This window comes from Flavobacterium quisquiliarum (assembly GCF_019308285.1).
Taxonomy (GTDB): Bacteria; Bacteroidota; Bacteroidia; order Flavobacteriales; family Flavobacteriaceae; genus Flavobacterium; species Flavobacterium quisquiliarum.
Genome location: NZ_WWEM01000020.1, coordinates 1 through 115,343 on the forward strand (window position 1 = coordinate 1; position 115,343 = coordinate 115,343).

77 protein-coding genes (1 of these 77 running past the window's edge) are annotated in these 115,343 nt (G+C 34.1%); 50 read left to right on the top strand and 27 right to left on the bottom strand.

Annotated elements, in window-relative coordinates:
* Positions 1–62: 62 nt before the first annotated feature.
* The 3 genes from GSY47_RS08235 to GSY47_RS08245 all read left to right on the top strand — a co-directional run bounded on the left by GSY47_RS08235 (position 63) and on the right by GSY47_RS08245 (position 4,062).
* On the top strand, positions 63–731 hold the full coding sequence (locus GSY47_RS08235) for a bifunctional 4-hydroxy-2-oxoglutarate aldolase/2-dehydro-3-deoxy-phosphogluconate aldolase (RefSeq protein WP_179005526.1): 669 nt from the start codon (positions 63–65) through the stop codon (positions 729–731).
* Between the two features lie 221 nt (positions 732–952).
* Positions 953–2,398 carry a tagaturonate reductase gene (locus GSY47_RS08240; RefSeq protein WP_179005528.1) on the top strand — a complete coding sequence of 482 codons (1,446 nt, stop codon included), beginning with the start codon at positions 953–955 and terminating at the stop codon, positions 2,396–2,398.
* 41 nt (positions 2,399–2,439) lie between these two features.
* Complete coding sequence (locus tag GSY47_RS08245; RefSeq protein ID WP_179005530.1) at positions 2,440–4,062, top strand: UxaA family hydrolase; 1,623 nt, start codon at positions 2,440–2,442, stop codon at positions 4,060–4,062.
* A gap of 253 nt (positions 4,063–4,315) precedes the next feature.
* On the opposite strand, the gene GSY47_RS08250 is transcribed toward GSY47_RS08245, so the two are convergent.
* Complete coding sequence (locus tag GSY47_RS08250) at positions 4,316–5,344, bottom strand: LacI family DNA-binding transcriptional regulator (RefSeq protein WP_179005532.1); 1,029 nt, start codon at positions 5,342–5,344, stop codon at positions 4,316–4,318.
* A gap of 289 nt (positions 5,345–5,633) precedes the next feature.
* On the opposite strand from GSY47_RS08250, the gene GSY47_RS08255 reads away from it, so the two are divergent.
* From GSY47_RS08255 to GSY47_RS08295, 9 genes are all read left to right on the top strand, one after another.
* Complete coding sequence (locus tag GSY47_RS08255) at positions 5,634–7,070, top strand: glycoside hydrolase family 28 protein (protein WP_179005534.1); 1,437 nt, start codon at positions 5,634–5,636, stop codon at positions 7,068–7,070.
* 122 nt (positions 7,071–7,192) lie between these two features.
* On the top strand, positions 7,193–8,131 hold the full coding sequence (locus GSY47_RS08260; RefSeq protein WP_179005536.1) for an alpha/beta hydrolase family protein: 939 nt from the start codon (positions 7,193–7,195) through the stop codon (positions 8,129–8,131).
* 31 nt (positions 8,132–8,162) lie between these two features.
* On the top strand, positions 8,163–9,383 hold the full coding sequence (locus tag GSY47_RS08265; protein ID WP_179005539.1) for a glycoside hydrolase family 88/105 protein: 1,221 nt from the start codon (positions 8,163–8,165) through the stop codon (positions 9,381–9,383).
* A gap of 22 nt (positions 9,384–9,405) precedes the next feature.
* The gene (locus GSY47_RS08270; protein WP_179005541.1) at positions 9,406–10,629 is read left to right on the top strand and encodes a glycoside hydrolase family 88/105 protein; all 1,224 of its coding nucleotides are present in this window, start codon (positions 9,406–9,408) and stop codon (positions 10,627–10,629) included.
* Between the two features lie 86 nt (positions 10,630–10,715).
* Complete coding sequence (locus GSY47_RS08275; protein ID WP_179005543.1) at positions 10,716–12,305, top strand: glycoside hydrolase family 43 protein; 1,590 nt, start codon at positions 10,716–10,718, stop codon at positions 12,303–12,305.
* A gap of 7 nt (positions 12,306–12,312) precedes the next feature.
* Positions 12,313–14,313 carry a pectate lyase gene (pelA, locus tag GSY47_RS08280; protein ID WP_179005545.1) on the top strand — a complete coding sequence of 667 codons (2,001 nt, stop codon included), beginning with the start codon at positions 12,313–12,315 and terminating at the stop codon, positions 14,311–14,313.
* 69 nt (positions 14,314–14,382) lie between these two features.
* The gene (locus GSY47_RS08285; protein ID WP_179005547.1) at positions 14,383–15,738 is read left to right on the top strand and encodes a glycoside hydrolase family 28 protein; all 1,356 of its coding nucleotides are present in this window, start codon (positions 14,383–14,385) and stop codon (positions 15,736–15,738) included.
* Between the two features lie 227 nt (positions 15,739–15,965).
* Positions 15,966–16,709 (top strand): rhamnogalacturonan acetylesterase, encoded by a 744-nt coding sequence (locus tag GSY47_RS08290; RefSeq protein WP_179005550.1) that lies wholly within the window; start codon positions 15,966–15,968, stop codon positions 16,707–16,709.
* A 406-nt stretch (positions 16,710–17,115) separates the two neighbouring features.
* Positions 17,116–18,255: a hypothetical protein gene (locus GSY47_RS08295; RefSeq protein WP_179005552.1), complete on the top strand. Its 1,140-nt coding sequence runs from the start codon at positions 17,116–17,118 to the stop codon at positions 18,253–18,255.
* 183 nt (positions 18,256–18,438) lie between these two features.
* Here GSY47_RS08295 and GSY47_RS08300 read toward each other — a convergent pair whose 3' ends face one another.
* The 4 genes from GSY47_RS08300 to GSY47_RS08315 form a co-directional block, all read right to left on the bottom strand.
* Positions 18,439–19,449: a helix-turn-helix domain-containing protein gene (locus GSY47_RS08300; protein ID WP_179005554.1), complete on the bottom strand. Its 1,011-nt coding sequence runs from the start codon at positions 19,447–19,449 to the stop codon at positions 18,439–18,441.
* Between the two features lie 39 nt (positions 19,450–19,488).
* Complete coding sequence (locus GSY47_RS08305) at positions 19,489–20,469, bottom strand: helix-turn-helix domain-containing protein (protein WP_219071232.1); 981 nt, start codon at positions 20,467–20,469, stop codon at positions 19,489–19,491.
* Positions 20,470–20,774: 305 nt separating this feature from the next.
* Positions 20,775–22,103, bottom strand: coding sequence for a sigma-54-dependent transcriptional regulator (locus GSY47_RS08310; RefSeq protein ID WP_179005558.1), 1,329 nt, complete (start codon positions 22,101–22,103; stop codon positions 20,775–20,777).
* A gap of 7 nt (positions 22,104–22,110) precedes the next feature.
* Positions 22,111–23,202 carry a sensor histidine kinase gene (locus GSY47_RS08315; protein ID WP_179005560.1) on the bottom strand — a complete coding sequence of 364 codons (1,092 nt, stop codon included), beginning with the start codon at positions 23,200–23,202 and terminating at the stop codon, positions 22,111–22,113.
* A 359-nt stretch (positions 23,203–23,561) separates the two neighbouring features.
* On the opposite strand from GSY47_RS08315, the gene GSY47_RS08320 reads away from it, so the two are divergent.
* The 3 genes from GSY47_RS08320 (at position 23,562) to GSY47_RS08330 (ending at position 25,440) form a co-directional block, all read left to right on the top strand.
* On the top strand, positions 23,562–24,095 hold the full coding sequence (locus GSY47_RS08320; RefSeq protein WP_179005562.1) for a YcxB family protein: 534 nt from the start codon (positions 23,562–23,564) through the stop codon (positions 24,093–24,095).
* Positions 24,096–24,252: 157 nt separating this feature from the next.
* Complete coding sequence (locus tag GSY47_RS08325) at positions 24,253–24,702, top strand: hypothetical protein (RefSeq protein ID WP_179005564.1); 450 nt, start codon at positions 24,253–24,255, stop codon at positions 24,700–24,702.
* Positions 24,703–25,263: 561 nt separating this feature from the next.
* A complete protein-coding gene (locus tag GSY47_RS08330) occupies positions 25,264–25,440 on the top strand; it encodes a histone H1 (RefSeq protein ID WP_026729959.1) in 177 nt (58 codons plus the stop codon).
* Positions 25,441–25,551: 111 nt separating this feature from the next.
* Here GSY47_RS08330 and GSY47_RS08335 read toward each other — a convergent pair whose 3' ends face one another.
* The gene (locus GSY47_RS08335) at positions 25,552–26,592 is read right to left on the bottom strand and encodes a GntR family transcriptional regulator (RefSeq protein WP_179006321.1); all 1,041 of its coding nucleotides are present in this window, start codon (positions 26,590–26,592) and stop codon (positions 25,552–25,554) included.
* A gap of 366 nt (positions 26,593–26,958) precedes the next feature.
* Here GSY47_RS08335 and rhaT point away from each other — a divergent pair, with 366 nt between their 5' ends.
* The 23 genes from rhaT to GSY47_RS08450 all read left to right on the top strand — a co-directional run bounded on the left by rhaT (position 26,959) and on the right by GSY47_RS08450 (position 74,136).
* Positions 26,959–28,008 carry an L-rhamnose/proton symporter RhaT gene (rhaT, locus tag GSY47_RS08340; protein WP_179005566.1) on the top strand — a complete coding sequence of 350 codons (1,050 nt, stop codon included), beginning with the start codon at positions 26,959–26,961 and terminating at the stop codon, positions 28,006–28,008.
* A gap of 26 nt (positions 28,009–28,034) precedes the next feature.
* Positions 28,035–30,176, top strand: coding sequence for a bifunctional aldolase/short-chain dehydrogenase (locus GSY47_RS08345; RefSeq protein WP_179005568.1), 2,142 nt, complete (start codon positions 28,035–28,037; stop codon positions 30,174–30,176).
* 414 nt (positions 30,177–30,590) lie between these two features.
* Entirely contained in the window at positions 30,591–31,865 is a 1,275-nt protein-coding gene (locus tag GSY47_RS08350; RefSeq protein ID WP_179005570.1) for a TIM barrel protein, read from the top strand.
* A 162-nt stretch (positions 31,866–32,027) separates the two neighbouring features.
* Complete coding sequence (locus GSY47_RS08355) at positions 32,028–33,389, top strand: FGGY-family carbohydrate kinase (RefSeq protein ID WP_179005572.1); 1,362 nt, start codon at positions 32,028–32,030, stop codon at positions 33,387–33,389.
* A gap of 95 nt (positions 33,390–33,484) precedes the next feature.
* Complete coding sequence (locus GSY47_RS08360; RefSeq protein ID WP_109193952.1) at positions 33,485–34,225, top strand: (Fe-S)-binding protein; 741 nt, start codon at positions 33,485–33,487, stop codon at positions 34,223–34,225.
* Between the two features lie 183 nt (positions 34,226–34,408).
* A complete protein-coding gene (locus tag GSY47_RS08365) occupies positions 34,409–35,809 on the top strand; it encodes a lactate utilization protein B (protein WP_179005574.1) in 1,401 nt (466 codons plus the stop codon).
* Positions 35,802–36,389 (top strand): LutC/YkgG family protein, encoded by a 588-nt coding sequence (locus GSY47_RS08370; protein WP_179005576.1) that lies wholly within the window; start codon positions 35,802–35,804, stop codon positions 36,387–36,389. Before GSY47_RS08365 ends, GSY47_RS08370 begins: the two co-directional genes overlap by 8 nt.
* Positions 36,390–36,591: 202 nt before the next feature.
* Positions 36,592–40,611, top strand: coding sequence for a two-component regulator propeller domain-containing protein (locus GSY47_RS08375; protein ID WP_246611290.1), 4,020 nt, complete (start codon positions 36,592–36,594; stop codon positions 40,609–40,611).
* Positions 40,612–41,238: 627 nt separating this feature from the next.
* Complete coding sequence (locus GSY47_RS08380; protein ID WP_179005580.1) at positions 41,239–42,636, top strand: hypothetical protein; 1,398 nt, start codon at positions 41,239–41,241, stop codon at positions 42,634–42,636.
* Positions 42,637–42,682: 46 nt separating this feature from the next.
* Entirely contained in the window at positions 42,683–45,715 is a 3,033-nt protein-coding gene (locus GSY47_RS08385; protein WP_179005582.1) for a SusC/RagA family TonB-linked outer membrane protein, read from the top strand.
* An 11-nt stretch (positions 45,716–45,726) separates the two neighbouring features.
* A complete protein-coding gene (locus GSY47_RS08390; RefSeq protein WP_179005585.1) occupies positions 45,727–47,328 on the top strand; it encodes a RagB/SusD family nutrient uptake outer membrane protein in 1,602 nt (533 codons plus the stop codon).
* Between the two features lies 1 nt (position 47,329).
* Entirely contained in the window at positions 47,330–48,967 is a 1,638-nt protein-coding gene (locus GSY47_RS08395; RefSeq protein WP_179005587.1) for a glycoside hydrolase, read from the top strand.
* A 131-nt stretch (positions 48,968–49,098) separates the two neighbouring features.
* Positions 49,099–50,682, top strand: coding sequence for a glycoside hydrolase (locus tag GSY47_RS08400; protein WP_179005589.1), 1,584 nt, complete (start codon positions 49,099–49,101; stop codon positions 50,680–50,682).
* A 148-nt stretch (positions 50,683–50,830) separates the two neighbouring features.
* Positions 50,831–53,254 carry a sugar-binding domain-containing protein gene (locus GSY47_RS08405; RefSeq protein WP_179005591.1) on the top strand — a complete coding sequence of 808 codons (2,424 nt, stop codon included), beginning with the start codon at positions 50,831–50,833 and terminating at the stop codon, positions 53,252–53,254.
* 162 nt (positions 53,255–53,416) lie between these two features.
* On the top strand, positions 53,417–54,787 hold the full coding sequence (locus GSY47_RS08410) for a glycoside hydrolase family 27 protein (protein WP_179005593.1): 1,371 nt from the start codon (positions 53,417–53,419) through the stop codon (positions 54,785–54,787).
* Entirely contained in the window at positions 54,787–57,345 is a 2,559-nt protein-coding gene (locus GSY47_RS08415) for an alpha-L-arabinofuranosidase C-terminal domain-containing protein (protein ID WP_179005595.1), read from the top strand. The genes GSY47_RS08410 and GSY47_RS08415 overlap by 1 nt, the downstream gene beginning before the upstream one ends.
* A gap of 48 nt (positions 57,346–57,393) precedes the next feature.
* On the top strand, positions 57,394–59,328 hold the full coding sequence (locus tag GSY47_RS08420) for a family 43 glycosylhydrolase (RefSeq protein ID WP_179005597.1): 1,935 nt from the start codon (positions 57,394–57,396) through the stop codon (positions 59,326–59,328).
* 645 nt (positions 59,329–59,973) lie between these two features.
* On the top strand, positions 59,974–63,903 hold the full coding sequence (locus tag GSY47_RS08425) for a beta strand repeat-containing protein (RefSeq protein ID WP_179005598.1): 3,930 nt from the start codon (positions 59,974–59,976) through the stop codon (positions 63,901–63,903).
* A gap of 191 nt (positions 63,904–64,094) precedes the next feature.
* A complete protein-coding gene (locus GSY47_RS08430; RefSeq protein ID WP_179005600.1) occupies positions 64,095–65,945 on the top strand; it encodes a beta strand repeat-containing protein in 1,851 nt (616 codons plus the stop codon).
* Between the two features lie 341 nt (positions 65,946–66,286).
* Complete coding sequence (locus GSY47_RS08435) at positions 66,287–67,528, top strand: hypothetical protein (protein ID WP_219071233.1); 1,242 nt, start codon at positions 66,287–66,289, stop codon at positions 67,526–67,528.
* Between the two features lie 157 nt (positions 67,529–67,685).
* Positions 67,686–68,402: a hypothetical protein gene (locus GSY47_RS08440; protein ID WP_179005605.1), complete on the top strand. Its 717-nt coding sequence runs from the start codon at positions 67,686–67,688 to the stop codon at positions 68,400–68,402.
* A 260-nt stretch (positions 68,403–68,662) separates the two neighbouring features.
* Complete coding sequence (locus GSY47_RS08445) at positions 68,663–72,856, top strand: tail fiber domain-containing protein (protein WP_219071234.1); 4,194 nt, start codon at positions 68,663–68,665, stop codon at positions 72,854–72,856.
* A 32-nt stretch (positions 72,857–72,888) separates the two neighbouring features.
* On the top strand, positions 72,889–74,136 hold the full coding sequence (locus tag GSY47_RS08450; RefSeq protein ID WP_179005609.1) for a gliding motility-associated C-terminal domain-containing protein: 1,248 nt from the start codon (positions 72,889–72,891) through the stop codon (positions 74,134–74,136).
* Positions 74,137–74,179: 43 nt separating this feature from the next.
* Here the strand turns inward: GSY47_RS08450 and GSY47_RS08455 are convergent, their stop codons facing one another.
* Positions 74,180–74,512, bottom strand: a complete 333-nt coding sequence (locus tag GSY47_RS08455; protein WP_179005611.1) for a YegP family protein — start codon at positions 74,510–74,512, stop codon at positions 74,180–74,182.
* 148 nt (positions 74,513–74,660) lie between these two features.
* A complete protein-coding gene (locus GSY47_RS08460) occupies positions 74,661–75,410 on the bottom strand; it encodes a DUF1349 domain-containing protein (protein ID WP_179005613.1) in 750 nt (249 codons plus the stop codon).
* 101 nt (positions 75,411–75,511) lie between these two features.
* On the opposite strand from GSY47_RS08460, the gene GSY47_RS08465 reads away from it, so the two are divergent.
* The 3 genes from GSY47_RS08465 (at position 75,512) to GSY47_RS08475 (ending at position 78,101) form a co-directional block, all read left to right on the top strand.
* Positions 75,512–76,282 (top strand): response regulator transcription factor, encoded by a 771-nt coding sequence (locus GSY47_RS08465; protein ID WP_179005615.1) that lies wholly within the window; start codon positions 75,512–75,514, stop codon positions 76,280–76,282.
* An 87-nt stretch (positions 76,283–76,369) separates the two neighbouring features.
* Positions 76,370–77,494: an XdhC family protein gene (locus tag GSY47_RS08470; protein WP_179005617.1), complete on the top strand. Its 1,125-nt coding sequence runs from the start codon at positions 76,370–76,372 to the stop codon at positions 77,492–77,494.
* A complete protein-coding gene (locus GSY47_RS08475; protein WP_246611291.1) occupies positions 77,484–78,101 on the top strand; it encodes a nucleotidyltransferase family protein in 618 nt (205 codons plus the stop codon). Before GSY47_RS08470 ends, GSY47_RS08475 begins: the two co-directional genes overlap by 11 nt.
* A gap of 87 nt (positions 78,102–78,188) precedes the next feature.
* On the opposite strand, the gene GSY47_RS08480 is transcribed toward GSY47_RS08475, so the two are convergent.
* Positions 78,189–79,337 carry a cysteine desulfurase family protein gene (locus GSY47_RS08480; protein ID WP_219071235.1) on the bottom strand — a complete coding sequence of 383 codons (1,149 nt, stop codon included), beginning with the start codon at positions 79,335–79,337 and terminating at the stop codon, positions 78,189–78,191.
* 390 nt (positions 79,338–79,727) lie between these two features.
* Here GSY47_RS08480 and GSY47_RS08485 point away from each other — a divergent pair, with 390 nt between their 5' ends.
* From GSY47_RS08485 to GSY47_RS08495, 3 genes are read left to right on the top strand one after another with little or no spacing between them, the layout of a single operon-like run.
* Positions 79,728–80,366 (top strand): (2Fe-2S)-binding protein, encoded by a 639-nt coding sequence (locus tag GSY47_RS08485; protein ID WP_179005621.1) that lies wholly within the window; start codon positions 79,728–79,730, stop codon positions 80,364–80,366.
* Positions 80,363–81,343 (top strand): FAD binding domain-containing protein, encoded by a 981-nt coding sequence (locus GSY47_RS08490; RefSeq protein WP_179005624.1) that lies wholly within the window; start codon positions 80,363–80,365, stop codon positions 81,341–81,343. Before GSY47_RS08485 ends, GSY47_RS08490 begins: the two co-directional genes overlap by 4 nt.
* Positions 81,344–81,351: 8 nt before the next feature.
* Entirely contained in the window at positions 81,352–83,556 is a 2,205-nt protein-coding gene (locus tag GSY47_RS08495) for a xanthine dehydrogenase family protein molybdopterin-binding subunit (protein WP_179005626.1), read from the top strand.
* Between the two features lie 167 nt (positions 83,557–83,723).
* Here GSY47_RS08495 and GSY47_RS08500 read toward each other — a convergent pair whose 3' ends face one another.
* Together GSY47_RS08500 and GSY47_RS08505 are read right to left on the bottom strand one after the other, a co-directional pair.
* Positions 83,724–84,881 (bottom strand): MFS transporter, encoded by a 1,158-nt coding sequence (locus GSY47_RS08500; protein WP_179005628.1) that lies wholly within the window; start codon positions 84,879–84,881, stop codon positions 83,724–83,726.
* A complete protein-coding gene (locus GSY47_RS08505; RefSeq protein ID WP_179005630.1) occupies positions 84,878–85,795 on the bottom strand; it encodes an alpha/beta hydrolase in 918 nt (305 codons plus the stop codon). The genes GSY47_RS08500 and GSY47_RS08505 overlap by 4 nt, the downstream gene beginning before the upstream one ends.
* Positions 85,796–85,890: 95 nt before the next feature.
* Here GSY47_RS08505 and GSY47_RS08510 point away from each other — a divergent pair, with 95 nt between their 5' ends.
* Positions 85,891–86,271 carry a winged helix-turn-helix transcriptional regulator gene (locus GSY47_RS08510; protein ID WP_179005633.1) on the top strand — a complete coding sequence of 127 codons (381 nt, stop codon included), beginning with the start codon at positions 85,891–85,893 and terminating at the stop codon, positions 86,269–86,271.
* A gap of 67 nt (positions 86,272–86,338) precedes the next feature.
* Here GSY47_RS08510 and GSY47_RS08515 read toward each other — a convergent pair whose 3' ends face one another.
* From GSY47_RS08515 to GSY47_RS08570, 12 genes are all read right to left on the bottom strand, one after another.
* Positions 86,339–86,902 carry a DUF2911 domain-containing protein gene (locus tag GSY47_RS08515; protein WP_179005635.1) on the bottom strand — a complete coding sequence of 188 codons (564 nt, stop codon included), beginning with the start codon at positions 86,900–86,902 and terminating at the stop codon, positions 86,339–86,341.
* A gap of 104 nt (positions 86,903–87,006) precedes the next feature.
* Positions 87,007–88,806: a glycoside hydrolase family 2 protein gene (locus tag GSY47_RS08520; RefSeq protein WP_219071236.1), complete on the bottom strand. Its 1,800-nt coding sequence runs from the start codon at positions 88,804–88,806 to the stop codon at positions 87,007–87,009.
* Between the two features lie 118 nt (positions 88,807–88,924).
* The gene (locus GSY47_RS08525; RefSeq protein ID WP_179005639.1) at positions 88,925–91,336 is read right to left on the bottom strand and encodes a glycoside hydrolase family 2 protein; all 2,412 of its coding nucleotides are present in this window, start codon (positions 91,334–91,336) and stop codon (positions 88,925–88,927) included.
* Positions 91,337–91,412: 76 nt separating this feature from the next.
* Positions 91,413–92,603, bottom strand: a complete 1,191-nt coding sequence (locus GSY47_RS08530) for a glycoside hydrolase family 88 protein (protein ID WP_179005641.1) — start codon at positions 92,601–92,603, stop codon at positions 91,413–91,415.
* Positions 92,604–92,794: 191 nt separating this feature from the next.
* A complete protein-coding gene (locus GSY47_RS08535) occupies positions 92,795–94,315 on the bottom strand; it encodes a RagB/SusD family nutrient uptake outer membrane protein (protein WP_179005643.1) in 1,521 nt (506 codons plus the stop codon).
* Between the two features lie 16 nt (positions 94,316–94,331).
* Positions 94,332–97,334 carry a SusC/RagA family TonB-linked outer membrane protein gene (locus tag GSY47_RS08540; protein ID WP_179005645.1) on the bottom strand — a complete coding sequence of 1,001 codons (3,003 nt, stop codon included), beginning with the start codon at positions 97,332–97,334 and terminating at the stop codon, positions 94,332–94,334.
* Between the two features lie 215 nt (positions 97,335–97,549).
* The gene (locus GSY47_RS08545; protein ID WP_179005648.1) at positions 97,550–101,641 is read right to left on the bottom strand and encodes a two-component regulator propeller domain-containing protein; all 4,092 of its coding nucleotides are present in this window, start codon (positions 101,639–101,641) and stop codon (positions 97,550–97,552) included.
* 79 nt (positions 101,642–101,720) lie between these two features.
* Positions 101,721–103,349: a DUF4955 domain-containing protein gene (locus tag GSY47_RS08550; protein ID WP_179005650.1), complete on the bottom strand. Its 1,629-nt coding sequence runs from the start codon at positions 103,347–103,349 to the stop codon at positions 101,721–101,723.
* 241 nt (positions 103,350–103,590) lie between these two features.
* Positions 103,591–104,775, bottom strand: coding sequence for a mannonate dehydratase (gene uxuA, locus GSY47_RS08555; RefSeq protein ID WP_179005652.1), 1,185 nt, complete (start codon positions 104,773–104,775; stop codon positions 103,591–103,593).
* A 129-nt stretch (positions 104,776–104,904) separates the two neighbouring features.
* Entirely contained in the window at positions 104,905–105,717 is an 813-nt protein-coding gene (locus tag GSY47_RS08560) for an SDR family oxidoreductase (RefSeq protein ID WP_179005654.1), read from the bottom strand.
* 122 nt (positions 105,718–105,839) lie between these two features.
* The gene (locus GSY47_RS08565; RefSeq protein WP_179005656.1) at positions 105,840–106,502 is read right to left on the bottom strand and encodes a bifunctional 4-hydroxy-2-oxoglutarate aldolase/2-dehydro-3-deoxy-phosphogluconate aldolase; all 663 of its coding nucleotides are present in this window, start codon (positions 106,500–106,502) and stop codon (positions 105,840–105,842) included.
* Positions 106,503–106,505: 3 nt separating this feature from the next.
* Entirely contained in the window at positions 106,506–106,955 is a 450-nt protein-coding gene (locus tag GSY47_RS08570) for a YhcH/YjgK/YiaL family protein (protein WP_179005658.1), read from the bottom strand.
* A gap of 227 nt (positions 106,956–107,182) precedes the next feature.
* Here GSY47_RS08570 and GSY47_RS08575 point away from each other — a divergent pair, with 227 nt between their 5' ends.
* Positions 107,183–108,196 carry a LacI family DNA-binding transcriptional regulator gene (locus GSY47_RS08575; protein ID WP_179006325.1) on the top strand — a complete coding sequence of 338 codons (1,014 nt, stop codon included), beginning with the start codon at positions 107,183–107,185 and terminating at the stop codon, positions 108,194–108,196.
* Positions 108,197–108,377: 181 nt separating this feature from the next.
* On the opposite strand, the gene GSY47_RS08580 is transcribed toward GSY47_RS08575, so the two are convergent.
* Positions 108,378–109,547, bottom strand: coding sequence for a DUF4861 family protein (locus GSY47_RS08580; protein WP_179005660.1), 1,170 nt, complete (start codon positions 109,545–109,547; stop codon positions 108,378–108,380).
* Positions 109,548–109,761: 214 nt separating this feature from the next.
* Here GSY47_RS08580 and GSY47_RS08585 point away from each other — a divergent pair, with 214 nt between their 5' ends.
* The 3 genes from GSY47_RS08585 (at position 109,762) to GSY47_RS08595 (ending at position 113,180) form a co-directional block, all read left to right on the top strand.
* Positions 109,762–110,397 carry an HAD family hydrolase gene (locus GSY47_RS08585; RefSeq protein WP_179005661.1) on the top strand — a complete coding sequence of 212 codons (636 nt, stop codon included), beginning with the start codon at positions 109,762–109,764 and terminating at the stop codon, positions 110,395–110,397.
* A 177-nt stretch (positions 110,398–110,574) separates the two neighbouring features.
* On the top strand, positions 110,575–112,500 hold the full coding sequence (locus GSY47_RS08590; RefSeq protein ID WP_179005663.1) for a metallophosphoesterase family protein: 1,926 nt from the start codon (positions 110,575–110,577) through the stop codon (positions 112,498–112,500).
* 311 nt (positions 112,501–112,811) lie between these two features.
* Complete coding sequence (locus GSY47_RS08595) at positions 112,812–113,180, top strand: SpoIIAA family protein (RefSeq protein ID WP_179005665.1); 369 nt, start codon at positions 112,812–112,814, stop codon at positions 113,178–113,180.
* 62 nt (positions 113,181–113,242) lie between these two features.
* Here the strand turns inward: GSY47_RS08595 and GSY47_RS08600 are convergent, their stop codons facing one another.
* Genes GSY47_RS08600 through GSY47_RS08610 form a run of 3 tightly spaced genes read right to left on the bottom strand, consistent with a single transcriptional unit; the run spans position 113,243 to position 114,471 of the window.
* Entirely contained in the window at positions 113,243–113,521 is a 279-nt protein-coding gene (locus GSY47_RS08600) for a PrgI family protein (RefSeq protein WP_246611293.1), read from the bottom strand.
* Positions 113,522–113,551: 30 nt separating this feature from the next.
* Positions 113,552–113,944, bottom strand: coding sequence for a hypothetical protein (locus tag GSY47_RS08605; protein WP_179005667.1), 393 nt, complete (start codon positions 113,942–113,944; stop codon positions 113,552–113,554).
* Between the two features lie 23 nt (positions 113,945–113,967).
* The gene (locus GSY47_RS08610) at positions 113,968–114,471 is read right to left on the bottom strand and encodes a hypothetical protein (RefSeq protein ID WP_179005669.1); all 504 of its coding nucleotides are present in this window, start codon (positions 114,469–114,471) and stop codon (positions 113,968–113,970) included.
* 187 nt (positions 114,472–114,658) lie between these two features.
* Here GSY47_RS08610 and GSY47_RS08615 point away from each other — a divergent pair, with 187 nt between their 5' ends.
* Positions 114,659–115,343, top strand: the 5' portion of a protein-coding gene (locus GSY47_RS08615) for an SMI1/KNR4 family protein (RefSeq protein ID WP_179005671.1). 11 nt of this gene lie beyond the right edge of the window; only the first 685 of its 696 coding nucleotides appear in the window; its start codon is at positions 114,659–114,661; its stop codon lies beyond the right edge, outside the window.

The following is a 115,343-nucleotide window of genomic DNA, read 5'->3' on the forward strand; positions in this document are numbered from 1 at the left end:
AGTTGAAAATATGATTGATGGTGATGGTTCTGCATTAGTATCAAGATAATTTTAAAATAAAAATGGCAAAATATTCAAGAATTGAAGTGGCTCAGACTATGAAAGAGAACGGTATGGTTCCGTTATTTTTTCATTCTGATATCGAATTGAGTAAAAAAGTATTGAAAGCATGCTACGACGGCGGTTCCCGATTGATGGAATTTACCAGCAGAGGCGACTTCGCACATGAAGTTTTTGGAGCTTTAAACAAATATGCTTTGGCAGAACTTCCGGGAATGATTTTGGGAGTAGGTTCTATTACAGATGCGGCTTCGGCTTCTTTGTACATGAGTTTAGGAGCAAATTTTATTGTAACACCAGTATTTAGAGAAGATATAGCTATAGCTTGTAATCGCAGAAAAGTGCTTTGGTCGCCAGGCTGCGGTACTTTGACAGAAATTGCAAAAGCAGAAGAATTAGGTTGCGAAATTGTAAAATTATTTCCAGCTGATACTTACGGGCCAGAGTTTATTAAAGCGATAAAAGGTCCGTGCCCTTGGACAAATATTATGCCTACAGGCGGTGTTTATCCAACAGTGGAAAGTTTGAGTTCGTGGCTGAATGCAGGAGCAACTTGTGTAGGCTTAGGCTCACAATTAATTTCAAAAGATATATTAGAAAAGAAAGACTTCGACGGATTGACTGCAAAAGTTAAAGAGGTTCTTGATATTATAAAAGATATTAGAAAATAAGATTAAGGGGTAATCATGCCAACTCCTTATTTTATAAGTTTTTTTTAGATTTTTAGAGATTGTAATTGAACATTACGCTTGAAAAATTTAGCTAGCCATTCCTCACAGCCGGCTTTATTTTATTCAATCGGGTGTAATGTTTCTTTTACAATTTAAAAGGCAGAAATGATGAAGTAAGGATTATAAATGGTTATTTGAAACAACTAACTAAGAAAATCAAAATGAAAAAATTAAATAGAATAAATACTGGATTAGAAAAGTTACAGCCAATTAAGGTAGTTCAGTTTGGAGAAGGTAACTTTTTAAGAGCTTTTGTTGATTATGCTTTTGACAAACTGAATAAAGAAGTTGATTTTAATGCCGGTATTGCAGTAGTGCAGCCTTTGAAAGACGGTATGGTAAACATGATTAATGATCAGGACGGTCTTTATACCTTGTTTATGAACGGAATTAAAAAGGGTGAAAAGATACAAGACATTGTATTGATTAATAATATTGTAAAAACGATAAACCCATATACTGAATTTGCAAATTATTTGGCTTTAGCCAAAGAAGAAGAACTTCAGTTTATCGTTTCTAATACTACAGAAGCTGGAATTGAATTTATTGAAAGTGATACTCCGGACATGCAACCACCGGTATCATTTCCTGCAAAATTGACGGTTTTATTATATGAAAGATTTAAACATTTTAATGGAGATGCTTCTAAAGGAGTTACAGTAATTCCTTGTGAATTAATTGATTATAATTCTGAAACCCTTAAAAAATATATTTTGCAATATGTTGATTTATGGAAATTAGAAGATGCATTTAAAACTTGGGTATCAGATGCTTGTACCTATCATAGTACTTTGGTTGACAGAATTGTTCCGGGGTATCCAAGAGCTGAAATCGAAGAATACAATAATAAATTAGATTATGAGGATAATTTAATTGTTGCAGCTGAACCTTTTTTCCTTTGGGCTATTGAAGGTGGAGATGATTTAAAAGCAAAATTGCCTTTTCACAAAACAGATTTGAATGTAAAAATCGTTGACGATATACGTCCTTTTAAAATGATTAAAGTTCGTATTTTAAACGGTGCGCATACGGCAATGGTTCCTTTTTCACTTTTGCATGGTAATAAATTAGTAATGGAAACTGTTAACGGAGATTTTACTGGAAAATTTGTAAACAGTGTTATTAGTGAAATTAGTGAAACTCTTGATATGGACAAAAATGAAATTACGGCCTATTCTGAGGAAGTAATGGACCGATTTAAAAATCCATTTATCAAACATGCACTTTCTGATATTGCATTAAATTCTGTGTCGAAATTCAAAGTAAGAGTTTTGCCTAGTTTATTAGGATATTATAAGGCTAACAAAAAATTGCCTGTTAATTTGACTTTTTCATTAGCGAGTTTAATTCGTTTCTACAAAGGAACTTGGAATGGGCAAAATTTACCGGTTAAAGATGGTGAAGATATCGTTTTGTTTTTTGAAGGTTTATGGAAATCAGATGATTATGAGAAAATCGCTCGTTTAACATTACAAAACAAAAGTTTCTGGGATGAAGATTTGACTGAAATTCCTGGATTAACAAGAGCAATTACAATTGCATTAGAAGAAATAGATTCAAACGGAATTGAAGCAGGTTTTGCTAAGTTTCAGGAAAGAATAAAATAAAAAAAAAAACACAAGAAAAAAACAAAGAACAAAGGTTAATTATGGCAACGCAGAAAAAATTAATAAAAGTAAACCCAACCGATAATGTTGCGGTTGCTTTGGTGGATCTTACTGCAGGCGAAGTGATTGATTTTGAAGGACAATCAATTACCGTAGAGTCTGACGTAAAAATGAAACATAAGATTGCAATGGTTCCTTTTAATGTAGGAGACAGAATCATTATGTACGGTGTTTTGGTTGGAAAGGCAAGCGCTAGAATCGAAAAAGGCGGTTTGCTTTCTACAGCAAACGTAAAACACGAAAGTGATAAAGTTACTGGTAAAACGGAAACTATTGGCTGGACGGCTCCAAATATCGATAAATGGAAGGATAGAACGTGGCAGGGCTATCATAGAGAAGATGGTCAGGTTGGAACAGAAAATGTTTGGTTGTTTTTTCCATTGGTTTTCTGTGAAAACAGAAACATCGAAATCTTAAAAGATATTTTTGAAAAAGAATTAATGAAACCGAAAGAGAACGATTATCAGTTATTGTTGCGTTCTTTGGTGAAATCAGAAACGGGTGGAGCAGGAAATCAAGAAGCTTCAAACGATGCGAATTTATTCAATAATATTCAAGTAAAATTCATTACACACCAAGGAGGTTGTGGTGGAATTCGTCAAGATTCTCATAGTTTGGCTAAGCTTTTGGCGGGTTATGTAAATAATCCAAACGTAGCTGGAGCAACGGTATTGAGTTTAGGATGTCAGAATCTTCAGATTTCAATTTTCAAAGAAGCTTTAGATGCAATTAATCCAAATAGTAAAAAGCCTGTTTTGATCTACGATCAGCAGTCTATCGGAACAATTGAAACCATGTTGAGCAGTGTGGTAAAAGACACTTTTGAAGCGATTAAAAAAGCAAACGAAATAAAAAGAGAACCAGCTCCATTATCTAAACTAAGAATTGGTTTAGAGTGTGGTGGATCTGATGGATTCTCTGGAATTTCTGCAAACCCAACATTGGGAGTGTTATCTGATCATTTAGTGGCTTTGGGAGGAACTACAATTCTTTCTGAATTCCCTGAATTATGTGGAGTAGAACAGGAATTAGTAAATCGTTGTATAGATGATAAGGATGGAAAACGTTTCTTAGATTTGATGAAATGGTACGAAAAAACAGTTGTTGATGCAGGTTCAGGATTCGATATGAATCCTTCTCCAGGTAACATTAAAGACGGTTTGATTACAGATGCTATGAAATCGGCTGGTGCTGCTAAAAAAGGAGGGACATCGCCAATTACAGGTGTTTACGATTATGGAGAATATATTAATGAACCAGGCTTTACATTGTTGTGTACGCCAGGTAATGACGTAGAATGTACAACTGCAATGGTAGGTTCCGGAGCAAATATGGTATTGTTTACAACAGGTTTAGGAACTCCAACAGGAAACCCAATCGCGCCAGTTGTGAAGATTTCATCAAACACACAATTAGCAAACAAAATGTCTGATATTATTGATATTGATACTGGTGGAATTATCACTGGAGAAAAATCAATTGATGAAATGGCAGACGAAATGCTTGAGTTTATTATTGATATTGCCAGCGGTAACATTAAGACAAAAGCAGCTATTTTAAATCAAAACGATTTTATTCCTTGGAAAAGAGGAGTATCGCTTTAGTTTTTTAGGCTCAAAGTTACAGAGTTACAAAGAGACAAAGGTTTATATGTAGAGGCGCACAGTAGTGCGTCTCTTTTTTTATAGAGAGTGCTCCAGCGGAGCAAAATATTTATAGAATTGCGATAAGACAGACAAACAAAAGTTCCGTAGGAGCGACATATTTTTCTGCAACCTAAATATTTTGCTCCGCTGGAGCTTCCATAAAAAAAGCCCATTCTAAAATGAGCTTATATAACTTATATGGTAAAAAAAATTAAAAGTTGGTTTTAGCAGAAGACTTACGAATGTGTAATTCGGGTGCTAAAACGACCTTTTTTTCGATTTTTATAGTATCTGTTTTGTCTACTTGTTCTAAGAAAACACGGGCAGACATTTTCCCCATTTCTAATGGTGACTGATCTACAGAAGTGATTGATAATTCCATGAACTTCGTAAACGGTTCGTTACTGAATCCAGCAACACAAAATTCGTTCGGGATACTGATATTTCGCTCTTTAAGTTCTTGAATTGCGCCTAATGCAGCAAAATCACTCGAAGAGAAAAGGGCGTCTGGAGGAGTTTCTAGTTGTAAAAGCTTATCCACAGATTCTTTTCCAGCATCAACAGCACTTTTGGTATAGATTACGTATTCTTCTTTAAATTCAATTCCATTGTCTAGTAAAGCTTGTTTATAGCCTAAAAACCTGTTTTTAAAGATATCTAATGATTGATCACCAGAAAAATGTGCAATATTTCTACAGCCTTCATCGATTAAGTGTTTAGTGGCTAGATAACCGCCTTTAAAGTCGTTAATGGTAACAGAACTAACGCCGTCAATATGTTTGCTTCTATCGAAAAATATCAGCGGTACATTTTTTTCTAATACATTTCTGAAAGCGCTGTCATTTTCATTAGAAACACCAGTAACTGACATCATGATGCCATCTACTTGTGCGTCTACAAGAGTATGAAGATTTTCATTCTCTCTTTTAATGCTTTCGTGTGTTTGACATATGATGACTTGATATCCGTGTGGATAAAGTTCTTCCTCGATTCCTCTAATAACAGAGGCGAAAAAGTTGCTGTCAATACGTGGTACAATAACACCGATATTATTACTTCGACCGCTCTTTAAAGCCAGTGCTAATTTATTTTGCTTATAATTCATCGCTGCGGCAGTTTTGATAACCAGTTCGCGAGTAGCCTCCTTAATTTTAGGATTATTGTTTAATGCTCTCGAAACCGTTGCAGCAGTGATATTTAGTTTTTCAGCAATATCATAAATAGTTACTTTTTCACTCATTCAAAAAAAAAGTTTATCGGTTTATTTTAGACAAAAGTACATTTTTTTTCATTATGTAATAAAAATTGTTATCGATTACCATAATCAAAAACTCAAACGATTTAGGTTCTACAATGGTAATAAATTATCTAAATTTTTGCATTAAATGTAATAATTTTTTCTAATAAAAATTAAATATATAATTTTTTTCTAAATTAATTTGGTCTCTTAGAACAATTTTTCTACTTTCGTGTAATCGATTACATAATTTTACAACGTTTTCGCTAAAAAACAGGAAAATACTGCGCAAATGATTACAAATAAGAGTATAACATTAAACGGGATGCTAGTTTTAACCTTTTTGGGGTTATTAGTGGTGTCGTGTGCGAAACAACCTTCAGCAGCTTCTTTAGAGAATCCATGGAAAAAAATGGATTTAGTGCTGAAAACTATGCCACAGACTCATTTCTCGAATAAAGTGTATAATATAAATGATTTTGGCGCTGTCGCAGATGGTAAAACGTTAAATACAGCAGCATTTGAAAAAGCAATAAAAGAATGTAGCGCAAACGGAGGTGGTCAGGTTTTGGTTCCAAATGGGAAATATTTAACTGGGGCAATTCACTTAGAAAGCAATGTAAATTTGCATTTAGCTGATAAGGCAGAAATCCTTTTTAGTTTAGATCCTAAAGATTATCCAATGGTTCATACTTCTTGGGAAGGAACAGAAGTAATGAATTATTCCCCGCTTATTTATGCTAAAAATAAAACAAATGTAGCCGTTACAGGAAAAGGAACATTAAACGGACAGGCAGACAGTAACAATTGGTGGATTTGGGCCGGCAGTAAAAATTATGGCTGGAAAAAAGGTGTTCCCTCTCAAAATGATCCAACAAATCGCGAGGTTTTAGTAGATATGGCAGAAAAAGGAGTTCCAGTGTCTGAAAGAGTTTTTGGAGAAGGAAGATATCTGCGTCCAAATTTTATTGAGTTTTTTGAATGCAATACTGCATTGATAAAAGATGTGACTATTATAAATTCTCCTTTTTGGATTTTGCATCCAATAAAAACCAATAACATGATTATTGATGGCGTAACTGTAAATAGCCATGGTCCAAATAATGACGGTTGTGATCCTGAGTATTCTCAAAATATTGTAATTAAAAATTGTACATTCAATACAGGAGATGATTGTATCGCTATTAAGTCAGGACGTGATGGAGACGGCAGAAGAGTTGCTATTCCAAGTAAAAATATTATTGTACAAAACTGTAAAATGATTGATGGTCATGGCGGCGTTGTAATAGGAAGCGAAATTTCTGCAGGCGTAAATAATGTTTTTGTTGAAAACTGTGTGATGGACAGTCCGAATTTAGATCGTGCCATTCGTATCAAAACCAATTCAAAAAGAGGTGGCGTTATTGAAAATATTTTTGTTCGAAATCTTGAAGTAGGTACTGTAAAAGAATGTGTTTTAAAATTGAACATGTTTTATAATGTTTACGGATCTCAGACGGGAAATTTCATTCCAACAATAAGAAATGTGAGTTTAGAAAATGTCAATGTGAAAAATGGTGGGAAATACAGCGTTTGGGCAGATGGCTATGCCGAATCACCAGTTGAAAACATCACATTGAAAAATGTAAAAATTCAAAAAGTAGATTCGCTTTACTTATTGAAAAATGTAAAAAATATAAACTTTATAGATACCTATGTTAATGGTAAAAAAGTGGAATCTGTAAAATAAGATTTTCTCAAAATTGGTAATTAGTAATTTGAAGATTTTTTGAGAGTATTGTTTTTTGAAGGAGTTAAAAAGGAGTTTAACTGCTGTTAAGCTCCTTTCTTAACCGAAAAATAAAAATGAAAATGCAGAAATTGAAGTTAATTTTAGTGGTGTTTTTTTATGTTGTTGTGGCACAGAGCCAGCAATATCAGATTGACTCCTCTTATACTATAAAAAGCACTTATGCTAAATTAATTAAGAAACATCCTTTTATTACCATTCCAGAGGTTAAACCAAATCCAGATGTTCAGGAAATGTTTGATTTAATTTATAATAAAGAAAAAGAGAGAGTACTTCATTTTGATGCCTTTGTCAATAAAAAACAGAAAAAAAATCCAGCTGTAATTATGATTCATGGAGGAGGATGGAGATCTGGAAATAAAGATCAAATGCAGTTTATGGGAAAAGAAATTGCGGCAAAAGGATATACCACTTTTTCTATTGAATACAGATTGTCATTGGAAGCAAAATACCCGACTGGAGTTATTGATGTAAAAAATGCTATAAAATTTATCAAAGACAATGCTTCAAAATTTAATGTAGATCCTAAAAAAATAGCCGTTTTAGGTTGTTCAGCTGGAGGACAGATGGCAGCTTTAATTGGGACCACAAACAATAATCCAATTTTCGAAGACAAGAGTTTTAAAAGTAAATCATCATCAAAAGTAAATGCAATCATAGATGTAGATGGAGTTTTGGCAATGAAACACCCAGAATCTACAGAAGGAGAAGTGGCTGCATTTTGGTTAGGCGGTAAATCAAATGAGATTCCTGAAAACTGGAAAAATGCTTCTGCTTTAAGTCATACCGATAAAAATACGCCACCAACATTGTATATCTGCAGTAGTATTCCAAGATTTCATGCGGGAAGAGACGATATGATTAAAATTTTGAATGAATATAAGATTTATAATGAAGTACATACGATTGCAGATTCTCCTCATTCCTTTTGGTTTTATGAACCTTGGTTTGGACAGACAATTTCGTATATTGTAGGATTTTTAGATAAAATTTTTAAGTAATTTAGAATAAAAATCTAAACCAGTAAAAATTATGTGTAAATCTCTACTTACAAAGATTAATCTTAAAACGGCAATTGTCTTATTATTTTTTTTAGGTTTTAAAACAATAGCTCAAAATCAAAATGAATTAGGAAAGACTGCTATTTCTTACGATTTAAAATGGTCGGAGAGAATGGCTCTTACGATCTTAAACAGATATCCACAGGCTTGGCAGCTGGACGGAAATGATAAGCCAAAATGGGATTATAAAATGGGATTTGTATTGTCTGGTTTTGAAAAATTATATCAAAAAACAAACAATCAAAAATACCTTAATTATATCAAAGAGTATGTTGATGAAATGATTGACAGCACTGGAAACATAAAAAAATATGATATAAAAGAATATAATATTGATTATCTAAATCCTGGAAAACTGCTGTTTAATCTATATGATATCACGAAAGATTTACGCTATTTTGAGATAATTGGAAAGTTAAGAACACAATTAGAAACACAGCCTAGAACAGCTAGTGGAGGATTTTGGCACAAACAGATTTACCCAAATCAAATTTGGATTGACGGTTTATATATGGCTGAACCATTTTACACTCAGTTCACTGTTAAATATGAAAAAGGAAAGAGTCTAGACGATATTGCAAAACAATTTGAATTAGCGCAAAATCATCTTGTAGACCAAAAAACAGGTTTAGTTTATCAGGCTTGGGACGAAAGTAAAGAAATTGGCTGGGCTGACAAACAAACAGGAACTTCTCCGACAATTTGGGGAAGAGGAATTGGATGGTATATGGTGGCATTGGTAGAGACATTGGATTATTTCCCAAAGTCACATCCAAAATATAAAGTTCTGGTTGGGTATCTAAATCAGATTGCAAAGAATGTAAATCAGTATAAAAGCGAATCTGGTCTATGGTATCAGGTAGCTGATAAACCAGAAAAGTTTGGAAATTATGTTGAGCCATCGGCTTCCGGTATGATTATTTATGCTCTTGTAAAAGGAGTAAATAAAGGATATTTGGGCGGAAGTTATAAAGTAAAAGCTAAAAAATCTTTTGACAACTTTATAAAAGAGTTTATAAAAGTGGATAAAAAGGGAGAAGTAAATGTTTTAAATGTTTCATCGAACATTGGGTTAGGAGGAAAGCCTTTTCGTGATGGAACAAATGAATATTATCTTACCTCAAAACCTAGAGATAATGGGGCAATAGGTCTTGGAGCCTTTTTCTTAGCTGCAATAGAATTGAATAAATAATAGAATTTAAATATATTTTGAAATGAAAAATAATAGAAAGCACAGTTATTGGATGTCAGTTTTGATGATCTGCGTTATGACGATTACAAGTTGTAAAGTAACTTCTCAGGAGCCAGCAAAAAAAGATATTATAATTGCAAAGAGTGCAAAATGGTCTGATAAAATGGCTTTGACATTAATGAAACGTCATCCAGAATCGTATATGCTTGATGATGCTAAGAAACCAAAGTGGGATTATGTTCATGCTTTAGTGCTGCATTCAATTGAAGAATTGTACAAAAAAAATCCAGATCCTAGATACAAAGCTTATGTAAGAGGTTATGTGGATCAACTGGTACAAGCAGACGGAAGCATCAATACCTATGAGTTTGATAAATTTAATATCGATTTAGTACTTCCAGGACGTTTGCTTTTTGATGTTTATGCTTACTCAAAAGAAGAAAAATACTTAAAAGCATTACAATTAATTCGTAAGCAGATTACAGAACAGCCAAGAACACCAAGCGGTGGATTTTGGCACAAACAAATCTATCCAAATCAAATGTGGTTAGATGGTTTGTATATGGGAGAGCCTTTCTATGCAGAATATACGGCTAAATTTGAAAACGGAAAGAGCTTTGATGATATCGCAAAACAGTTTGAATTGATTCAGCTGAAAGCGACAGACCCAAAAACGGGATTATTGTACCACGGATGGGACGAAAGCAAACAAATGCCTTGGGCAAATAAAGAAACAGGAAATTCACCAAACTTTTGGTCTAGATCTTTAGGCTGGTACGTAATGGCTTTAGTTGATGTTTTAGATTACATGCCGAAAGATCATCCAAAAAGAAAAGAATTGATTCAATATTTAAACAATTCTTCTGAAGCGTTACTTAAATTTCAAGACAAATCTGGTTTATGGTATCAAGTAACAGACAAAGCCGGTGAAAAAGGAAATTATTTAGAAGCCTCTGGTTCGGCTATGTTCTCTTATGCTTTTGCAAAAGGAGCAAACAAAGGATATTTGCCAGCTAAATTTAAAAAAGCGGCCAACAAAGCTTTTGACGGATTAACTACAGTTTTAATCAAAAAAGTAGACGAAGATGGCGGTATCACATTAACAAATTGCTGTCAGGTTGCAGGTTTAGGAGGAACTCCATACCGAGACGGATCTTACGAATATTATGTAAACGAAAAGAAAAAAGACAACGATCCTAAAGCTACTGGTCCTTTTATTTTGGCAGCTTTAGAATTGAATAGATAGTTTTTTAATTGATAATTCAATTGTTAATTATGGACCTAACAGATTTTAAAATTTGTTAGGTCTTTTATAAACTAACTACTTTTAAAATGAAAAATATAAAAATCATCCTTTTACTGCTTTCCATTTTTTTCTTTCAGAAAAGTACAGCGCAAGTCTGGGTGTCTGATAATGGTGACGGAACCTACACAAATCCAATTCTTCATGCTGATTATTCTGATCCTGATGTTATACGTGTAGGCGATGATTATTATATGACAGCTTCTTCATTTAATTGTATTCCAGGTTTACCCATTTTACATTCTAAAGATTTGGTAAACTGGAAACTTGTTGGACATGCATTACTTAAACAGCCACCTTATGAAACTTTTGATAAAGTGCAGCACGGAAATGGGGTTTGGGCACCAAGTATTACTTATCATAAAAATGAATTTTATATTTATTACCCAGATCCTGATTTTGGAATTTATATGATTAAAGCCAAAAAAGCAGAAGGGCCTTGGTCTGAACCTCTTTTAGTAAAAGCAGGAAAAGGACTTATTGATCCAAGTCCACTTTGGGATACCGATGGTAAAAATTATATGACGCATGCTTTTGCAGGAAGCCGAGCACAAATTAAAAGTTTATTGGTTGTTTGTACTATGAATTCAGATGGTACATTTATAAACAATGACGAAGTTATGGTAATTGACGGACATCAAGGAGAAGAAACAATAGAAGGCCCCAAATTTTACAAACGAAATAATTATTACTATATTTTTGCTCCTTCTGGTGGCGTGCCAACAGGCTGGCAAACAGTTTTAAGATCTAAAAATGTTTTTGGACCGTATGAAAAGAAAAAGATTTTGGAACAGGGTTCTACAACTATAAATGGTCCGCATCAAGGTGCTTGGGTAACAACTCAAACAGGAGAAGACTGGTTTTTTCATTTTCAGGATAAAGGAGCTTATGGAAGAATTGTTCATTTACAGCCTATGAAATGGGTAAACGATTGGCCGGTTATGGGAGAGGATTTTGATAAAAACGGAATCGGCGAACCTGTTACTACTCATAAGAAACCCAATGTTGGTAAAAAATATCCAATAGAAGTACCTGAAACTTCAGATGAATTTAACGAACCTAAATTAGGACTGCAATGGCAATGGCAGGCAAACAAACAAATTAATTTTGGATTTCCAACAAGTTTAGGTTATCTGAATTTGTTTTGCAACACTACAACGAAGAACATTTTTAATGCTCCAAATTTACTATTGCAAAAATTCCCAGCAGAAGAATTTACAGTAACAACAAAGCTGACTTTTAATTCGAGATTAAATGGGGAATCAACGGGTTTAATTATTATGGGATTAGATTACAGTGCACTCAGTTTTAAAAGTGATAACGGAAAATTATATCTGAATCAGAAAACAGGAACTTTTGCAAACACAATTTCAGAAACAGAAACAAAACCAGTATTAATAGAAAACAATACCATTTATTTGAGAGTAAAAATCAAGAAAGGTGCTATCTGTAACTTCTTCTATAGTTTAGATGATAAAAATTATCAGCCAATAGGAACTGAATTTAGAGCAAGAGAAGGAAAATGGATTGGGGCTAAAGTGGGACTTTTTGCCTTAGGTGAAGAAGTGAAAAATGATTCTGGAAATGTAGCCGTAGATTGGTTTAGAGTAACGAATTAAAAACGAAATGATGAAGTTTAAAAAACAAATAATTCTTTTTTTATGTTTTTGCAGTTTTGCTGTAAAATCTCAGAATACTTATAAAAGATGGCCAGAAATTATTCGTAAAAACGAAGTAGTTTGGTTTGGATCAGATGAAGCGAAAAGAATTGCAGAAAATGTTTTACTGTACCAAAGAGATATTGGAGGCTGGCCCAAAAATATTCAAATGCAGGAGGAACTGACTGAAAAACAGAAAAAAGATTTAATTGCATTAAAAAAAACAGCTGTTGAGACAACAACAGACAATGGAGCAACTTGTCAGGAAATGCTTTTCATGTCCAAAATGTATGCTCAGATAAAAGATGAACGTTATAAAGAGTCTTTTCTAAAAGGATTGAATTATTTGTTGGAAGCGCAATATCCAAATGGCGGATGGCCACAGTTTTATCCGTTAAAAAAAGGATATTATACACATATCACTTACAATGATGATTCGATGGTTAATATTATGAATGTAATAAAAGCCGTCGCAGACGAAACAGATTATTACAGCATAAAGCCATCAAAAGAAATAGTTGATAAATGTAAAAAATCATTTGATAAAGGGATCGATTGTGTCTTAAAAACACAATACAAACAAAATGGTGTATTAACAGCATGGTGTGCGCAACACGATGAAACTACACTTGCTCCAGCAAATGCAAGAGCTTTTGAATTGGCTTCATTAAGCGGTTCAGAATCGGCAAAAATTGTATTGCTGTTAATGTCAATAGACAAACCTTCAAGAGAAATTGTGACCGCAGTAAAAAGTGCTGTCGAATGGTTTGAAAAAACAAAAATCACCAATTTAGAAGAAAAGAGAGTTTTAAACGACGCAGGAAAAATTATAGATAAAAAAATGATTCCAGTCGTAAATGGAGGCCCAATATGGGCCCGATTTATGGATTTGGAAACGAATGAACCTTTCTTTTGTGATCGTGACGGAATAAAAAAGAAATCAATAGATCAAATTGGATCAGAACGCAGAAATGGTTATTCATGGTACTCAGATGCTCCAAAAGAAGTTTTAAAACGATTTCCAGACTGGGCTGTTAAAAACGGAACCAAAGTAGGCGCTGCGGAGAAAAAAAATGTAAACTATATTACAGTGGCACAAGATGGTTCAGGCGATTATACTAAAATTCAAGATGCCGTTTATGCAACTCCAGCTTTTCCTTATGAAAAAGTCACCATTTATGTGAAAAATGGAATTTATAATGAAAAAGTCCGTATTCCAGAATGGAACAACAATGTAATCCTAAAAGGAGAAAGTAAAGAAAATACCATTATTACCTTTGATGATAATTTTTCAAAAATAGCGTTAGGGAGAAACAGTACATTTTATACTTCTACACTTTTAGTTGAAGGTGATGATTTTACAGCATCTAATTTAACTATTAAAAATGCCTCAGGAGAACGTGGACAGGCAATTGCATTATCTGTTATTGGAAATCGTGCTAAAATTATAAACTGTAATCTTTTAGGAAATCAAGATACTTTATATTTATCTGGAAAAGAAGCAAAACAATATTTCAAGGATTGTTATATAGAAGGAACAACAGATTTTATTTTTGGAGGCGCAACAGCCTTATTTGAAAACTGCATCATACACAGTATTAAAAGTTCTTATATAACTGCGGCTTCAACTCCAGCAGGAACAGCTTTTGGTTTTGTTTTTAAAAACTGTAAACTAACAGCAAACCCAGATGCTAAAGATGTTTATTTAGGCAGGCCTTGGCGTATTTATGCCAAAACGGTTTTCATAAACTGCGAAATGGGGAATCAAATTAAACCTGAAGGTTGGGAAAACTGGTCTAAGCCAGAAGCCGAAAAAAATAGCTTTTACGCAGAATACAATTGTACAGGAGAAGGTTTTCAACCATCTAAAAGAGTGAAATGGTCACACCAGCTTTCAAAAAAAGAAGCAGGACAATATTCTATAAATAATATTTTGAAGGATAAAATTGCAAATTGGTATTTAAATTAGATTACTTCTTACAGTCTCGGTTTTCAGTACAGACTGCGACTGAAAACTGCGACTGAAAACTAAAAAAACATGAATATTAAATATTTATTTCTATTACTCCTTTCTTGGGTATCGTTTTCACAAAACAGCGATTTCCCATCTGCTAAGGTAGATGCTATAGTCAACAGAATTAAGTTGCCTGTATTTCCTTCCTATCAGGTAAATGTGATAAAACTTGGTGCAAAGGGGGATTCCATTACTGATAACAAAAAGGTTTTTGACAAAGCAATGGCCTTATGCAAAAAGAATAATGGAGGAACGATAATAGTTCCGAAAGGAATTTATAAAATCAACGGCCCGATTCATTTTGTGAGTAATGTTAATTTGAAAATGGAGAAAGGAGCCAAAATCAAATTCAGCGACAATCCAAAAGATTATCTGCCATTGGTTTTAACAAGCTGGGAAGGTACAATGTTGTATAATTATAGTCCACTAATTTATGCTAATAATTGTAGTAACATTGCCATTACTGGAGAAGGAACAATTGATGGAGAAGGAGGAAAAACATGGAAAACATTTAAAGCAAAAGAAGGAGAAGGTAAAAATCTTAGCCGTGAAATGAATCATGCTAATGCTCCAATTGAAAGCAGAAAATTTGGAGAAGGCTATTTTTTGAGACCGCAGATGATTCAGTTTTTAAATTGCAAGAATGTTTTGGTCGAAAATATTAGAATTGAAAATTCGCCATTTTGGTGCCTTCATTTATTAAAATCTCAAAGCATCACAATTCGTGGCATCAGCTATAAATCGTTGAATCATAATAATGACGGAATAGATCCTGAATATGCAAAAGACGTTTTAATAGAAAATGTCAACTTTGATAACGGAGACGATAATGTAGCCATAAAAGCAGGAAGAGATCATGAAGGACGAGCCAATACAGCAACGCCAAGCGAAAATATTGTAATAAGAAATTGCAATTTCAAAGGACTTCATGGAGTCGTAATTGGCAGTGAAATGTCGGCTGGAGTTCAAAATGTTTTTGTAGAAAATTGTAAAACAGCAGGTTATTTAAAAAGAGGAATTTATCTAAAAACAAACGCTGATCGCGGAGGATATATTAAAAATATATTTGTTCACAATATTCAATTAGACCAAGTAGAAGACTGTTTGTATATCACATCAAATTATCATGGAGAAGGGAATGGCTATCAATCGGATATATCTAATGTGCATTTTTCAAATATCAGCTGCAATAAAGCTTCTGAATCTGGAATTGTTATACAAGGATTTGCAGACAAAAAGATACAAAATATATCATTGAAAAATATCGAGATTAAAGAAGCGAAAAATGCATTATCAAATGAAAACGCAGAAAATGTTTTAATGACAGATATTTTTATAGGACAAAGAGCAACAGTGCCTACAGCAGTTTCAAAGAATTGATTTTTAACCCCAAAGCAAACAAAGAAAATACAAAGTTCGCAAAGCTTTAGATAATTTTCTCTGAGTTTAAATTAAATAAAGGCACAAAGTAATAAGGTTTCTTTTGTAGAGAAGCACCAGAGTGCTTCCACACAATGAATATCGATAAAGTTTTACGAAAAATAAAACTTTGCGTCCTTTGTGGTTAGACCACGAACAACAACAATAAACCAAAAACAACAAACAAAATGAAAAAATACATTCTCTTAGCATTTCTAATAACATCATTAAGCTTTGCCCAAAAAACATCCCTGTATTGTATTGGAGATTCTACAATGGCCAATAAAAAAGATCCAGATCGTAACCCAGAACATGGCTGGGCACAAGTGTTGCAATCTTTTTTTAAAGATGATATCGTAGTGGTAAATAAAGCAGTAAACGGAAGAAGTACCAAAAGTTTTATCAACGAAAAACGTTGGGATTCGATTTATAATAAACTTAAAAAAGGAGATTATGTTTTTATTGAATTCGGACATAATGATGCCAAAATAGAAGACTCTTTACGCTATACAAATCCGCATACAGCATATAGGCACAATTTAATCCGTTTTGTAAAAGAGAGTAGGGAAAAAGGAGCAATTCCGATACTATTAAGTTCTATTGCGAGACGCAATTTTAATGAGAAAGGAGTATTAGTGCCAACACATGGCGATTATCCTTTAGAAACTCGTTTAGTTGCCCAAGAGTATAAAGTCCCTTTTATTGATTTGGAGTATTATACAGAATTACTGGAACAGTCCTATGGACCAGAAAAATCGAAACAGCTTCACCTTCATTTCAAGGCAGGAGAAAATGCCTATTATGATAAAGACAAAGCAGATGATACACATCTTTCATTATTAGGTGCTACAAAAATTGCTCAGATTGTAATTAATCAAATAAAAGAAATAGATGATGCATTACTAGTTAAACTTAAAAAAGGAATTAAATAGAGGTGCATTTAACTTGTAAATTGAAGTGTATACTAACTTTGAAAGGTTGTTAGCAGATTTTTAGAAACCCGTGGTTAATCGAACAAAAAAATCCTTCTTAATATATTGTAAAATACTCAAAATTTATAACTTATGATATAAAACCTTATTCTGATATAATTATAACTTTTGATAGATAATTAAATTTTACCACTAGTGTAGTTTTATAGTGTTCTTTTTTTGGAAAAAAGATGATTTATTGCAAGCTTAAAAAGATTAGTATTAGCATTGTTGAATAAATTATATAAAAAGGGTTGTTACTAAATTTTACTCTAATTGGTTATCTAGAAAAAGAACTTTGAAATAATTAATAAAAACAATTATTTGAAAAAGTTTCTAGGAAAAAGTTAGATTAAAAAAAAAGAATATGGGAGTAGTATACGGAATAGATATATATCATAAAAACTATTCAGAGGATCCAAATTATTATTCAGATTACGAGGTCTTTTCTCTTAAACAATTAGAGGAAGTATTAGAAAAAGCCATTAAAACTACCAGTTATCAATTAAAAAGAATTAATAGGCAAAGACTTTTATTACAATATTTCTCTGTAAACCAGAAAGAAAATAAAATAGTAAAAGGAGATGAACAGTTTACAATTGAAAACGATTTTTCAAAAAATAAGACTATACTCAAAGCACTAAAATTAACCCCTCGATTATATAATTTAATAATAAAATTATCTCAAACAAATAGAATAAAGGTTAAAGACAACGAGATTATACCTATTTATACCCTTGAAACAATATCGCAATACAAAGGAAAGGGAAATTATTGGCTTGCCTATAATAGAGATTCTAATGGAGTAAAAGACGATGCAATACAAATCGCAAAAAACTTTATAAATTATAATGAGTTCTGGGAATTTACGGTTTTTATTGAAAATTTTGGATGTTTATATTTTAACAACCATACTGATGAACCTATTGATGGTTTTTACAATATTGTAATTAAATTAGTTTCGACAGGAGAAGAAAATAACAATCATGTCACATTAGAAGAAAGTGAAAATCTTTTAGACAAGTTTTTTTATAATATATTAGGAAAAAAAATTAATAAGGTTTCAATACTTTTTCAACCAGTATATAAATCCTATGAGAATGTAAAAATTAAAATTGAAGGAAAACTTGATATTGAAAAATTAGTTAAAACATATCTTGAAATTAATATAGATCAAAACAAAAAACTTAAAAGTTATGATGTAAAGCTTTTAACGAATTATAGTATTAGTGTATGTGATTTTTATAAAAAAGAGGAAGAAGACCTTGGTAGTTTAGAAATCAATGAAGCAGGACTTCAGAAAGGGCTAATTTATAACAAAATATATAATAAAGGTGTGTTTAACTTTTTATGCACTGTAATAACGACTAATTTTTGTCCCTGTTCGCCTGGTGGTGTAAATAATAAAGAAGAAAAGATTATATATTATAAACAGGCAAAGGACAAAGAAATTCTTCAAAAATTATATAGTCCATTTGTTACTAATTTGATTTTTAAAAAAGTATAAATTACTTTAATTATCTAAAGAAAATACTTTTAGAATTTGTAATAAATCAAGATAATAATTTAAAATGAAAATATATTTTTGGAAAATTATCTAAGTTGCTTGATGCATAATTAAACGCAATGGCGATTTACAAAGATATCTTTTTCGGTCTTATTATTTTAAGAAAATCGGATCTTAAAAATATCAGTGTTGATTTTTTAATATGCTTTTTTTAATAAAATCATCCATTGGTTTATGTTTGAATAATTCAAAGTATTTAGATGAAAAATAACTTAATTTACTATAGCTTAATTCATACATTACTTCTGTAAGTGAATGATATTCGCCACTTTTTAAAAGTTCTTTGGCAAGGTTCATTTTTTCCTGAATGAAGAAATTATTAGGCGTCGTATCTGTATTTTCTTTAAAAGCCATTTTATATTTTGATTCAGACATTCCTGCCATCGAAGCTAGAAATATAACAGAAGGAAAGGGACTGTATAAATTAGAAAGCATGTATTTTTTTGTCTTATTTATAGCATCGCTTTCTGCCTGAGTTAGATTGTTTTTCTTTTTATCGATATCATAAAATTTGCTAAAGAAATTACCAAGAAGTTTTAGTGTAATGCCTTTTAAAAAAGATTCAAAAGATAGATCATGAATTGATTTGGTCTTAAGAGATTGTAATAGCAGTATACTGTTACTATCAATGTTTCCATAGTGATAAAACATTTCCTTGCCAACTCTATCGTTGAGACTGCCTTTATATTCTATTTCAGGGTATTTCGAAATGAAGTCTGCTAGCATTTTTTTGTCAACTAATATCCTCAATGCAAAAGTTCTTTCTTTTAAAGCAGGTTTATAAGAACTTTCAATTTGATTATCAATTATGGCTAAATCTAATTTATCATAGGACCCAATCTCATAATCGTGATTGTTAATCTTAATTAAATTGATGTGTTCACTTAGATCAAAGTGAAAAATATACAACTCGTGATCTGATTTTTGGCGATGTATTTTTAAGGGATTATTTAAAAAAACATCCATAAAAACTACTGATATATTTGGAGTAACTTCAGAAAAATAGCAATGACCATTTCCAATCTTTTTTGGAAAAGTAATTATTTTATCACCTATCATTTTTCCACCAGATTGTTTAGCAAGCTGTGGCATCCACTCAGGAGTTAGACTGTAATAATGCGATATTTTTTTCATAGAATCTATAGTTCTTTAAAAGTGGTATTTGAAACTGTTTTATAATTCTTTGACAAACGCTTTTGGTGACAGCCCAAAATATTCCTTAAATTTCGAAGCGAAATATGAGTTATTTGTAAAATGAAGTTTATCAGCAATTTGGGAGATTGATAATTCTTTGGCTTCAAGGAGCTCTTTGGCGAGTAATAATTTATTTTCGACAAAATATACATTTGGAGTGTTACCTGTAATTTTAGTAAACAAACTTTTAAACTTAGACTCAGACATGTTTGCTTTGTTTGCCAATTGTTTTATACTCGGAAAATGATCTTCCAAATGTGCTGTTAAATACATTTGTATAGAAATAATAGTCGCCAGATCCTGTTGATTAACTGTTTGTATAATGATACGTTTTGTGGCTATTTTTTTTAAATAATTGGCAATAAGCATATGAACGCTTCCTGTAAGGTATAAGTCAAAAATGGGGCCGCCCACTTTTACTTTTCGCAAATCATCAAGAATATGAAGGCTATCATCACTCATTCTGTCAAAACGAACAATTGTATTTAATTTGGGGTTAATGATTTTATCAATATCGGGTAAGAAGATATTATTTTTAATAGCAAAAGATTCAATAATATCTTTTCTAATGAATATGCAAAGAGCAAAAGTCTTGCTGCCCCTTGTTACATGGTAATCTGAAGACAATGCTCCATCAATTACAGATAAATTGTATTGCCATTTAGTGACGTTATACATAAAATCGGGGCCAGAAACGGTAGCATTACCTTCTGTAAGGTTGTAATAGTAGCCAACAAAATTAGGGTTGCTATTTCGCTGTATTAAATGTAATTCCTTTTTATATTCAACATCAATATAGTATGCGATAATTCCTTCATCGCATTTTAAGAAATATCGGGTGCCAGTTTGAATGTCCTCAGGAATTACTATAAAACTTTCCTTTACTTCTCCACCAAATTGGTCAGCCAAATTTTGCACCCAATCTAAATCTGCACTATAAAAATGTTCAATTGTTTTCATAGGAAGTATTATTTATCTATATAAAGTTAGTATTTTTTAATTTACTGTTAAACAGTATGTTAAAATTTTGTTTTTTATTTGGTTGCTTTAATTGAATTCTCAGGATTCTAATTAACATTACTTTTTTAAAAGTAAGATTAGTCTTATTTTGTTGTTTATTTAACTTATTGGAGACAAATGGTATGCCTGAAATTTTTATTTTTGATTATTGGTTGAGAATCAATTGCTTAATTTTTAGTGTTAAAAAAGCAGACAGTATAACAGCTGGGAATTTATACTCTAAATGGGAATAATTCCTCGATTTTTTATTTCATTTTTTGATTTAATGTTTTTCGATCAATTTGTAAAATCTGAGCCGCTTTTGTTTTGTTGTTGTTTACAGATAGTAAAACTTTTACGATTTGTTCTTTTTCATATTCTTTTAAAGATTTGAAAATATCACTCGAACTAGAAATATGATATTTTAAGTGATCTGGAACTTGGGAAAGGCTTATGGTGTCATCACTAAGTATTACCATGCGTTGTATGATGTTTTCTAGTTCTCTTATGTTTCCAGGCCAGTTATATCTTAACAAAACCTCTAAAACTTTTTCATTTACTTTTATATTTGGTTTGTTATACTCGTTGGTATATTTTTCAATAAAGGCATTTATAAGTAGCGGTATATCTTCTTTGCGATCTCTTAAAGCTGCAGTTTTTATATTGATAATATTAATACGATAGTATAGATCCTGTCTAAAAAAACCTTTCGAGATCATTTCTTCAAGATCACAGTTTGTAGCTGATATTACTCTTACATCAATCTTTTCTGGTTTGTTTGAACCAATTCTTAGAATTTCTTTCTCTTGTAAAACTCTAAGAAGTTTTATCTGTACCATTAAAGGTGCATTTCCGATTTCATCTAAAAATATTGTACCGCCATTGGCTGCCTGAAATAAACCAATTCGATTTTCTGATGCCCCTGTAAAAGCTCCTTTTAAATGTCCAAATAATTCAGATTCAATTAAATTTTCTGGGATACCTCCACAGTTTATTGCAATAAATGGTTTATCGGCAAATTTTCCCGTATAGTGTATGGCTCTTGCAATTAATTCTTTTCCAGTGCCGCTTTCTCCTTCAATCAATATATTGGCTTTAGTATCTTTTACACGTTTTATAATTTCAATATTATCTTTAAATTGACTTGAATGGCCAATTATTTTATCATATGAATTTCCATTTTTATTATATTCAAAATGATTAGATTTTTTTTGAGAATGATTAGCTTTTAGAAGCGATCTTACTATTGCCTTATGCATTTCATCACTGGTAAAAGGCTTGGTTAAATACTCTAATGCGCCAGATTTAATAGCATTGACAACAGTATGAACAGATGGGATGCCAGAAACCACAAGTTTTGGTACCAAAGGATAATGTTCTTCTGTATACTTTATTAGTTCAATCCCATTAATATCTGGCATATTGATATCTGTTATTAAAAGATCTATGGTAGATAGTTTTAAAACCTCAATAGCTTCTGTAACTGAAGAAGCTTTATAAGTTCGAAAATTTAAAGCTTTTAATTGTCTTTGAATTAAATCAAGCATATCAGTGTTATCATCGACAATAAGTATGTTTTCTTTTCTAGAGGTCATTTTGTCATTATATTAAAGGTATTTTAATTGTAAAAATGGTTCCAGCAGGAAAATTATCTTGCTGCACAATCTCTCCGTTATGATTTTTAATTATTCCGTGCACAACACTCAAGCCTAAACCACAGCCATAATTAACTGGTTTTGTCGAAAAAAAAGGTTCGAATATTTTTTCTTTAATATCTTCTGGTATACCAGTTCCTTGATCTTCTATTTTTAGAAATAAATTAAAATCATCACTGTCTACTGTAATTTTAATTGTGCTTTTTTCTGGTGAGGCGTAGATAGCATTTATAAGTAAATTGAATAAAACTTGAGTAATTTGAACAGAATCTACTTTTGCAACAATATTATCATTTTTAATAATTAATTCACTTTTAATTCCTTTTTTCTGAAAGTTTGATTTTAAAAAGGATAAAGCAAACAGAATAATTGGTTTTATTTCTTGCAATTCTAATTTCTGAGGCATTTCACAAGAGAAATACATTAGTTTTTTGACTATTTCTCTGGAATAAATAACAGAATTTATTACAATCGAAATATCCGAATCAATATCAGGATTTTTATTATGATCCTTTATTAGCTCTGCAAAACCTAGGATGTTTCCTAATGGTGTATTTAATTCATGCGCAATTCCAGCTGTCATTTCACCAAGAAGCGTTAAGCGTTCCATGCGTTCTAACATTCTTCTTAAAACGGCTTTTCTTTCTAAGGTTTGATATTTTTCAATATAGTTTCCTATTTCTATTGCAATTGTATCTAATAGTTTTTGTTCGTCTTCTTGAAAATCTTTTTCAGAGTATCTTGTAGTCGGATAATGAACCTTAATATGACCAACATCTTCATTCTTAACTTTTATGAGACTTGATTGAAAAACACTATTTTCATTCTGTTCGGATGTTGATAAATGATAATTTGCTACATGAAGTTCTACAATGGCATCTAAGTTAAAATGCCAAGCATTTTTAGCACTCAGTATAATTTCATAAAGAGTTTGAATGTGGATGGATGTGGATTTCGAAATGATCTTAGAAATTTCATATAGACAGGTAAGTTCTTTAATTTTTTCTTTAAGATTTTCCTCTGTTAATTGCAGGTTCATTGTGAGAAAATGTTTATTTTTTTATTTTGAATTTGGCTCAAAAGTAAATAAATATTTTGGAGATAAATTCAAAAGAAAGTTAAAACTTAACTGCTTGATAATAAATGATATATGTTCTTTTGTTTAACCTTATTTTATTGTTTTTATGACTTTTAAGGGTAGTTTTAATAAGAAGTTTTGTGTAAAAAAGTGGCAAATAATACCGTTTTTTTCATAGGTTAATTTTATGACTCTTCCATTATTGTTTTTAGGTCCTTAATTAAGTCTTATTTTGATAGTTTAAAAACTTATAGATCTCTAAAAAAGTGACTTGATGAAATACTTTTGCCTATTAGAATAATAAGCTGAAAACAAAAAATATGACCACTGCTAGTTTTTCATTAGAGTTTCAATTGAATATTTCTGAAGTAAAAAAACTTAACAAAATGTATTTTAAACATTTATTAAGAGAGCGAATTGTATATTGCTTTCTTGCTGTCTTAATGTTTGTGATTTTTGTTGATTATACTGTAGAAACAGATTTTTTTGATTGGTTGCTAAGAAGCTTATTTCTCGTTGTTGCTTTTGTAATAATTCAGTTTTCATTTATTGACATTATATCCAAAACAGTCTTTAAATGGATTAAGAAATTAATGAGACTTGATAAATTTCCTAATAGATACAAACTCACTTTTACTTATTCTGATATTTGTGTCAAATCACCATTGGGAGAATTAACTCATAAGTGGTCCAAAATTGAAAAAGTTATTTTGACCAAAAATTTTTTGTTTTTCTATGTTAAAGAACAAAACAGTTATATAATTTCTATCTCGAAAAAAGATAGTGATTCCAGAAAAATAGATGAGTTGCTTTCATTTGTTGAAAAAAATGTTATTCCTATTATTAAAGTTTAAGTCTTTAGTTTTTATTATTTGATAGATTAAAAAATACCTTAAAGTTGCCATTTTATGACTTTTTGTGGGTTATATTAATAAAATTATAGATCTAATTTTACAATGTTCTTACTTATTTGTTGTTAGGACAAAATATTCATTGTGGATCTTAAAAAAAATGAAAATGGAAAAGGAGCGAGTTTTAGTACGAGATAATAAAGGGATCTTTTTGAAAATGTTTAAAAGAAGGCTAAAAGCTGATTTTGATTTTTTTGAAAAATCCTTTTTTGATCATAGTGAAGACAAGATTAAACAATATGACCGTATTGTTTATGTTGTATATGAAAAAAAAGAATTGCTTGGTTTCTTGCAAGAGGAAAATAAAAACGAAAACATTTTAGTTTGTTTATTTGATAAGCATTTCTTTACGAGCCTTTCGTTTTTAGAAATGATCAATAATTTGATTTTGTTTGACGAATCTAAAACTAGTCGAGAAATTTTTAAAGAGGTAAAAACATTCTTTAAGAAGAAATTGGACTTTAGAAATGATAGAATCTCTTTACAGCAGTTAAATTTTATGCAAGCAAAATTTCCTGAATATTATAAAGCAATGTATTATTTAATGTAATTATTTTATTTTTTATATTTTTCTATGTATCTATTTTGACTAATAGTACGCCATGAAATGCAGGATAAGGATTTTTTCTTATCCTGCTTTCTTTTTTTTGATTGCTGGGATCTAGTTAAATAAAGTTTTTTGATTTTTATCTATTGACTTTAATAATAGATTGTCTTGAATCTTTCAATAAGAAGATTGATAAAAGTCTTATTAAGGACAATATTTTTTTTTATGTCTATCTGAGTTAGATGTTTTTCGATTAATTTTCTCCTATCTGAGTCATTTTTTCTTAATGAAATTGTAAGAAAAGGGAGCGGTTGCTAATGAAATCTTTTATTATTTCCCATGTTTACGATACTTTCTATAAAGCCTCTAAATGAAATGTAATAGTTTATTTTTAAAATAAGTGTTTGATTTCTAATTAATTGTGTTTACTGGCACTCACGAAAAAAGAAGAGTCAATTTATTGTAAAGAAAATGAGTGAAAAACTGCATTAAATTTAACAGCAATTTTGTTGTAACTATCACACAAACTTTTATTTTTGTGGCTTAATTTAACAATATATAAGCATGAAAGATTTATTAGTAAAAATCAACGCCGAAATTGACACATTTAAAGCAGAAGCTGAATCTTTAACTGAAAAAGGAATTAAAGCTGCAGGTCCAAGAGCACGTAAAGCTACTTTAGAAATTGAAAAACTTTTAAAAGAGTTTAGAAAAGTTTCTATCGAAGAATCAAAAAAATAATACAACTAAAACCTCGTCAATCGACGAGGTTTTTTTATGCTCTAAAAAAAGTAAAGTTTAAGACAAAGAGAAGAGACCTTTGTTACTTTGCTCCTATGTAACTTTGCATCTTTAAATTGAATTTCTATCAATAAAATTAAAAGGTACTTTTATTTGCCCTTTCTCTTTATTCAAAATCATTCGAGCAGCTGTTTCTCCCATAATATTAAAATCGGTTGACATTACTGTAATACCTAATAATTCTTTTAGAGGGGTATCATTATAAGAGATAACGCCGATTTCTTTTCCTAGAATAAACTCTTCATCACGAATTTGTTTCATTAAATTCACTAAGTCAGATTCTTCAATAGTGATAAATAAGTCTCCTTTTTTCAGAATCATATCGTCATAAACCTCGCTTAAAATCTCAAAGTTGATTTCGTGTTCAACACAAAATTTTCTGAATCCGTGCAATATTCTTCTCGGATAAGGATAGACAGCTTTGTCAGGATAAACTAAAATCAATTTCTTGTATTTGGTTATTTTAGAAAGTCCTTCTTTTAATGCATTGTAAATGTCATTTTCAAAGTCTTGATAGATTTTAATAACATCATCTCCGGTTCCTAATTTGATATTATCTAAAACAACTAATTTTTCCTGTGGAATTTTTTTAATAGCATTAACCACTTCATCAGTAAAACTTAAGTGTTTTAATTCGTCTGTTTTAAAGTGAGTTGTAATTACATAATAATCGTACGCACCTTCAAATTTGTCTAAAATATTAAGAAACAAGGTTTCGTCACAATGGTAAATTTGTAAGTCAACATGTGCATTAGCTCCCAAAGTATTGATAAAAGAGCTGTAGGTTTTCATTTTATAAGAACTCAGTTTATTTGTCAAAAACAAAATATTTACTTTAGATTCTAGTTTAGTTCTTGTAATATAATAGCCCTTTCCTCTAATAGAAGAAATAATTTTTCTTTCCTTTAAAATATTATACGCCTTTTCCACAGTATCACGAGACATATAAAATTCTTCGCTAAAACTGTTGATAGAAGGAATTTTTTGATTGATTTTTAAATTTCCGTTGGCGATGTTCTGAAGAATAGAGTCTACAATTTGCTTATACTTTGGAACTCGTGAATCTTCGTCTATTTTAATAAGTTTAATCATGGTATCTGGGAAACTTGTCTCGTATTTCAACGGAACGATTTTTTAATTATAACTTTTATTAGAAAAACTCTTTAAGAATGTTTTTTTATAAAAAAAGAGATTTTCAACTTGGCTTGTAATACTTTTTTTATATTTATTGAAATTTCCTCAAAATGCGGATTCAATAATTACGAAATCGATTGCTAAAGTAGCCATTTTAAATTTATTTCCCCAATAATTACGGACTGTTATTTCTAATTACCTTCACTTTTTAACAAAAAAACGAAAAAGCATAAAGGATAGTACAGGACAGTTTTGTTTTTTACATTCTATTATTTTACAAAACCAAATTACTAACAAACCTAACCTTTAAACCAAAAACACTATATGGAATCATTATTAGGAATCATTTTTCATTCTATCGGGGGATTTTCTTCTGGTAGTTTTTATATGCCTTTTAAGAAAGTAAAAGACTGGGCTTGGGAAAGCTATTGGCTGGTAGGAGGATTTTTCTCTTGGCTGATTGTTCCACCATTGGCTGCTTACTTAACGATTCCAAATTTTACCGAAATTATCGCAACAGCTTCTCCATCAATAAAATACTTTACTTTTTTAATGGGATTGATTTGGGGAATTGGTGGTTTAACTTATGGTTTAGGCGTTCGCTATCTAGGAATGTCTTTAGGAAACTCAATTACATTAGGATTTTGTTCTGCATTTGGAGCTTTAGTTCCTTCTATATATTATGATATAGTTCCAACGGAAGGTAAAATTTCCTTTACTCATATGATTTCTAATCCTGGCGGACAGCTGGTTTTATTTGGAGTTGTGGTGTATTTGGTTGGAATTGCGATTTCTGGAAAAGCAGGAATGCTGAAAGAAAAGGATTTTGCAACCGGTCATGAAGATAAGGATAAAGACTTCAATTTAGTAAAAGGTTTAACTGTAGCCGTAATTTCAGGAATTTTAAGTTCTTTTTTTAATTATGGAATTGAAGCAGGAAAATCAATGGCAGAACATGCTGTCGTAAATGGTGCAAATCCGTTGTTCCAAAACAATGTGACTTATGTTGTTTTATTATGGGGCGGACTTACAACCAACTTTATTTGGTGTCTTTATTTAAATTTTAAAAATAAAACAATTAAAAACTATACAGATAAATCTACTCCAATAACTAAAAACGTAATGTATTCTGCTCTTGCTGGAACAATGTGGTTTTTACAGTTTTTCTTTTACGGAATGGGAGAGAGCAAACTTGGAAATGGTGCCAGTTCGTGGATTCTGCACATGGCAACCATTATTTTAACAGCAAATTTTTGGGGTTTTTATTTGAAAGAATGGAAAGGAGTTTCTAAAAAAACAATAAGAACTTTTTTCTGGGGGATCGGGCTTATTATGCTGGCGATCGTTTTGGTAGGAATTGGTAACTCATTATAAATAATACAAGAAAATAATATAAGTATATGTCGAATACAAAAACAATTAATACAAATTTTAAGCATGTAAGCTACCTTTGGGATGATGCTAAAGCCGCAGCACTAGCGGGGGATGAAGTAGCGCTTTTTATTTATCGTTCTAACTTGTTAGGAGCTGATTTAAGACTAACTAATTATGGAGGAGGAAATACTTCTGTAAAAATTACAGATAAAGATCCTTTAACAGGAACATCTTCTGAAGTAATGTGGATTAAAGGTTCTGGTGGTGATATTGGAACTTTGACAAAATCTGGTTGTGCAGCTTTGTATTTAGACAGACTTCGTAATCTTGAAAATGTTTACAGAGGAATTGAATTCGAAGATGAGATGGTAGAATTATTCAACCACTGTATTTTTGATTTGGCTTCTAAAGCACCTTCTATCGATACACCTTTACACGGTTTTCTTCCGTTCAAACATATTGATCACTTACATCCAGATGCGGCAATTGCAATCGCTGCGGCTAAAGATGGAAAAAAGATTACAGAAGAATTATTTAACGGAGAAATTGGCTGGGTTGGCTGGCAGCGTCCAGGTTTTGACCTTGGTCTTCAGTTAAGAGCTTGTTTAGAAGAAGCAGCTAAAAACGGAAAACAATTACGTGGTATTATGTTAGGTTCTCACGGTTTATTTACTTGGGGAGATACTGCATACGAAAGTTATATTAATACGCTGGAAGTAATCGAAAAATGTGCTGAATACTTAGAAAGCAACTATGGTAAAAAGCGTCCTGTTTTTGGAGGTCAGAAAATTGAAAGTCTTCCTGAAGCAGATCGTAAATTAAAAGCAGCAAAAGTAGCTCCAATATTAAGAGGTTTCTGTTCGTCAGAGCGTCAAATGATTGGTCATTATACAGACGATGCAAGAGTTTTAGAATTCATCAACTCTAATGATTTGTCTAAATTAGCTCCACTAGGAACTTCTTGTCCAGATCACTTTTTGAGAACTAAAATCAGTCCTTTGGTTTTAGAATTAGATCCAAACGAAGATTTATCTAATGTTGATGCGGTCAAAGCAAAATTAACTCCTGCTTTTGAGGCTTACCGTGCCATGTACAAGGACTATTACAATGCTTGTAAAAAATCAAATTCGCCAGCAATGCGTGACCCAAATCCAGTTGTAATTTTATATCCTGGAGTTGGTATGTTTACTTTTGCTAAAGATAAAACAATGGCGCGTTTAGCATCTGAATATTATATCAATGCTGTAAACGTTATGAAAGGTGCTGAAGCAGTGTCAGAATACACTTCATTGCCACATCAAGAGGCTTTTGATATTGAATATTGGTTGTTGGAAGAAGCTAAATTACAGCGTATGCCAAAGCCAAAAGCATTATCTGGAAGAGTAGCTTTGATTACAGGATCAGCGGGAGGAATTGGTAAAGCTATTGCTAAAAAATTCGCTCAAGAAGGTGCTTGCGTTGTAATTAATGATATTAATGAAGAGCGTTTAGAAGGTGCAACTGCTGAGTTTATCAAATCATTTGGAAAAGATGCGGTTTCTAGTACTTTATTGAATGTTACTGACGAAGTAAGTACAGAAAAAGCATTAGATGAAGCTTCTTTAGCTTTTGGTGGTGTTGACATTGTAGTGAACAATGCTGGAATTAGTATTTCAAAATCTATTGCAGAACATACTTTAGAAGAGTGGGATAGATTATATGATATCTTGGTAAAAGGACAATTTATTGTTTCTAAAGCAGGAATCGAAGTAATGCGTAAACAAGGTTTTGGAGGAGATATCGTAAATATCGTTTCTAAAAATGCTGTTGTTGCAGGCCCAAATAACCCAGGTTATGGTTCGGCTAAAGCTGCGCAGGCGCACTTAACACGTTTAATGGCGGCAGAACTTGGAGCTGATAAAATTCGTGTCAATACAGTAAATCCCGATGCTGTAATTTCAGATTCAAATATTTGGTCTGGAGGATGGGCTGAAGGTCGTGCAAAAGCATACGGAATCACAGTGGAAGAACTTCCGGCTTACTATGCAAAACGTACGTTATTAAATGAAATCATATTGCCTGATGATATTGCCAATGCTTGTTTTGCTTTTGTTGGAGGTTTACTTGGTAAATCTACAGGAAATGCCTTAAACGTAGACGGCGGCGTAGCAATGGGCTTTTATAGATAAAGATTGTTTAGGTTTTTTATATAAGTTTGTTTAAGCAAAAGTGGTTTTTTGTGGTCTAACGTTCGAATCTTTCGGACGTTAGATTTTTTTAGCATATAACATTGCGCTTTAACAACGAAAACTTAACAAAAAAGTGAAGTAAAACGGGAGTTTAACTGCTATAAAATTTTTAAGTTGAAAAATATTAAACACATAAAGATATGGAACACAGATAAAACGGATTCGCTATCGCGAAAACGCTGATCTGCATAGATTTTTTAAATTTCATTACAATAAAAAAATCCGGTTTTTTTCCGTGTCTTCGCGATAGCGAATCCGTGTCATCCGCGTCAAAAATCTAAGCATTGCGTGTTAAAAATATAATAAGCCTATAAAAATTTATATATTGTAAACTCTATAAAAAGATAAATAACTATGTTAATCTCATCAAACCATATTGATTCTCATAATGAGGATTTATTAAAAAAACATCAAAATAAATTAGTTTTTACAGCTTCAGAAATAAATGAAACAGAAGCTATTATTCAAAAATTAATCGATTTTCAAATTGCAATTCCATCTTGGGCTTTAGGAACTGGAGGGACAAGATTTGGACGTTTTGCAGGAGGAGGAGAACCTCGTTCTTTAGAAGAAAAAATTGAAGACGTTGGATTGCTTCATAAATTGAACAATGCATCAGGTGCCATTTCACTTCACATTCCTTGGGATATTCCAACGAATTATGGTGCAATTAAAACATTAGCTGGTCAGCATGGTTTGAAGTTTGATGCAATGAATTCAAATACATTTCAAGATCAGGCTAGTTCTGAGCATACTTATAAATACGGTTCTTTACAAAACGTAAACAAAGCAGTTCGCAAACAGGCAATTGCTCACAATATTGAAGTAATTAAACATGGAATAGAATTAGGATCTGAGTCTTTAACAATTTGGTTAGCTGATGGTTCTAATTTTCCAGGACAATTAAATTTTAGAAAAGCTTATCAAAATACATTAGAAAGTTTAGAAGAAATCTATGATGCATTGCCTTCAAATTGGAAATTATTTTTAGAATACAAATGTGCTGAACCTAACTTTTATTCTACTACAGTAGCAGATTGGGGACAGTCTTATTCATACGTTCAAAAATTAGGAGACAAAGCGAAAACACTTGTTGATTTAGGTCATCATTTGCCAAATGCAAACATCGAACAAATTGTTTCTATTTTATTGATGGATAATAAATTAGGTGGATTTCACTTTAACGATTCTAAATATGGAGATGATGATTTAACTGCAGGTGCGTTAAAGCCATACCAGTTATTCTTAATTTTTAATGAATTAGTAGAAGGAATGGATGCAAGAGGAATGAATCACGCCAAAGATTTAGGCTGGATGATTGATGCTTCTCATAATATTAAAGATCCATTAGAAGATTTATTACAATCTGTTGAAGCGATTATGATTGCTTATGCACAAGCACTTTCTGTTGACAGAAAAGCATTGGAAAAAGCGCAAGAAGAAAATGATGTGGTAAAAGCACAGGAAATCCTTCAAAATGCTTTCCGTACAGATGTTCGCGCATTAGTGTCAGAAGCTCGTCTTCGTTCTGGAGCAGCATTAGATCCAGTGGCATTATATCGTTCACTTCAAGTAAGACAAAATCTTATCGAAGAAAGAGGTTTAAAAACAATGGCAACGGGATTATAATCTGAATTTTTAAGTTATTGGTTATTAGTTATGAGTTAAGTAGATTAACTATTGTTGCTTGTGTTGTTTATTTAATGTAAAAAACAATATGAGTAAGCACAATAATATTGAACTTTTCACATGACCAATAACCCCATAACTCATAACTCATAACTAAATAAAATGAATGTAGTTGCGATTTTTGATATTGGTAAAACAAACAAAAAGGTTTTTTTATTTAATGAAAATTATAAAATTGTCTGGGAAAAATCAGTTAATCTGGAGGAAACAAAAGACGAAGACGGATTTCCCTGCGAAGATATAGACGTTCTTCAAAAATGGATTTTAGATCGATTAGAAGAAATAAAAAAGCTGAGTGATTATGTTTTAAAAGCCATCAATTTCAGCACTTACGGAGCCAGTTTTGTTTATATAGACGAAAAAGGAAAAGTTTTAACTCCTCTGTATAATTATCTGAAAGATTATCCAGAGGAATTAAAATCTGATTTTTATAAAAAATATAAGGGAGAAGAAAAGTTTGCTGTAAAAACAGCTTCTCCAGTTTTAGGCAGTCTGAATTCTGGAATGCAGATTTACAGGTTAAAAGAAGAAAAACCTGAATTATTTCAGAAAGTAAAATACTGTCTGCATTTGCCACAGTTTTTGAGTTTTCTTTTAACCAATGAAGCTTACGCAGATATTACAAGCATCGGCTGTCATACCAATTTGTGGAATTTCAAAAAAATGAAATATCATAAATGGTTAAAAACTGAAGAAATTGAGGCTAAATTACCTCCAATTTATTACGGTAAAGATGTTATAAGAACAAAAGAAGGATTATCTATTGGAACAGGACTTCACGACAGTTCTTCAGCAATAATTCCGTACACCATAAACTTTACAGAACCTTTCGTTTTATTATCAACTGGAACTTGGAGTATTTCTCTAAATCCTTTTAATACTAAGCCATTGACTTTTGAAGAATTGCAGCACGATTGTTTGTGTTATATGCAATACACAAATAAGCCCGTTAAAGCGGCACGTTTATTTGCCGGAAACGAACATGAAGTGCAAACCAAAAGATTGGCGGAACATTTTAATCTACCTGTGGATACTTATAAGGAGGTTTATTTTGACAAAAAAATAACAGCCAATTTACGTTCACTGAACTATCAGATTTTCTATCCAAAGAAATATGATTTTGATATTTTAAAAGAGTGTCCTTTTCAAAAGAGAGATTTATCACAGTTTAAAGATTATGAAACTGCGTATCATCAATTGATGCTGGATTTAGTGGAACAGCAATATTTTTCTACCAATTTGGTAATCCAGAACAGTCCTGTAAAAAAGATTTTTGTAGATGGCGGATTCAGCAAGAATTCAATTTATATGAATTTATTGGCAGAGGCTTTTCCAGATGTGGAAGTTTATGCAGCTTCAATGGCACAGGCGAGTGCTTTGGGCGCGGCATTGGCAATTCATGAAAACTGGAATCCAAAACCAATTCAGAACGATTTAATTGACTTGAAATTCTATAAACATTAGGTAAAAACGGTCTGTATGTTGTAAATTTGCTGAAAAACGTATTTTTTACATTTTTACTTTATACGCCTAATGAACAACACACTAAATACTACAATATGAAAATTGGACTTTTTATACCTTGTTATGTCGACCAATTTTACCCAAAAGTAGGAATTGCAACCTACGAATTACTTCAAAAATTAGGCTGTGACGTGCATTTTCCAATGGGGCAAACCTGCTGTGGACAGCCAATGGCAAATAGTGGTTATGCACATTTAACAAAAGGATGCGACGCTAATTTTATTGCCAATTTTTCTGGATTTGATTATATTGTTTGTCCTTCTGGAAGCTGTGTTTTGCATGTGAAAGATCACTTACACGATGAAAAACAAGAAGAAAAAGCGACAGCAATACGAAATACGGTTTACGAACTTACAGAATTCATTACAGACGTTTTGAAAATTGACCATATTGATGGAAGATTTCCGTTTAAAGTTGGAATGCACGTAAGTTGTCACGGTCAGCGTGGGTTGAAGCTTTCGCAGATGTCTGAATTAAATGCACCTTTTTTCTCTAAACCAGAACAGTTATTACATAGTATAAAAGATCTTGATTTAGTTGCGTTAACCAGAAAAGACGAATGCTGTGGTTTTGGGGGAACTTTCTGTGTGACTGAAGAAGCGGTTTCTGTAAAAATGGGGCAAGATCGTATTAAAGATCATGAAAGTCATGATGTGGATTATATTACAGGTGGAGATATGTCTTGCTTGATGCATTTGGACGGAATTCTAAAAAGACAAAAAAGCAGGATCAAAACCATTCACATTGCAGAAATATTAAATTCACTCGAAAACTAAGAACGGATGTTGAGTATAAAGTTTAACCGCAAAGTTCGCAATCCCGATAGCTATTGGGAACGCAAGGTTCGCAAAGTTAATTTTAATCTTTGCGAACTTTGCGCTTTTTCCTTTGCGAACTTTGCGGTTAAATAAAGCATACCAATGATAAACATTTCAAAATTGACTTTTAAATAGTAGAAAATGTCATCAGAAAAAATAATACAGCACAGTGAAGCCGCAACAAAGTTCAATAAAGATGTAGAACGTGTGAATTGGCATGATGAAACACTTTGGTTTGTTCGCGCTAAAAGAGATAGATCAGCTCATCAAATAGCAGATTGGGAATTGCTTCGCGAAACGGCTTCCCAAATAAAATTTAATGTACTTTCTAATATCCACGATTATTTGGTTGAATTTGAGGCAAACGCGCAACGAAACGGAATAATTGTACATTGGGCAGCTGATGCCAAAGAACACAATGAAATAGTACATTCTATTCTGGCAAAACATGATGTAAAGCAAATGGTGAAATCCAAATCGATGCTTACAGAAGAATGCCATTTAAATGATTATTTAGCTGAAAAAGGAATTGAAGTAATCGATTCAGATTTAGGGGAATATATTGTTCAGCTAAGAAAAGAACCGCCAAGCCATATTGTGCTTCCAGCGATTCACTTAAAGAAAGAAGATGTAAGTGAAACTTTTCACGAACATTTAGGTACAGAAAAAGGAAATTTCAATCCGCAGTATTTAACAGAATCAGCTCGTCATAGTTTGAGAAATACTTTTTTGACTAGAAAAGTAGCTTTAACAGGAGTCAATTTTGCCGTTGCAGAAACAGGAGAATTCGTAGTTTGCACCAATGAAGGAAATGCCGATATGGGTGCGCACTTAGCAGACGTTCATATCGCCTGTATGGGATTCGAGAAATTGATTCCGAAAAGAGAACATTTAGGTGTTTTCCTTAGATTGTTAGCACGAAGCGCAACAGGACAGCCGATAACAACTTTTTCAAGCCATTTCAAAAAACCAAGAGACGGAAAAGAAATGCATATCGTAATTGTAGATAACGGAAGAAGCACGCAATTAGGAAGAGAAGATTTTAGGAATTCATTGAAATGCATTCGCTGCGGTGCCTGCATGAATACCTGCCCTGTGTACAGACGAAGCGGTGGACACAGTTATCATAATGCAGTTGCGGGGCCAATTGGTTCTATTTTAGCGCCAAACTTAGATATGAGCAAAAATGCTGATCTGCCTTTTGCCAGTACGCTTTGTGGTTCATGCACGAATGTTTGCCCTGTAAAAATTGATATTCACGACCAATTATACAAATGGCGTCAGGTTTTGGTAAAAGAAGGCCATACGCCAAAGGTAAAAACTGTGGCGATGAAAACAATGGCAACCGTTTTAGCCAATCCGACCGTTTTTAATATTGCTGGGAAATCAGGACGATTTGTAATGAAGAATATTCCAGGAATAGTCAATAATAAAATGAATAAATGGTACGATCAGCGCGAAATGCCAGATGTTCCAGAAGAATCTTTTAGAGAATGGTACAAGAAAAATTCGAGAGAATCTAAAGAAAAAGGAAATGAGTAGTAAAGGCGAAATTTTAAAAAGAATAAAAGCGAATCAGCCTAATGAACTTGCAGAATTGCCAGATTTAAAACTTTTAGGTTCTGAACAATTTGATATAATAGAAACGTATAAAACGGTTTTGAAAGGGATCGGAGGAGATCCTGTTGAAGTTGCTGATTATAATGAAATCATCAATTATATCAAATCGAATTATAATCTGGAGAAACGATTAATTACAACACTTCCAGAACTTTCTGAAATTGCGTCTTTAGACTGGAAAACAGTTGATCCGCATTCGCTTCAGGATGTTGAATTAACAGTTGTCAAAGCGCATTTTGGTGTTGCAGAAAACAGTGGACTTTGGGTTACAGATGATATATTAGGTCAACGTGTTGCGCCATTCATAGCACAATATTTAGCCATTGTAGTTCATAAAAAAGACATTCTGCCAACGATGCAACAAGCTTATGACAGAATTGGCAATATGGAATATGGATTTGGAACTTTTATTGCAGGGCCATCAAAAACAGCAGATATTGAACAATCTCTAGTTCTAGGCGCACATGGCGCAAGAGGATTGATTGTTTTTTTATTAGAATAATAAGTTGATTGAGCTTCTTTATTGATAAAAATATTCGCATAGAATTTAAACTCTATAAGGAATGTTTTATTAAAAAGAATAGCTTAAATATAAAAGCTTGATTAGAATGCAGGAATGTTGGTCATTTCTGCATTCTTTTTTTAAATTTTCCCTAAAATTACCTTATAATTGTACTTATTACCCGACCCTAACTAAGTACATTTTGAAACCATTTGTTCTCTATTTTCTACTCCTTTTAGGATTTTCTTCTGAGGTTTTTTCACAAGATTATCCAGTCAAATTCCTTGATATTTCTGACGGTTTGTCTAATAATTCAATTATCTCTATTTACCAGGATAATGAAGGATTTATGTGGTTTGGAACTTATGATGGTCTAAATCGATATGATGGCTACAATTTTAAAGTTTTTAGAAATCGGATCAACGATAAAAAATCACTATTATTCAATACGATCTACAATATTGAAGGCGATTCTAAAAACAATATTTGGATAGGAGGAACCAATGGAATTTGTATTTACGACAAGAAGAAAGCCGTCTTTCATACCGTTAGATATATAGCTCAAGATAAAAAAACAAAAGTTTTACAGGATATTATTCATCAGATGCGATCCGTGTCAGATCAATTGGTGTTGGTTGCTTCCCAAAAATTAGGATTATTGGCTTTTGAAAATGGTTCTTTTATTGGAAAACATATTTCGCTAAATGCTTTAGGAAACAGAATCAGCATTAATACTTATGACGCGATTGCTATTCAGGAAAACAAAGAAAAATCAGGATGCTGGGTGTATGTTCGAAATGTGGGGGTGTGTAATTATGATTATAAGATAAAAGATTTAAAAATAATATTTCCGCTTTCCATTGGAGTAAAAGCAATGAAATTGTCCGCTGACGGAAATCTTTTATTAGGAACCGATGAAGGATTATTTTTATTGAATACTAAGACAGGTTTGGTTTCAGAAAATTATTTTACCAATAAATGCAGTGTTACAGATATTTTAATTGATAAAAAAGGAAAAACCTGGCTGACAACAGACGGATGCGGTATTTTTTATATCAATCAAAATAATAAACCTGTTTCTTACAACGAACAATTAGCAAAGAGTAATTCGGTCTGGAGTTTATACGAAGACAAATCAGGTAACAAATGGTTTGGTTCACTTCGTGGGGGAATCAGTATGCTGAGTGATACGCCTAGGTATTTTAAAAGCATCCGATACAATGCAAAAGAGCCTGCAGACAACTTTATTTTATCTTTTTGTGAAGATGAAAAAAAGAATCTTTTGGTGGGAACAGATGGTGCAGGATTGAAATACTGGGATCGAAAAAATAATACTTATACCAATTACGGAACTTCACTTTCAAGCCCTTTTATAACGGGAATAATCCGCGATAATAACGATATCTGGATTTCTACCTGGGCAGGAGGTATCAATCGTATCAATAAGAAAACAAATAGTGTAAAAAAATATTCGTGTTATAATACTTTTACTAAACAAACTGAAAAAAATATTTGGTTTGTATTCAAGGATTCAAAAGCCAATATTTGGGCAAGTGCAACAAATGAAGGTTCGTTATATTTTCTGGATCGCAAGACAGACAATTTTATTCTTTTTGATAAAAATATTGACAATCTGCAATGCATGACGGAAACTTCAGATGGAAAATTGTGGGCAGGAAATTATAGCACACTTTTATCTATCGAAAAAGAAACGCGAAAAGTTACTAAAAAAGTAATTGGAAATCCTATTCGATGTATTTATGAAGATAAAGACAAGAATCTCTGGGTTGGAACACAAGAGGGAGGTTTGCTATTATTCGACCGAAAAACAAATACTTTTAAAAGATTAACGATTGATGATGGCCTGCCGTCGAATACTGTTTTAAGGTTGTTGGAAGACAAATACGGCAACTTATGGATGAGTACCTACAACGGAATCTGTCGTTATGATAAAAAGAGTAAAACATTCCGTAATTTCTCTGTAAATGATGGACTTCAAAGCAATCAGTTTAGTTTTAATGCAGGAATCGAACTTTCTTCTGGAGAATTTCTTTTTGGAGGAATTAACGGTTTTAATATTTTTTATCCTGAAACTATAAAAGGATTTAACCAAAAGAACAATGTTTTACTGACTGATTTTTATGTTAACAATCAGCTGATTAAAGAAAGTAAAGCAGAAGTTGATACTGATTCAGATAAAATAAAAGATGTTAGTTTAGAATACGATCAAACGACATTGTCATTAGAATTTGTTGCCTTGGATTATAACAATTCAGACAAAATAAATTACGCCTATTTTCTGGAAGGCTGGGACGAGCAATGGAATTATGTTGGACAAACCCGAAAAGCAAATTATTCCAGACTTCCGGAAGGGAAATATACTTTTAAAGTAAAAACAACCAATTTCCAGGGCGGATGGAATAAAGAAGTCAGTTTGGTTTTTATAACTGTTTTACCACCATGGTACAGAACCTGGTGGGCCTATACCTTGTATTTAGCGGCAATTGGCGGACTTTTATTTTTATATCTAGATTATAATAAAAACAAAGAAAAATTAAAATATAAAGTCAAGATTGCTGAACTGGAAAGCAAAAAAGAAAAAGAGATAGCCGAAAAACAGGCGTCAATGTTTACTTATATTTCGCATGAATTTAGAACGCCGCTTTCGCTGATTATTAATCCGTTGAAAAAAGCGGTTCAGAAAGAAAATGTTGAAAATGGTTCTGCTGGAAGTGATTTGGCTATTGCGCACCGAAATGCGAGAAGGCTTTTAAGTTTGGTTGATCAGTTGCTTTTATTAAGAAAAGCTGAAAACGATGCCGATTCCTTGCGATTGTCTCCCATTAACGTAAATAATCTTTCTAATGAAGTGTATCAATGTTTCGTCAATCAGGCAAAAGAAAAACAGATTAGTTATAATTTCATTATTCCTGAGCATGAAATTACAATCATTGGCGATTATGAAAAGATAGAAATTTCATTGTTCAATTTAATGTCAAATGCTTTTAAATATACACCAGTTGGAGGAGAAATCAATTTGAAAGTAACCGAAAATGAGGATGAAGTTTTTCTTGAAATAAGCGATAGTGGAGACGGAATTGATAAAAAAGATATTGATGTTATTTTTGAAAAATTCAAACAGATCAATTCTAAAGTTTCCGTAGGAACTGGTTTTGGTATCGGGCTTTATATCGTAAAATATTTTGTTGACAAACACAAAGGTTCTGTAGCCTGCAGTAGTGAAACTGGAAAGGGGAGTATTTTTAAACTAACATTTTTAAAAGGAAATAGTCATTTTGAAGATGCTGAAATAACAGACGAAAAACCGCAGAGAAGCCAGTTATTTGATGAATTGATTCCAGATGAATTGGAAGAACCAGCAATAATAAACTTGGTTTCTGAAAGTGATTTTAAAAAGACCATGTTAACTGAAAAACGTACTGTCTTAATTATTGATGATAATGCTGAGATTCGCACCTATTTAATCAAATTGTTTTCTGATAATTACATTGTCTATATTGCAGAAAATGGAGAAGAAGGACTAAAACTGACCAAAAAACACATGCCTGATCTTGTAATCAGTGATATTACAATGGAAGAAATGGATGGTTTGGAATTATGCCGAAAAATTAAAGAAGACAATGCATTATCACACATTCCTGTTATTTTATTAACGGCATCCAAAAATCCTGAAACCCATTTACAGGGAATTAATGAAGGTGCAGACGATTATATCACAAAACCATTTGACGATGATATTCTGACAGCACGTGTAGAATCTTTATTGCGAAACCGACACAATTTACGTGCTTATTTCTTAGATAGTATAACGCTCAAAGAAAACACTCAGAAAGTTCCTGTCGAATATCAGCAGATGCTAAAAAAATGTATAGATATTGTAGAAGCCAACATTCATAAAAAAGATTTTACGATTCGAACTTTTGCACTTGAAATGGGAATGAGCCACAGAACGCTTTATACCAAAATCAAAATTATTTCGGGACAGACATTAAATGCTTTTATTCGTTCCCTACGAATTCGAAGAGCAGCGATGTTAATGTTGACAGAAGAAATGAATATCGCACAAGCAAGTGCCGAAGTTGGTTTTGAAGACCCAAAATATTTCAGACAGCAATTCGTAAAACTTTTTGGAATGACTCCGTCAGAATATATCAAAAAGTATAAAAGTTCCTTCAATTCGGATCTAAATATCATTAAATAGTTAAGAGAACAATAAAATTATGTTGCATTATCTGCTTGATTTTTGCGATAATGCTTAAAATCTTCTATACAACTTAAACGTTTTAGCTGAAAAAATAGTATTTATTCAATAATTACGGATAATTTAAAAATACATACCTAATTTTTAATATTTGCTAAAAATAAACACGAAATAATAGTTAATTGCAATTTTGACCTCCTTTTTTTTCCATTTTACCCCTCCTTAGAAGTGTGTAATAAACATTTCTTTGCACTTATAGCAATCAATTAGTACGGAATTGGTGTTAGTTATAAATGTTAGTTTCAAGATAATTTTTTTTATCTGTTTAAAGAGCTGAGCACTCTTTAAATTTTCTAAAAGTAATGGTTGGTTACATTACTTTTTGAACCCGCAGCTTATTTATAAGCTGCGGGTTAATTACAAAACAACTAACATAATTAAGAAGTAAAAAAGAGAAAAAAAATAGCAAACAATTAATCAAACTCAATTCTATATGCAAGTAGCCACATAATTATTTCGACTTCTTTTCTGCCTCAAGAGAGGAAGAGAAAACTTGAATAACCTACGATTAAAACAAACTTTCACTTTCGAAAGAAACCTAACTAACTAAACCTTAAAATTAAAGAAATGAAAAAAAATGTATTTTTATTTTTTCTTGCTCTTTTTGGCATTCTTCTAACAGGCTGTCAAAATAATGAATCAGGATTCCCTAGTTCTGATAACCCTACGGTGGTAGTTTCTACAAAAGAAATTTATGGAGCGCCAAGTAGAAAATTTGAAATCAAAGCAGCTCTTGCCGATGATTTAGGATTAAAAAGCGTACAGATTCAAATTCCAGAATTATCATTGGATAAAACAATTAGTTTTGCAACAAATCCGCTTTTAGAATCGTATGATCTTAGTTACTTTTTTGAAGTTCCAGCCAATAGAGGAACATCAGAAGCATTCAAAATAAAATTAATCGTTACTGACGTTTCGGGAAATGTTGTAAACGAAGAAATCAATTTACGTCTTGACGGAGAGTTTGCAGCACCAAGCATTTCTATGATAACGCCAAAAGAAGGAGCCGTAATTTTATTGTCTACAAGTAATGACATGCCTGTAAATTTTGTAGTAAATGACGATTCAGGAATTGATTATATTCAGATAAAATGTGAAGAATTGGGTATTGATGAAACCGTACAATTAGACGGTGCCCCTCATTCTTATACTTTCAATAAAACCTATAAATTGCCAGTTACAGCAGCCAATTATGTTTTAACGATTACGGCTAAAGATAAATTTACAATTCCAAATACAGGATCAATCAATATAAATATTGTGGCTACAAATGAGTATCCAGCAATCTATTTATGCGACCAGCCAAAAGGAACTAATTTGACAACAGATGCAGTGGGTGTTCCAATGTATTTCCATGAAAAAACAGGTCAGGATTTCGAATTCAAATATTATGCTGATAAAGACAACAAAGAAATTTACTTCTTAGGTCAGGAATCAGATTTTGCACCACATTGTTTTGGTCTAAATGCTTCAAATGAATTAATAGATGATGTGGCTTCAACACCAATTATTTTGCCAACAAAAGGATATTACAAGATAAAAGTAAATCCGAATACTTTAAAATACACTGCAGAAAAATACACGCCTTCGAGTAAAGTTTGGGCAGATGTGGCTAACGGTTTATGGCATGATGATGCGGCACAGAGAAAACCTTTCGTAAGTGTTTGCGGTGGCGGAATTCAAGGTGCAACTTGGGATACTTGGGATGCTTGGACACAAAAAGGACTGCACTTAGCTAATAATGCTTCAAATCCATATCAATTAGTTGGAGAGTATACTTTAACTGGAACTATGGAAGCTACTTTCACAGGTCAATGGTGGGATCCATCTTGGAGATTAATTAAAAACGGAATTGCAACCATGTCTCCAGGAGAAAATGGTAATGCTAAATACTCAGCTGCTCCGGGTGTATACAAAGTAGTTTTAGATACGGAATTAGAAAGAGTATTTATCACAAAAAAATAGTGGGTTATGACCTTTGTTGTAAAATTAATAAATAAAACAGCTTCATATGAAATTTAAATATATAGGATTTTTTATTGCCCTTTTGTGTACTGCGGTATCTTTTGGACAAATAAAAATAAAAGGGACTGTAAAGGATAAAGCCAATGTGCCGATTCCAGGAGTAAACGTAATTATTAAAGGAACTTCATCATCTGCGGCAACAGATTTTGATGGAAATTATGTTCTTAATGTTCCAAATAAAAATGCACAGATTGAATTCACTTTTGTTGGATTCACAACCAAATTGGAAACAATTGGAGACAGAACAGAAATAAATGTTATCCTTGAAGAATCAAGCCAGACATTAGATGAGATAGTTGTAGTAGGTTATGCTGCAGTAAAAAAGAGTGATGTAACGAGTTCTATTTCGTCAGTAAAAGGAAAAGAATTACAGACTATGACTGTAGGTAACGTAACCGAATCGCTTCAGGGAAAAGTAGCCGGAGTTCAGGTTACAGGACAAGGTGGACCAGGTGCACAGCCAAGAGTTTTAATTCGTGGTATCTCGACTTTAAACTTAAATACAGATCCGCTTTATGTAGTAGACGGAATCCCGATGGGAACCAGTATCAATTTCTTAAGTAATAATGAAATTGAGTCTATGGAAGTTTTAAAAGACGCTTCTGCAAGTGCCATTTATGGTTCTCGTGCTTCAAACGGAGTTATTTTAATTACTACTAAAAAAGGAAAAGAGGGTAAAACTAGATTTACTTTTGATTTGAGTTCTGGTATGCAGATTATGAATAATCCATACAATATGGCAGATGCCGAAGGTTATGCGACCATCATGAATAAGGCTTACAACAATTCAGGTTATTCAGATTATCTGCCAAATCCTTCTCAGTATCGAGGAAAAACAACAGACTGGTGGAAAGAAGGAATTAGAAAAGGAACGCCAGTTACCAATGCATCGCTAGGAATTTCGGGAGGTTCAGATAAACATACTTTCGGAATAAGTCTTAATTATTATAATTCAGAATCTATTTACGGTATAGGTGGCTGGGAGAGAGTGACAATGAGGATTGCAAATGATTTTAAATTCTCAGATAAATTTAAAGCAGGAATTACTTTAAACCCACGTTATGAAACTTGGGGTGCACCAGGTAACTGGGCAGATTTTGATAAAATTGATCCAATTACGCCAATTTACAAACCTGCTGATCAATTAAATGGTACAGAAAACGAATATAGCATTTATGCCAGATCTCCTTCGTATGTATGGAATCCAGTTGCAGCAGTAAATAGATATGACGATTATACCGATAAGTACAATTTAAACACCAATGGATATTTACAATACGAACCAATTAAAGGCTTAGTGATTCGTACACAGGCATCTATTGAGGTAGGTGATGAAGTTAGAAATTCATTTACGCCTGATTTTGTAATCGATGCAGCACACGAAAAACAAGAAATTAATAATGTGCAGAAATGGAATACTACAAACGTAGATTGGACCTGGCAGAATACGATTACCTATTCTAAAACATTTGCAGAGAAACATAATGCTTCTTTAATGATTGGTAATACAATGGAGGAATATAATGGAAATAATCTGTGGGGTTATGGTGAAGGAGTTCCAAATAATTCTGATTCGATGAGAGAATTAAATGCAGCTACTAAAAACAAAGACAGTAAAGGAAATAGCTGGTCTAGTTCATTGATGTCTTATATTTCCCGTTTTTCTTATAACTACGATGGTAAATATTATTTTACAGGTACATTCAGACGTGATGGTTCTTCAAAATTCATGACCAATAACAAATGGGCCAATTTTCCTTCAGCATCGGTTTCCTGGAGAATTTTAAACGAAGGTTTTATGGAATCTGCTAAAGATGTAGTAAGTGATCTTAGATTAAGAGCAGGTTGGGGTAAAGTAGGTAATCAAGGTCTTCCAGATGCGGTTTACCAATCTAATATCGGACAAGGTTATTATGTAATTGGTGGTGAAGTAGTAGATACTTCTTATCCTTCTTCAATGGCAAACAAAGACATTAAATGGGAAACGGTAGAAGATATGAGTTTCGGACTTGATTTTGGTTTTTTCAAAAATAGAATTTCGGGATCACTAGAATACTATAAAAAGCAAACGAACGATATGTTGTTCTTAAAACAGTTTCCAACTTATAGCGGATTTCCAGGATATTCAACTATGTGGACAAATGTTGGTTCTATGCAGTCAAGCGGTATCGACTTATTACTTTCGTATAAAGACAAAAAAGGCGATTTCTCGTATGGTGTAGACTTGACTTTTACAACCGTGAATGTTAAAATGCTGACGCTTTCCGCTGATGGTGAGAAACTATACGGATCTGGAAACAGAACATTAACAGTCAAAGGAGATGAACCAGGATATTTCTACGGATATGTTGCAGATGGATTATTCCAAAACCAAACCGAATTAAACTCACATACAGATGAACACGGAACCAAATTACAACCGTATGCACAAGTAGGAGACGTTCGCTTTAAAGATGTAAACGGCGATGGAAAAATTGATGAAAAAGACAGAACAAAAATTGGTTCTCCTTGGGCAGATTACAACGTTGGTCTGAATTTAAATTTTGGTTATAAAAACTTTGATTTAGTAGCCAATTTTTATTCAAGTATCGGAAATGATATCGTAAATCAGAATATTTCAGATTTATATAATGGAGCTAGTTTAACGAATAAAGTTAGCGGATTAGAGCAAATGGCTTGGCATGGCGAAGGTACTTCTAATTCCATTCCGCGTTTGTCTAAAGATGACAATAATGAAAACTTTACCAAATTCTCATCTCTGTATGTTGAGGATGGTTCTTTTGTACGCATGAAAAACTTACAGTTGGGATATACTTTCAATAACAAATTCGGATTGGATAAATTAAGAATTTCATTGTCAGGACAAAACTTATGGACATGGACAAAGTACACAGGAGTTGACCCTGAAGTTGCAGGAGGAGATCCTGATAAAGGAGACAGAGTAAAAGGATCAGGTTTTGGAGGATGGAACTATCCAGTACAGCCAACAATCTTGATGGGGCTTAATGTTGCATTTTAATTAAAACGATCATGAAAAAAATTATAGTATCAATCATAGCTTTCTCTTTGTTTTCAACTTCTTGCAGTGATTTCATTGAAAAAGAACAAAGAGGAACGCAGACTTTAGAGAACTATTTTCAAACAGCACAAGAGTGTGAAAATTATACAAACGAATTAACAAAAAGGTTGTTGCTCCCTAACGACTGGTGGACCTTGACAGCGCCAAGAGTAACAAACGAAATGTCAACCGATGACGCCTGGATGGGAAACACTGGACAAGATAGCGGCGCACACAGACCTTGCTCGCAGTACATTATTACTCCTGATAATATGGGAGACATGAACAGTATTTATACCGCTCATTTTTATACCATCCAATCCGCTAATATTGGTTTAGAGAGAATGGTTTTATCACCAATTACAGAGGCTCAGAAAAACCAATATATGGGAGAATCATTATTCGTGCGTGCTTATTGCTACTACGAATTAGTAAATCTATTTGGGGGAGTTCCATTGTATACAAAATCTTTAGGGACAGGAGATTTAACTTTAGAGAGAAGTTCTGCTGCAGATGTATATGCACAGATTGAAGCTGACCTTAAAGAATCGGCTGCAAAATTAGAAAGTGCTCCAGTTGCGAGAGATGGTAGAATAAACAAATGGGCTGCTTACGCTTTATTAGCTCGTGTATCATTGTTTCAGGAAAAATGGGCAGAAGCTAAAACCTATTCTAATAAAGTTATCACAGAAGGTCCTTTCCAGTTAGAGGCTGATTTCTTAAATATCTGGAATGTGAATAATCATAACGGAATTGAATCTATTTTAGAGGCACAGTCATCATCTGTTCAAAATAGAGATTTAGGAGCGGCTTTGCCAACTTTAGCTGGTGCTAGAGGAGAAGATAAAAAGAATTTCCCAAGTAATGATGCACAGGATGTTTTGGATGGATGGGGATGGTGTATGCCAACAAGCGATTTAGAAAATGCTTATTTATCTGAAAATGATGTGATCCGTCGTAGAAGCACAATTACAAAATGGGGAGAAGCTGCTTACGGTGATGAGGTTTTGAATCCAACACACAAATTCAGTTTAAACGATAATAAATCGGGGCGTATCTGCCGTAAATATTATATTCCAATTGCAACACGTCGTTCATTAGATAAAAAAGATGCTCACTTGCCATTAAATATTCCGTTGATTCGTTTAGCTGAAATGTATTTAACAAGAGCAGAAGCTAATTATCATACAGGCGGAGATGCTTTAGGAGATATCAACATCATCAGAGCACGTGTAAAATTAGATCCAAAAACAGGAATTTCTGGTCCAACACTTTTAAGACAAATCTATAAAGAGCGTCGTTTAGAATTGGCTTTTGAAGGGTTACGTTTATTCGATATTCGTCGTGAGAAAGATCCAACAACAGGAAGACCAGTTATTGAGTCATTGATGGGACCAAACGGAACTTTTGTGAAATACAATTTGAGTTCTACAGATCCATACGAAACCACAAACTTGAGAGAACCTCAGGATAAAGGAATCAATTTTAACCCTGCTAAAAACTTGTTGTGGCCAATCCCACAATTAGAAATCGATTTGAGCGGTGGTGTAATTAAACAAAATCCTGGATACTAATATGAAGATTAATAATCAAAATAGAGTAAGTCTGCTGTGTGCAGGCTTACTTTTCGCAAGTTCTCTTTTTGTAAGCTGTGATTCTGAGAAATCTGAAAATTCAGGTTCAGAAAATGCGGTAACAGAATTGAAAGTAAGTTTGGATATGAATCTTCAAACAATGGAAAGTTTTGGAGCTTCGGATGCTTGGCAGTGTAACTTTATTGGAAAAAACTGGCCAACTGAGAAAAGAAATAAAATAGCCGATTTATTGTTCAGCCAAGGTTTAGATGCTGATGGAAATCCAAAAGGTATTGGATTGTCATTATGGCGTTTTAATATTGGAGCAGGAAGTGCAGAACAAGGCGACGCCAGCGATATTACTGATGAATGGAGAAGATCAGAATGTTTTACGACTAACGGTGTTACCTATGATATGACAAAACAAGCCGGTCAGGTTTGGTTTATGAAAGCTGCTAGAGAACGTGGTGTAGATAAATTATTAGCATTCGCTAACAGTGCTCCAGTTTATTTGACTCAAAACGGAAAAGCACATGCTTCTATCAAAGAATTCTACAATTTAAAAGATGGAAAAATGCCCGATTTAGCTGATTTCTGGGTTACCTCTTTAGACAAATTAAAAACAGAACACGGTTTAACAATCGATTATGTGAGTCCGTTTAACGAACCGCAATACGAATGGGATGGTTCTGGACAAGAAGGTTCGCCAGCAACGAATACTAATATTTACAGTTTTGTAAATATTTTATCTCCAAAATTGCAGGCCAAAAATTTAGAAACTAAAATTGTAGTGGGAGAAGCAGGAGCTTATGAGCCTTTATACAAAACCGTTTCAGGGAAAGAAAGCAGATCAAATCAGATTGATTATTTCTTTGCGGCGAATTCTTCTAAAAAAATCACAGGTTTGAGCAATGTAAAAAAGACTATTTCGGGACACAGTTACTGGCAGGCTTGGCCATTAAGCACTCTTATTTCGTCAAGACAGGAAGCTGCATCAAGAATCCAGTCAGTTGGAGGAGTTAGTCTTTGGTCATCAGAATATTGTGTTTTAGAAAGTCCAGGAACTGCTGAACTTCCAGGTGGAGCAGGAGCAGGAAGAGATTTAGGAATGTCATTAGCACTTTGGACAGCTCGTATTGTCAGCACTGATATTGCTGTTGGAGGTGTTACTTCTTGGCAATGGTGGACAGCAATTAGCCGTGGAGATTACAAAGATGGTTTGATTCACGTAGACGATGGCGCAAGCAACGGAGCTGGAAATGCAGATTATTGTAAAAACGATGGTTACATCAGAGATTCTAAAACACTTTGGGCATTAGGAAACTTTTCATTCTTCGTAAAACCAGGAATGGTAAGAGTTCAAATTCCAAGTGTTGATAATACGATGGAACTAAATAATGTTATGGTTACCGCTTATAAAGATGCGACAAACAAAAAACTAGTTGTGGTTGCGGTTAATATGAGCAAATCGGCGAAAGCCTATAAATTGAATCTTTCGGGAGGAACAGTAACCGATAACAAATTAACGCCTTACACCACTTCTGAAACATTGAGTTTGAAAAAAGGAACAACGGTAGATGTTTCTGGTTTTGAAATTCCTGCCAGATCTGTAGTAACCTACGTAGGAACGTATAAATAAGAATAAAAAATTAACCGCAAAGTCGCAAAGACAAACCGCAAAGTTCGCAAAGCTTAAATTAAACTTTGCTCCCGATAGCTATCGGGATTGCGAAAAACTTAGCGCCTTTGCGGTTAAAAAACAAGAAATAAATGAGAAAAATATATCTCTCGCTTTTATTGGTAATCAGTTCGCTGTCATTTGCACAGCGAACCGTTACCATCAGCACAGATAATGTAGTACAAACCATGGACGGTTTTGGAGGCTCAGATGCCTGGAGAGCTCAGTTTGTGGGCAAAAACTGGCCGGAACAGAAAAAAAATGCTATTGCAGATTTGTTATTCAGTAAAGAAATCGATGCAAACGGAAATCCAAAAGGAATTGGACTTTCGATTTGGCGATTTAATTTGGGTGCTGGAAGTACAGAACAAGGAGAAAACAGCAAAGTTTCTGATGAATGGAGAAGAAGTGAATGTTTTCTAAATGCTGACGGGACTTATGATTTTTCTAAACAAGAAGGACAAAGATGGTTTCTGCAGGCGGCTAAAAAAAGAGGAGTAGAAAAATTTCTTATTTTTACGAATAGTCCGCCGGTTCATATGACAAACAACGGATTATCTTTTGCCTCTCAAAAGAATAAACTGAATCTAAAAGATGGTGCAATTCCACAATTTGCTGATTTCTTAGTTCAAAGTATTCAGGGATTGGAGAAAAAAGAAGGAATCAAATTCGATTATGTGAGCCCAATAAACGAACCGCAGTGGGAATGGATGCCAAAACAAGGCGATACCAACAGTCAGGAAGGTACACCGGCAACCAATCAGGAAATTTATGATTTGACCAAATCACTTTCGGAAAAACTGAAAGCTAAAAAAATGAGCACCGAGATTGTGATTGCAGAAGCGGCGCAAATCGATTATTTATATGAAAATGTAAATGCAGAAAATCGTGACAATCAAATTGATTATTTCTTTGGAAAAACCAAAACCAATGTGACTAAATTTTCAAATGTAAAAAATGTAATACTAGGACATAGTTATTTTACAACATGGCCTATTGAAAGACAAGTTTTAAGTCGTAAATTAATTGCCGCTGAAGTAAAACAAAAACCGGGATTAAAATACTGGCAGTCGGAATACTGTATTTTAGAAAATCCAGGAGAATCTGAAATTCCGGGAGGTTCTGGAGGTGGAAGAGATTTAGGAATGCAGACCGCTTTGTTTGTAGCGAGATTAATTCACAATGATATTGCAGTGGCAAATGCGGCTTCATGGCAGTGGTGGACTTCGATCACAAGAGTAGATTACAAAGATGGTTTGATCTATCTGGATGACGGAAAAAGCAACGGAGGAACTGAGCCCAATTATGTGAAAAATGATGGCGAATTTCACGATTCAAAACTGCTTTGGGCACTAGGAAATTATTCTCTTTTTGTTCGTCCGGGAATGCAGAGAATTGATATTCCAAACCAAAAAGAATTAGACGCAGCAAATGATGTAATGTTGACCGCTTACAAAGACATTCAAAACAAAAAGCTGATTGTTGTAGCTGTAAACTGTGGAAAACAGACTCAGAAATACAAGTTCGATTTATCAAAAGGAACTTTAAAAAATAACGAGTTCACACCTTATGTAACTTCTGATAATTTAAATTTAAAAAGAACCAGTTCGCAGAAAATTAATAATTTAGAGATTCCTGCAAAGTCGGTAGTGACTTTTGTGGGAGAATTTGAGTAGTGGGCAGTGTTCAGATTTTTAGTATTCAGTTTTAAGTTGAAGATTTGTTAAGAATAAAAACTAAGCCAAGAACTGAATACTAAAAATCTGAACACTGAATACCAATCTAAATCTTGAAACCAAAAATTAACTAAAAAATAAAAATATAGTGTTAAGTAAGAAAACTTTAATCCCTGTTTTACTCTTTTCATGTCTGTCTGCGAGCAGTCAGATTTCGTTTGGAGATTCGAAGAAAATAAATGACAATTGGAAATTTGATCTTCATGATGTTTCCGATGCAAAAAATGCTGCTTTTGATGATACTAAATGGCAGAACGTCAATGTACCGCACGATTGGAGTGTAAAAGGACAATTGAGTCCAACGTTGGCAAGCTGTCAAGGATACTTGCCGGGCGGTATTGCTTGGTACAGAAAATCAATTAATATTCCGCAGAGCAAATCGGGCGAAAAAGTGTATTTGTACTTTGAGGGAGTTTACAATAGAAGTGAAGTTTTCATCAACGGAAAATCATTAGGGAAACGTCCAAATGGTTATATTTCTTTTGCTTATGATGCGACTCAATTCGTAAAATACGGTGGAGAAAATACAATTTCAGTTCGTGTTGACCACAGCCAGAGCGCCGATTCAAGATGGTATACGGGTTCAGGAATTTACAGAAATGTGTGGGTGGTTTATGCTAATCCAGTTCATATTGCACAATGGGGTGTTTATGCTTATCCAGAAGTTAAAAAAGGAGCTGGAACATTGAATGTTGAGGTTGATGTAGAGAATGGTTCTGCTTCGAAATCAGCTTTAACCGTTGTAAATGAATTGTTTTCAAAAGATGGAAAATCAGTTGGAAAAACAACTTCTAAAGTCGAAGTTGCAGCCAATCAAAACGGAAAAGTTGCTGCTAAAATCAACGTTAAGAATCCACAGTTATGGGATTTAGACAATCCGAATTTGTATCAGTTAAAAACAACCGTTTTACAAGACGGAAAAGAAATCGATAAAACAGTAACACAAACAGGTTTTAGAAATTTTACTTTCGATCCAAATAATGGTTTTGCCCTTAATGGAAAATGGATGAAAATGAAGGGAGTTTGTTTACATCACGATGCTGGGGTTTTAGGTTCAGCAGTTCCAAGAGAAGTTTGGAAAACAAGATTGCAAACCTTGAAGGAAATTGGTGTAAATGCCATCAGAACAAGTCATAATCCGCAGGCACCAGATTTTTATGAACTTTGCGACGAATTAGGATTATTAGTTTTAAACGAAGCTTATGACGAATGGGAATTCCCAAAACGTAAATGGTTAGAAGGCTGGAATTACGGAACTCCGGGTTTTGAAGGCTCATTTGATATTTTCGCAGAGTATGCTGAAAAAGACCTTGAGGATTTTGTGCGTCGTGATAGAAATCATCTTTCTGTATTTGCGTGGAGTATTGGTAACGAAGTAGATTATCCAAACGATCCGTATTCGCATCCTGTTTTGGATAAAGGAAAAGACGGTTTCGGACAAGCAGCTTATGGCGGTTATAAACCAGATGCACCAGATGCCATGCGACTTGGAGCTATCGCAAAACGTTTGGTGGCAGCAGTTAAAAAATACGATAAATCGCGTCCAACAACAGCTGGTTTAGCAGGAGTTGCCATGTCTAATGAAACAGAATATCCAGGCGCTTTAGATATTACAGGATACAATTATACAGAAAGCAAATACCAGACAGATCACGCTAAATATCCGAAAAGGGTAATTTACGGAAGTGAGAATGTTCACGATATGGAACCTTGGCTGGCAGTAAAAAACAATAAGTTCATTTTTGGACAATTCCTTTGGACTGGTATCGATTATTTAGGAGAATCAGGAAGATGGCCTTCAAGAGGTTTTTATTCCGGTTTAGTTGATTTTGCTGGAGTTATCAAACCAAGAGGTTATTTCCGACAATCTTTATGGTCAGATAAACCAATGGCTTATTTAGGAACGTATCCGTTAGTAAATGAAAAAGATATTTCTAAAGATGCATGGGCAATCTGGAATTACGAAAACGGACAAAAAATCCGTGTGGTTTGTTATACCAATGCAGCAAAAGCACGTTTAGAATTGAACGGAAAAGTGGTTGGGGAAACGAAATTATACGACGAAAAAACAGGAATTATTTACTGGGATATTCCTTTTGCTTCAGGTAAATTGGAAGCAGTTGGCTTAGATGCAAACGATAAAGAAGTGAGCCGTTATGCAATCAATTCAACACAACAGCCAGTTGAATTGACAATTGCAGAGAAAAACATCACAATTAGTAAAGAGAAAGGTGTAGCAAAAATCATGGTTCAGGTTAAAGACCAAAACGGACTTCCAGTAATGCTTTCAGACAATGAAGTTACGTGTACAATCAGTGGCCCAGGAACATTATTAGGATTAGAAGCGGGAAATAACAGCGATATGACTGATTATACGGATAATGTGCAGAGAGTTTTCCACGGACATATTGCGGCTTATATTCAGTCAAAAGGAGATTCGACAGAACCTATTAAAGTTAAATTTACAAGTCAATGGCTAAAACCAGTTGAGGTTACCATTAATGTAAAATAAAGAATGTCCTATTGAAACGTTATCAATCTCTCATCGATTGAGATGAAAAACATATAATAATGAAATTGTTTATCCCATTGTATCAAGTAATTGACAAAAAAACAATGGGATATTTTTTTTTATTATATTTAAAGTGTAAAAAATACACATAACCATAAAACAATGAAAAAAACTAACTTACTAGCCATGATGATGGGAACATTTTTCCTATCAATTGTATCTACCGCACAAACCAAACCATTTCAAAAAGAAGAATTTAAACAATGGGCTCAGACACCACCGATGGGTTGGAACAGCTGGGATTGTTACGGGCCGACTGTTGAAGAACATGAAGTAAAAGCCAACGCCGATTATATGGCAAAAGAGCTGAAGAAATTTGGCTGGGAATATGTCGTAGTGGATATCCGATGGTTTGTCGAAAATGACAAAGCAGGTGGATACAATCAAACGGATCCACGTTATGTGATCGATCAGTACGGAAGATATCTTCCTGCTGTAAACCGATTTCCTTCAGCAAAAGACGGGCAAGGTTTTAAACCGTTAGCCGATTATATTCATAAAAAAGGATTGAAATTTGGAATTCATATTATGCGTGGTATTCCGAAAAAAGCGGTTGAAGATAAAATGCCGATTAAAGGAACAAACGGAATTACAGCAGATCAGATCTATTCAACAGCATTACAGTGCGAATGGTTGAGAGACAATTATACAGTTGTAGCGGATAAACCGGGAGCTCAGGAATATTACAATTCTATCTTTGAATTGTACGCACAATGGGGAGTAGATTTTATTAAAATTGATGATTTATCAAGGCCGTATCACGAAGGCGAAATAAATTTGATTAGAAATGCGATTGACCATTGCGGACGCAAGATTGTATTAAGCACGTCGCCGGGAGAAACACCAATTTCTGCAGCACAGCACGTAAGTACACATGCTAACATGTGGCGTATGGTTGATGATGTTTGGGATACATGGCCTCATATCACGCATTTGATGGATGTGGCTCAAAAATGGTATCCATATATTGCACCGGGAACATGGCCAGATTGCGATATGATTCCGTTAGGACGTATTTCGATTAGAGGAGAACGTGGCAACGACAGAATGACTCGTTTAACAAAAGACGAGCAATATACTTTAATTACATTTTTCAATATCTTCAAATCGCCATTGTTTTTTGGTGGAGATTTACCAAGCAATGATGCTTTCACTTTATCATTATTGACGAATAAAGAAGTTGTAAAAATGCATAACGAAAGTACGGCTGTAAAACAACTTTTCCAGAAAGACGGAAAAATTGCAGTGACTTCAAAAAATGCAAAAGACGGAAGTGTTTATTTGGCGCTATTCAATATTTCAGATAAGGACTCAGAGAAAGTATCCGTAAATCTTTCAGAGCTTGGAATTTCAGGTACAGCTGAAGTTTTAAATATGTGGACAGGCGAAAAATCTAAAACAACTTCAAAAGAAATTGGAGCCGATTTAAAACCGCATAGTTCAGTTCTGTATCAATTAAAAAGCAAAAAATAATGAAAAGGTTTTTGCTTGATAGTAGTTTAAAACTGATTCTATCTTTTCTTATTATTTTTGGAATATCTGGATTTAACATCAAAACAAATGATAAAAATCCAGATAAAGTGTATTTGTTTGCTTATTCTACTGTAAAAAATAATGGAAAAAACGGACTTCATTTTGCGTGGAGTACAGATCAGAAAAACTGGTTTGCAATTGGCCCTGAATTCAGTTTCCTAAAATCAGATTTTGGAAGCTGGGGACCAACGGGAAAAAGCATGTCTGAAGCTTTTTTAGTTAAAGATAATGCTGGAATTTTTCACTGTTTTTGGAGTGTTAGAGATAATGTTTTTGCTCATTCAGAAAGTAAAGACTTGATCAATTGGGGAAGACAAAATTATATTCAGGGAATGAAAAATTTTGTTGGAAAAGGCGAAGATAAATCGGTAATTCTAAATGTTCAGGTCAGCCAAAAAGAAGGTAAGTATCTGGTTCACTTTAGCGAAAGCGGAAAAAATTATTATACAGCCACAAAAGACTTTCAAAATTATACTCCTGCTGTAATTGATGCTAATGTTTCTGCATTAAAATTAAGAAATGAAATCAAAATTCAAGGCGAAGTTTTACAAGGAACGATACATCAGGTTAATTGGAGTTTGGTTGACAACATGATTAAAAACATGGAGTCGGTTAAGTTTAGGGATAAACAAAATAATACTTCTCCTAAAAGTGATAGTTTACTTTTCTTAGGTTTAAAACCGGTTAAGGCCGAAATTAAAATAAACGGTCAGGATTCAAAAAAAATCAGCAATATGCTAACGGGGGTTTTCTTTGAAGACATTAATTATGCAGCAGATGGCGGTTTATATGGAGAATTGATTCAGAATCGTGATTTCGAATATTCGCTTCATGATAAAAAAGGAAGAGATGAAAAATGGAATGCTTCAATGGCTTGGAGCGGGAATTTTAAAATTGAAAAAGAGAATCCAATTCATGCTAATAATCCTAATTATGCTATAATCAAAAACGGAAATATCACTAATTCAGGTTTTGACGGAATTGCACTTAAAGCGAATGAAAAATACGATTTTAGTGTTTTTGCTAAAGGAACAAAAGCAGTTGTAAGTCTAAAATCGCCAAACGGAGAAACTTTAGCGGAAGCGGCATTTTCCCCTTCAAATTCATGGAAGAAATTTAATCTAGTTTTAAAACCTTTAAAAACAGTAAATGATGCTCATTTAGAAATTAGTACCAATGGAGAAACTGCTTTTGATATGGTTTCACTTTTTCCACAGAAAACATTTAAAAATCGTAAAAACGGATTACGTTTAGACTTAGCTGAAGCAATTGCAGACATGCACCCAAAATTCGTTCGTTTTCCAGGCGGTTGCGTGGCGCATGGAGATGGACTGCATAATATTTACAAATGGAAAAACACCATTGGCCCGCTTGAAAGCCGAATTGGATCTCGAAATATCTGGGGGTATCATCAATCAATGGGATTGGGCTATTTTGAGTATTTTCAGTTTTGTGAAGACTTAGGTGCGGCGCCTGTTCCAGTTTTAGCAGCGGGAGTACCTTGTCAAAATTCATCTGATGGAGGTTCTGGACAGCAATTTGGAATTCCGATGGAAGATATGGACGAATATGTGCAGGATGTTTTGGATTTAATTGAATATGCCAATGGAAATGTCAATACCGTTTGGGGTAAAAAACGTGCTGAAGCTGGACATCCAAAACCTTTCAATCTAAAATATGTCGGAATTGGAAATGAAGATTTAATCAGCGATGTTTTTGAAGAACGTTATCGAATGATCGTAAAAGCAGTACAGCAAAAATATCCTGAGATTATGATTATCGGTACTGTCGGGCCATTTTTTGAAGGAACTGATTATAGAGAAGGATGGAGAATTGCTGATGATTTGAAACTGCCACTTGTTGACGAACATTATTATCAATCTCCAGGCTGGTTTATTAATAATCAGGATTTTTATGATAGCTATGATCGTTCCAAATCTAAAGTGTATCTGGGAGAATATGCTTCTTGGGGCAATAAGTTCTATAACGCTTTGGCCGAGGCATTGTATCTTACAGGTGTTGAACGAAATGGGGATGTGGTTTCAATGGCTTCTTATGCACCGCTATTGGCAAGAGAAAAACATACGCAATGGAATCCAGATCTCATTTATTTTAATGGAAATGAAGTAAAACCGACAGTAAATTATTTCGTTCAAAAACTTTACGGTCAGAATCCTGGCGATATTTATTTGGAGAGAAGTATAAAAGCTTCGGATAATGCTGAGGTTAATAAACGCATTGGAGTATCTGTTGTTAAAGAAAGTATTTCGGGAGATTTGATTATAAAATTGGTTAATGTGCTTCCAGTTGCGGTTACGCCATCAATTGAAATCGCTAATTTGGCTACAACTGAAAATGCAAGTTATACGGTATTAGCTGGAAATCCAGAAAAAACAGATGTCAGACCCATAACTCAAAATGTTACTGTTAAAGAAGCATTTTCAAAAGAATTACCTCCATATTCTTTTACTTTGATTCGTATTAAAACCAAAAAATAAGCTGTTGTGTTATTTTCGAAAATAGAACGGTATTAAACTTATTATAAAATGAAAAAATTAAAATTCAGTCTTGTAGTCTTGTTGTTAATTTCAACTTTTTTACAAGCACAAGATAAAGCAAAAGGAATTCCGCCTGCAGTGGCAGAGAAAGATTTAACAGCTTATTTATTCGTATATTTTATTGGAAATAAAGTCGAAGAAGAAGCGGTTAATTATGCCGTAAGTCAAGATGGATATCACTATTACAGTCTTAACGGCAACAAACCTGTTATAGACAGTAAAACAATAAGTTCTACAGGAGGTGTTCGTGATCCGCATATATTACGTGGAGAAGATGGCAAAACATTTTATATGGTTTTGACCGACATGACTTCTTCAAAAGGCTGGGACAGCAACCGCGCTATGGTTTTACTAAAAAGTACCGATTTGGTTAACTGGAAAAGCAGTATTGTGAATATTCAGACTACATTTCCAGGAAACGAAAACCTAAAAAGAGTTTGGGCACCGCAGACTATTTATGATGCGAAAGCAGGAAAATATATGATTTATTTTAGTATGCAGCATGCTGGTGGTCCTGATAAAATTTATTACGCTTATGCGAACAAAGATTTTACAGCTTTAGAAAGTGAGCCGAAATTATTGTTTGTTCCAAAATCTGGTAACGCTTGTATTGATGGTGATATTATCGAAAAAAATGGAGAATATCATCTTTTCTATAAAACAGAAACCAATACGCCAGGAATCAAAGTGGCAGTTACACAAGACTTGACTTCAGGGAAATGGATTGAAAATGACAATTATCTGCAACAAACAAAAGATGGAGTAGAAGGTTCGAGTGTTTTTAAACTGAATAATTCAGATGAATATATTTTGATGTATGATGTTTATACCAAAGGAAGATATCAATTCACAAAAACGAAAGACCTAGAAAATTTTAGTGTAATTGATAATGATATTTCAATGGATTTTAATCCGCGTCACGGAACTATTCTGCCGATCACACGTTCTGAATTAAAAAGAATTACAGACAAATGGGGAACTCCTGAAAAATTTCCAAAAGTAAATCACAATCCCGTTTTAGAAGGATATTATGCTGATCCTGAAATTCTGTATTCCAACAAAACAAAGAAGTATTATATTTATCCAACAAGCGATGGATTTGATGGCTGGTCGGGTTATTATTTTAAAACGTTTTCATCAGATAATTTAGTAGATTGGAAAGACGAAGGGGTAATTCTTGATCTTAAAAAACAGGTGTCTTGGGGAAATAGAAATGCTTGGGCACCTTGTATTGTCGAGAAAAAGATAAAAGGAAAGTATAAATATTTCTATTATTTTACTGCTGCTCAAAAAGTAGGAGTCGCAGTTTCAGACAATCCAACAGGTCCTTTTAAAGACAGCGGAAAAGCCATTGTAGCCAAAAGGCCAGAAGGAATAAAAGACGGACAAGAAATTGATCCAGATGTTTTTACAGATCCTAAATCAGGAAAAAGTTATTTATACTGGGGAAATATGTATATGGCTGTAGCCGAATTAAATCCAGATATGGTTTCTCTAAAACCAAATACTCAAAAAATTATAGCGGTAAATAATTCTTTCCGTGAAGGCACTTATGTGATTTATAGAAACGGAAAATATTATTTCTTTTGGAGTGAAGACGATACCAGAAGTCCGAAATATAAAGTAAGATACGGAATTTCAAATTCGCCGACTGGACCATTGGAAATTCCAGAAAATAATATTGTTATTCAAGGAAAACCAGATGAAGGAATTTATGCTACAGGACACAATTCGGTATTACAAATTCCAAATAAAGACGAATGGTATATTACATACCACAGATTCTCGTATCCAACTGGAATAAAAATGGGAGATGCGGGAGGTTTTCATCGTGAAGTTTGTATAGATAAATTAGAGTTTAATGCAGATGGAACTATTAAACAGGTTGTTCCAACGCATGCAGGAATAAATGCAATAAAATAGCTTTAAAACATTATATAAAAAAAAGCCATTTCCTAATTTTAGGAAATGGCTTTTTTTTTGTTTTTATAAATATTTTAAAAAAGTTTCTTTTCTGTAGTCACTAAAAATTTTATAAACCTAAGCTCGATTATTAAGGAATTGATTTATAAATGCGTTTTATTTCTGCAAGGTTTTTAAAACCTTGTAGGTGTCTGGATATGAATAGAATAATACCTGCAAGGTCAAAAAAGGAGCTTGCAGGAAATCCTTTTCGATAAATAATTGGAAATAAGTAAAATAAAAAATTATAATAATCGAACTCAGGTTATAATTAAAAATTTAAATAATTGATTATTAATGATTTAATTTTGTTAAATTTATATGTTGTTAAAAAAAAGAAGTACTCAAAAATGAATTTATTTTTGGTATTTGATATTTCTTTTTTGATTTACAAAACTATAAACCAACATATTTTAAAAAGCCATTTGATAAAATTGTACGAGCATTTTCTCAACCTATACACCCTTTAACTGAATCTAGTTTTTTTAGCTTTTTATAATACATTTTGAGGTGTTTGTTCAAAAAAACATCCAGTCCATTCTTTCTTTTTTAAGCCATTTTTATTTCTCTATAATTATTATTTGTTAATTCTAATAATGTAATCTTATGAAGAATAAAATACTTTTCACACTTTTGCTGTTGTCTAGTTTTGTAACCTATTCTCAAGTTGGAATAGGAACACCAACACCCAATTCATCTTCACAGTTGGAAGTTGCCGCAACCAATCGTGGTGTATTGATTCCTAGAATAAATTTAACGAGTTCAACAGATGTATCAACCATTGCAGGTGGAAATGTCAATAGTTTGTTGATATTCAATACAGCAACAATTTCTGATATAAAACCAGGATATTACTACTGGTTTGACAATAAGTGGAATCGAATAGTAGTTTCTGGAGAAACAGCTGTGCCAGCTGGATCTGTTATTTACAATTCGGTTAATCAGACTTTTTCATATATTGATAATTCTGGAAATTCGCAGGTAATTGATTTTAGTCCAATAGTTAAAGCTAATGAAACCATTACAAATCAGATACAGAATACTGCAACGGGAGCGATAACCTATACAAATGAAGCTGGAAATTCAACCACTTCTCAAGTGGTTAGTGCCAATACAGGGAATTTACTTAAAGCAGGAACAGATGGAGGAGCAATGTTAGATGTTGCTGCTATTCCGGTAAATCCTACTACTGTTTCCAACGCATCGACTGGAAATATAGCAACAGTTACAGTAAACGGAATTGCAAGCACTGGTGCTCCGATTGTCAATTTAAATGAAACATCGTTGTCAGGAACAAGTCTGACCACAACAGTAAACGGAGTTTCGAGTACGGCTTTGGATTTAAGTCCGATTTTAGCTTCTGGCACAACCAATACTTTAGGTTTGGTAGGAAATACATTGACTTCAAATGTAAATGGAATTTCGTCAACATCGAATGCAGTCAGTGGCCTTTCCAATGCATCAACAGGGAATACAGCAACGGTTACAGTAAACGGAATTACAAGCACTGGTGCTCCGATTGTGAATTTGAATGAAACTTCTTTGACTGGAACAAGCCTGACTACAACTGTAAATGGAGTAGCGAGCACACCTTTAGATTTAAGTCCGATTTTAGCTTCCGGTACAACCAATACTTTAGATCTGGCGGGAAATATACTGACTTCAAATGTAAATGGAGTTTCGTCAACATCAGATGCAGTCAGCGGAGTTTCCAATGCCTCGACTGGAAACACAGCAACGGTTACGGTAAACGGAATTACAAGCACAGGTGCTCCGATTGTCAATTTAAATGAAACTTCATTATCAGGAACAATCCTGACCACAACAGTAAACGGAGTTGCAAGCACAGCTTTGGATTTAGCTCCTGCAATTTCGGCATCGCAGACGGTTACCAATTTAGTTCAGACAGCAAGTACTGGAGTTATTACATATACCAATGAAAGCGGAACCAATCAGACCGCAAATGTAACCAGTACAAATGCAGGCAATATTTTAACCGTTGGAACAGACGGCGGATCTTTATTCACGCCAGCTTCACTTTCGGATGCAACTTCTGTTTCAAATTCCTCTACAGTAAATACGGCAACTGTGACTGTGAACGGAAAAACAAGTACAGGCGCACCGATTGTCAATTTAAATGAAACTTCATTATCAGGAACAAGTCTAACTACAATTGTAAATGGAGTTTCGAGTACGGCTTTGGATTTAAGTCCGATTCTTGCTTCGGGAACTACAAATGCTTTGAGTTTGGTAGGAAACACATTGACTTCAAATGTAAATGGAGTTTCGTCAACATCAAATGCAGTCAGCGGAGTTTCCAATTCATCAACAGGAAATACAGCAACAGTTACAGTAAACGGAATTACAAGCACAGGCGCACCGATTGTCAATTTAAATGAAACAGCATTATCAGGAACAAGTTTGACTACAACTGTAAACGGAGTTTCGAGTACGGCTTTGGATTTAGCTCCTGCAATTTCGGCATCTCAGACGGTTACCAATTTAGTTCAGACAGCAAGTAATGGAGTTATTACGTATACCAATGAAAGCGGAGCCAATCAGACTGCAAATGTAATCAGTACAAATGCAGGCAATATTTTAACCGTTGGAACAGACGGAGGATCTTTATTCACGCCAACATCTCTGGCAGATGCAACTTCTGTTTCAAATTCATCTACAGGAAATACGGCAACTGTGACCGTGAACGGAAAAACCAGTACTGGTGCTCTAATTGTGAATTTAAATGAAACATCATTATCAGGAACAAGTCTGACAACATCTGTAAACGGAGTTGCGAGCACAGCTTTAGATTTAGCTCCTGCAATTTCGGCATCGCAGACGGTTACCGATTTAGTTCAGACAGCAAGTACTGGAGTTATTACGTATACCAATGAAAGCGGAGCCAATCAGACCGCAAATGTAACCAGTACAAATACAGACAATATTTTAACTGTTGGAACTGACGGCGGATCATTGTTGACTTCAACATCCCTGGCAGATGCAACTTCTGTTTCAAATTCATCTACAGGAAATACAGCAACTGTGACCGTGAACGGAAAAACCAGCACAGGCGCACCGATTGTCAACAGTAATACCTTAACAGCTGCAAACGGCAACTTGGTATCAACAGTAAATGGTGTAGCAACAACACCAGAAGTTTCGGTGCTAATTGCAGCGAACAATGGTTTAACAGCGACTAATGGCAATGTGCAATTAGATGGAAGTTTAATAAAACCGACTATCATTGCTACTGATGCTACTAACACTTTGGCTATTTCAGGTTTACAGCCAAGTGCTGCCACAACTGATTTAATTGTCGTAGCAGATAATACAGGAGTTTTAAAAACTAAAACTCTGGCATCTTTAAATGCAAATAACTGGAATTTACTGGGTAATGCAGGTACTGACCCTTTAACTAATTTTTTAGGCACTACTGACAATGTTCCATTGCACTTCCGCATAAATAATACAAATGCAGGAAAGATAACAAATGATACATTCACAACTGCATTAGGTTATAATACATTAAGTCCTACAGCTACGGGAGTATACAATACGACTATTGGTACCAATACTCTAAATAAGCTTACCAGTGGAAGCTACAATACTGTTTTTGGTGTTAGTTCGGCTGAAAATCTTACGACTGGTTCTAATAATACTGCTTTAGGAATCAATAGCTTGCAAAACAACATTAGTGGTAATTATAATGTTGGTGTGGGAGCAAATGCTTTTCAGGCAGTTAACAGTGGCAACGGAAATGTTGGTTTAGGTAATAGTGTGGGATTCTTGCGTACAGGCAACCAAAATATAGCTATCGGATTTAGTGCAGACGACTTGGGAACTACAGGAAGCAATAACTTGGTAATCGGGGTTGGAAATAATACCTCTTCGCCAACAGTAAGCAACGAAATGAATATTGCCAATACTCTATTTGCTACATCAATAAATGGAGCAATTGGAACAGGTAGTGTAGGTATTGCCGTGCAGGCACCAACAGCAACACTAGATGTTAATGGCAATGCTCGTGTGCGTGATTTGCCAGCTGGTTTAGCAACAGATGATATTGTTACAACTGATGCGGACGGAAATTTAAGAACAATTACTCCGTCAGTTTTAGTACCCGTTACAACGGTTTCAAATACATCATCAGTGAATGCTTTAAGCACTACAGTTAATGGAGTAAAAGGTAATGATGTAAATATTATCAACAGTAACACTTTAACAGCCCCAAACGGCAACTTGGTATCAACAGTAAATGGTGTAGCAACAACACCAGAAATTCCGGTGCTAATTGCAGCGAATAATGGCTTAACAGCGATTAATGGCAATGTACAATTAGATGGAAGTTTAATAAAACCAACTGCCATTGCTACGGATGCTACTAACACTTTGGCTATTTCAGGTTTACAGTCAAGTGCGTCAGGAACTGATTTAATTGTGGTAGCTGATAATACAGGAGTTTTAAAAACTAAAACTTTGGCATCTTTAAATGCAAATAACTGGAATTTAATGGGTAATGCTGGTACAGATCCTTAACTAATTTTTTAGGCACAACCGATGATGTTGATTTAGTTTTAAGAAGAAATTCTATTCAGGCTGGGAAAATTGAAGCAACTAATATCTCTTTTGGAGTTAACTCATTTAATGATTATTCGCCAGGACTTTATAATGTTGCAATTGGTACCTCTTCCCTTTTTGAAAATTCAACAGGGAATAATAATACTGCAGTGGGTTATAATGCGCTAACAACAAGTCGAACAGGAAACAATAATGCTTCGCTGGGTTCTGACGCAGGCTCACTTAATACCCAAGGCTCGCAAAATACCTTTATCGGAACCAATTCAAATCCGACAGGAGGTGTATTTATAAATAATGCTACAGCTATTGGATATAATTCAACAGTAGCAGCCAGTAATAGTTTAGTACTTGGAGCTATTGGACCTGATGCTGTTAAAGTTGGTATTGGTATTGATTCGCCATCCAACACCTTACATGTAAAACCTATGGTAACGCTGAATCCCGTTCGTTTTGAGGGACTGCAGCCAAGTGTATCTGGAACTGATTTAGTTGTTGTAGCTGATAATACAGGCGTTTTGAGGACAGTGACTCCAAGTTCATTAGTTCCCACGACTTCTGTCTCCAATACATCATCAACAAATAATTTGAGCACTACAGTAAACGGAGTAACAGGAGCTGACGTTACTATTATCAACAGCAACACTTTAACAGCCACAAACGGAAATTTAGTGTCAACTGTAAACGGTGTACAAACAACGCCTGCAGTTCCTGTATTAATTGCAGCTAACAATGGTTTAACTTCAACTAATGGCAATGTACAGTTAGGTGGTGCTTTAACGATTCCAACAACAACTATTGCTACAAATGGTTCTACTAATTCATTAGCAATTTCAGGCCTGCCGGCTGGAGCGCCCTCAGATAGACTTGTAGCTATTGATCCTACAAGCGGGATTTTAAAAACAGTTACACAGGCAATGTGGTCTACAATAGGTAACGCAAGTACAAACCCAGCAAGCAATTTTTTGGGTACGACAGATAACCAGCCATTGAGACTAAGAATAAATAATGTTACAGCTGGCAATATAGCAACAAACAACACAGCATTGGGCTATCAAGCTTTGACCAACACAAATACAGGTATTGGTGGTGTAGAAAATACAGCAATTGGTGTTGGAACTTTGGTTTCAGTAATTTCTGGAGGTGATAACACCGCAGTGGGGCATAATGCATTAAACAGAACTACAAGCGCGGCCAATACTGCAGTTGGAGCCGTATCATTACCAATTAATGTAGGCGGAACAAGGAACACTGCAGTAGGTTTTCTAACCTTGACAGCTAATACTATTGGAAATTATAATAATGCTTTCGGTGTAAATGCACTTCATGATAATATTTCAGGCAGCTACAACCTTGCTGTTGGGAGTAATGCTGGCTATCTTGGTACAACTGGGAGCAACAACATTCTTATTGGCAGCATGGCATCTACATCAGACGGAGTTAATACTTCGGCACTTGCAGCAAGCAATGAATTAAATATAGGCAATACCTTATTTGGTACAAGTGTAAATAACAATTCTAATATAGGTCCTTATACTGGCAGAATAGGGATCAATACAAATGTGCCAACAGCCACTTTAGATATTAATGGAGCTGCTCGTGTACGTTCTTTGCCAGCAGGTTCGCCAACAGACAATATTGTTACCGTTGATGGAAGTGGCAATTTAAGAACCGTTCCTCCAGCAAGCAGTATTACAGTTACGATGAATATTGTGAGAAACACGGCTGATTACACCGTAGATCCTGCAACAGATAATGTGATATTAATAGATGCAGCTTCAAATAATGTTACCGTTACAGTTCCTTCTGGTGTAGCTGTGGGAAGAGTATTTACTATTAAGCGTGTTGACAGCGTTTTAGCCAACACAGTTACAATTACATTTGCAGGTGCAACTGCTGCGGTTAACGAAACAGATACGTTTATTTCAGTTGATATTAAAACAGCTTACCAGATTATTACTGCTGGAAGCGATAAATGGCAAACTATTTCAAAGTTTCAATAATTGAATACTGTCCTATGAGGTTGGTAATACTAATTTATAAATTTTATCTAAGCCTTTAAAAGTTTTTTGCACATTCTAGTAGCAGAAAACACCTTCCTTCCTTTAAAATTCATTTTTAGTATATTATTTGTTTGTTTTTAAATTATAAGAAAAAACACCGTAAGCCTGATACTCATTTACCTTAGAGAGATTTAGTGCATAAAAAACAATGTCTTAATATGATATTTTAAAAACGTCTAGTGGTAGAAAAATATCTTATTCTAAACGGAAATTTGCACTCTGTAAAACCCTACTAACAAAAACAATTAAACATCAGATTTTAAGAAATAAATTTAATCAAGATGAACTTAAAACTACCTAAGAGGCCCTTATTTATTCTTATAATTTTTATTATAAGTTTTTATGGCCATGCACAAGTAGGAGTTGGAACACTGGCTCCTGCTAGTTCCGCTCAATTGGATGTAACGGCTACCAATAAAGGTATGCTTATTCCAAGACTCTCTTTAATACAAACTACCAATCAAAGTCCGGTTACAGGTGCCATTGCAAATAGTTTGCTGGTCTATAATACAGCTACAGTAAATGATGTCACTCCGGGTTTCTATTATTGGCAGACTGATAAGTGGATTAGATTGATAGGAAAAAGCGATCCTGTTATATTTAATGAAACTTTGACTACCCTGACTTATGATGCCAATACCAATAGATTAACATACAAAGATGAAAACGGCGTTTCCAATGTTTTGCAATTGGTTGGACAAACAGGACAAGCAGGACCCGTAGGGCCAGCCGGACCACAGGGACCTCCGGGAATAGCTGGAAATAATGGGGCAAAAGGCGACAAAGGCGATACTGGAGCACAAGGAATTCCAGGAAACGACGGAGCAGCTGGAGCACAAGGAGGCATCGGTTTAATTGTTGATGGAACTAATACAACAGTGAGCGGTTCTGGAACAACGGCAGATCCTTATAAAATCAATACATCTTCAATGCCTGCTGCAACGGTGTCTAACACTTCTGCTGGCAACCTTTTAAACACAACTGTAAATGGTGTTACTGGACCAAACGTAACTATAATCAACAGCAATACTTTAACAGCTGTAGATGGAAATTTAGTGTCTACTGTAAACGGTGTAGCCTCAACAGCAACAGTTCCTGTGCTAATTGCTGCAGACAATGGTTTAACCGCAGCCAACGGCAAGGTACAATTAGGAGGCAATTTAACCCAGCCTACTACCATCACTGCTGATACTACCAATACTTTGGCCTTAAAAGGCTTGCAGCAGGGAACTTCATCAGGGGAATTACTTATGGTAGAGCCTACTACGGGCGTCATCAGAAAAATAAGTATCAACGAGTTGACTGGGGTTATAAAAGAGGAACTGACTGCTGTTTTTGGACAGAAGGATTTTGATACTCCACAGCCCATTACCTCTTTAGATAAAATACAAGTTTTTAGAAACGGAGTCGAAATAAATTTTACCGCAACCCTAGGAACTTCCCAAGTAACACTACAGCTTTATGCTGATACTAATGGAGCATGTTTGCAAGGCGATGAAATAAAAATTTACCAATGGAAATAAAAATAAACTAGCATTAAAATAAAAAACAATTCTTAAACCAATATAAAAATATGTAAAAAGAAAAGAAATAGAAAAAAAGAAAAAACAAATGGGATATTTTTTTTTAATATTCATAATAAACAACAGTAAACATAAATAATTAAACAAAATTTCAATCATGAAAAATAATACAATTAAAAAAACAGGTTTAAAAGCAGTTTTTGTACTAACATTAGCTTTAGCTGGCTTTAACGCTCAGGCACAAGACCAATCAACAGCTATAACCAAACAACCAAGTACCACCTTGCCTCAAGTGGGAGACGGTACTGCCCTTACACAAGGATCTGTAAGAGTAATTGACAATAAAGGAACCATTAAATATTTACAAGTTAAAAATGGTATTACACAAATTACAAATGCTGCTCCTAGTGGAGGTATTGTTACTACATGGCAATTGGGAGGCACATTAACTGATAATACCTATATTGATGCATCAAACAAAGTATTTGCGCTTGATGGAATTACGTTGGTAACTAACGAACCTGCTTCAACTGATGCAGGTGACAAAACTAAACATGGTACAGGAACAGGTCTAACACTTTTGGTACGTAATGAAGCCACAGGTGAAACTATGAAAATGAAATTTTCAGATTTAGTAAATGGAGGACAGACAGTAATAACTGCTGCTACTGCTACAAATGCCACTTTTACCGATGATACTCTTCCAGCAACTGTGCAAAAAGTATGGGTATATCGTAATGGTGCAAAATTAGTGGCAGGTCAAGATTATTCTTTGGCAGGAACTACTGTAACAGTTAATTTTGAGAATATAACAGTTCCTGACGATTATGCTTTTATAACTGGTGATAAGATAGAAATTCAGTGGGTTAAATAGTTAAGCACTCAAAAAGCAATAATTAGAGTAATATTAAATCACTTTTATCTCTCTGCCTCTTGTAAGGCAAGAGAGGTAAAAGTGATTATAAAAAGGAATACTAAATTGATATCTAATTATAACGCTAACTGTCCAGTTTGCTTTATAAATGATTTTTTTCAATGCGTATAGCGTTTTTTCCGTAGAATGTTGTCGGGTTTTTAGTGTAATATAGAACTAGGAGTGTATAAAAATAATACTCCAATTAAATGATTAAAAAAATGAATAAGTATTTAATAATATTGTTGTCTCTTTTATTCCCTTGTGTGCTTTTGGCTCAGAACAGGGGAATAAGAGCGGTTGATAATAAGGGTACAATTATTTATGTAGATCCAAGCAAATGGTTTCAGGTTGGAACTAATCTATTTAATAAAAACACTATAGGAAATGTAGCCATAGGATTAGATCCAGAAAGTCCTACGCCGGTCGATGTCGATTCCCGCTTGTATATTAGCAATGGGGGCAGCACCACATTACCTGCATTAAAATTGAATATTCCTTTTGACGGAGAATTGACTGACGATTTGCTTACATGGGATCCAAGTGACTTTTCAGTTAGAAAAATAGATATTACTAAATTATTGCCAAACGACTGGCATTTATTGGGGAATGCTGGAACTGATCCAACAACGAACTTCTTGGGAACTACAGATAATCAGGATTTATCATTTAGAACTTACAACACCGAAAGAATGCGTATTGCCTCATCTGGCAATATCGGTATAGGTACAGCTGCACCCGCAACCACATTAGAAATTAAATCAGCAACAGCTGATACATCCGGACTTAGGCTGACTAATTTGACATCGGCAAGCCCAGCAGACTTAACCGGAAAAACAATTGGAGTAAATGCTGCTGGTGATGTAGTTATTGTTAACAGTTCTGTTGCGGCAACAACTGTATCCAACACTTCAACTGGAAATTCTTTGACTACAACAGTAAACGACGTGACTGGAACTGCTGTCAATATCATCAATAGCAACACCTTGATAGCCACAGATGGCAAGCTAGTATCAACTGTAAATGGCGTAGAAACAACACCAGAAGTTCCTGTACTAATTTCAGCAAACAATGGCTTAACAGCAACTAATGGCAATGTACAATTAGACGGTGCATTAATAAAACCAACTACAATAACTACTGATGCTACCAATACATTGGCAGTTGAAGGTTTACAGTCAGCAAGTCCTACTGGTACTGATAATATAGTGGTTGCGAATCCTTCAACAGGGGTTTTGTCAACACTTGACCGTTCGTTTTTTAACAATGACTGGCATTTACTTGGTAACGCTGAAACTACGCCTGGTACTAATTTTATTGGAACAACCGATGATCAGCCTCTTATATTTAAGATAAATAATCAGCAATCAGGTGCTTTAACCAGTGTTTTTAGTGGAGCAAACACTTCTTTCGGCCATTATTCATTGCAAAATCCCAACGTAGCAGGTGGCGGAACAAACAACTCAGCATTTGGCGCAGGTGCATTGTTGCTTACTACAACGGGGACGGCCAATACAGGAATAGGAGTTACAACACTTCAGAATAACACCTCAGGCGGGAATAATACAGCTGTAGGAATGAACAGTATGTCAAATAGCGCTACAGGAAATGATAATACAGCTATGGGAGCGATGGCACTATTCGGGAGTAATGCTGGCTCTGGCAATACTGCCGTTGGATTCTCTGCAGGATATAATGTTCAAGGGAATTACAATACGCTCATTGGTTTAAAATCTGGTCTAAGTATTACGTCCGGTACAAATAATACTGTAATAGGAGGAAGCTCAACCGGAGACATCAGTGTTTCTGCAGCTAATGCCAGTCACGAACTAAACATCGGAAATGCCTTATATGGTACTGGAATTAATAACGCTGCCGGGGCAAATACAGGTAAAATAGGTATTAATGTACAAAATCCCGATGTAGAGCTAGATGTAAATGGAAAAGTTAAAATTCGTAATTTGCCTACAGTAACTGGCACAGATAATCTTGTAACAACAGACGCAACAGGTAACTTGCATCAAAGAACAGTGGCAGATGCGGTTGGGACTATAGGTTGGCTAGTAAAAGGAAATACAGGTACAAACCCAGCAATATCAGTTACAGGAACTGACTTTTTAGGTACTACAGATGACCAGCCTTTGATGTTCAAAGTTAAAGGCACAAACTCTGGTATGATTAGCACAGATACCAAAGGCAAAGGCAATACCACTCTAGGATTTAAGAGTCTCTTCAATTGGACAACTACTTCAGCTGGACAACAAGGTTTAAATAACACAGCTATCGGAAATAATACTTTGGCTGCAGGAGGTGCTTTCAGTGATAATACAGCCATTGGCTATAATGCTTTATTAAGATCAGCATCAAATGCCAATACAGCTGTAGGAAGCCAGGTAATGGCTACTTATACGACTTCGGTAGCAGCTGCTGGATGGAATACAGCTGTAGGGTATCTTGCAATGATGGGTCAAACTCCATCTAGTGTGAGCACAGGTGCTTATAACAATGCTTTTGGTTCGAGTGCGCTTCATGACAATAGTTCAGGCACAGGGAATGTGGCTATTGGTTTTGGTTCGTTATCGAGCAATTCAACTGGAAGCTACAATGTTGCTATAGGCCACAATGCAGGTAGTACTACAATAGCTGGTACGGGCACAGGTAGCAACAATATTCTTATTGGTGGAGTTGGAGGTACTACTCCATTTACAATTAATCCTTCTTCAGTAAGTGCCAGCAACGAAATGAACATTGGCAATACCTTGTTTGGCACAAGTATAAATGGTGCTATCGGTACAGGTAAGATAGGTATTGATGTACAGGGACCTCTTGTAGCCGAACTACAAGTATTAGGTTCGGTAAGAACCGGTACAAGTACAACAGGAACGATTGGTCAATACTCTTTTGCGGGGGGTACTAGTAGTGTAGCATCAGCTGCTGGTTCATTTGCTTATGGAAGTGGAGCAACTGCCACAGGAAGCAATAGTGCTGCATTTGGAAGTTCTACCGCCAGTGGTAATCAATCCTTTGCTGCTGGTAACAGCAATAAGGCATTAGCAAATTATTCAACTGCTATTGGTCAAAGTAATTTTATAGGTGATGGAGTAACGCTTTCTCCAACACCACTGAATGGAGCACCAAATACATTTATAGAATCAACCGGAAATCCAGCAACTGCCTCATTTGCGGCTGGCTACAATAATAGAATAAGTATCCGTCAAGCTGCGGCGTTTGGTGCCAGTAATGTAGTAAATGGTGAAAGCTCTGTAGCAATTGGTGTTCAAAATACAACAAATGGTCAAGCTTCTGTGGCAATGGGAAGTACCAATATCCCTTCGGCACAATATTCAGTAGCTATGGGCTTTAACAATACATTAGATGCCAATAGTACTTACAGCGTTGCTGCGGGTAATGGCAATAAATTAATATATGCTAAACAAGCTTTTACAGCTGGAGCAGCGAATGAAATTGGATCATCGAACACCAATACTGCAGATTATAGTGCTGTATTTGGTACGGGAAATAAAATTGGAGCTACCGCTCTAAGTACAGCAGCTTTTGCAGCTGGAAGCGGCAATATTATAAATGGTACTTATTTAAATGCAATGGGGCAAGGTAATAATATTGCTGGTACTGGTAATACAGCCATCGGACAAAGCAATGCTGTTCAACAATATGTAGGCAGTTCGGTAGCCTTAGGTTATCAGAATACATTATTGAGTGGCACTTCTGGTACTGCCAATACTTACAATGTAGCTGCAGGATTTAACAATCAAGTCGCTGGTTACGCTTCTATTGCACTTGGTGAAAATAATATCATTGGCATCGTAGGCAGCAATGTCAAAAGTGCTGTAGCAATCGGATATTATACTAATGTAGCGTCGGGGCACGATGGTTCGTTCGTTTTTGGAGATAGATCAAATGTCGCCACCGTTTCCTCTACAGCAGCAAACCAATTTACAGGTATGTTTAATGGTGGCTACCGTTTCTTAACCAACAGAGGCGATTTAAACAAAGGAATGGTAATGGATAATTTAGGTAACGCAACTTTTAGCGGTATGATAACTCCTAGTGCAGTAGTGCTTCCTTCAGATATACGTTTGAAAAAAGACATCCAAACCTTAACAAGTGTTTTAGATAATATTAAACAAGTAAGAGGAGTAACCTATTACTGGAAAGATGTTTCAAAAGGCACAGACCTTCAGTTGGGTATGATTGCACAAGAACTGGAAAAAGTTTATCCTGAATTGGTAATCACAAACAAAGAGACAGGTTTAAAAGCCGTAAATTATGCTCAGTTTACAGGAGTATTAGTAGAAGGTATTAAAGAACAACAGACTCAGATAGAAGATCTAAAATCTGAAGTAGAAACATTAAAAAAACAAATGCAGGAAATTAAAGATTTGTTGAAAAAGTAGTAAAAAGATTAGTTAACGCAAAATAGTAAGTCATGACTGGAATAAGTAGATATATAGCAATATTATTGTGCATTCAGAGCATAACGGCACAAACTGTCAATACAGGTGTGTTAACAATTGAACCCAACACTGTTCTTTCGACCTTTTTTGCTTTTGATAATAAAGCAAGTGGAGATGTTTTGCACAATGGAAATTTTTATGTCTATTCAGATTTTAAAAATGATGGTTTGTTTACCTATAGCGATTTATCGGATGGAAAAACTTTTTTTATTGGTAATTCCAATCAAGTAATAGAAGGAGCATCCATTTCAGAATTTCAGAATATCGAATTCAATAACGTTTCCAGTAAGTTTCCTTTTTCCTTAAAAACCACTGTTGTGGTTAATAAACTGTCATCCTTTAGAAACGGAATCGTAGACGGATCTCATGATGCAGGAATAATGATTTTCAAAGAAAATGCCTCCCATTCCCAAACCAGTAATTTGAGTTTTGTTGACGGAAGGGTAGAAAAAATAGGCACCGCAAAATTTGAGTTTCCTATTGGCGATGATGTGTATTACAGACCCTCTTTCAATGATGCAAACAAGGTTAATGATACTTATACAACCGAATATTTTTTTGAAACTATAGGCAATATTCATCCCTACACCAGCAAAGAAGCAAGTATTGTAACCATAGATGAAGCGGAATATTGGAATTTAACCCAAGAGCAAGGAACAGATAAAGCAGTTTTGAGTCTTACTTTGGACAAAAATACGACACCAGCTATTTTCTTTCAGGAAAGTAATGATACAGAATTGGCAATTGTAAGATGGGATGCTCCAACATCGAAATGGATTAATGAAAAAGGAGCAGCCACAGATGTTCTTACAGGAGCCGATTATACTAAATTAATAACTACTCAGGTCAGCGGTTATAGTGTCTTTACCATAGCACTAGTAAAAAAGGAAAATCCAGAACCACCATCTGATGAAATTGTAATTTATAATGCTGTTTCTCCAAATGGAGATGGAATAAATGATACTTTTCACATTAAAGGAATTGATAATTTTCCAAATAATAAAGTCGAAATTTATAACCGATGGGGTGTAAAAGTATACGATGCGAAGTCTTATAATGAGAGTGATATTATGTTTAGAGGTTATTCAGAAGGACGTGATACAGTGAAGAAAAATGAAGGGTTGCCTGATGGAACTTATTTTTATATTTTAGAATATGAAAGTGCAGGCAAAACAAAGCGAAGATCAGGGTATCTTTATATCAGCAAGGAGAACAAATAAAAAAAGCGAGGCTTAAACCTCGCTTCATTATTTATATTTTAATTTATGATGTTTGATCATCTATAGTGGCATCAGGAGCATTTTTCTTTACAGATTCGATTCCGTTTTCTCTAGCGGCAACACTTTCATACATTTCGCTTGAACCAATAATTTGTCCATTTCCAGCTTTTAGATTGAAATATGGTTTTCCGTTTTTGGCTTCTTTTCTATCATAACGGTTATCATCACTTGCATTAGTTTTTACAGATTCGATTCCATTATTACAAGCCGCTTTTGTAGTATAACCTTCGCTTGTTAGAATAGTCTGGCCATTACCAGCTTTTAAATTGAATTGAAACTCTCCGTTGGTTCTGGTAGTAATTACAAATTTTCCCATGTAGTTTTTTATTAAAGTTAGGTAATATATTCATTTTGCTAAAGATAAAAATACAAAACTTAGTCATATAAATCATACATCAGTTTGAAAAAATGATTATCAAAACAATAAAAATGATCAAAAAAGCAGTTCCTTTATTAAGTTAAAGTTATATTCCTAAACGAAAATCAGATACACTTTTTTCTTCTAAATTGATTTCTTCAAAAATACTTTGAGTTCCTTTATCTACAGGACACTGCGTGCTAATTCCCATCCAAATTTTTTTTGGATAGTTGTTTTTATACAAACGCACCATCTGCCAGTTTTTTTTATCTAAAGAATAATAACTTGCAACTGTTTTGGTATCCGAAGAGATTTTCATATAAACCGTAGGCTCTTTTACAACATCATGATTATTATCGTCAGAAGTGCCCATAGTACGAACCGTTACAATTCTATGATTGCCTCTTTCGTCTTGTTCAAAGCAGAATTTCTGGTAAAAACTGTCATTTACATAAATATATAAAACTCCGGCATTGTACAATCCTTTTTCGGTAAATTCAGGTGTAACTTTAGCCGTTAGCGTAAAAGGTTTGGTATTGTCAACTTTAGACAAAAGCATTGGAGCAGTAGTGTTGGATAGTTTTCCGTCAGGATCAGAGAAATAATCCGATTTTTCTCCAGCTTTAAAGATGATTTTCTCGTTTGCTTCTTTTTTAATTAAAGTATCAGCGCCATTTAGTGCTTTAGTAAAATGTATGTTTGATAACTTAATATCACATGGTAAACCATTAACAATTGCAGAATCTAATTTTATTTCTTCTTTCATTGTTGTTTTTGCAGTTTCATTTTTGTTATTACAGCTTGATAATACAGAAAGACTCAAAATAGTAATAGCGCTATAAAAAATTGTTTTCATAAATTATTTTTTTGGGATATAAAGTGATATTTTTAGTTTTCCAAAAATAGTGTTGCTTACAAAGAAAGGCAATACGTAAAATTAACCAATTACAATTCCGAATGTCACAAAATCCTTCAATCGAAAATCAATTAATGACTACGTTTTTAGAACAAAAATTTGAGATTGAAGAATCTAATGATATCGAAATGTACAAACAATTTGTTGCTAATTATGTAAAGATCGAACAATGTGTGGCTGTTTTATCTGATTACCAAGCAGATTGCAGTTATATTTATGCGGGAAGCTTTGGTGCTGTTTTTGGACTTCCAGATGAAAAATCCGTAATTGATTCTGCTTTTGAAGAATGTATTTTCACAAAAATAAATGAGGATGATTTAGCGCAACGTCATGTCTTAGAACTTAATTTCTATCAGTTTTTAAAAGGAATTCCGAAAGAAGAATATAGCAATTACAGTACTTTCAGCCGTCTTCGAATGAAAAGTTCGGCAGAAAAAAATGTTTACATCAATCATCGTACTATTTATCTCAAAACATTCAGTAACGGAAGTATTTCATTAGCCTTATGTTTGTACCTTCCATCTACAGATTTACAAGCTAGAACAGGAATTGAAGGGAAAATTATAAACATTCAGACGGGTGTTGTCGTTGAAGCTGAGAAATATAAAAACAATGCAGAATCAATACTTTCTAAAAGAGAAATAGAAGTTTTAAACAGTGTAGCAAAAGGAAATAAAAGCGAACAAATTGCTGCTGAAATGTATATTTCTGTTTACACAGTTCGCCGACACCGCCAAAATATTATTGAAAAATTAAAAGTAACGAATACAGCGGAAGCAGTACAGACCGCTTTTGCGATGGGAATTATTTAGCATTAATCTTATAAAGGTTTTTTGTATTTTTATAATTATCTGCTAATGGTATACAAAGTTAATTTTGGCAGATGATATTGTTTTTTTATGAAAGAAATCAGCGAAATTCTTAAAGCATATTCAAAAGCAAAATTGGAAGAAAAGAAAACAGCTTTAGCCACAGTGGTTAAAGTTGAAGGATCGTCCTATCGTCAACCTGGAGCTCGCATGCTTGTTACTGAAGATGGTCAGTTAACCGGTGCGATAAGTGGTGGTTGTCTTGAGGGAGATGCTCTTCGAAAGGCACTGCTTTCTATCCATCAAAAACAGAATAAGCTTATAACTTACAATACCAGTAATGAAGACGATGTTGAATTAGGGTTACAATTGGGATGTAACGGAATTGTGCATATACTTTTCGAGTATATTGATGAGGAACAGGCGAATAATCCGATACAGCTTTTGCAGCAATTAGAATTAGAAAGAAAAGAAGCGGTTATTGTTACTGTTTTTTCACTTAAACGAAATGCCCTTCAAATGGGAACAGTATTATTTTTTAGGAAAGACAGTCCTATCTTAAATCATAATAACGCAGTTTTAAAACTAATTTCGGATGTGAAACAAGTGCTTCAAAATAAGGCATCGGTCGTAAAAAAACTTCAAACCGAAAATAACAATGAAGCTTTGATTGAATACATCAATCCGCCAATTTCACTTGTAATTGCTGGAGCAGGAAATGATGTGCAGCCTTTAGTAAAAATGGCTTCTATATTAGGTTGGAAAATTACTATTGGCGACGGTCGGGCGACTCATACAACTGAAAAGCGTTTTCCTAAAGCAGATAAAGTTCAAACTGTTAAGCCAGAACAATTTCTAGAGAATATTATAATTGATGAGCGTACCTATTTTGTTTTAATGACGCATAATTATAAATATGATGTAGCGGTTCTAAAACAGCTTTTAGAAACCAATTGTAAATACATCGGAATTCTTGGCCCTAAAACCAAATTAAACCGAATGCTGGATGATCTTGAGAACGAAGGAATAAAGCTTAGCGACGAACAATTGGAACGCATCTACAGTCCGATTGGTTTAGATATTGGAGCAGAAACTTCAGAGGAAATTGCTCTCTCAATTGTCGCAGAAATCAAGGCCTTTTCAACAGGAAAGACTGGTACTTCTTTAAAATATAAATTGGGTAAGATCCATGATGAGGTGCCGCATGAGGGATAAATTTCAAAATAAAACAGGAATCATCATTTTAGCCGCTGGAAATTCTTCCAGACTAGGCCGTCCCAAGCAATTACTAGAATATAAAGAATCGACACTTTTAAAAAACACAATTTTCGAAGCCTTAAAGGTCGAAAATGTATTCGTATTAGTTGTAACAGGTGCAAACCACGAAACTATCGAAAAGGAGCTTAATTTTCCCGAAATTAGAATTTGTTTAAATACAGATTGGCAAAATGGAATGTCATCTTCAATTGTAAAAGGTTTAAGCGAATTATTGAACTTAAACCCCGATTGTGAACAATGTATTTTTGCAGTCTGCGATCAGCCTTTTGTGACCAGTTCCATATTTGAAAATCTTATAAAAGAACATCAGATTACCCAAAAAGGAATTGTTGCTTCAGCGTACTCCGAAACTCTGGGAACTCCAGTATTATTCCATAAGAAATATTTTAAAGAATTATTGGATTTACAAGGGCAGGAGGGAGCAAAAAAACTCATTAAAAAATATGCTGAAGATATCGCTTCGATTTCTTTTGAAAAAGGTAGTATTGATATTGATACTGAGGAAGATTATAATAAGTTGATTTTTAAAGGAGGGGCAAAGTAACAAAGTAACAAAGTAACAGAGTTTTTTTTTAATCCTTTTAACCTGTGAATCCCGATAGTTATCGGGAGTGGCAAAAAACTTAGCGCCTTAGTGCCTTCGTGGCAAAACAAATTGTTGAGCCAAAGTTAAAACCCGTTCAACCGTAATATCAATTTCTTCATCAGTAGTAAATCGTCCCAAACTAAAACGAATGGAACTCAAAGCTTCTTCATCAGACAATCCCATCGCTTTCAAAACATGTGAAGGCTCCGAAGTAACCGCAGAACAAGACGAACCATTGGAAACCGAAATATTTCCCAAAGCCATAATAAGTTGTTCCGAATTCACACCCGGAAAACAAATATTAGTAGTATTATAAATTCGTTTTTGAGTGTTTCCGTTTACGAAAGAACCTTCGAATTGTAACAAGTTGTATTCGAGTTTATTTCGTAATAGATGAATTCTATTTGAATCTTTTTCTAGTTCATTTACAGCTATTTCCGAAGCTTTACCTAAACCGATAATTCCGTGTACATTGAGTGTGCCACTGCGTAGTTTTCGTTGTTGTCCGCCGCCTATAATTTGAGGAAGCAGTTTGATTTTGGTTTTCGCCGAAACATACAAAGCACCAACTCCTTTTGGACCATAAAATTTATGAGCAGATAAAGTTAAAAGATCAATTCCCAATGCTTTAACATCAATTGGAATTTTCCCAACTGCTTGTGTGGCATCGCACATAAAAAGTACATTTTTACTTTTCAGTATTTTAGAAATTTCACTAACATTTCTTATGACACCTGTTTCGTTGTTAGAAAACATTCCGATGAAAACCAGAGTTTTATCTGTTATAGTTTCGTCTAAAAGGTTTAGATCTAAAAGCCCGTCATGGTGAACAGGTAAATAACTGACTTCAAAACCATTATTTTCCATAAAACGACAAGTTTCAAGTACCGCTTTATGTTCTGTCGAAATGGTTATGATATGTTTTTTATCTTGGTTTATGAGACCTTTAATTGCCAGATTGATTGCTTCTGTAGCTCCCGAAGTAAAAATAATTTCTTCAGCGTCTGCATTAATTAAAGCAGCGACTTTCCAAGCAGCATTTTCTACAGCTTCGTTTACTGTTAGTCCTGCAATATGACTGCTTGTAGAATTGGCATACAAATCAGTAAAATAGGGAAGCATAGCATTCAAAACGCGTGCATCAACACGAGTCGTGGAGTTATTATCAAGATAAATATTTTGTTGATGTGACATAAATCAAAGATTAGTCTTGTAAAAATACAATTTTCAGTGTTTAACGACAATTCAGATGATTATAGGGAGCAAAGTTTTTTTCTCTCGCAGATTTTGCAGATAAAGCAGATAAATTTAGCAGAATAAAAATCTGTGGAATCTGCAAAATCTGCGGGAAACGGATATGTGCAAAGTATATTTATAAAGTTTTCCGATTCCAGCTTTGCGAACTTTGCGTTTTTATTAAGGTGTAAATAGTAAAAAAACTTGCGCTCTTTGCGGTTAAATAAAAATTGAAATTGTAATTATTCTAAATAAGCCTAATATTTGAATTTCATAACTTTTTGTGATTTAAGATTGTTAAATTTGTTAGAATACCCAAGTGATTTTGCTAATTTAAAGATAGATAGAATGGCTTCTAAAAAAAATAATCCGAAAGAAGTAACGGAGAATGACTCCAATTCCCGTCGTGACTTTATAAAAAAATCGGGACTTTTTACTGCGCTGGCTTTTACACCACCTTCATTGGTAATGGCTTCAGAGAACAAATGGGATGAAAAAATAGCAGAGTATTTAGAGACGGTACCGCTATCTATTGAAGTAAACGGTAAAAAACACAATCTTAATATCGAGCCGAGAACTACTTTGCTTGATTTGTTAAGAGAGCAATTACAGCTTACCGGAACCAAAAAGGGCTGTGATCACGGACAATGCGGCGCCTGTACAGTTCATGTAAACGGAACGCGAATTTTATCCTGCCTGACTTTGGCATCCATGCAGCAAAATGCAGAGGTTACTACAATTGAAGGGCTTGCAAAAGGAAAAAAACTGCACCCAATGCAGGAAGCTTTTATCAAACATGATGGTTTTCAGTGCGGTTATTGTACGCCTGGACAAATCATGTCGGGTATTGCCTGCATCAAAGAAGGCCATGCCAACAGCAGAGAAGAAATCAGAGAATACATGAGCGGTAATATCTGTCGATGCGGTGCTTACCATAATATTGTAGATGCTATAACTGAAGTGAAGGAAGGAGGGAAAGAGTTATGAAAAATTTCCAGATAATTAGAGCTTTATCATCAAGAACAGCCGTAACGAATATTAGCAAAGAAAATGAAGCTATGTTTATTGCAGGCGGAACAAATCTGGTGGATTTAATGAAAAAGAATGTTGTAGCGCCAGACAAATTAATTGATATCAACGGTTTAGATTTAAAGGAAATAGAATTTGTAAAAGGAAAAGTTTCGATAGGCGCTTTAGCAAAAAACAGTCAGGTTGCTGAAGATGTAGCAATAAAAGAAAAACATCCTTTATTGTCTTTAGCTTTAGCAGCAGGAGCTTCACAACAAATCAGGCACATGGCAACAGTTGGCGGTAATATGCTGCAGAAAACTAGATGTTCGTATTATTACAATACCGATATGCCATGTAACAAAAGAACACCAAAAAGTGGCTGCGGAGCTATTGGCGGTTCCAACAGGATGCACGCTATTTTTGGAGCTTCAGATAGTTGCATTGCCGTTCATCCAAGTGATATGTGTATTGCATTGGCTGCATTAGACGCGCAGGTTTTAGTTGAAGGACCAAAAGGCAAAAGACAAATTAAATTTACTGATTTTCATCGTCTGCCAGGAAATACGCCTGAAAAAGACAATACTTTGGAAGCAAAAGAATTGATTACTTCTGTTGAAATTCCAGATCATAATTTTACCAAAAACGTACATTATCTAAAGGTTCGTGATAGAACGAGTTATGCCTTTGCATTAGTTTCTGTTGCTGCAGCATTAGATTTAAAGAATAATGTAATAAATGATGTCAGACTAGCAATGGGTGGCGTGGCACATAAACCGTGGCGATTAACTGAAGCAGAAGAATTTCTAAAAGGGAAAACAGTTTCAGAAGAAGTTTTTAGACAAGCAGGCGATTTAGCTATGAAAGGTGCTAGAACTTATGGCGGAAATGACTTTAAAATTACGCTTGGAGCGAATACTATAACAGAAGCACTTACGATAGCAGCATCAAAATAATTAGAATTATGAGCAAGACAAGTAATATTAATAGAGTTGACGGATTTGCTAAAGTAACGGGTTCTGCAACATATTCTGCTGAATACAAAACACCTGGAGTGGTTTATGGCTGTTTGGTGGGAAGTACTATTGCTAGAGGAAGAATCAAGAGTATTGATACTAAAAAAGCAGAATGGGCACCTGGAGTTTTAGCTGTCATTACCCATTTGAATGTGGATAAACCTACAGGATATCAAAAGGTAAAAGACAAACGTAATTTTGGGCAGCCATTACAAATTTTTAAAGATGACTCAGTATTATACTATGATCAGCCAATTGCTTTGGTTATTGCAGATACTTTTGAGCGCATGCAATATGCTGCGAGTTTAATCAAAGCAGATTATTTTAAGGAAGAGCATTCAACAGATCTTCAAAAAGCAGCTGATAAAGAGAAAAAAATAGATACCGAAAAAGGTAATGATTACCATCGTGGAGAACATGACGGCTATAAAAATGCTGAGGTTATTTTTGAAGCCGAATATACCATTCCGACAGAAGTTCATAATCCGATGGAATTGGCTAATATCATCGCGAAATGGGATGGAAACAAACCGACTTTATATACTAAAAGTCAGGGAGTAGAAGGAACACGAAGAAGTGTCGCAGGAGTTTTTGATGTTCCTGTTGAGGATGTTTCGGTGTTTTCAGAATATCTGGGCGGAGCATTTGGAATGGGATTACATACTTGGCCTTATGAAATTGCCGCTTTGATGGGCGCAAAGAAATTAAATCGTCCAGTAAAATTGGTTTTGCATCGAGAACAAATGTTTACTAATGTTGGTTTCAGACCCTTTACAATTCAGAAAATGGGTCTTGGAGCTACAAAAGCGGGAAAACTAACAGGTTTAACTCATGAAGCTGTTGCGATGACTTCCAGTTATGAAGATTTCATGGAAGGAACGGTAAACATGTCCCGATTTATTTATGATTGTGCTAATGTTTCGACACGTTATCGTATTGTGCCTTTGGACACTTGTACACCAATCTGGATGCGTGGCCCAGGAGAAGCAACCGGTTCGTTTGCGTTGGAATGCGCAATGGATGAGATGGCCTATAAATTAAACTTGGATCCAATTGAATTCCGCAAACTAAATTATGCGGAAAAAGATCAGGAGCAGAATAAACCTTGGAGCAGTAAATACCTTTTGGAATGTTATGAAGGCGGAATGGAACGCATTGGCTGGAAAAATCGTAAAAATGAACCAGGTTCAGTTAAAGAAGGAAACTGGCTCGTAGGTTACGGAATGGGAACAGGAACTTTTGGCTGTTACAGAAGTCCAACTTCAGTAAAAGCAAAATTTTTACCTGACGGAAATTTAGTACTGCAATGCAGTGTAAACGATATGGGGCCAGGAACTGCAACCATGATGACAGCAATTGGCGCTGAAATTACAGGACTTCCTGTTGAAAATATAATCATTGAAATGGGAAAAAGCGGACTGCCAAAAGGCCCAACTCAAGGAGGGTCGGCTACGACTTCATCGGTCGGTTCTGCGGTACATGATGCTTGTAATTTATTAGTCAGTAAAGCGGTCGGATTAGCGAGTGGAACTTTAGCATTTAAGGGAATTCCTATTACAGAGTTGACTTTTGAAAATGGAGTAATTTCGTCTAAAAAGAACAGTTCAAAAAGCGTTACGTTAGCCTCTTTGTTAACAGCGAATAAATTAGACGAACTGACGGTAGAAAATCTTTCAAAGGCAGATGAAGAAGCGAAGAAATATTCTATTTATTCTTTTTCGGTACATTTTGTAAAAGTTTTGGTGAATCCAAATCTGGGTAAAATTCGATTGGCACATGTAGTTTCCTGTGCTGATATTGGAACGGTAATCAACCAAAAAACTTCAGCAGGACAAATGTATGGTGGTGCGGTAGGGGGAATCGGAATGGGGTTGATGGAAGCTTTAGAAATCGATCATCGTTTTGGTCGTCCAATCAATAATAATTTTGCTGATTATCATGTTCCTGTAAATGCTGATATTGAAAAACAGGAAGTTTTTTTCGTTAATAAAAAAGACCCAATCAGTAATCCAATGGGAACAAAAGGATTAGGAGAAACTGCTTTGGTTGGAATGGCGCCTGCAATTGCAAATGCCGTTTTTAATGCCACTGGAAAGCGAGTTAGAGATCTGCCGATTACATTAGATAAAATTATAGAAACCGTTAAGGTTTAAAAACAAAAAGAGATATTGAAAAATGTCTCTTTTTGTTTTACGCTCCGATTTTAAACATAACCCGTGGTTTCAACCACGGGAAATAATTTGTCTTGTCGCTTTTGATTGTGTCTATGTTTATTCCGGATTGTATTTAGAAATGTAGAAAAATATTCAAAAAAAAATTATCAGTTTATAGCAATAGGTCTATTTCTTTCTAAAAATTTCCTCAATAGAATCATTAAAAAAGCTAACGTACCAAATGCCATAGTAAGCCAAGGTGTATATTGAACACCTTTATTAACGATAATCAATCCTCCAACTGTTGTACCTAAAGTAACTCCCAGATTCCCAAAAGAAGTAGCAAGACTATTCGCAAATTGAAGTGAATCAGGTGCCGATGAAATCATATAAGTCGAAGCATTCAGAAAACTGGGAGAATATAAAAATCCCCAAAGGGCCACCACAAAAATTATGGCAATCGTATTGGAACCAGAAAAATAAAGTAATATGGGAATAATGATTGTTCCTGATAAAAACAGGGCAGTTGTATTGGCTATATTTTTGTTTAGCATTTTCCCAGACACACGATTAGCAATGACGCCTATTACCCCAAATATAAAAAGCATATAACTTACCATTTTACCGTCCATTCCTTTGGCTTTATTCAAATATTCGGCAAAATAACTGTAAGTAGAAAACCAGGCGGCTATCATAAAGAAATTCATAGCTGTGCTTATAATAAAAATAGGCTGCGTTAGTATTTTCAGTTGACTAGAATAAGACTTTTTTTCTGTAACTGGCATTTTGGGTAAAAAGAAATAAATTACAAGTAAAGCTATAATACTTACCAGAGATTGAATCATAAAAGAATATTGCCATGAAAATATGCTGGCTAACCAAGTTGCAAAAGGAACTGTCGAAACCATCGCAATTGCAACGCCATTAAAAACAATACTCATGAGTTCATTTTCCTGTTTTTTATTGCCTACTGAAATAGCCACTGATAAAGCTGTGGCAATATAAACAGGCTGTAAAAATGCCGGAAGTATTCGAACCAGCATCAGTAACCAAAAGGGTGGAGAAAATGATGAAATTATTCCTGTAAAAATAAAGATAATTAGTGATGTAAGCATTATTTTTTTACGATCAAAACCTGAAGTGAGTAAGGTCATGAAAGGACCTGTTAAGGCAATTACTAAAGCAAAAGCACTGAGCAGCATTCCCGCTTTATCAATGCTTAAATTATAATGTTCGGCAATCTGAGGCAGAATCCCAATTACACCAAATTCTGTAGTGATAACAGCAATAAAACCTAAACATCCGATGTACGCGTATTTTTTCATTTTATTAAAACAGTATTATTTAAAAAATCTACTATATCCTGTATCAAAATTTTAGACTCATCAATAAATCCTCCCATTTGAAAGAAACCATGAGTTGTTCCCTTATATAGATTTAATTTGACACTTCCTTCAGCTTTTTTTATTTTTTTGGAGTATTGAATCGCTTCATCTCTTAAAGGATCATATTCTGCCACAGCGATGAATGTGGGAGGCAGTCCTGATAAATCATTTGCTAATAAAGGAACAGCATCTGGATTATCTTCATGTTGTTTGGATAAATACCAATCCCATGCTTGAATCCCACCTTTTAAATCGAGAAGAGGTCCGTTTTGAAATTCAATCCAAGAAGCTGTTTTTAAATCATTGTTTGTTACAGGATAGATAAGCAATTGTACCGCAATTTTACTTCTGAATTTTCTTGTAATTGATGAAGCCAAAGCGCCACCCGCACTGTCACCTGCAATGATTATTTTTTCTGGATTAATATTAAGTGATAAGGCATTTTCAATCAACCATTTTACAGCAAATTCACAATCGTGTAATCCTGCCGGAAAAGGATATTCTGGTGCAAGCCGATAATCTACCGAAATTATAGTTGATTGTGTCGCATTAGACAGTTGTCTTAAAGGTGTATCGTGTGTTTCAAGGCTTCCGGCATTAAACCAGCCGCCGTGAAAATAAATAATTACAGGTTGTTTGTCATTATTGTTCGGACGATAAATTCGTAAGTTAATTGAATTACCAGCATTTGATAATGTCTGTTCTGTAATTTGAAAAACGGCTTCTTTTTCTCCGGCCAGAGGTATAAATTTTTCGTAAAAAGCCCTGTTTGCCTCCCATGGATTTAGATTCTCATCTATTTCAATTTTTTGTATAAAGTCCAATACATCTTGTACTTCTTTTGATAGTATCATATTATTTTTATTAGGATGATGGACAAAATTATTTCACAATCCCTAAATTTGTATGGTACACATTCAAATGTATGGTACTAACAAATTTGTAAGTAATGGGAAAAAGAAAAGAAAATTCAACTAATATGTTGAATGAGAACTATATCACAGAAAGCTGTAATTTAACTTATGCAGTATGTAAAATAGGAGGAAGATGGAAGTTGTTAATCCTTTGCAAGCTTGAGAATGGAAAATTACGTTTCAGTGAATTACGTAATCAAATAAAAGGCATTACAGAACGTATGCTGACTCTTCAATTAAGAGAGCTTGAAAAAGAAGGTTTGATTAAAAGAACTGTTTATGCAGAAGTTCCTCCAAGAGTAGATTATGAGTTAACCGAAATTGCTAAAGAATTAGTTCCTATATGGAATCAATTGAGTAATTGGGGAGCAAAACATAAGGAAATCCTATTGTCATCAGTTTCTTCTTCTATATAAAACACATAGCCCGTGGTTAAAACCACGGGCTATGTTTATAGAGAATTATATTTTTAAAACGGATTAATTATTTAACCGTAATTGGTAATTCAGCAGTTGTTTTATCCCAGCCAATCACAAGATTTGCAATGTTGCCTTCAGTAGTAAAAGCAATTGATAAAGCCTCGATTGGAGTAGAAACTGGATTAACAGGAACAGAAACTCTTACAACGTCTTTGCTTTCGTCATAAGCATAACCACCCCATAAATCTAATTCTTTGTTGATAATTACTGTCCATTTATCTTTTTCAGGTATTACAAATAAACTGTAGTATCCCGCAGGAACTTTTTTACCGCCGATTGTTACGTCTTTGTAGAATTTGATTTCTGTATTTTCATTAGCACCAACTCTCCAAACTTCACCAAATTTTACAACGTCACCAAAAATAGTTCTTCCTTTTGCAGAAGGTCTTGCATAAGTAACTTTTACAACTGGATTTGGATTATCTGTTTTTTTGAATTTAACAGCCTTGTTTGGGAAATAAGAAATATCAACTGGACTTGCATCAAGAGGAGCAAATTTTACCACATCTTGCGCCTGAACTGTAATGGCAGCAAACAAAGTAACTGCCAGTAAACATAATTTTTTCATAGGATTACAATTTTTAGAATTACTACAAAGTAAATTAATAATGAAGAAAAATCATATAATTCCAGTTTGTTTTTTGTTAATGAATTGGTAATAACGAATAAATTTTACTGTTCTTTTTTCTTTTTCGCGTACCAGTCCTGCATGATGTAAAATGCTTTTTTCTTCTCTCCATCATTTGAGATTAGACCTTTACGGTTATAACCATCCTGAATACCTGGAAGCAATCTTTTTGGAGATCTGAAATCAACCAGAATCCACGGACTTGTGCCACTTAAGTGAGGAATTTTTTCAATCATTTTTAAATTCTGAATGTATAGATATTCCTGATATTCTTCTGTCCAGCGTTCGTTTTTCTCTCCATGAAAACCAGCTTTGGCATCACCTCCAAATTCTGAAACAAAGACAGGTTTGTTGTATGGCGTAGTCCAGAATGTTTTTTCAGCATTTTCTAAATTACCTCCATACCAGCCTAAATATTGGTTGAAAGCAATAATGTCAAGCGATTTACCAATTTCATCATCAATTTTTCCATTATGTGATAGTAAGGCAGCACTGATTAATCTTGTATCATCTAATGATCTTGTATGAGTTACCAAATTTGTGATAAAAGTATTTCGCGCATCAGAAACCGGAGTTTCATTAGCCATAGACCAAATAACAATACTGGCTCTGTTTTTATCTCTTGTAATCGCAGCAGTTAACTGATCCTGGGCATTCTTATAAGTGTTTTCATTTTTAAACTCAACGGTCCAGTAAACCGGAATTTCTTCCCAAAACATTAATCCCATTTTATCTGCTTCTCTTACCATATTTTCATTATGTGGATAATGTGCCAGACGAACATAATTACAGCCCATTTCTTTAGCCCAATTTAGCAAACGTAATGCATCTTCTTGCGAATTGGCACGTCCACCTTTGGCATTTTCTTCGTGAATCGAAATGCCGCGTAAAAAGACAGGTTTTCCGTTTAATAAGATTTTATCTTCTTTTGTTTCAATCGTTCTGAAACCAATTTTATCATTTATTTTTTTTCCGTTAAAGTCAACAGTCACGTCATATAACTTTGGATTTTCCGGTGACCAATACGAGATTTTTTTCGCAGGAATTTCAAAATTTAAAATTCCATTAGCACCAATTTTTCCTTTGTAATTGATTTTTAGTTCCGGAATAGAAATTGCAACCAGATTTTGTGCCGGATTTAAATTATTGATTTTAATAAAACCGGAAATAACATTTGCATTTCCTTTCTTCAGCTGTATATTGTAATCTTCCACAAAAGCGTTTTCTTCTTCAATTAAAGTTACATCGCGGGTTATTCCGCCATAATTCCACCAATCAGTATTCACAGTAGGAACATCTTCTTTATGGCGTGTATTATCTACTTTAATAACCAAATAATTTCCGGTTGGTTTTACAATAGAAGTAATTTCATAATTGAAAGGTGTAAAACCGCCTTCGTGTGTTCCCAGCTTTTTTCCGTTTAAATAAACATCGGCTTTGTAGTTAATGGCTCCTAAATAAACAAAAAGACGTTTATTAGCGGCTAAATTATAATCAAAAGATTTTTTGAACCAGACATTGCCTTCGTAGTATTTTAATTCCATAACCTGCGAGTTCCAGTCACCCGGAATATTGATTGTTGGTGATTTATCAAAATCGTACTCTACTAATTCCTGTTTGTTTTGAGCATGATAATTCGTAAAAAAAGATCCTTTCGCCGGTTTTTCACTTTTGTCATATTGATCAAGGTGAAAGCTGTAAAAGCCAGTTTGATAAGGATCGACAATGTAATTCCACACACCGTTTAATGAAGTGGTATTTCGGTTTGGAACGTTTGATATTAGATTTTGTGCAGACGCTAAAACGGATGAGGTTAGGAGTAATGCGGTTAATAGTTTTTTCATTTTTGTATTAATTTGTTTTTGTGTTTTTGCCACGAAGGCGCTAAGGCACAAAGTTTTTTTTTTTGTCAGGATGACAAACCAAGCTAAAAAAGCTTAGTGCCTTTGTGGCCAGAAAATTTTACTCAACAGGAATCTTCAAATATTCCCCTTTAAAACTTTGATTGAGTGCCGTCATTTCAATTGGCTTGCCTGTGCCATCAGGAATCACTTCTATAGATGCTTTTCCATTTGCCATTCTAATGGATTCGCTTCCAGTTGGAGTTCCTTGATTTTTTAATGTTTTACCACCTTTCAAGCATTGGAAATAAACACTTTCTTCATAATCTAAACAACGCAAATTGTTGTTGTCAATCGCAATAGCTGTTACTAGATAATTCCCATTTTTCAATTTCTCTGCAGATAATTGCAGGGAAGAAGCGGTATCATTTTTATTAAAACGATAATTCACTTTTATGGTATCAGAAACGGTTTTTCCGTCTTTGTTTTTACCAATCGCAAGCAAGATGTTTTCTCCTTTTTTGAAGGTAACATCCCAGGTTAAGCCATTGGCTGGATATAGAGAAAGATTACGTTGTTTTTCGCCCAATGATTTTCCGTCATGAAATAAAGTTACTTTCTCACAGTTGCTGAATACGCTGATTGTTCTAGGTGTGTTTTCAGGCCCTTGGCGTTCTGTCCAGGTATGTGATTCGATGTAAGTGAAAGGCTCTTTTGCCCAATAACTTTTAAAAACATAATAGGCATCTTTCGGATTTCCGTTGCGGTCTGTAAGTCCTTTTTGGTTCATGTACGGAATATCATCTTCAGGACGTAATGGTGTTGCAAAATCCTTAAATGCCCATTGAATATTACCAACAAACGTTGGATCATTTTCGGATACATGCAAATGCCAGTCAAATAAATCGACTATGTAATTCTCGCTCCAATCTCCAATTTGAGCAATATTCGCCACTTTTGTCTGAACAATAGCTTCTTCCCAGCCTTCTGCTTTTATCACATTTTCCCCTGTAACAGGGTTTTCGCTGTGACGACCTACGTGACTGTCACCGCCATATTCAGCATGAATAAAATGTTTGTATTCTTTTTTATAAGTGTTAATTGCTTTTTGATAGCTTTTATAACTTCCAGAATACCATCCAGACCAGATAGAAGGAGAGAATACATCTACAATATGTGAACCTTCGTAATATTTTCTGATAGCCGTTTTTCGGGTTGGATCCAATTTATGCGCCAAATCATTTAATTCGGTTAAGAAAGCATTGGTTCTTTTATCATTATCTCCATCAGGAAAATCAGGAAGCCAGTTGATTTCGTTTCCTAAAGACCAGATAACAATACTCGGATGATTGTAATTCTGATTGATGATTTCTTCCAGCATGTTTTTGGTATTGGTTTTCCAAGCCTCATTTCCAATACCGCCTCGGCACCACGGCAATTCATCCCAAACCAAAAGACCAAGTTCATCACAGGCTTTATAAACTTCAGGATCCTGAGGATAATGCGCTAAGCGGACAAAATTAGCACCCATTTCTTTGATTGATTTCATATCAGCCCAATGCTGTTCGTTGCTCATCGCAGCGCCAACTCCGGCTTGTTCTTCATGGCGGTGAGTTCCTCGAATAAGCAGACGTTTTCCGTTAAGGTAAAATGGCCCGTGATCTTTAAATTCAAACCATCTAAAACCTACTTTTTCAGAAACACTGTCTCGGATTTGATTTTTTTCTGATAAAATAGCTGTCAGTTTATATAAATTTGGTTTGTCAGTATCCCATAGTTCAGGATTTTTAATGTTTTCAAAAGTAATTGTTGAAGTTTTAGCTGAAACAGGAATGGTTTTGCTGACTACTTTTTTTCCTTTCGGATTTGAAAGCGTAACCGTTAACGACAAATCTTTTGAATTATCTGAATTTGCAAATGAAGAAAAAATATGTACAGAAGCTTTTTTAGCTGAAACTTCTGGTGTTGTAATCTTTATGTTATCAATATGATTTTTGTATTGTGAAACCAGCCATACATCGCGTGTAATTCCGCCATAAATAAAGAAATCACTTTTTTGTGATGGAATAATTTCGATATCGTAGCTATTGTCTACACGAACAAAAATGTCATTGTTTCCTTCTTTGATGAAGTTGGTAATATCAATAGAAAAACCAATATAACCACCTATATGACTTCCAGCTTCTTTTCCGTTCACATACACATTTGTAGTGACATTTGAGCCTTCGAAGTATAAAGAATAAACGCTGTTTTTGTCTATTTGAGGAATATCTAATTTCTTTTGATACCAGCTTGCATCACGACGGTAACCAGGGTATAAATCGGTTGCGTCTTCGGCGTTCCAGGTATGTGGTAAGTTTAAAGAAGTCCAGCCTGATGCTTTTTGTGCTTCGTTTAAGTTTTGGGTATCATTTTCTAAATAAAGCCAATTGTCATTAATGTTCCTCTTTGTCTGAGCAAAACTGCTCAGACAAATTTGAAACAAAACAAAAAGTGCAAAAATTGAAAATGTATTGTAATGTCGTTTTTTCATAAGGTTATAAGGCTTTTTTTAGGTTCAAAGGCTCAGAGATTCAGAGTTACTAAGGCAGGAAGCCTTTGTCACTTTGTTACTTTGCATCTATCTTACTTTTTCTAAGTAAGGCTTCTAGAAAGTAATAATCGGCGTAGATAATCGGTTCGTCAATTTCATCATGTTTTGGCCAGTTTCCTGTGCTATGATCAAAAAGAAAGGGAGCCTTAATGTTGGCATCTAAAATGTAATTTTTGCTTTGTACAGAAGTCATCATTTTATTGGCAAAAGCCAGATAATTTTCTTTTTTAGTATATCCGTACAATTCGTATAAAGCAGAAGCCATAACCATTGCAGCAGACACATCGCGAGCCGAATTTGGAATGCTTGGATCTTTAAAATCCCAATACGGAATTCCGTCTTCCGGCAGGTTTTTATTTGCCATAAAGAATAGAGCAGTAGCTTCGGCTTGTTTTATATAAGCTTCATCTTTGGTATATCGATACGCCATAGTAAAACCATAAACTGCCCAAGCCTGACCTCGTGCCCAAACCGAATCGTCATTATAACCCTGAAGCGTGGTTTTCTTTCTTACATTGCCTGTTTTTGGATCATAATCAATAACATGATAACAGCTATTGTCGTCTCTAAATTGGTTCTTTAAAGTGGTATTGGCATGCTGAATGGCAACATTACGATATTTTGGATTTCCAGATATTTTTGAAGCTTCAAAAAGTAATTCCAAATTCATCATATTATCAATGATAACTGGATAATCCCAAATTTCCTTATTGAAATCCCAAGAACGGATTGAACCTACTTTTGGATCAAATCTTTTGCATAATGTTTCTGCGCCTTTAACGATTACGGCTTCGTATTCTTTCTTGTTTTCCACTTTCAGTGCTTCTCCAAAACTGCAGAACACTTTAAAACCTACATCATGCGAATTTTTATTGACACTTTCTTTTTTACTGAAAGGCGTCCATTTTTCGGCTTGTTCTTTATATTTTGAATCGCCTGTTAATCGGTACAACTGCCAAAGGTTTCCAGCAAAAAAACCGCTTGTCCAATCTTTCGATGGAACTTTACGTATTTCGTTGGTTTTAATGTTCATGCTTCTTGGCATGGACATAGAATCTACAGGATAATCCAACAACATTTTGTAACGTGTGTCCAGCAGACTATTTACAGATAAAGGAGTTTTTGTTTGAGAATTAATTCCGGATTTGCACGCTGTTGCCAGCGATGCAAACCCAAGAATTAGAGAAATGAAATTAACATTCTTCATATTAAAATAATATATATTGTGTAACTGCTTAATGTCTTTTTTAAACACATAGAAACATAGATTTTATTTCTGACTGAGTAAATAAAAAATGACTAGTCATTGACACATAGCTCTGTTTACTTATAGCAAGTGAAACGCCTTTCTACGTTATCTAAACTATGTTTCTATGTGTTTAAAAAAGGGTAATCTAATTAATAACCAGGATTATTTGGCTTTAAATTCGGATTGATAGCCAATTCGGTTCCCGGCAATGGCCATAAATAATCTTTATTTGGATCGAAATTAGCATGTGGTTCCAAGCCATTTGGGCCGAATACTTCTGGGCCAATTTTTAATCTCTTTATGTCATACCATCTTACGTATTCAAAAGCCAGTTCTAATCTTCTTTCGTCAATTACCATTTTTCTAAAATCGGCTTGAGATAATCCTGGAGTTACGTTTGCAGGGAAAGAGACCAGTTTTCCAGCTTTATTTCTAGCTCTAGCACGAACACGGTTTACATAACCATCGGCCTCCGTTGTTCCGGGTGTAATTTCGTTTAAAGCTTCTGCAGCAGTCAATAAGACTTCTGCAAAACGCATTGTGATGTAATTGTGCTGTGAAGTCCTTCCATTAGCACCTGCTTTTCCTGGAAAACGGAAATATTTAGCAATATGCGGACGAGGCGCTTTTTCGTTATCACTCGAAGGATAAACCTGTAAAGCACCGCCAGGACCTGTCTTTTTTCTGATAATCGTATCAAAACTTACCGCTCTTCTGTAATCTCTCTGATCCCAAGTATTGAATACTTTCAATGATGGAACGGCAACCGAGAATCCTTGTCCGTAACTATAACTGTCGTCTTTCAATGAACCTGTAAAAAAGGCTGTATAATCCTGGCCGTAATTTCCTGAAGTTAAGTTATTAAAATCTACTGTAAACAATGGTTCTTTCAAAGTAGCCGTTTTAGTAGCGTTAAATAAATCCTGAAAATCGGCATCCAAACCTAGACCAAATTTGGCTTCGTTTGTAATAACGTATTTGGCTTCGTCATAAGCTTTTTGAAAATTTCCTAAAGTTAAGTAAACAGAGGCTAAATAACCTGCAGCAGTTCCTTTTCCCGGAACGGCTTTTACTTTTGGTTTGTCTTCCAGCCATTGTTTGGCAAATTCTAAATCAGCAATGATTTTTGGATAAACATCAGCTTCTTTAGTTTTACTCATAGAATTAATCTGATTGACATCATTTACCACAAAATCAATGTATGGAATATCTCCAAATAAGCGTACTAAATGATAGTAAGCAAAAGCTCTTGCAAAATAAGCTTGAGCTACAATCGCATTCACTTTTGCAGGATCGCCTGGTGTTTTCTTAGCACCTTCAATTGCCTGATTCGCTGCTGTAATAATAACATACGATTGAGGCCAGAAGTTTGCAACAAGAGCATTGGTGTCATTCATGCTCATATCATTTACATCAATACGTGCGGCTTGAGTAGTTCTGTCGCCAATATCGGCCATATCATCGCGAAGCATTAAAGCGATTGTAAATTCTCTTCCCCAGTAATTGTTGTGGGCGATGTTGGCAAAAGCGCCGTTTACAGCTGCTTGTAAATCATCGGTATTATTAAAAAAGTTATCTGGACGAATAATTCCTACTGGTTTCTCTTCCAAATCAGAACATCCCAAAAAGATGATTGTTCCTAAAAATAAAAAAGCTATATATTTTTTCATGATTCTTTTTATTAAACTAGAATTTCACATTAAGACCCATTGTAAACGTTCTCACGTTTGGATATCCACCGTAATCTAACCCTAGATAAGTATTACTTCTTGAATTATTGTCATTTAAGTAACTTGTTTCAGGATCTGTTCCCGGATAATTTGTAATCGTCCAGATGTTTTGGGCACTTACATAGAAACGAACTTTGTTTAATCCCATTTTAGAAACAAAACTTTCATCTAAACTGTATCCTAAGGAGATGTTTTTTAGCCGAATGTAACTTCCATCATAAACAAATCTTGACGTAATTCTTTTTGTTCTTGCCGCATTAATAGGCACATCAGTATTTGTATTTGTTGGAGTCCAAGAATTTAAAACTTCTGTAGTAGCATTATTGTTTCCAGATGCCAATTCCATCAAAGTATAGTTTAAAATTTGCCCGCCTTCTGATCCTTGAAAAAAGATGTTCAAATCTAAATTTTTATAAGTGAAATCATTATTGAATCCGAAAATAAAATCAGGATTTGGGTTTCCAATAATGGTTTTATCCTGCGAATCTAACTTTCCGTCTCCATTAACATCTTTGAATTTTTCTCCTCCAGCAATAGTTTCAAAGTTTCCTGGTAATATAGTTTCTCCCTGCTGAATTACACCATCATAAACAAACCCAAAGAAAGAACCTACAGGTTGTCCTACTCTTAAAATCTGAGATTCTGTTGCCAGGAAATGTCCTGGAGCAGAATTGATCAATAAGTCTTTGTTATCGGCTAATTTTAATACTTTGTTTTTGTTTGATGAAATATTGAAGTTAGTTGACCAAGTAAAATCGGCACCGATGAAGTTTTTGGTATTAATTCCTAATTCCCATCCTTTGTTTTCCAATTCACCAACATTTTGAAGCTGTGTTGCAATTCCCGAAACTCCCGGAAGCGGTCTGTTAAACAACAAATCTTTTGTAATGGTTTTATAATAATCTGCTGTTATGCTGATTCGGTTGTCGAATAAACCTAAATCAATTCCATAATCCTGCTGATACGATGTTTCCCATTTTAAGTTCGGATTATCCAATGAAGTCAGCTGAACTGCATTTACAATTACGTCACCACTCACATAATAAATTTCAGAGAAACGAGAAAGAGTAGAGTAAGCACCAATTGAAGGGTTACCAGTTGCACCATAACTCGCTCTTAATTTTAAGTTTGAAATGGTTTTATTGTCTTTTAAGAAAGCTTCTTTACCAATATTCCATCCGATTGCTCCAGAAGGGAAAGTTCCATATTTGTAGTTTTTACTAAAACTTGATGAACCATCTCGTCTTGCTGTAAAAGTCAGTAAGTAACGATCGTCATAATCAAAATTCAGCCTTCCAAAAGCAGAAATCAATTCGGTTTCAGATAAACCAGAATCAGGTTTTAAGAATACTGTTCCAGCACCTAAATTTCTGTAAGAGTTCGTATTGGTTAAGAAACCTCTTGAAGCTGCATACGAATTTTCGTTTTTGTTTTTTTGATATGAATATCCTCCAAGAACAGTTAAGATTCCTTTGTCGATAATTTCACGTTTAAAAGTTAGATAGTTTTCTGTTAAGAAAGAAGAAAAACGAGTATTGTTAACAGAAGCTTCTCCTTTTATATTTTTTCCTGCAATTAAAGTCGACGGAATAAATCTACCTGTTTGAGAATTACTGTCAGTCAAACCTAAAGTGGTTTTAAAATCTAAATCTTTTGTGATTTGATATTGAGCGAAGAAATTGTTTCTGTTTACAATAGAAACAGTTTCTAGAATGTTTTCCATTGCCGTTGCGTATGGATTGTCAATATCGTCACCAATTGGAGCCGTTGTGGTATAAGAACCATCAGCATTGTAAATTCCTTTGTCTGGCATAAAACGGTAAGCCGATGCAATTACGCCCGCTGCACCAGTTCCTCCAGCACTTGTTTGGCTTACAATTCCTTCTTTGTTTTGTTTACTTGTAAAAGTATTAAGACCAACTTTGAATTTAGGTGTCAAATCTGCTTCTAGATTACTTACAATGGTATATTTGTCAATTCCAGAATTGATAACAACTCCATTTTGGTTGAAATAAGTTCCAGAAACGTAATATTTGATATTTTCAGAACCGCCTGAAAATGATAATTGCGTATTCGAAATCATTCCGTCACGGTAAATTACATCTTGCCAGTCTGTATTTGCTGGACCTTGTGTATGCGTGGTAAAACTTTTTCTATATGCGGCAAATTGATCGGCATTCAGTAAATGCAATTTATTGTTTACAGATTGTATTGATGTAGAGTTACTGAATTCAATTACTGGTTTTCCTGGTTTTCCTTTTTTAGTGGTAACCATGATAACACCGTTTGAACCTCTAGAACCATAAATAGCAGTAGCCGAAGCATCTTTTAATACTTCTATAGAAGCAATATCCTGAGGGGCTGGCATAGAGGCGCCTGCAAATCCATCTACAACCACTAATGCGTCACCGCTGGCATTGATAGATGTTCCACCTCGAACTCTAATTTTTACTGGAGCTCCAGGTTCTCCACCATTATTAGTTTGTACAGAAACCCCAGCTGCGCGTCCTTGTAAAGCTTGTTCTGCATTTAGTACTGGATAAGCAGTTAATTCCTTTGCTGTTACAGAAGAAACAGAACCTGTAATATCGCTTTTTTTACGTGTTCCATATCCTACTACAATCACTTCGTCAAGTGCTTTTGCATCGGGTTTTAGACTAACATTGATTACGTTTTTAGTTCCAACTGGAATTTCAACTGTCTGAAATCCGACGAAATTGAAAACTAAAACGGCATTTTTTTCCGATACTATAACAGTATAATTTCCATCCATATCTGCAGAAGCTCCAACTGAGGAGTTTTTGATATAGACATTTGCGCCGGGAAGTCCAAGTAGATCTTCGCTTGAAGTTATCTTTCCGGTAACTTTTCTTTCCTGTGCATTCATCATGAAATTCACCAGTAAAAAAGACACCAGTAAACACCATTTAAACGGCTTGTTTTTTTGGTTTGTAAACATTCATTTTTCGGTTTAAGGTTAATAAGTTTAGATAAAGTAGAAAAGCAGCAAACTCATTCCGATTATGAGAATGACAAATACAATTTGCAATAACAAGAAGTTTGATTTTCTGATTTTCATATCGCAAATGTAGAGTCCGAAAACGATATAGAAATACAAAAAAGGGTATCTAAAAATACAGATACCCTTTTTTAAGCCTTTAAAACAAAGGTTTTTTAAATTGTTGCAGAAGATTTATAAAATTTGTCTGCATATTGTGACGGAGTTTCCCCGTATTTTTTCTGGAAGCATTTACTGAAATATTTTGGGTTGTTAAAACCAACTTTATAACTTACTTCAGAAACGGTCAGTTTATTTTGTTCCAATAATTGAGCAGCACGTTTCAATCTAATTTCATGAATAAATTCATTTGGCGTGCAATTGGTCCAAGCCTTAATTTTTAAAAATAACATGGTTCGGCTGACACCCAATTCAGAACAGAAAAATGGAATATCAAATTGTTCGTTTGAAATATTCTCTTCCACAATTTTAAACGCTTTTTTCAATAATTCTTCATCCAATGATGAAACTGTAATTTCTGATGGAATAAAACTGTCTTCGCTTGAAAATTTGATTCTTAAACGTTCGGTTGTGTTCAAAAGATTTTTAACACGAAGTCTGAATTCCATTAAATTAAATGGTTTACTGATGTAATCATCGGCACCGCTTTCCAATCCTTCAAATTTATAGACTAATGAAGATCTGGATGTTAAAAGAATTACAGGAATATGACTGGTTTTTAAATTCTCTTTTATTTTAGAACATAATTCAGTTCCCACCATTTCAGGCATGATAACGTCGCTGATAATCAAATTTGGAACATATTTTAAAGCTTTCTCAAAAGCAATTTTTCCGTTTTCGGCTTCAATAATATTGTAGTCTTTTTTGAGTAAGTTTTTCATGAACTTTCTCAAAACCTTATGATCTTCAACAAGGAGAATGGTTTGTTTTTCTTCGTTGACAATTAAATCTTCGATATCTTCATTTTCGATAACTTCAGAAGGTTCTAACTGTGCTGCATACTGCTCAACATCATCACTGATTTTAAAATCAGGAATAATTTCATTATCCGAAAGATGTTCACGTCCCAGAGGTAACGTTACTTTAAATACAACACCTCCAGTTGGTTTATTGGTGACATCAATCGAACCTTTATGGAGTTTTACAATGTTTTTTACAATTGAAAGTCCAATTCCGGTTCCTTTATTATAGTTTTTCTGAACCTGATTATGTGTTGGGACTTCAAAGAACAAATCAAATATTTTATCGATATGTTGTTCAGCTATTCCAACTCCTGAATCTTCAACCGCTATAAAAAGGTTTTCCTGGTCGTGATTGATTTTAATGTTGATTGTACCGCCTTTTGGAGTATATCGAAAAGCATTCGAAATCAAATTATAAAATACACGTTCGAGTTTGTAACGATCATAATAAACCAGAATTTCATCGTCTGAAGTTTCAAATGTATAATCGTACCTACCGTCTTTGGCGTATTCTATGAATGATAAGTAGATTTCTCGAGTAAATTTGACAATATTCCCGTTTGCCGATTCCAATGTAACCTGATGATTTTCGAGTTTTCTAAAATCCATTAAACGGTTAATCAAACTCAGTAAATGATTGGCACTGCCTTCAATCACTAAAAGCTTTTTGTACATTTCATTTGTTCCGTTATAGTCGGCTAGAATCTGCTGTAAAGGTCCTAGGATTAAAGTCAGTGGAGTTCTGAATTCGTGCGAGATATTCGTAAAGAAATCCAGTTTAAGCTTGTTGTTTTCTTCAATACGTTTGGTTTCCAAATATTCTAATTCCAGTTTTTGTTTCAATCTGGCTTTTGATTTCATAATCCAAATCAAGCCGTATAATCCCAAACCAATAACAATTCCGTACAATAAAAAAGCCCAGATACTGCGCCAGGGAGCTGGATTTACGATTACTGTTAAAGTCGTAGGTTTCTGATTCCATTCTCCATCATTATTAGCACCGCGAACTTCGAAAGTATAAGTTCCCGGATTTTGAATGGCAAAATTGGCTTCGGTATTTTTTGTAGTTGTCCAGTTGTTTTCTAATCCCGTTAAACGATAACTGTATTGATTATTTTTAGATCGAATATAATTGGGTATGGCAAAGCTAATAGTAAAATTAGCCTTATCATAGTCCAATGTTATAGTTTGAGTAAATCCAACACTGTTTTCTAAAATACCGTCTTTGTCATTGGCATGTATCGTTTCATTTTTAATTTTCAAATCAGTAATTAAAACCTGTGGTGCATAATTATTCAATGAAATTTTTGTCGGATCAAAAAATGTAGCTCCAGACGGACTTCCAAAATAGAATTGATTTGAAGCGAGTTTTAAAGCCGAATTATCATTGAATTCGTTGCTCGCCAATCCGTCTTTTTGGTCGTAAATAACAATTGCTTTTCTATTAGTATTGTATTTTATAATTCCCTGATTGGTGCTGATCCATAAGTTTTTATCATCATCCTGTAAAATGGAATGGATAGAAGTAATAACTGTATTTCCAATTTTAAGATGAATATGATTGAATCTCTTTCCATCAAAATAATGAAGTCCTTTTGCTTTAGTTCCAACCCAGATTCTTTTTTCTGAATCCTGAAATAAAGTCAGAATATCATCACCTGATAAAGCAGCATGATTATAAAAGAAATGCTGAATGGTATATTTTTTTGGATTGAAGTTTTTTAACGGAATACGATTAAGTCCGTTTTGAGTTCCGATCCAGACATAATTTTGTTTGTCTACTAATATGGTTCGAACAATATTATTGGTTAGGAAAATAGGTTTTGTATTATCATTTCCAAGAATATCAAAGGTTTTATCCAAAGTATTATAGCGAACCAAACCTTTTCCAAAAGTTCCAATCCACAAAATACTTCCTTCTGTTTTAAGCGAATAAACTCCGGTATCTTTTAATAAATCACTTAAATCTGAAGTAATTCGATTATCTTCAATTCTTTTTGAAATAGTATTATATGCTGATAGTCCTTTAGAAAAAGTTCCAATCCATAAAATATGATCATCAGAAAGACACATCGCTTTGATGTCATTTTTGTTTGTTTGTCCCGTTTTACTATTGATATAACTTACTGCCTCTGTATTTTTATTGAAGATTGTAATACCACCACCTTCGGTTCCAAAATAAATATTCTGGTTTTTATCAGTAATGATAGAACTTACTACATCAAAACTCATTGGAATTTTTTTCGAATTCTGATTATAGTTAGAGAAGTTAACATTGGAAATATCCCAAAGATTGACGCCTTTGTAATAGCAGCCAATCCAAATGGATCCTTTTTTATCCATAAAAACCGATTTTACTTTGTCGATTCCAATGCTGTTATTGCTGTTATTGATTTTCTGCAGACTCTTGTCTTTTCCTAAAATATAGATTCCATCATAAGTACCAACCCATAAAGAGCCTTGATTGTCAATTACTAATGATCTAATGTCAGTATTGATTTCACTGTATTTATTGGCTTCTAAAAACGAAACATACGCTTTTTGTTTTACATCGAATTTTAAAAGTCCTTTATTTTTAGTTCCTACCCATAAATCTCCGTTTTGATCTTGAATAACTGATTGAACATTTAGAAGATCAACGCTATTAAACGGATAATTTTTGAAGATAAATTTCCCGCCTTTTCTATTGATAAGCAAACATAAACCTTTAGTCGTTCCAATCCAGATTTCACCTTTTTTGGTTTTTAGAATGCTCTGAATATTATTGCTGGGCAGTGTTGAAGTATCTTCATCTGAATGAAAAATAGAAGTAAATAATCCTGATTTTTTATTGTAAATGGTTAGTCCTTTAGAAGTTCCAAACCACATTTCACCTCCAATTTCCCTGATACTCCAAACCGCATTATTACTTATTGTCTGATTGGCTTTCGTATAAAGATATCTCGTGAATTTATTTGAAACTGGATCATAACAGTTTAATCCGTTATAAGTTCCAACCCAGATTTTACCCAAGTTATCTTCTTCAATCGCTAAAATATCGTTATTACTGATAGAAAATTTATCAGAAACATCATTTCGATAAATTGTAAAATGACTTCCATCGTATTTGTTTAGACCATCACGTGTACCAAACCACATCTGTCCAAACTTATCCTGATGTATGGCAATAACAGAACTCTGCGAAAGTCCGTCGGTTGTGGAGATGTTTTTAAGACGGTATTTATTTTGAGAAAATAGATTTCCAAAAACAAATACAATGGTGAGAAGAGCTATTTTATATTTCATAGCGTTTATTTTTTTTGCCACAAAGGCGCAAAGACACAAAGTTTATCTAATTACTTTGAGTCTTTGTGGCAGTTTTAACTTATTTTAGGCGTCTTTGTAATTGATAATCATAAAGAGACGGAATTTTTTCAATTGGCGTATTTAAAAATTCGATATATGGGTCAACGTCGTATTTGATTTCAAATTTTGCATTTCCGTGAACTCCAATGATTCTGGCGAAAGCGCCATCTTTCATTCCGTATAATAAAACAGGTTTTGCCAGATCTGGATTGGTAACCTGAACATTTAGATTCCAAAAAGTACTGAAAGGTCCGTGTGAAGGTTTCCAGTATTCAGCGCCGCCACCGCCAAATAAAAAGTAACTGTTATTTTTATCTGGTGTAATATGGACCGTAATATTATCAAATAAATTTTGATGATTGGCACCTGAATGCTGATCTAAGAGTGCATCGGCAAAAATTTCACAATCTTGATACACATTTTTAGTTGCAAAAGTATTGAAACTTAAAGGATGCACGGTTTTATTATAGATTTTTAGGTTTTTGACTAGTACATTGTGAACACCGCCTAAAGTTACGGTATAATGTGCTAAATGTGATCCATCGCTTGTAATATCTTGAACGGTTACATTTGAAACTTCTTCGCCTAAAATGCCGCTATCTGCATTAGTGATTTTAACATCTTTTACCCAGCTGTTAAATAAACGGGTTAAGAAAATACCATTATTTCCAGGTTCCACATGATGGGCAACTCTTGGAGTATCAGGAAAAGTAAAACGAAGATGTTCGATTCCGACTTCATTTAAATGTTTCCATTCTACCAATTTTGCCTGATAAACGGGTTTGATTGAAATAGTTAAAGGTGTTTTAAGCGTAATTTTTGATCCAGAAATCTTAAGAATTTCAACTTGCTGTCTGACGATAGGAAGCTTTGGAAACTGCCAGTGATGTGATCCTGGTTTTACTTTAGCGCCTTGGTATAAATCTTTGATGATTTCGCCGTTTTCGCCTTCTTTGTTAAATAATTGTAACTCGACAATATCACCAGCTTTCAGATTTTTAACATCAGAAACATTGATAGTAAATTCTCCCATTTTCCCAGAACTGACTTTCGCCAGAACATTTGCTTCGGGTTCATATTTATCCAAATAAGATTTTACGCGTTCTCCCGGAACCTGCGTCCAGATAAAACCTCCCGACCACGCATATTGTGAAAAAGGCAAATCGACATTGTTTTCGGGCTCACGCTGTCTTTTGTCAAAAGTGGTTAAATATTCACGAAGTTCTGCTAAAGACTCAGGATCTTTAAGATACATCATGGGTCTTGGGCAATAGATTTCTGTTCCGTTTTCATCAGAACCTGCGCCTCGAAGCACAAAATTGCTTCTTTCGATGTAGAGAATATCACTAAGGATAATTTTTCCTTTTGGTAATTGCAAAATGACATTTCCATCAACAGCATTAGCCGCTTTGAAAGCTTTTAATAATGCTTTTGAATCATCGAGATGATCATCGGCTTTGACGCCAAAATCGGTTGCATTGATAATTTTTCCATTGACTTCAGGAATCGGGCTCTCGCCAAAACGGTAGCCTGCATAGCTGAAATCAGGGAGATAGTTTATTTTTGAAGTAATAATTTTAGGTAATTCCTGCGCCAATATGGTATTCATAAAAAAGCCACAGGAGACAATAATGGCTTGGCGAATCATGGTTTTTGTGGTTGTGGTTAGTAAGTTTTTTTTTTGATTTGCCGCTAAGGCACTAAGGCGCAAAGTTTTTCTTTTTTTATTTCACGCTCCCGATAGCTATCGGGATTAAAAGATTTAAGCAGATGCGCGCAGATATTCATTAATAAAATCTGCTATAATCTGCCAAATCTGCGTGAAACAAAATCCTTTTAATCTTTAACATAAAAAGCTTTGTGTCTTAGTGCCTTAGTGGCAAAACAATCTATAAAGATCGTTTAATCCCTATTTCAAGTCCACGTAGTTCTGCGAGACCTCTTAAACGGCCAATTGCAGAATAACCTGGGTTTGTTTTTTTCTTTAAATCATCCAGCATTTGGTGTCCGTGATCGGGACGCATTGGCAACGTGCTGTTGTTTCTTTTTTCAACTTCTAAAATTGCTTTTACAACTTCGTACATATCAACATTTCCTTCCAAATGGTTAGCTTCGTAGAAACTTCCTTCTTCGTCACGCTGTGTGCTTCTTAAGTGAATAAAATTCATTTTATCGCCATGGCGTCGTACCATTCCTGGTAAATCATTATCAGCTCTTACGCCGTAAGAACCTGTACACATCGTAAATCCGTTGGATGGAGAAGGAGCAGCGTTCATTAACTCAATTAAATCTTCTTCTGTGCTTACTACTCTTGGTAAACCTAAAATCGGGTAGGGAGGATCGTCTGGATGAATAGCCATCAAAACGCCTTTACTTTCTGCAACTGGAATAATTTCTTTTAAAAAGAAGAAAAGATTATCCTTCAAAGCTTGTCTGTCAATATGATTGTAAGCACTTAAAGTTACAAGAAAATCTTCAACACTATAAGCTTCTTCAGCACCTGGAAGTCCAGCTAAGATATTTTGCTGTAATTTTACTTTATCTTCGGCTGTCATAGCTTCAAAATAGCTTTTTGCTTTTTGAGTCTGTTCTGCTGAATATTCTTTTTCAGCTCCCGGTCTTTTTAGAATGAACAATTCAAAAGCAGCAAAAGCATTGATATCAAAACGTAAAGCTTTAGATCCGTCTTCTACTGTATAAGCTAAATCAGTTCTTGACCAATCTAAAACCGGCATAAAATTATAACACACACATTTAATCCCACACAAAGCCAGATTACGAATACTTTCTTTATAATTTTCAATGTATTGCAGGTAATTTCCAGTTTGTTTTTTAATGTCTTCGTGAACCGGAATACTTTCTACAACTGACCAAGTTAAACCTGAAGCTCCTTTTTTAGGATCGCCGTCTTCGTGTTCGATTTCGACTTTTCTTTTAATGATTTCATCAATGCTCCAAACTTGTCCATTTGGAATATGATGTAGAGCAGTTACAATTCCGGTTGCTCCGGTTTGTTTGATATCTTGTAAAGAAACAGGATCATTTGGCCCGAACCATCTTAATGTTTGTTCCATGTTTATAATGTTGATTTTATTTCCTGCAAGGTTTTCAAAACCTTGTAGGTATGATTTTAAAGTTATTGTTTTAAATATTTATACCTACAAGGTTTTGAAAACCTTGCAGGAGAGAGACTTTGCCAAATTTTAGATACTTGTCGCAGCAAATCCGCCATCTACTTTTAAGATAGTTCCTGTTACGAATTTAGACATGTCACTGCATAAAAATAAAAGTGCTCCGTCAATATCTTCAGGACTTCCAAATCTTCCCATTGGTGTATGATCGATGATTTTTTCGCCTCTTGGAGTTAATTTTCCTTCTGGAGTCAATAATAAAGCACGATTTTGTTCCCCAATGAAGAACCCAGGCGAGATTGCATTTACACGAAGTCCTTCTCCATATTTTTGCGCTAGTTCAACCGCCATCCATTGTGTAAAGTTGTCAATCGCTGCTTTTGAAGCTGAATATCCCACAACTCTAGTTAAAGGTCTTTGTGCCGATGCAGATGAAATGTTAATGATGTTTCCTGATTTCTGTTTTGCAAAAAGCTCCGCAAAAACCTGAGTCGGAAGCATAGTTCCAATAATATTCAAATCGACTACTTTTTGTAAATCGTCGCTTTTCATATCATAAATTGCTTGATCGGGCTGAATTGTTGCACCAGGCATATTTCCTCCAGCAGCATTGATTAAAATATCTAAACGACCATATTTCTCTACAATTAAGTCTTTTACTTTTTCTAATTCTTCTTTGTTTAAAACATTGGCTTGAACAGCAAATGCCTGTCCTCCGTTTGCTTCAATGTTTTTAACTGTATTTTCTGCTTTTTCTAATGATTGAGAAACAATTCCCACAATAACACCTTGCTGTGCCAGTACATCTGCAAATCTGCTTCCCAGTACTCCGGCACCGCCTGTTATTAAAGCAATTTTTCCTTTTAAATTAAATATTGAATTCATCTTAGTTTATTTAAAAATTCCAATACTTTAAATTCCAAATTGGAAATAAAAGTATTTATGTTCTTGATTTTGATCTTTTGTTTTTACCAGATTTTGGAATTTCAAAATTTGGATTTTAAAATTTAAGCTCTAACGGTTTTAATCAATTCCAAAACTCTTTTCGTTTCTTCTTCGATTGTATCATAAGCTTCATCCTGCATTACTTTTTTACTGATTAGTTTGCTTCCCATTCCAACCGCAGAAACCCCAGCATTAAACCACGTTTCAATACTTTGGCTAGTGGTGTCAACGCCTCCAGTTGGCATAAAGATTAATTCTGGGAATACGTCTTTAATCCCACTCATAAAATCTGGGCCTAAAATATTTCCAGGAAAAAGTTTAATGAATTTTACTCCTGCATTTTCAGCTGCAATAATTTCAGTTGGAGTCATACAGCCTGGCGCATACAAAACTTCTTTACCAATTAAAAACGAAGCCACTTCAGGAACAAAACCTGGACTAATGAAAAAATCGGCGCCTGCTAAATAATACGTTTCTGCCTGAGCTAAGTTTTTGATGGTGCCAATTCCTAAAAGCATTCCTGGTAATTCTGTATTTCGAACTTCAATTAATTTATTGAAATTTGAAATAGCTTCAGGGCCACGACTAGTATATTCCACCGCTCGAATTCCTGAATTATAAAGTGTTTTTAAAATCGCAACACTTTTGTTTTCATCAGCATTAAAATATAAAGGAAGCATTCCTTGTTTTACAATAACTTCTATCGCATTTTCAATAGTACTCATTCCTTATATTTTTACTTTAATTACAATTTTCTTCAATAATCCTTCGCCAATCATTGCTGTGTGAACATCTTCAGGAAATAAAATGGCAAATTGTTTTTCCTGCAATTGAAAAAACGTATCTGGAGCATCATGAAAAAAACGAACATCTCTTTCGTCACTGTAATCGCCGTTTGGATTTACACATTTTTCTCTTGGTTTCCATGCAAAAGTTTCTGGGCCTTTAATCGAAATCTGAATATCGATATTTTGATCATGACATTCAAAACCTTTAACGGCTTCTTCCTTAGTATTTCCTTGTCCGACAATTACAATTAGTTTTAAGCCCTCGCCAATTTCAAATGCTCCTTCTTCAAGATTGGCAATGTCATTTTGATTTACATAATCAAATGCCTTTTGAAAATTAGGATGAAGGCTGTAATATTTTGCAGCATTATGTAATGAATCTACTATCATTCTTTATAGATTTTTTTGGTTTTAATAGTTAGTTTTCAATAGATAACAGAAAAAAAGAATTGTTTTTTTAATGTTATGTGTATATTTGCCGTGTGCGTACACGGTATTTTACAAATGTATGTAAAATGCATTGTAAAACAACTTATTTTTGATAAAATAAATTAGTTTTACCGCACTGCGTTTATTTTTTTAACTTAAAAAGAATCAATATCATAACAATCAAAAAAATTGCCGAATTAGCGAATGTCTCTCCGGGAACGGTTGACAGAATCATACACAAACGCGGACAAGTAGCGCAGGAGACCGTTGATAAGGTCAATGCGATAATTGATGAATTTGGGTATAAACGAAATATATTGGCAAGTAATCTGGCTTTAAATAAAAAATTTCATTTTGCTGTTTTTCTTCCGAAGTCGGAAACTTTAGAGTATTGGAAAAGTCAGGTTGATGGTATTGAAAAAGCAGCTATTGAGTTTAGTAAATTCGGAATCGTTTTGGATTATTTTTTCTACGATTATAATCTAATATCTTTCAAAGAAACCGTACATAAAGTAATGCAGTTTGATTGCGATGGTTTGTTATTTGCACCGATATTTTATCAGGATTCGGTTGAGTTTTTAAATGAATATCAAAAGAGAAACATTCCAGTTGTCATGATCGATTCTAATATTTCTGAAGGAAATCAGCATGCTTATGTGGGGCAGAATGCTTTTCAGAGTGGTTATTTAGCAGGAAGGTTAATCAGTTTTGCTGTAAAAAATGAAAGACAGGTTTTGATTTTTAAAATTACAAGAGAAATAGAAAGTACTTCGGTTTATTTACAGCGAATTGATGGTTTCTATTCTTATTTTAAAGATCATAACGAACTGACGAATTTTAAATTTTCGGAAGTTACTTTAAAAGATTCCAAAATAGATCAATTGAGTTTAGATATGTTTGCTGGCATCAACAGCGTATTTGTTCCCAATTCGAGAGCTTATATTGTTGCGGAATTTTTATACAGAAACAATATAAAAGGTGTCCGAATCATTGGTTATGATTTATTGAAAGAAAATATTGAATATCTCAATAAAGGCGTAATTGATTTTTTAATCAACCAAAGGCCCGAAGACCAAGGATATATGGGAATCAATTATTTGTATAAGAAATTGGTTCTTCAGGAAGAAACGGAACATACCCATTACATTCCGCTGGAAATTATTTTGAAGGAGAATTATTTTCCTGCGAGGAAAACTGTTTGATTGTAGATTTTAGAAATAACCCTTTTAGAGTTGATCATTTTCAATTATAGCTCGTGGTTTCAACCACGGGAACACAATGCATAACCACAATACGTTTCCCGTGGTTGAAACCACGGGCTATGTTTACAATTAAAGAATAAAAAAAACTTTGTGTCTTAGTGCCTTTGTGGCAAAAGAAAAATCACTTTTTCACTTTTACAGTCAAAGGATTATTAATTTTTTCAGCAAAAGAGCTCAAATATTTTTCCCATTCTTGTTTCGTTTGATACGGACTTCCTTTTTTCCATCCGAAACCAACATAATAAATGGCTTTATTGTTTTTAACTGCTATATTGCCGTACAAGTTGCTCAAATCTATTTCATTTGTAACATGATTGTCAAAACTTAGTAATGAGCCTTTTGGCGAAACCAATCCTAAACCAATTTCAGAATCATCAATTGGTTCCCAATAGCTTAACCATCCTTCTTTTAGGTTTGTTCCAGTAGTTCCTTTTTTATCATGAAGAGTTAGTCCAGCAGCCACAGTTTTAGTTCCTGTAATATTGATTTCAAAACGAGAAAGCTGACTTCCGTAATCTAAACTAATCAGTTTTGATTCCGTTATTTTATTGCCTTTCGCATCCCAATCAGCATAGGTTAAAATAAAACTAGTTCGAATTGGGCCAGTTGTGATCGTTTTCCAGCTGATGAAGTTTTTAGAAAAATAATATTTTCCATCTACATTTACGGCAATTCCGCCCACGCCACGACTTGGGCCAACTTGAAAATTATCTAAACCTTCTCCTGTATCTTTATGATAAGTACCTTTTCCAGTAGTCATTTTATCATACCATTTGTTGATAATTGGATATTCAACTCTTTTTAGCCAGGCATCAATGCCGCTTGTTAAAGTACCGCCGGGAACGTTATCTTCAACCATTTTTTGAGCAACTGGGCCATACGTTCTAAAAGCTACTTTATTATTTTCCCAAGCATAATCATCTGTTCTTTCTGGAACAAAACGAGAATAACAGCTGATTGTTTGAGAAGCATTCGGATTAGTTCCAACTAAAACCTCAAAATCTTGTTTAGACGAAGCTTTAATTTTAGGCTGAAACAAAAGAACATCCATTGTTCCGTCTCCATCATTATCTACGGTTTGAGTTTGAAGAAAAGAATTATTGCTGAGATCTTTTATAGTATAATTTTCAAGTTTAGCATCTGCTGTTAGTCCTAATGTTTTTTTAGTCAGCTCAACAGTTTCAAACTCTCTGTCGACTTTTAAGTTATTGTTAATGGTTATGATTTTGTTTTGTGACTGAATACCAAAAGTTCCAGCCAGAATTGCGGTAAATAAAAAGTACTTCTTCAAAATTTATAAATTTAATTTTTAAAAAATCGGTTTGATAGGATTTTATAAAAGTACAAATCAAAAAATAAATTCAAATACAAAATAGGAGTAATTCTGTACAAAACAGTGAAAATGAGTTAAAAATCTTTGAGAAAGAAAATAGATATTTTTTTGTAATTTACATTCGCTGACTTTTACTTCAGTAGAATTTATAATTAAATGAAAATCAATAAAAATGGTTAAATGTATTATTTTCGATTGTGATGGTGTTTTGGTGGATACAGAAAAAATAGGAAACGGAGTATTGCTAGAAATGGCAAAAGAGCATGGATTTGAATTAGAATTGGAAAAAGCCTATCATTTATTTAACGGTCGAAGCCTTAAAGATTGTTTCGTTCAGATTGAAAATGGAATCGGGAAAAAACTTCCGGAAGATTTTGAGTCGAATTACAGAGACAGAAGTTTCGAAGCTTTCAAAAAGGAAACTAAACCAATGGAAGGAATTGTTGATTTTCTAGATAATCTTACAATACCATATTGCACTGCTTCGAGCGGACCGTTAGAAAAAATCAGACTAAATCTAGGACTTGCAGGTTTACTTGATCGATTTGAAGGTAAAATATATAGTTCGTATGTTATTAAAAGCTGGAAACCTGAGCCTGGAATTTTTCTTCACGCGGCCGTAGAAATGGGATTTGATGTGAAAGACTGCATTGTAATAGAAGATAGTGTTGCAGGTGTTAGGGCAGGATTAAACGGCGGATTTAAAGTATATGGTTTTGCCAATGGATTTAATAATGAAGATTTAAAACAAGAAGGTGCAATTCTTTTTCATAGTTACAAAGAATTAAGCTTAATGCTTGGAATTTAGGCTGTTTTGAAATAATTGAATATGATTACATATTTAGATTTCAATATGTGAATGTGATAAACATTATTATTCCGTAACACTATCATAAACTCATTTTAGGTTAAAATCAATAAAATTGCGGTTAATTAAAAGTCCCAAGCTTCTAATAGTCCCCATTTTATTAAAGTTAAAAAACCTATGAATTCAAAATACATTTCAGTTTATATACTATCCATTTTTATTTTCTTCAATTTTAGCATTTCTGCACAAAAAATAAAAAACTTAAACGGAACACAAATTGCCTTTTTATCCGATGTTCATCTTCAGGATTTATTTGGAGGTTTCTCAGATTCAGATTATAAAGGCGTTTTAAATCCGAAAACGGGACAATATGCTTTGGTACGAACAATGTCATCGCAGCTTCATTCAACTCGAATATTCAACGAAAACTATTTTGCTTTTTTAGCAGCGTTAGAAGATATCGCCAAGCGAAAGATAAAATATGTCGCACTTCCAGGCGATTACACAGACGACGGTCAGCCAATACATGTTCGCGGTTTGGCAAAGATTTTAAATGAATATCAAAAAAAATACGGAATAGAATTCTTTATTACTACAGGAAATCACGATCCAGTTGGGCCATTTGCGCAAGAATCTGGCAAAGAAGATTTTTTAGGTAAAGAAGGTAAAAGTCAGCCCATTTATAGCAAAGACGGTATGTATACGCCCAATCTACACATTGAACAGCCTGTTGTCCTAACAGCCGATATTGCTAAAATGGGTTATTTAGGAATTACAGATAACCTGAAAGGTTTTGGTTTTTATCCCAACAAGAATTATAAATTTTGGGCAACTCCATTTTCTCATTACACAAATGAAAATTATTCGTTTGAAAAAGCTGCAGAAAGCGCAAAATTATTTAATCGAATGTATGAGGTAGCGCCTGGTTACCAAGTTCCAGATGTGAGTTATGTGGTTGAACCAATTGAAGGACTTTGGTTAATGGCAATTGATGGAAATGTTTATATCCCGAAGAAAATGAATGGCGATCCAAAAGATTCTAAAAGTTATTCTGAAGCCAGTACGGGTTATAATAATGTGCTTTCAAATAAAAAACATCTGATTAAATGGGTCGAAGAGATTTCGGCGCAGGCCAAAAAACAGGGAAAAACTTTAGTTGCTTTCAGTCATTTTCCGATGATTGATTTTAATGATGATGCTTCCTCAGAAATAAAAGAATTACTTGGCCCAAATAAATGGCAGTTAAACCGAGTTCCAGTAGAAGAAGTAGCACAGCTTTTTGCCGACGCGGGTTTGAAGATTCATTTTGGCGGTCACATGCATATTAATGACACGGGAGTTAGAACAACTCAAAAGGGAAATACTTTAGTAAATATTCAGACTCCATCACTTGCAGCCTATATTCCAGCTTATAAATTACTGACTTTAAAGAAAGATAATGTTGTCGATATTCAAACGATTACAATTGATAATGTTCCGAGGTATGATGAACTATTCGATTTGTATAAAATGGAATATCAATTTTTAGAAAGTCAAAACTCTAAAGATATTTGGAATATCGATATTCTAAATACCAAAAATTATCATGATTTTACCGATTTTCATTTGAAGGAATTAGTACGTCTTCGCTTTCTAAAAGATGATTGGCCAAGTGAATTTAAGGATTTTATTTTGAATGTTTCTGCTAAAGATTTACTGGTTTTAGCTAACATACAAGCCGATCAGGATTTTGATTTTATATTAAAAAATAAAACTCAGTTTGAGAAAGAATGGAAAACAGCTGAAATGAAATCACAGCAAATTCTAGCTCAAAACAAACTCACAAATGAAGATTTTAATTGGACAGGAAATGATCTTCTAATTGATTTTTACCGTTTTAGAAGCGCCGATGAATTGGCTTTTGCCGATGTTTCGGAAAGAAGAACAGCGGCTTATAAAGTTTTAGCAAAGCTGTTTTTAGATACTAAAGATGATGTTTCAAAACCTTTACAAAAACAAATGAAATTGTTCTTCAGTATCTTAGAAAAATTCATGCATGAAGTTCCGGCAGATCATTTTACAGTTAATCTTCATACTGGTGAGATTAACCGCAAAGAGCGCTAAGAATTTCGCAAAGCACGCAAAGAATTTTTTAAGTTGAATTTTACAAATAAAAAAGTTCGCAAAGCTTTATCTATAAAGCTTTGCGAACTTTTACTTTTATGTAGCATAATCTTAGATAAAAAAACTTGCGACCTTTGCGAAATTCTTTGCGCACTTTGCGGTAAAAGCAACCTAATTCACTCGAAATAATATAATAAACTAATAGTTAAATATAATTTCTATGTGGTTGATAATAAGTATATTTGAGTATAAGATTAAGCATTGTTCGAAATCTTAAACAAACTTCATTAAATAACTCAAAAGTACTTAATATGATACATCAAATTGACACTACTGATAATGTTGTAGCCTTTAGAGCTTTGGCAGAAGTAACAAAAGACGATTTTTTAACAGCTGTCGTTCCTGCTGTTGAGCATCTCGTAAAACAAATAAATGAAATTAACTTTTTACTAGTATTAGATACTGATATCCAAAATTTCACTGCCGGTGCATGGCTTCAGGATGCACTGCTTGGGTTGAAACATCTAGGTAAATGGAATAGAGCTGCAATTGTAACTGATACAGATGAAATCATATCTTTCACAAACGGATTCAGTTTTATTATTCCAGGCGAGTTTAGAGGATATAAAAGAGTAGAGTTTAATAAAGCATTAAACTGGGTTGAAGGAAATATTTCCTAAACACTTAAAAATGAGAAAGAGCGCTGTTTTAGGCGCTCTTTCATTATATATGATACAGAATATTAATGATTGTATTCGATACCGCTGCTTGATTTAGCATCGATTTTTTCTTTCGTAATTTCATTGTATTTTTTATAACACGCAGAAGCTAAAATCGGCAAGGCAATACTTCCTACAACTGCACTGGCTTTTGGATGTCCCGTTTTTTTTAGAACTGCCGAAGCAACAAGAGCTCCAACACCTGCAAAGACCATTTGCTTTACAGAAAGATTAAGAGATTTACTTGGTTCTGGAGTGATTCCATGCAATAATGGGTCTATGAAATTTAAATTGTCCATCATGTTAATTTATTTAGTTATTACTTATTTTAATTATTGTTTATCGATTTCAGTTTCACTCTCGATTTTTTCGATTTCAACCTTTTCTTTTTTAATGGCCTGACGCAATAAAGCAAAAAGACTCATGTAAACATTTGCTACAAAAACCAGAGAAAACCCTGCCAAAATATAGCCTCTCCAATCATTTAACAAAAGTTTATAATCACAAAGAATCAAAAACGCAATTGTGACATAGTGGCTGAAACAATATTCACAGGTTAAAAGATAGAAAAATTTTCTGGATAGTAAAAATCTGTCATTTTTTGCATGACTGACACACCATTCATGAGGTTCCCTAAAAATTTCTTCATGCGTTACCGTCCAGCTTATGCAGGCGATCGGAATAGCTAAAACAAAAAGCCAAATGATTTGTGTTACAATTTCCATAGTTGCAGGGAGAGAACTTTAATTTATTCTCTTGGATGGTTTTCAGGATAGTGTTCAGCATCAAAATCATTCAATTCTTCATCTTTATCCAAATCTCGTTCTTTTTCTTCGTCATTTTCCTGATTTAAATCAGTTGGAGGATAATTTTTATCATCATTATAATGATTTATTTCGCCATCATTTGTAATAAGCCCATCTTCATTAATAATCCTTTCCTGATTCGGAATATTTTCTGCTCTTAGAGTTTCATTTTGATGACTATCATTGGAAGCATTCCTTCCGTCATCAATAAATTCTTCTTGATACTGATATTGGTCATAATCCTCTTCATAAATAGCGTTTTCGTTTTCAATAGGAGTATTTTGATCCATAATATCAGGATCTTGTTCTCCGTAGTTATCTTCATTTATACCTTGAAATAAATTTTGTTCATCATAAAAAGAATCAGCCTGATAATCTACGGGAGTATTTTGGTCTATGAAATCAGGATCGTGTTGACCATAATTTTCGTTATTTAGATTTTTCATAATTTCTTTTTTTAATGTTTATATTGATTAGAAAAATGCCTGTTTTACAAAGTTAAATTGGCAATTGCCAAAATGTATTACAGAAATATGTTCGGTATTTCTATAATTTTCAGTTGGTTATGTTTTTGTTTGGAAATTTTGAAAGTGCACAATAAGAACTTAACTTAGTAAAACTTAAAAATGAAAAATGAAAGAATTGTATAGCATTGGTGAAATAAAACCATTTTCAAAGATTCAGATTGAAGAAATTGAAAATAAGATTCCCTTTTCTTTACCAGATGATTATAAAGATTTTTTGAATTATTACGGTTTAGGTTCTATAAATGAATTAATACTAATTCAGGAACCGGATGAAGAATTCATTAAAAATAATTTTAGAGATGATATGGATATCTGGACTGTGGCAGAAAATGAAACCCAGCTTTTACTTAATTCTCTCACTATTACCACAACTATAGACGGAGATATAATTACAGTTATCCAAGATGAAAATAAACCCATTGTAATTCTTCCAAGACATTCAGAAGAACCTGTTTATTTTGAAAGTTTTATGCCAATGATAGAATATTATACTGAAAAATATAATTTGGAGAATTTATATTTTGACCCAAGTTTCAATTTTCAGCAGGAATATATAAGTTTTGTAAAAAACGGAACTATAGAGAAATCCTTGTTTGATAAAGTACTTGAAGAATTTTTAAAAGAAATTTCATTCGATAATTCATTTAATTTGAAGATACAGCCAAAATATATAATTCAGAAAATAGGAGGTTGGGTGTATTTTGATTGTATCGGGAAAAGTGCCATCAGAGTGAAATATCAGGAACAATTTAAAACTGAAGCAGAAAAGATTATTCAGTTTATAAAGAATC

Coding starts and splice junctions, on each gene's coding strand:
- GSY47_RS08235 (WP_179005526.1), top strand. CDS start 63: ATGGCAAAATATTCAAGAATTGAAGTGGCTCAGACTATGAAAGAGAAC.
- GSY47_RS08240 (WP_179005528.1), top strand. CDS start 953: ATGAAAAAATTAAATAGAATAAATACTGGATTAGAAAAGTTACAGCCA.
- GSY47_RS08245 (WP_179005530.1), top strand. CDS start 2,440: ATGGCAACGCAGAAAAAATTAATAAAAGTAAACCCAACCGATAATGTT.
- GSY47_RS08250 (WP_179005532.1), bottom strand. CDS start 5,344: ATGAGTGAAAAAGTAACTATTTATGATATTGCTGAAAAACTAAATATC.
- GSY47_RS08255 (WP_179005534.1), top strand. CDS start 5,634: ATGATTACAAATAAGAGTATAACATTAAACGGGATGCTAGTTTTAACC.
- GSY47_RS08260 (WP_179005536.1), top strand. CDS start 7,193: ATGCAGAAATTGAAGTTAATTTTAGTGGTGTTTTTTTATGTTGTTGTG.
- GSY47_RS08265 (WP_179005539.1), top strand. CDS start 8,163: ATGTGTAAATCTCTACTTACAAAGATTAATCTTAAAACGGCAATTGTC.
- GSY47_RS08270 (WP_179005541.1), top strand. CDS start 9,406: ATGAAAAATAATAGAAAGCACAGTTATTGGATGTCAGTTTTGATGATC.
- GSY47_RS08275 (WP_179005543.1), top strand. CDS start 10,716: ATGAAAAATATAAAAATCATCCTTTTACTGCTTTCCATTTTTTTCTTT.
- pelA (WP_179005545.1), top strand. CDS start 12,313: ATGATGAAGTTTAAAAAACAAATAATTCTTTTTTTATGTTTTTGCAGT.
- GSY47_RS08285 (WP_179005547.1), top strand. CDS start 14,383: ATGAATATTAAATATTTATTTCTATTACTCCTTTCTTGGGTATCGTTT.
- GSY47_RS08290 (WP_179005550.1), top strand. CDS start 15,966: ATGAAAAAATACATTCTCTTAGCATTTCTAATAACATCATTAAGCTTT.
- GSY47_RS08295 (WP_179005552.1), top strand. CDS start 17,116: ATGGGAGTAGTATACGGAATAGATATATATCATAAAAACTATTCAGAG.
- GSY47_RS08300 (WP_179005554.1), bottom strand. CDS start 19,449: ATGAAAAAAATATCGCATTATTACAGTCTAACTCCTGAGTGGATGCCA.
- GSY47_RS08305 (WP_219071232.1), bottom strand. CDS start 20,469: ATGAAAACAATTGAACATTTTTATAGTGCAGATTTAGATTGGGTGCAA.
- GSY47_RS08310 (WP_179005558.1), bottom strand. CDS start 22,103: ATGACCTCTAGAAAAGAAAACATACTTATTGTCGATGATAACACTGAT.
- GSY47_RS08315 (WP_179005560.1), bottom strand. CDS start 23,202: ATGAACCTGCAATTAACAGAGGAAAATCTTAAAGAAAAAATTAAAGAA.
- GSY47_RS08320 (WP_179005562.1), top strand. CDS start 23,562: ATGACCACTGCTAGTTTTTCATTAGAGTTTCAATTGAATATTTCTGAA.
- GSY47_RS08325 (WP_179005564.1), top strand. CDS start 24,253: ATGAAAATGGAAAAGGAGCGAGTTTTAGTACGAGATAATAAAGGGATC.
- GSY47_RS08330 (WP_026729959.1), top strand. CDS start 25,264: ATGAAAGATTTATTAGTAAAAATCAACGCCGAAATTGACACATTTAAA.
- GSY47_RS08335 (WP_179006321.1), bottom strand. CDS start 26,592: ATGATTAAACTTATTAAAATAGACGAAGATTCACGAGTTCCAAAGTAT.
- rhaT (WP_179005566.1), top strand. CDS start 26,959: ATGGAATCATTATTAGGAATCATTTTTCATTCTATCGGGGGATTTTCT.
- GSY47_RS08345 (WP_179005568.1), top strand. CDS start 28,035: ATGTCGAATACAAAAACAATTAATACAAATTTTAAGCATGTAAGCTAC.
- GSY47_RS08350 (WP_179005570.1), top strand. CDS start 30,591: ATGTTAATCTCATCAAACCATATTGATTCTCATAATGAGGATTTATTA.
- GSY47_RS08355 (WP_179005572.1), top strand. CDS start 32,028: ATGAATGTAGTTGCGATTTTTGATATTGGTAAAACAAACAAAAAGGTT.
- GSY47_RS08360 (WP_109193952.1), top strand. CDS start 33,485: ATGAAAATTGGACTTTTTATACCTTGTTATGTCGACCAATTTTACCCA.
- GSY47_RS08365 (WP_179005574.1), top strand. CDS start 34,409: ATGTCATCAGAAAAAATAATACAGCACAGTGAAGCCGCAACAAAGTTC.
- GSY47_RS08370 (WP_179005576.1), top strand. CDS start 35,802: ATGAGTAGTAAAGGCGAAATTTTAAAAAGAATAAAAGCGAATCAGCCT.
- GSY47_RS08380 (WP_179005580.1), top strand. CDS start 41,239: ATGAAAAAAAATGTATTTTTATTTTTTCTTGCTCTTTTTGGCATTCTT.
- GSY47_RS08385 (WP_179005582.1), top strand. CDS start 42,683: ATGAAATTTAAATATATAGGATTTTTTATTGCCCTTTTGTGTACTGCG.
- GSY47_RS08390 (WP_179005585.1), top strand. CDS start 45,727: ATGAAAAAAATTATAGTATCAATCATAGCTTTCTCTTTGTTTTCAACT.
- GSY47_RS08395 (WP_179005587.1), top strand. CDS start 47,330: ATGAAGATTAATAATCAAAATAGAGTAAGTCTGCTGTGTGCAGGCTTA.
- GSY47_RS08400 (WP_179005589.1), top strand. CDS start 49,099: ATGAGAAAAATATATCTCTCGCTTTTATTGGTAATCAGTTCGCTGTCA.
- GSY47_RS08410 (WP_179005593.1), top strand. CDS start 53,417: ATGAAAAAAACTAACTTACTAGCCATGATGATGGGAACATTTTTCCTA.
- GSY47_RS08415 (WP_179005595.1), top strand. CDS start 54,787: ATGAAAAGGTTTTTGCTTGATAGTAGTTTAAAACTGATTCTATCTTTT.
- GSY47_RS08420 (WP_179005597.1), top strand. CDS start 57,394: ATGAAAAAATTAAAATTCAGTCTTGTAGTCTTGTTGTTAATTTCAACT.
- GSY47_RS08425 (WP_179005598.1), top strand. CDS start 59,974: ATGAAGAATAAAATACTTTTCACACTTTTGCTGTTGTCTAGTTTTGTA.
- GSY47_RS08435 (WP_219071233.1), top strand. CDS start 66,287: ATGAACTTAAAACTACCTAAGAGGCCCTTATTTATTCTTATAATTTTT.
- GSY47_RS08440 (WP_179005605.1), top strand. CDS start 67,686: ATGAAAAATAATACAATTAAAAAAACAGGTTTAAAAGCAGTTTTTGTA.
- GSY47_RS08445 (WP_219071234.1), top strand. CDS start 68,663: ATGAATAAGTATTTAATAATATTGTTGTCTCTTTTATTCCCTTGTGTG.
- GSY47_RS08450 (WP_179005609.1), top strand. CDS start 72,889: ATGACTGGAATAAGTAGATATATAGCAATATTATTGTGCATTCAGAGC.
- GSY47_RS08455 (WP_179005611.1), bottom strand. CDS start 74,512: ATGGGAAAATTTGTAATTACTACCAGAACCAACGGAGAGTTTCAATTC.
- GSY47_RS08460 (WP_179005613.1), bottom strand. CDS start 75,410: ATGAAAACAATTTTTTATAGCGCTATTACTATTTTGAGTCTTTCTGTA.
- GSY47_RS08465 (WP_179005615.1), top strand. CDS start 75,512: ATGTCACAAAATCCTTCAATCGAAAATCAATTAATGACTACGTTTTTA.
- GSY47_RS08470 (WP_179005617.1), top strand. CDS start 76,370: ATGAAAGAAATCAGCGAAATTCTTAAAGCATATTCAAAAGCAAAATTG.
- GSY47_RS08475 (WP_246611291.1), top strand. CDS start 77,484: ATGAGGGATAAATTTCAAAATAAAACAGGAATCATCATTTTAGCCGCT.
- GSY47_RS08480 (WP_219071235.1), bottom strand. CDS start 79,337: ATGTCACATCAACAAAATATTTATCTTGATAATAACTCCACGACTCGT.
- GSY47_RS08485 (WP_179005621.1), top strand. CDS start 79,728: ATGGCTTCTAAAAAAAATAATCCGAAAGAAGTAACGGAGAATGACTCC.
- GSY47_RS08490 (WP_179005624.1), top strand. CDS start 80,363: ATGAAAAATTTCCAGATAATTAGAGCTTTATCATCAAGAACAGCCGTA.
- GSY47_RS08495 (WP_179005626.1), top strand. CDS start 81,352: ATGAGCAAGACAAGTAATATTAATAGAGTTGACGGATTTGCTAAAGTA.
- GSY47_RS08500 (WP_179005628.1), bottom strand. CDS start 84,881: ATGAAAAAATACGCGTACATCGGATGTTTAGGTTTTATTGCTGTTATC.
- GSY47_RS08505 (WP_179005630.1), bottom strand. CDS start 85,795: ATGATACTATCAAAAGAAGTACAAGATGTATTGGACTTTATACAAAAA.
- GSY47_RS08510 (WP_179005633.1), top strand. CDS start 85,891: ATGGGAAAAAGAAAAGAAAATTCAACTAATATGTTGAATGAGAACTAT.
- GSY47_RS08515 (WP_179005635.1), bottom strand. CDS start 86,902: ATGAAAAAATTATGTTTACTGGCAGTTACTTTGTTTGCTGCCATTACA.
- GSY47_RS08520 (WP_219071236.1), bottom strand. CDS start 88,806: ATGAAAAAACTATTAACCGCATTACTCCTAACCTCATCCGTTTTAGCG.
- GSY47_RS08525 (WP_179005639.1), bottom strand. CDS start 91,336: ATGAAAAAACGACATTACAATACATTTTCAATTTTTGCACTTTTTGTT.
- GSY47_RS08530 (WP_179005641.1), bottom strand. CDS start 92,603: ATGAAGAATGTTAATTTCATTTCTCTAATTCTTGGGTTTGCATCGCTG.
- GSY47_RS08535 (WP_179005643.1), bottom strand. CDS start 94,315: ATGAAAAAATATATAGCTTTTTTATTTTTAGGAACAATCATCTTTTTG.
- GSY47_RS08540 (WP_179005645.1), bottom strand. CDS start 97,334: ATGTTTACAAACCAAAAAAACAAGCCGTTTAAATGGTGTTTACTGGTG.
- GSY47_RS08545 (WP_179005648.1), bottom strand. CDS start 101,641: ATGAAATATAAAATAGCTCTTCTCACCATTGTATTTGTTTTTGGAAAT.
- GSY47_RS08550 (WP_179005650.1), bottom strand. CDS start 103,349: ATGATTCGCCAAGCCATTATTGTCTCCTGTGGCTTTTTTATGAATACC.
- uxuA (WP_179005652.1), bottom strand. CDS start 104,775: ATGGAACAAACATTAAGATGGTTCGGGCCAAATGATCCTGTTTCTTTA.
- GSY47_RS08560 (WP_179005654.1), bottom strand. CDS start 105,717: ATGAATTCAATATTTAATTTAAAAGGAAAAATTGCTTTAATAACAGGC.
- GSY47_RS08565 (WP_179005656.1), bottom strand. CDS start 106,502: ATGAGTACTATTGAAAATGCGATAGAAGTTATTGTAAAACAAGGAATG.
- GSY47_RS08570 (WP_179005658.1), bottom strand. CDS start 106,955: ATGATAGTAGATTCATTACATAATGCTGCAAAATATTACAGCCTTCAT.
- GSY47_RS08585 (WP_179005661.1), top strand. CDS start 109,762: ATGGTTAAATGTATTATTTTCGATTGTGATGGTGTTTTGGTGGATACA.
- GSY47_RS08590 (WP_179005663.1), top strand. CDS start 110,575: ATGAATTCAAAATACATTTCAGTTTATATACTATCCATTTTTATTTTC.
- GSY47_RS08595 (WP_179005665.1), top strand. CDS start 112,812: ATGATACATCAAATTGACACTACTGATAATGTTGTAGCCTTTAGAGCT.
- GSY47_RS08600 (WP_246611293.1), bottom strand. CDS start 113,521: ATGATGGACAATTTAAATTTCATAGACCCATTATTGCATGGAATCACT.
- GSY47_RS08605 (WP_179005667.1), bottom strand. CDS start 113,944: ATGGAAATTGTAACACAAATCATTTGGCTTTTTGTTTTAGCTATTCCG.
- GSY47_RS08610 (WP_179005669.1), bottom strand. CDS start 114,471: ATGAAAAATCTAAATAACGAAAATTATGGTCAACACGATCCTGATTTC.